We start from the raw sequence: 82519 nt of genomic DNA on the forward strand, positions 1-82519 counted from the left end.
GCCGCGTCCGACGCGCACCACATCGCGCGGCCGCACCCCGACGGCACCGGGCTGGTCACCGCCGCGCGGCGGGCGCTGCGGCGGGCGGGCGGCCCGCGCATCGACTACGTCAACGCGCACGGCACCGCGACCAAGTCCAACGACCCCGCCGAGACGCGCGGACTGCACACGCTCCTCGGCGCGGACGCGCCCCACGTGCCGGTCAGCTCGACCAAGAGCACGACGGGACATCTGCTGGAGGCGTCCGGAGTGGTGGAACTCGTGATCACCCTGCTCGCGCTGCGGGACGGCGTTCTGCCGCCCACCGCCGGATTCACCGAACCGGACCCGGCCTGCGACCTCGACTACGTACCGAACCGCCCCCACAAGGCCGACATCCGGCGGGCGCTCACCATCAACGCCGCCTTCGGAGGCGCCAACACCGCGCTGATCCTGGAGCGGGCATGATCGCGGCGATGGCCGGGCCGGAGGCCGCTCCGCCCGTCGCCGGATTCGTGGAGTCGGCGTTCAATCCGCTCGTGCACCAGGCCGTCGAGCGTTGCCTGAGCGCTCACCCCGGCGACGGTTCCCGGACCGCGATGGTCCTGGCCAGCACGATGGGCGATGCCGCCACGCTCGACCTGGGCAGCCGTCGGCTCGTGTCCGGACAGGTGCACAATCCGCTGCTGTTCATGCAGAGCACCGCCAACGCGATCCTCGGCCAGCTCAGCCGGGACTTCGCCATCACCGGGCCGCTGCTCTGCCTGTCCACCGTGGCGGACCTGGCCGGGGAGCTGCTGGCGACGGCCGAACTCCTACTGGACGACGAGGAGTTGGACCGCGTCGTCCTCGTCGGCGTCGAGCTGAGTGGCACCGAGCGCACCACCGCCGCGTACCGCCGGCTGCGCGACATCGGCCCGCCCGCCGCCGACCTGGCCGTGGCCCTCGTGCTCGACCGCAACGACCCGCGCCCCCGTCCCCCGGTCAACGCTCCGTCCGACGCCCCGTCCGACACCCCCGCCACCGAGCACGGCACCCTCCGCGGCCTGGCCGAGCTGGCCGCCCGAATCCAAGGAACCAACCCATGATCACCAAGGAAGAACGCGCGCAGATCAGCGAGGACGCCGCCCTGGGTGCCGGAAACGTGATCCACCGGCTGAAGGCGTACGGCAGACCGCTCGACGAGCAGGTGCTGTGGACCGACACCATCTGGCAGGCCCCGGACGGCGGCCACCCCGAGGTGCTGACCCTGGGTGAGCTGCACGAGGTCGTCGCCACCTATGCGGCCTGGTATCACGCACACGGCGTGCGGCCGCGCGACCCGGTGGCGATCCAGACGTACTCCAGCACCGAGTTCGCCATCAACTTCCTCGCGCTCACCTCCCTCGGCGCGATCCCCTCCTTCGTCAACGGCAACCTCCGCCCCGAGATCGCCCGAGAATACGTCCGCCGCCAGGGCGCCGTGGGTGCCCTCACCGATCAGGCACACCACCCGGTCATGGGTCCCCACCAGGCCGAACTGGGGCTCGGCTTCTGCGCCACCGCGGCCGACATCCGCGCGGACACGGCCCGCGGCCCGCTTCCGGCGGCGTACCCGTACGCGCACCACCCCACCGACCCGATCATCATCTCCCACTCCTCGGGCACCACCGGCATGCCGAAGGCCGTCCCGCACACCCACGAGACCCTGCTGTACGCGCAACTGCACCGGCTGAAGCTGTCGGTGGGCTCCGCGATGGGCAGGCTGCTGGTCGCGATGCCCGGCTCGCACAACGCGTCCATCTCGGTCATGCTGTTCGGCTTCCTGCTGCGCTCGCCCGTCCTGCTGCTGTCCAGCCAGCGCGGCGTCGACGTCCTGGACGCGATGGAGTCGTTCCGCCCCACCACGGTGTTCGCGTTCGCCGGAACGTACGGGGAGATGGCGGCGCAGGATCTCGCCGCACGCGACCTGTCCAGCGTCGAGGCCTGGTACAACACCGGCGACGCGGCGCACGAAGCACACATCAGGGCGCTCATCGCGCAGGGCAGCCACGATACGGTCGGCCGGGACCTCAAGCGCTGCCGCGTCCCCGGCTCCGTGTTCACCGACGGACTCGGCTCCTCCGAGACCGGCTACTCGCTCTTCCACAACGGCCACAAGCCCGGCCGCTCGTCGTTCTCCCGCTGCGTCGGCAAGCCGATGAGCTTCGCCGAGGCCGCGGTGCTCTCCGAGGACGGCACCCCGCTGCCGCCCGGCGAGGTGGGCCGCCTCGGCGTACGGTCCCCCACCCTCACCCCCGGCTACTGGAACGACTCGCTGACGTTCCACCGGCTGCGGCTCGGCGGCTACTGGCTCACCGGCGACCTCTCCTACCGGGACGAGGACGGCAACTTCTACCACCTCGACCGCGCCCCCGACGCCATCCGCACGGCCGCGGGCCTGGTGTTCAGCACCCGTACCGAGGAGTTGCTGCTGCGCGAGCTGCCCGAACTCGACGACTGCACGGTGGTGGCCGTCGCCCCCGAGGGCGTACGCGCCGACTGGGACGGCGACGGCACCGCCGACGCGTACGTCTTGCTCCAAGTGCGCCCGGACGCGACGGACGCCGACGACTGGACCGTCAAGGTCAACCGGGCCCTCACCGCCGAGGGCTTCCCGCCCCTCACCGGAGCGCTCCGGATGGACGCGAACGACGTGGTGAAGGGCGCCACCGGCAAGGTGCTCAAACGGGAGATGCGCGAACGCTTCCGGGCCCGACTGGCGGGCGGGCGCGCACTGGGAGAGGCGGCGCGATGACCACTCCCCGCCCCCAGCCCATGGACGTGTACCGCCAGTGGTGGCTGCACGACGCCCGCTGGTACCAGGGCGTGGCGAAGCGCTTCGGCCACGCGGTGGCCAACGAGATCAACGCCGAGGCGCTGCGCTTCGTGGCCGTCCAGGTCGGCAAGCGCATCGCCCGCCGGCACGGCGGAAAGCCCGCCGCCGACCTCGAAGAACTCCGGCAGCGGTACGACGACTGCTCGGAGTGGATGTTCCCGAGCGAACTCCGCGACGGCGGCACCGCCGTACTCCCGGACGGCGACATCGAGCTGACCATGCGGCAGAACTTCGCCGTGACCATGGTCCGCATGGCCGGTTCGCTGGACGGCTACGACTGCCCGTGTACGGACATCCACGCGGGCTGGTCGGAGGGGCTCGGCGTCGAACTCACCCGCAACTGCGCCACCGCGTGCCTGCGCAACGGCGACCCCGCCTGCCGGTTGCTGATGCGCGTGGGCTGATGCGCGTCGGCTGACGGGCGTCAGCAACGGGCGGCCGAGCCCTCCACCGGGCTCGGCCGCCCGAAGCACTTCTACGGTTCGCCGGCCATCATCCGGGCGATGCCCTGGGGGCTGAAGACCTCCCGGGTGGCGAGGGCGATGCCACCGTGGATCCCGGCGCTCTCGCCGAGCCGGGGCGTGGTGATGGTCATCTTGCTGGTGGCCAGGGCCAGCGCGCGCCGGTAGACCACGGCGCGCACCCCGGAGAGGAGGTCGTCGCGGAGTTCGCTCAGCGGTCCGCCGATGACCAGGGTGCGCGGGTTGAACATCGAGACCAGCATGGCCGCTATCTCGCCGACGTCGGTGCCCGCCTGGCGCAGGGCGCGCACGGCGTTCGGTTCGTTGTCGGCGACGCGTTCCGCGAGCACGCGCGCGCCGTGCAGCGGATCCTCGTCGGTCGACTCCGGTATGCCGAGGCTGCGCAGGACGGCCGGGCGGGAGGCCAGCGCGCTGAGGCAGCCGACGTTGCCGCAGGAGCACAGGGCCTCGCCGCCGCCGACGGCCCGGATGTGGCCGATGTCGCCCGCGGCACCGTCCGCCCCGCGGTACACCCCGCCGCTCGCCGTGACGATCCCGGCCCCCACCCCCGCGGAGATCTTGATGCACACCAGTGGGGTGCCGTCCTGCTCGTGGCCTGCCTCGCCGAGGGCCATGAGATTGGCGTCGTTGTCCACCAGGGCGGGGCACCGGAACCGCTTCCGCAGTTCGTCGGCCACCGGGTAGCCGCCCCAGCCGGGCATTCCGGTCGGCCGCACCGCCCAGCCGCGCTGGAAGTCCACCGGCGCGGGCAGGCCCATCACCACCGCGCGGACCCGGCCGGGGTCGCGCCGGCACTGCGCCAGCAGGGCCATCAGCCGCTCGGCCACCGTCTCCAGCACGATCTCCGGCCCGGCCTCGATACGGACGCCCACGGTCTCCTGCGCGAGCACCCGCCCCGTGAGGTCGGCGATCGCGACCTGTGACGCCAGGGTGTCGACGTCCGCCACGGCGACGGTCCCGGCCCGCGGGCTGAGCGTCAGCACCCTCGGCGGTCGGCCCCGCACCGATTCGCTCGATTCGAGCTCCTCCAGGATGCCGCGCGCGACGAGATGGTCGACCTGCTTCCCGACCGTCGTCCGGACCAGACCGCTGCGCCGCGCGATCTCGGCACGGCTGGTCGCCTCGCCCGACACCACGAGGTCCAGCACCTTCCGCAGCCCCACGGGCACGGAAGGCAGAAGGACCGGATCGGTCTGGTAGCCATCGCCCTTATGCACGTCGGTGACCTTAATTACCGCGTGATCTACCCGACAACCAGCCCGTCTTTAGTCCATGCGAAAAATTAAAAATGGCGTCTTGTTCCCGCAGCGCGAATTAAACGATGGTGATGCCCACACAAAAAGTTCCGGCCATGGCCGGTTCGTTTGGTTCGTTTGCACATCTCGATCTGGTGACCGGGCGACGCGGAGGCACGCGACCCGACGACCGCCCCGCACCACGTATCGCTCCCCGAGAGGACCCCACGGCATGGCCAGCCAATCGCATCGCATCGGCATCCTGGGCAGCGGCAACATCTTCGGCCGGTATGTCACCGGCCTGGCCCGCTACCCGGAGCTGGAGATCGTGCGGGTGGGCGACATCGACCCGGCCCGGGCCAAGCAGGCCGCCGCCGATCACGGCATACCGGCCTGGGGCGACGACGCGGAGCTGTACGCCGACGCGTCGGTGGACATCATCGTGAACCTCACCCCACCGGTGCACCACGCGCGCACCATCATCACCGCCCTGGAGTCCGGAAAACACGTCTACGTCGAAAAGCCCCTGGCCACGACGGTCGAGGAGGGCCGGGCCGTGCTGGAGGCGGCCGCCCGGAGCGGGCGCCTCCTCGGCTCGGCGCCGGACACGTTCCTCGGCAGCGCGAGCCAGACGGCGCGCAAGGCGATCGACGACGGACTCATCGGCGCACCGATCGGCGCCTCGGCCTTCATCGGCCACAGCAAGGCGGAGACCTGGCATCCGGACCCGCGCTTCCTCTTCCAGCCGGGCGGCGGCCCGGTGATGGACATGGGGCCGTACTACGTCGCCATCCTCGTGAACTGCCTGGGCCCGATCCAGGCCATCAGCGCGGCGAGCCGGATCGGCGCGCCGCACCGGGCGGTGACCGCGCCCGGCCGGGCCGTCGACTCCATCGAGGTCACGGTTCCCACGCACACCGCGGCGGTGCTGACGTTCGCCTCGGGAGTCCTCGGGACGGCGCAGATGAGCTTCGACGTGTGGGACTCCGACCTGCCCTTCATGGAGATCTACGGCACCGAGGGCACCCTGTCCCTGGGCAACCCGAACCACTTCGACGGCGAGGTGCGGCTCAAGCGGCACGGCGACGCCGAGTGGTCCGTACTGGAGCCGGTGGTCGGCCTGTTCGGCGCCGTCGGCACCAAGGAACAGGCCCGACGCGGCCTCGGCGTCCGCGACCTCGCGGACGCGGTCGAAGGCGACCCGCACCGGGCCACCGGCTCGTTCGCCTTCCACGTACTCGAAGCGCTGTGCGCGGTGGAGGAAGCCTCCCAGGAGGCCCGCGTCGTGCACCTGACCAGCACCTGTGAACGTCCCCAGCCGCGATACCCCGCGTGAGCCAGGCGACAGCTCGCAACCCACCACCACCCCGTCCCCCGAAATCCCCCGCCCCCGGACACGCTCAAGGAGCACCGATGTCGCCGAGAACGCCGGCCTGGCGAACCCGACTGATGGCAGCCGCCGCAGGCATGGCGCTGCTCTCCACCGCCGCATGCAGCGCCGCCACCGATTCCGACCCCAACGGCGGTAAGGACACGGCCGCCGGTCCCGTGCGCGACGGCGGCACCCTCACCGTCGCGCAGACGAGCGACGCCGACCCCGGCTCGTTCCTCAAGACCTCGGTCGGCAACATCCTGTCCGAGTACACGGTCCTCGAGACGCTGACCCTCATGGACACCAAGACGGGCAAGCCCAAGGGCGTCCTCGCGAAGTCGTGGAAGCTCGCCCCGGACGCCAAGAGCATCGACATCACGCTCCGGGACGATGTGACCTTCCACAGCGGCCGCAAGCTGACGGCGCGCGATGTCATCTTCACCCTGAAGAAGGTGCAGGACCCGGCGACGGGCGCGGGGGGCCAGGCGATCGCCGAGCAGATCACGTCGATGAAGGCCAAGGGCGACCACGAGCTGAAGCTCACCTTCAGCAAGCCGACGCCGAACGTCTTCGACCTGTTCGAGATGGCGCCGATCCTCAACCCCGCGACCTACGACGACTACGCGGCGGGCAAGGTCGTCGACGGCACCGGCCGTTTCGCCTGGAAGTCGTGGACGCCCGGCGGCCGCATCGTGCTCACCAAGTACGCGAAGTACCGCGACGCCGAGAACACCCACCTCGACAAGATCAACATCCAGGTCATCAACGACCCGACCGCCATCGTCTCGGCGATCCGCAGCGGACGCGTCCAGTACGGCGTCGGTGCGGCCGCCCTCGACGCCCGCAGCCTGAGCCAGCAGCCGGGCTACGCCCTCCTGTCCTCGGGCGGTTCGGCGATCCCGCTCTCGCTGGACGTGACGAAGGCGCCGTTCGACAAGAAGGAGGTGCGCCAGGCGGTCCAGTACGCGATCGACCGCCGCCGCATCGTGCAGCAGGTCGAGGGCGGTCACGCGGACGCGACGAGCCTGCCGTGGAAGAAGAACGCCGTCGGCTACGACGCCGCTCAGGCGAAGCACTACGGCTACCAGCCCGACAAGGCCAAGAAGCTGCTCGCCAAGGCGGGCGTGAAGGGCGCCACGTTCAAGGTCGTCACCCTCAACACCCCCGAGGCCACCAGCATCTTCCAGATCGTCAAGAACAACCTCGCCGCCGTCGGGCTGAACGCCAAGCCCGAGGTGCTGAGCGCGACCGAGTACGACGGGCGGATCGCCAAGCGGGACATGGGTACGCCCGCGGTCCTGATGATGAACAGCAACGCCCTGCTCCCGGCGAGCGCGGTCGCCAGCAGGCCCGAGTTCGTCCCGAACGACAACCTCCTGCACGTCAAGAGCCCCGCGTACACGAAGCTCGTCAAGAACGTCACCGATGCGACCACGCCCGCCGCGCAGAAGAAGGCGCTGCACGCGTACAACGCCTACTTCCTCGACCAGGCGTTCACGGTTCCGCTGATCACCCGCCCCACCCTGACGGTCCGGTCGACGTCCGTCGGCGGCATCGCACCCACCCAGACGGGCTTCCTGAACCTCGGCCAGGCGTGGCTGTCGGAGCCGAAGGGGTAGCGAGGCAATGATCCGGTTCATGGCGCGCAAGGCGCCATCCGTCCTCTTCGTCCTCCTCGCCAGCTCGGTCGTCGCCTTCGCCCTGCCGCGGCTCGCCCCCGGAGACGTCGCGGTCAGCCTCGCCGGTACGGATCCGAGCGCCGCCAACGTCGCCGCCATCCGGAAGGAGCTGGGTCTTGACCGGTCGCCCGTCGTGCAGTATTGGGACTGGATCTCCGGGCTGTTCCATGGCGACCTGGGCCAGTCCTACCGCCTCCACCGCAGCGTCGCGAGCCTCATCGGCGATCGCCTGGAGAGCACCGTGGAACTGGCCGTGTTCGCCACGCTGCTCGTCCTCGTCATGGGCACCGCGCTCGGGGTGCTCGCCGGTTCCACCAAGCGCCGGTGGACGCGGGCGGGCCTCGACCTGGGCAACAGCCTCCTGGTCGCCATCCCCGCGTTCCTCACCGGGCTGGCGCTGATCCTGATCTTCGGTGTGTACCACCGCTGGCTGCCCGTCAGCGGCGAGGTGAGCCTGCTGGAGAACCCCTCGATCGGGATCCAGTATCTGACCCTTCCCGCGTTCGCGCTGGCGCTGTCGCCCTCCGGCATCGTGGCCCGCCTGCTCCAGACGGAGATGACCAAGGTCCGCAACGAGGACTACGTCGATCTGGCCCTGGCCAAGGGGACCTCCTCCCGGCAGATCACGCTGCGCCACGTGCTGCGCAACAGCTTCGGCACGGCGGTCGTCGCGATCGGGCTGGAGATCGGCACCCTGCTCGCCGGTGCCGTGATCATCGAGTCGATCTTCAACCGCAACGGCCTCGGCCAGCTCGCCGTCTCCAGCGTGCAGACCCGCGACTTCACCGTCCTCCAGGTGCTGATCCTCGGGGTGGTCTTCGTGGCGGTGATCTGCCAGATCGTCACCGAGATGGTCCTCGCGACGCTCGACCCGCGGATCAGGTTGGGAGCCCAGACATGACCGACGTACCCCTGTCGGCGCCCGGCGCGGCGGCCACGGCCACGCGCCGCAGGCTCAATCCGACACTGGCCCGCTATCTGTCCGCCTTCCGCACCCCGAGGGGTGTGATCGGGCTGTCGATCCTCGGGATCATGGTGCTCGCCGCCCTGCTCGCCCCCGTCCTCTTCCCGGGCGGCTACGACCAGCAGGGGTCGAACGCCCTGTCCGGGCCATCGGCCCAGCACATCTTCGGTGTGGACGAATTCGGCCGCGACATCTTCATCCGCAGCGTCTACGGACTCCGCGTCGACCTCGGCCTCATCCTCACCGCCGTGCCGCTCAGCATGGCCGTCGGCACGCTGATCGGCCTCTCCGGCGCGATCTCCGAATGGCTCGGCGCCGGGTTGCAACGGGTGCTCGACGTCATCATCGGCTTCCCCGGACTGATCCTCGGCATCTGCCTGGTGGCCATCCTCGGCCCCGGGTGGTTCCCGCTGTTCCTCACCATCCTCATCGGCGGCCTGCCCACCGCCGGACGCCTGGCCCGCGGCGCCTGGCTCACCCAGCAGGGCAGGGAGTACGTCCTCGCCGCCCGCGTACTCGGCGTCCCGCGCCGGAAACTGCTCGTCCGCCACGTCCTGCCCAACGCGATGGACGCCATCGTCGTCAACGGCGCCGTCTGGATGGTCATCGGCATCTACATCGAGGCGGGACTGTCCATCGTCGGCCTGGGCGTGCAGCCCCCGACGCCGTCGATCGGCGTGCTGCTCAACAACGGGCTCCGGTTCGTCACCCAGGCCCCCACGTACATCATCGGCCCCGGAGTGGTGCTCCTGCTGCTCTCGGTGGGCTTCAGCCTGATATCGGACGCGCTCAACGAGGCGGTGAACCGTCGGTGATCTCGACAACCGACTCCACGATGGCGGAACCGCCGGCACCGGTGACGGGCAAGGGCGCGCCGCTGCTGCGGGTCGAGGGCCTGCAAACGGAGTTCAAGCTGAAGAGCGGCGGCGTCAAGGCCGTCAACGACGTCAGCTTCGACATCTACCCCGGCGACGTCCTCGGCATCGTGGGCGAATCCGGCTCCGGCAAATCGGTCACCGCGCGCTCCATCATGCGGATGCTGCGCCCGCCGGGCGAAATCACCGCCGGGTCGGTGCGGTTCGACGGCGAGGACCTGCTCGCGCTTCCCGAACGCGAGATGCGGCGACGGCGCGGAGCCAAGGTGGCGATGGTCTTCCAGGACCCGCAGGCCGCGCTCAACCCCGTACTCAAGGTCGGCGACCAGATCGTGGAGGCCATGACGGTCCACGGCGTCGACAAGAAGACGGCGCGCGCACGGGCGGTCGAGCTGCTCGAACAGGTCGGCATCCCCGACGTACCGACGAAGATCGACCACTACCCGCATCAGTTCTCCGGCGGGATGCGCCAGCGCGTCGTCATCGCGATCGCCCTGGCCAACGATCCCGCGCTGCTCATCGCCGACGAGCCGACCACGGCCCTCGACGTCACGATCCAGGCCCAGATCCTGCGGTTGCTGGCCAGGCTGCGCACCGAACTCGGCATCGCCATCGCCATCATCACCCACGACATGGGCGTGGTCGCCGAGCTGTGCACGGACGTCGTGGTCATGTACGGCGGGCGCACGGTCGAGAAGGGCACCGTCGAGCAGGTCTTCCGGCATCCGCGCCACCCCTACACGGCGGCGCTGCTCGAAGCCATGCCACGCCTGGACGACGACCGGGTCGGCCAACCGCTGCCTGCCATCCCCGGCAGCCCGCCCGACCCCGCGGCGCCCCCGCCCGGCTGCGCGTTCGCGCCCCGCTGCCGGTACGCCGAGGACGTGTGCACCCAGGAACCGCCGACCCTGCTGGAGATCGGGGACGCGGGGCAGACCGCGGCCTGCTTCGTCGCCCAGCGCGGCGACGGCCTCCCCGCGAGAGGCGACGCTCCCGCGACACCTCCGCCGGTATCGCGGACCGCTCCCCCGACGGCCGCACCCGTGCTGGAGATCCGCGACCTCAGGGTCGACGTCGGATCGCGCGGGCGCGGGCTCTTCCGTCGTGAACCCCCGGTGTACGCCGTCGACTCGGTGAGCCTGGCCGTACACCCGGGCCGCACCCTCGGGCTCGTGGGCGAGAGCGGCTGCGGCAAGTCGACGCTGTCCCGCGGCATCGTCGGCATCAACCCGATCGCGAGCGGGTCGGTCCACGTCGACGGCACCGACGTCAGCGCGATGCGCGAGGACGACCTCAAACGGGTCCGTAGCTCCGTGCAGTACCTGTTCCAGGATCCGTACGCGTCGCTGAACCCGCGGCGCACGATCGGGCAGTCCCTCGCCGAGGCGCTCGCGTTCCGGGGCGTCGGCGGCCGCGACCTCGAAGCGGCGGCGCGCGACCTGATGACGCAGGTCGGGCTGCGCCCTGAACACCTCGACCGCTACCCGCACGCGTTCTCGGGCGGGCAGCGCCAGCGGATCGGCATCGCGCGGGCCCTGGCCCGCCAGCCGCGGACGCTGATCCTCGACGAGCCGGTCTCCGCGCTCGACATGTCCATCCAGGCACAGATCATCAACCTGCTGGAGAAACTCCAGAACGAACTCGGCCTGGCCTACCTGTTCATCGCCCACGACCTGTCGGTCGTACGCCACCTCAGCGACACGGTCGCCGTCATGTACCTCGGCAGGATCGTGGAGCACGGCGACGTCGCCGAGGTCTACGGCAACCCGCAGCATCCGTACACCGCTTCGCTGCTCTCGTCGTCGCCGGTACCGAGCGTCTCGGCGCGTTCGCGGGAACGCATCGTCCTGCGCGGCGATCTCCCCAGCCCGGCGAACCCGCCCTCGGGCTGCCGGTTCCGCACCCGGTGCCCCATCGGCCCGCTGGTCCACCCCGAGCGGACGATCTGCACCGAGACCTCCCCCGAACTCACCGTCACCGCTTCGGGCCAGCGCGCCGCCTGCCACTTCGCGGGCGAACTCGCGCAGCACTGACCTCACTTCATCGAAGGGACCAACACACGTGCGTATCGCACTCAACCCGATCCAGTGGATGGCCAGCGACGACGGCTGGCTCGACCCGTCCAAGGCGCCCGAGCGCAAGCAGCTGCTGTCACTGATCAAGCAGTCCGGTTTCGACGCGGTCATGGCCGAGGTCCCCGCCGACTGGACGGTTAGCCAGTACCAGACCGTCCTGGACGAGGTCGGCCTCACCCTGGCCCCCGGCTACTTCGTCTGCCGCTCGGACGGCCGGGACGGAAACGAGACCACCGTCGTCGAGAACGCCGCCGCCGTCGCGCGCCAGCACGCCGAACTCGGGATGACGGAAATCGGCCTGGGCCTGGCCATGGGCAAGGACATGCCGCGCGTGGCACACCCGGCCCAGGCGTACGACGCGGATCCGTCGCGCGTCGAGGCCGTGACGGCGCTGATCGGGAAGATCGCCGACGCCATGACCGCCGAGGGCGTCCGCCCCAACCTCCACCCCCACGTCGGCACCTGGATCGAGACCGAGGAGGAAGGCCGGGCCGTCCTCGACGCCGTGCCGGACTCCCGGCTCGGCTTCCTGCCCGACACGGGGCACTTGGCGTGGGCGGGCTCGGACGTCGGCGCGTTCATCAAGGACTACGCGGAGCGGATCCCGTTCGTGCACGTCAAGGACTGTCGGCTCAGCGTCGCGGACCAGGGCCGAGAGGGCGATTGGGGCTACCAGCAGACCGTCCTGGCCGGGCTCTGGGTCGAGCCCGGCCGAGGCGAACTCGACCTCAAGGGGATCATCGGCAACCTGCCCAGCACGTTCGACGGCTGGCTGATGGTCGAGGTCGACTGCCCGGACATCTCCGACCCGTACGAGAGCGCGGTCGCATCGGCGCGCTGGATGCGCGCCGAGTACGGCAATTGACCGTCGTCCTCAGCCGCGCGCGGCGAACCGCACGAAGCGGGTCCAGCCGTCGGGGGTGACGGCGAGGTGGGGGCGGGCCGTGTCCTTGGAGTCCCGCACGTGCACGGCCTCCTCGGTCACGGCCACCTCCACGCAGTCGTCGTTCTGGGCGCTGCTGTAGCTGGACTTGAACCAGTCCACGTCAGCCGCCCGCCGCGAACCGCACGAACCGCACCCAGCCGTCGGGGGTGACGGCGAAGTGGGGGCGAGTCTTGTCCTTGGAGTCCCGCACGTGCACGGCCTCCTCGGTCACAGCCACCTCCACGCAGCTGTCGCCCTGGGTGCCGCTGTAACTGGACTTGAACCAGGCGAGTTCCGACCTGCTCATAGCTCTCCTCGCATCCGCTCCAGCAGGCCCCGCGAGTCTTGGGGGTTGAGGGCCTGCGAGCGCAGTGTGTCATAACGCTGTTGGAGGAGAGAGACCTCTTTCCTGTCAGCGATCAGCCGCCCGTTCTGCTGTCCTTCGGAATATGCGAGCCGCCGCCCGTCCGGAGTTTCCAGCAACTGCACAGGACCGTCCAGACAGGCATGGAACTCGGCGTCCAGCGGCATGATCTGGAGGCTCACATTGCGCGGCGCGCTGTGCTCCAAAACGTAGTCGAACAGGCCCCGCGTCACCTCCGGGCCGCCGAGCTTCTTCCGAAACACGGACTCTTCCACGATGAAACTGAACGGCACATTCGGCCGCTCGTACAACAACGTCTGTCGCTCCAGCCGAGCGATGAGCTGTGCCTCCAACTGCTCGTCCGTCAGCAGCGGGATGCTGTTGTCGAACACCGCCCGCATGTATCCCTCGGGCTGCAACAATCCCGGCACCAACCGGCACTCATACGTGTACAGGCTCACCGCCTTCCGCTCCCGCCGCGCCCACCGCTGGAACCATGCCGCAAGCCCTGGCTCGCCCCGCGACAGGAACCTGGCAGCCCTCCGCAGTGCGCCCGTGTTACCAAAGACCTCCTCCGCCCGCTCTACGAACGACTCCTCCGGCATCCGCCGCCCCAGCTCCACCGACTCCACGGTGTGCTTCGAGAACCGGACCAGCTCCCCGAACTGGGCCCGGCTCAGACCCGCGTGTTCACGCAGGGCCTGGACGACCGCTCCGAACGTCCGCAGACTGTCCGAAGGATCGGGCTCCCGGTCCCCGTCTCCAGCCCCACAAGCATGTTCAATCGTCATACGCGGCCACCTCCAGGTGCGTACGTTCGAGGGCCCCCGCGCTCGACTCACTCAGGGTGACGGACGGCACACCGTACTGTCCACCGAACGTGCCCGTACGCTGACGTTGCGTACGCCGCGCGCCGCTGGCGAAGCCACTCACGCACCCGCCACCTTTGGCCCCATGAACGCAAGCACACCCCAATTGCCCGCCACCACCCGCACCTTTGCCCAACGCTTGTCCTCCACGCGGCGCGGGGCGCGCCTCGCCCGGTTGCTCGCCGTGGGACAGCTCCGCTCCTGGCCGGTGTCACCCGCCGTCACCGAACGCGCCGAGCGGATCGTCGCCGAGCTGGCCGCGAACGCGGCGATCCACGGACGCGTACAGGGCCGGGACTTCCGGCTCGCCCTCTCGTTCGACGAAGCCCGCGGCACCCTCTGCATCGAGGTCGCCGACACGCGCGGCGAGAAGCTACCGGTCCTCGGGCCCGCCCCCGGGCCCGACAGCGAGTCGGGGCGCGGCCTGCTGCTGGTGGCCGCGCTCGCCGACCGCTGGGGTACGGAGCCGCGCCACCCCGTGGGCAAAACGGTGTGGGCGGAACTGGACTCCCGTCAGACGTCGGCCGGATAGAACTGGGCGTACCAGCGGCGCAGCGCCCTGATGCCCTTCTCGTGCGGGAGCAGGACGGGGCGTGGCTGGTGCACCTTGTGGTCCCAGATCCGGACCTCCTCCCGCACCTCCCTCAGGGCTTCCGCACGGAAGACCAGCTTCAACACCGGTGCCAGGAAAGGCAGTCGAGCGGGCTTGCGGACGTAATACAGCATCCGCATCTCGCTCGTACGGTCGTCCACGGGAGTGGTGAGGGCGACGGCGGTGAGCGACAGAACGGGGCCGAGGACGCGTACCACCATCACGCCGGGCCCGTACATGAACACATCGAAGGTGTTGTTGATGTCGCGGCCGAGAACGCGCCGGTGGATCCGGCCGCGGACCTCGGCGAAGGGGCCGTCCGGCCGCAGGTCCTGCACAGGCGGCTCGCTCTGGCCGTGGATGAAGTGGAAGTGGGACTCGTCCACGATGTTCTCGCGCATCTCCTGGATGTGGATGCGGGCCCGGCACACGTCGTCGATCGGTGTCGCGAAGTCCCGGTCGGCCGTCTCCGGGATGTCCGGCACCTCCCACGGGGGCGCGGTGGGGCCGTAGTAGACGAAGACGAGCCCGCTGTGTTCGCGTACCGGGAACCCCCCGAGGGACACCTTGGGGGTGCGGACCGCGAAGGGGGCGTGCGTACACCGCCCGTCCGCCCCGAACCGCCACCCGTGGAACGGGCACTCCACGGTGCCGTCGACGACCTTTCCCCCGGCGCCCAGATGCGCGCCGTAATGCGGGCAGTGGGCGTCGCGCACCGCCGCCCGCCCGTCCGCTCCGCGGAAGGCGATGAGGGCGCGCCCGAAGTAGTGCAGGCTGACGACCTTCCCCGGACGCAGCTCGCCGCTGCGGAGGACGGCGTACCAGCCGTGGGGAACGGGCGGCATGGGGTACGCGTCGGCGCGCGGGTCGCGCGGCAGGTCGGCGAGCTTGTCATGGCTGCGGCGTAATGGCATGCACCGATGCTAGGCACTGGAGAGTCCTTAGGATGTTTGATCATGTTCATTCGGTCCAACGCACTCAGCGGCTCCCGCCGTCACCGCCTCATCATGGGAGGGATGCTGACGCCCTTCATGGCTCTGATGGGGGTGACGTTTTCCATCGTGGCCGCGAACACCACCGACCGTCCTCTGCCCATGAGCGGCTTCGCCGCAGTCGCGCTTTCGGCCTTCGCGGTCGCTTGGTGGTGCGCCCGCTACTGGTACGCGGCTCTCCGGGAGACCCCTGAGCCCAATCCGTGGCCATGGGCCCTGCCTCCGCTCGTACTCATCGTGATCTTCACCGTCTCCGGCATCGGCGCACTCCAGGACGGGAAGAAGGCGAACGGCATTGGCATGTTGGCACTGGCGGGCCTGCTCTTCTTGCCGTGCGCCGCAGGGTGCGTAGCGGGCCTGGTCGGTTATCTGCAACACCGCTCCCGCAGGCGGCACGGACCTGCCGCGGCCCGGAACACCCCCGAGCCGCCACGGCGGCCGTACCGGGCCTGGGGATCGATCGACTGAGGACCGGGGCTGGGATGACATCGCGGCAGAGCTCAGGCAACAGGCCGCCGTGCCGGGCGCGCGGTCGGAGCCGGGGCGTCAGTCGGCGCGCGTCCCCTCGGGGGTGACCATCTCGGCCGCCACCCGGCCCACCGCGCCGTCCAGGGGGACGTCCTCCACGGAGCCGAAGTAGGCGTCCCGTGGCAGATGGGACTGGTCCATCCGCAGCTCGCCCGGGCTCGGCACGGCCACCTCGGGCGCGGGCCGCAACTCGTCCGCGCGGTCGCGTAGCGCCGCCAGCAGCCCACCGGTGGTCGAGGCGTCGTCCGCGTGGGTCAGCTGGGCGCGATCCGCCGGTGGTCGGCCAGGTGGGCATTGACGCCGTGGTGTTCCCGGAGCCAGTCGGCGGCCCGGTAGCCGCTGACCGCGAGTCCGGTGAGGTCGATGACAACGGGGAGCGGATCGATGTCGGCGGCGAGCCCGGGGCCCACGTAATCGTCGTGGCCGTCCACGTGCAGTCCGTCGATGGCTTCGATGTCCGTACGGACCGTATGCGCCCGGCGCAGCGCCGCGCCCATCAGCTCCTCGCCGTGCAGTGCCATGTGGCGTCGCCATGTGTCCATGCCCGCGCGGAGCAGAACGGCAGATGCGCTCCCCACGCCTCGTCGACGATCAGCGGGCGCCGGAGCAGGTGGCAGACCTCGGCGATCCTCGCCAGATCCGCGCAGGCGCCGTACGGGGTCGGGCTGGTCACCAGGGCGCCCTTGGCCTCCGGGTGGTCCGCGAACGCCCGGGCGAAGTCGTCGGCCGACGGCGGATGGGCGATGTGGCGGGCGGCGTCCCATCGGGGCTCCACCCAGACGGGGCGGACCCCGGAGATGATCAAGCCGGAGATCACGGACTTGTGTGCGTCCCGGCCCACCAGCAGCGTTTCATGCGGACCGGCGACCGAGAGCATCTCGGCCTTGACCGAAAGCGAGCTGCCGCAGGTGGAGAAGAAGGTGTGCTCGGCGCGCACCGCGTCGGCCATCAGCTCCTCGGCGCGCCGCAGCACCCCGCCCGACTGGAGCCGGTCGTCGAGCCCGCCGAAGGCGAGGACGTCGGCGCGGAACACCTCGTCGCCCAGGACCTTGCGCGCCTCCGGATCGACGCCCCGGCCCTGCTTGTGCCCGGGCGGGGTGAACGGGAGGAACCCCCGCTCGTGATACCGGGCCAGGGCCTCCAGGACGGGAGCCTCGGTGTGATCCATGCGCGACGAGTGCCCCGCCGCCCGGCAGGAAAACGGCACGTCCGGGCGGGCGGCATCAGGCGCGGGCGAGCGCCCGGCGCCACTGCTCGGTGACCGAGTGCCGCAGCCGTTCGGTGTCGACGGCCTCGGGATCGAGAAGCCGTTGCAGCCCGATTCCGCGGAGTTGCCCGACGATGGCGATCGCGGCCTCGTCGGGTACGACCTCGGGGCGGATGGTGCCGTCGGCGAGACCGGCGGCCACGTCCTCGCGCAGATCGGCGCGGAACGCCTCGTCCCGCTCACGGAAGATCGGGGCCAGTTCCGGCGCCGTGGCGGCCTCGGCCCAGAGCAGCAGGAACACCCGGTTCCACACGCCCACCCGGCCGAGGGCTCCCAGATATCCGTCGATCAGCCGCAGGAGGCGGTCCAGGCCGGGCGGCAGACGGTCGAGCCCGGGGACGAACCCGGCCTGGGTGGCGTGTGCCAGGCGTTCGATGAGCGCCTGCTTGGACCCGAAGTGGTGGGTGACGAGCCCGCGGCTGTACCCGGCTCGCTCGCTGACGCGCGCCAGGGTCAGCGCGCGCACGCCCTGTTCGACGACCAGTTCGGCGGCGGCGTTGAGCAACGCGGATTCGGCCTGGTCACGGCGCTGCTGCTGGGTGCGGCGGGTGGTCGTCATGGTCAGAAACGTACAACAAACTTGTCAGCCGACCAACAAGTGCGTAAGGATCACGGCGTTGACCGACTGGAGGTTTCCTGATGATCGAGATTGACGACCGCGCCCTGGACACCCTGCTGGCCGAGGATCCGGGTGGTTCCGTGGTGATGCTCAACCTGCTGCGGTTCCGCCCGGACGGCGGCCGCGAGAGCTACGGGCGCTACGCCGAGGCGCTCGGCCCGGCGATCAACGCCCGGTACGGCGTACAGGTGGAGTACCTGGGAGACGGCGGGCGGGCGCTGGTCGCCGAGGACGGGCAGGCTTGGGACATGGTGCTACTGGTCCGCTACCCGAACCGGCAGGCGTTCGCCGACATGATCCGTGACCCCGACTACCAGGCGGTCTCCCACCTCCGAAGCGAGGCACTGGTGGAATCGGTCTTGCAACCGACCGTACCGCTGGGAGGACTCCACTGATGCCCGTTGTCTTCGGCCCCGTTGTCTTCGTACATGGCAACCCCGAGACGGCGGCGGTCTGGGACCGACTGCTCCCCGAACTGAAGCGCACGCGCCCGCATCTGGTGTGCCTGTCCCCGCCCGGGTTCGGCGCACCGCTACCGGCCGGGTTCGGCGCGACCGTCACCGACTACCGCGACTGGCTGATCGGCGAGCTGACCCGCTTCGCCGAACCCGTCGACCTGGTGGGACACGACTGGGGCGGCGGCCACGTCCTGAACGCGGTGATGAGCCGCCCGGACCTCGTACGCAGCTGGGTCAGCGACACCATCGGGGTCTACGAACCCGACTACGTCTGGCACGAGTTGGCCCAGCGGTGGCAGACGCCGGGAGCCGGAGAGGCCGATGTGACGGCGCGGTTCGGCGCGCCCCTCGGCGAACGGGTCGCGACACTCGTCGACCGGGGGATGCACGAGGCGGTGGCCGAGCAGGTGGCCCGCGGCCAGGACGAGGCGATGGGCCGAGCCGTGGTCGCGCTCTACACCTCCGCCGCGCAACCGGTGATGGCCGAGCTGGGCAGGAACCTGGAACGCGCGTCGCAACGGCCGGGACTCGCCCTGCTCGCCACCGAGGACCACGCGGTCGGCACCGTCGAGCAGCGGCACCGCGCCGCTCGCCGTGCCGGCGCCGGGGTCGAGACCCTCGACGGGCTCGGCCACTGGTGGATGACCCACGACCCCGCCCGCGGCGCCCGCGTCCTCGCCCGCTTCTGGGCCTCGCTGGACCACGCGTAGTCACCCCAGGGCATCCCTGACGGCGTCCCGCGCGCCCTCCCCCAACACCTGGTGCACATCTATGCCCGGCAGCGCGGGCAACTCCGCCCAGTGGGTGACGGGTTCGGCGCAGGGCGGCCGTAGGGCAGGCGGACGCATTTGCCCACCCCTCCCCAACTCAGGCGCTCCGTCAGACGGCCATTCTCACCCCGGGCCGAAACACGGCGAGGTCACCCTAGGGATGCGGGCCCCTTCCCCTCGGCCCGGTCCACGACTCCCGTGACGGCGTCCTTCCGTGGCCGGCCGAGCTAGCGCTCTACGCGCTTCAGGCCGCGCACAGCCGGGATTGCCAGCAGCAGGGCGCAGGCGACGAACGCCATGGACGCGGACACGCACAGCAGCGGCACCGTCCCCGCGACGACCGCGAGTGGTCCCGCCACCGCCTGCCCGACCGGCTTCATCACCAGCGAGCCGGCCGCGTCGTACGCGTGCACCCTGCCGAGGACGTCCTGCGGGATGTGCGTTTGCACGCTCGTGTGGAACATGACGATCCAGAACGCCATGCCTACGCCGCTCACCCCGTAGCACCCGGCGATGAGCGGCGCGGGAAGGCCGAGAGCGACCCCCAACGGCATGAGCGACCAAAGGATCATGGAGAGGGCTCCGGCCCGGAGCGGATACCGCGGGCGGAGCCTGATCGCGACGATTCCGCCCAGCACACTTCCCGCCCCGAGGGACGACATGACCAGGCCGAACGTCGATGCTCCGTAGTCGGTGACGAGCGTGCTGTTGCCGAGGGTCATGGTGGGGCCGGCGCCGGCCAGCTGCCAGAGCATGAAGACGACGATGACGCTCCACAGCCAGGTCCTGGCCCGGAACTCCCTCCAGCCCTCGACGAGATCAGCCCGGAAGGACGATCCGCCGCTTCGCCCGGCCGGGCCCATCGGGACCGAGCGGAGCAGGAGCAGGCAGACGCCGCTGACCCCATAGGTCAAGGCGTCGAGGGCGACCACCGTTGCCGGTGAGGAAACCACCAGCAGCAGGCCGGCCAGCGACGGGCCGATCACGGCGGTGACGGACTCCGAGATGCGGAGGGTGCCGTTCGCCTTCTGCACGTCCCGGGCTACGCGCGGGGTGATGCTGGCGACTCCCGGCTGGAAGATTGCACTACCCGCACCGACCAGGGCCAGCAGCACCAGGATCTGCCACAGCTGGGGCGTACCTAACAGGAACAGCAGCGCGAGCACCGCCTGAAAGCACAGCCGGACGGTGTCCGAGACGACCATCAGCCGCCGGGCACCGAAGCGGTCGGACAGCACCCCACCAAAGATGATCAGTGCGGCGAACGGCGCTACGAGCGCGGCCAGCGCATAGCCCACCCCACTCGTTCCGTACCCCGCCCGGATCACGGCGGCCGTGATCGCGACGGGGAGCATCGCGTCACCCAGCAGAGAGATGGTGCGGGCGGTGAGGAACAGCAGGAAGTCCGCTGTCCACAGCGGCGGATCAGTCGAGGTCTCCTTGACTTGCAGGTCACGGGCCATGTCCGAGCCAGCCACCGCACACCGTCCCACTCATGCCGTTGGTCCCGACCAAGGCGACAGTGTCGTGCCTCGGCCGTCCCTCGGTCAACGGAACATCTTCGACAAGCCCAGCACGTGCGCGGCGTGTTCACGCGCCTACGTCACCTTCCGCATACGCATCAGGCAGGGCACCACGCACACCGCATACGGCGGGGCGAGAACGCCCGCGCCGCCGGGCTCGTCACCCTCGACGCGTAGCCGTCGTCCTGCCCGCCCTGCGATCGCCACGGCTTCGAAGCCGCTGTGTCAGTCCCCTCCTCTACGGTGCGCCCATGACTCCTGAGATGCGGGACCGGTTACGTCCCTTCCGTGAGAGGGCGATCGCGCAGGGCATCCCCGCCGACGACGTGGAGCGGTGGATGACCGCCGCCCGCCCCTGTGCGACGCTGATGGGGGACGCGGACGGGGACGGGCCGGTCGTGGGCCGACTCGGCGGTCCTCTCCTGCTTCCCGCCGACACCCCGGATCCCTTCGCCCTCTTCGTCGCCTCCATCGACCTCGCGGCCCTGCCCGCCGACGCGACGGACCTCCCCCTGCCTCCCGACGGCCACCTGCTGCTGTTCGCCCTCCCCGAGCGCGACGACGACGACGCGCCCACGGGCAGCGTGGTGTACGTCCCCGCCGGTACGGCCGTGGAGGAGCGGGACAGGCATGCCTGGAACGAGGACGACTTCGACGACCATCGCCAGATGGTCGAGGATTTCCCTCAGGGCCCGCTGCGGGCGACGACCGATGTGTCACTGCCGTACCACGGGGCGGTCTCGTCCTCCGAAGGCCCGGGGTGCGTACCGCTCGCCGGGCATCCCCGCTCCGAGGAACTGGCCGAAATATGGGAGCGCATGCAGGCCGATGACCACCCCACCGGGAGGGAGCTCCAGATCGGTGGATACGCCGATGAGGAGGCCGTCTACACCGACCCGGTCGCCACTGCCGTGTACAGGGCCGTGAAGGCGGTGGAAGCGGGTCTATGGGAGGGACCGGCTTCGGGTGACGTCGAGGACTGGGTGCTCCTCGCCGACTGGTACTGCGGCGTCTACGGCGGGAAGGCGCCACCGTCCACTGGGTGATCCAGCGCGAAGACCTGGCCGCGCGGCGCTTCGACCGCGTGTTCACCGATGTCTTCTGGAACCCCTGACCCGGGCCGCCTCACCCCATGGCGTCCCTGACGGCGGTCCGCGCGTCCTCCCCCATCACCTGGTGCACGACCATCCCCGGCAGGGCGGGCAACTCCGCCCAGTGGGTGACGGGTTCGGCGCAGGGGCGGCCGTAGGGCAGGCGGACGACACGGTCGGAATCGACAAAGCAATCGCGGTGCTCGGTCCCGTCCTCGGCGATGTGACGGGCGGTGAAGTACATGGGCAACACCAGCCAGAAGTCCTCCCCCACCGTCTGCCCCGGCTCCGGCGGATAGCGTCCCGACGTCGCCGCCGCCACGGGCATCCCGCTCCGCGGCAACCTCTCGCGCGCGTCCACCCACTCCACCACCGCGTCCATGCCCGCCCCTCCCCGGTTCCGGCGCTCCGTCGGACGACCATTCTCGCCCTACGGCGCAAGGAGCCGCAGGACTCCCGACTGGAGAGCGGCCATGGCGTCGGCGGCGGACACGCGACCGGCGCGGACCTCCTCCCCCGTGGCATGGCTCAGCGCGATCACGGCCGCCACCTGCCAGGAGAGCGCGGGCTCCGGGTCGAAGTCCCCGCCGTCCCGGCCGCGTTGCAGCACCCGCGCGATACGGTCGGCGATCGGCTCATGGCGGACCCGCTCCTCCTCGGGCGCCGCCGGACGGCCGCCGAGCCGGATCAGCACCGGATACGCCTCGGACACGCGCCACGCAGCATCCAGCAACCGCAACAGCGCCTCCGCCACCGGCCCCTCATCGGCCCCCGCCGCGTCCATCTCCTCCGCCACCTTCTCCGTCATGCGGTCGGCGACCGCCGAAAGCAACGCGTCCCGCGAGGAGAAGTGGGCGTACACGGTCTGCCGAGTGACCCCGGCCGCACCCGCGATGGCGGCCATGCCCGCGTCGGGGTCCTCCCCGAGAAGCTGGATGGCCGCGTCGAGGACGGCGGTGCGGCTGCGTTGGGCGTCGGCGCGCCGCCGCGTCGAAGAACTCATCTCTTACACCTTGTCAAAGTTTCCGGGCTCTCCATATCTTACAGTCTGTAAGAGTTAACGTCCGGAAGGGAGCACGCACCATGAAGCCACTGGCCCAAGGCACTCCCGAGCAGTTCATCGCCGACTTCTTCACCACCTTCCACGAGCAGGTCGTACGGGGCGACCACGACCCGGCCCCGGCGATGTCCCGCTTCTACACACCCGACATCGTCATGATCAACGACGGCATTCGACTCGACTGGGCCAAGCTCCTCTCCCACATCCACCCCGTCCGCAAGAACCTGGCAGAGAACGACGACTCCCGATTCGAGGTCCACGAGGCCATCGCGGACGGCAACCGCATCGCGGCCCGCCTCACGATCCACGCCGCCACGCGCAAGAAGCGGATCGCCACGGACGTCGTGGCGTTCTACACCTTCACCCCGGACGGCCGGATGACCCACGCCCACGGCATCACCCGCCCCGCCCCGAAGCCGAAGGAACAGCCATGAGCGAGCCCACCTCCACCTCCACCTCCACCTCCACCTACGAGGTCATCGGCATGGCCTGCCACAACTGCGCCGCCACGGTCACCGAGGAGGTCGAACTCCTCGACGGGGTCACCTCGGTGACCGTCGACATCGCAAGCGGCTCCTTGACGGTGACCAGCCACGGCAACCTCGCCGCGGCGACAGTGCGCGCCGCGGTGGAGAAAGCAGGCTACGAACTCGCCACCCCCTGAGCAGCGCCGCGGAACGGTCATCTGTTCACCGTCGGAACGGATCTCTAACGTGGCCTCCCAGGCAGGGCTCCAGTGTCCTGCACGACCGGGAAGGACCCGCTGATGGCCAGCTCCGAGCACGGATTACACCTCGACCGGCGGTTCCTCCTGGCCGGTGTCGCGGGCTCCTTGGGCGCGGCGGCGCTGCCCGGGACCACCGCGCACGCAGCGCCCCCACGGCGGAATCCGGCGAACTGGCCCGACCCCGAGCCGTACGGGCTCGCGGACGCCCGCCTGGATCTGTGGCCGCGGGAGGACAACTCCTTCGTCCTCCCGCTCGAGTTGCGCCCCCGCGACAAGGGGCGGGGCCGGGTGTGGATGCGGGACACCTACGTCAACTGCTTCGTGGTCGACGGCCGTCCGCTGTACGTCGCCACCGGCACCACGCGCGCGGCCGGGCTCGATGCGGCCGGGCCGTGGAACGACGGCATCTTCGTGTGGGTGGCCCGGTCGCTGCGGGGGCCGTGGAGGCTGGTCGACACGACCGGCATCCGGCCCGGGGCCGAGCGGGGGAAGGTGTGGTCGCCGGAGTTCGTCGGCGAGAACCGGCCCGGCCGCACGGTCGTCGCTCCGTGGCAGGAGTACTGGCACGACGACCGGTTCGGCAAGCGCGGCAATGCCTGGGCGCCGGAGGTGCACCACGTCCGCGGCAGGTGGTACATCGTCGCGTGCATGGGCGACCACTCCCGGAAGGTGGGCTCGTTCCTGCTGGTGAGCGAGGGTGGGGTCGAGGGGCCGTACCGGCTGGTCGAGGGCAATCTCGACAAGCCCTTCGGCGACCTGGCCCCCGGCGGGCCGGACTTCATCGAGCCCGGCGCCTACCACCACATCGACGGCAGCCTCTACGCCGAGGGCGACGACGCGTGGCTGGTGCTGCACAACGACCTGTACGCGAAGTTCCGGGACGACATGGAGGACATCGTCCCGACGACGAACCTCCCGCGGTTCCGGCAGACGCCGTACTCCCCCGAGCCGTATCTCGAAGGCGCGTACGTGTTCAAGCACCGGGGCACGTACTACCTCCTCCACGCCGCGTGGAACCGCACCTCGGTCAACGCCGACGGCACCACCCGCAACGCCTACGACCCGCCCGGCCCCGGCCGTACGCAGTACCAGTACGACGCGATCGTCGCCGTCTCGGACCGCTTCGAGGGACCGTACTCCCCGCGCTGGACCGCGGGCGTCGGCGCGGGCCACAACAACGTCTTCACCGACCACCGCGGCGACCTGTGGGCCACCTTCTTCCGCAACCCGGCCGCCGGCTACTGGTCCGCCCCCTCACGCGTAGCCGACGCGGCCGTGCCGGGTGTCGTACGACTGGAATGGACCGGCCCGAAGGGCAATCGCCTGTACGTGCAGCGCCGGTGACGCCCCGCACGACGGCGGTCACTGAGTCGGTACACGGTCTTCGGGCTCATGTCGGCGGCGGTGCTGGGCTCCTGGTGCGCCACCTGGTTCTGGAACATCGCGTTCCAGCGGCTGCCGTCTCCGGTGATAGGGCCGATCGGCGGGATGGAGGCGAAGTTCGAGGCGTTCTTCTATCTGCTCTGGGAGCAGCGCATGCCCGCGCCTTCTCGGTCTTCGACGCGACGCGGAGAAGTCCCGAAGCCGCGGCGATAGATCATGCTGCGGTTCCCAGCTGGGCGCGTCTCGCCAACGACGGTGAACCAGCGCGATTCACAGCGGGACCGCGAGGCTCCCTCCCGGAGGCCGACCACTGCCCTACCAAAGCACCAGGAGACCTTCTTCGCAATTGTGGTCCTGGAAGGGACCGCTTCCGGTATATAACTGGCGTCAGAATCGCCGTCCGGTCATCGACGGCGGGTGTGGCTGGGGGGCCAATGACGCATGCAAGGAATCCCTGGCGCCGGGAGCGCGCCCACCGCAAGCCCAGCGGGGCTGAAGACGCCGGCCTCGCGGACTTCCCCGTGCCGCGCGACCTGCTGCGCCGCCACGACCTGAGGAAAGTCGGCGATGAGCTCGCCCGCCGGATTACCCCCGAACAAGCCCGCCATCTCGAAGCCGTGTCGGAGATGCAGAACTCCGCGACGGTCGTGGCGAGCGTCCCCACCGATGTGGCCCATTGCCACCCCGTCGAAGCCTTCCCGCAGTCCTCGGCCAGTCCGTCCGGTACGCCCCCTGCCGGGTTGGCGGCGGCGAGCTATCCGGGCATCCGGGCCCTGAGGTTGCTGCTCAGCGATCCCGCTCTTTCGTCCCTGCCTGCCGTCGCCGCTCTTCTGGCAGGAGGAGACGCGGCTCTTGCGCTGCTCCGCGGCGCGGAGAGGGGGCCACAGACGATGCGCAGCGTGCGGGAATTCGCGAAATCGTGTATCTGGCGGGATCTGGCCATGGCGGCCGGACAACCGAACTGCCCCTACGGCGCCTTGGCCCTGGGGCTGCTCTGCGGAGACCACGCCGCGTTTCCGGCTTCCGTCGCCGACGCGCTGAACGCGGCGTGGAAGGAAATGATCGTGTCTTTTCCCGAGCTGCCGGCGGAGCCGATCGGGTGGAGTGCGTTGGACTCCCTCGTCGTACCTCTGGGAAACCACTCCCCGCGCAATGGCCAAACGGGCACTGACCCTATGGGTGACGAACTCGGCGAACCGACGCCAGCGGATTCCCCGGCGTCCGAGCCTCAGGCCCCGGAGACCACCGGCCGTCTTCTCGAACGCCTGGCCGCGTTAGTCGGTCCCGCGGCCCTCGCTGCGGAGCGGGCCGCGACCGCTCTGCACGAGAACCGATACCCACTGCCGACCGACTTGGCGATGGTCGACGAGGCCGCCCGGCTCTTCCGCACCGCTGCGAGCGAGTTGCGCACGGACCTCCCGCCGGAGGAGTGGAACCTGGCCGCCTTTCATGACACATGGGAAAGCGCCGAACGGCTCAGTGAGACACGGGCCGAGCTCATCGCGCTGACCGGTCTCACCGGTCCCTCCTGGTGCGAGTCCAAGCTGGAGCACGTGCGCCAGCGGGCCCGCGAGCTGGTCGAGGAGACCGCCTCTACGGAACAGCCGGACGCGGCCGACCTCGTAGCCCTGTCCAACTTCATCCGCCAGTCCGCGGCGGACGATGACGGCGGCCAAGCCGAGACCCAGCGGCTGATGCCGTTGCTGTCCGAACGTCTGCCGGGGACCTGGATACCGCTCCTGGCAGTCGCGGCCATGCGCCAGCTGAACCTCCCGGCCGTCCGCTCCGCGCAGCCGGTCGAGTCCGATTCCGCGGGCCCCTCCGGTCCGGACGATATCCGGCCGGCCCACGCGCCGAGCGCCTCGTCGGCCGACCTCGCAGACACTCCCGGATCCGCCGATCAGGACCCCAACGCGCCGGAGGCCGACGTCCACGACGTCGGCGACATCGAGAGCGGGGAAACGGAAGCGGCCCCCGACGACATCGACCTGCTCGACCAGGACATCGCCGCAATCCTGCTCGCCGACCCGACGACGACACCGGCGCAGGCGGACACTGCCTCTGTAGATGACGTCCCACCGGCGGGCGAAGACCCTGCCGCACAAACAGCACCCGACGAGGAATCGGGCGAAGCCCGGTCCGGAAACGGACAGCCGAAGGCACCGCATCAGGACCCGGCACCGAGCGGCTCGCCGGACACCGTGACGCTCGCCGACGAGCCCAGCGCGCACGACGATGCGCAGAAGCCCCCTGCCGAGCGGAGCGGCGTCAGCACGCCTGAATCCCGGACCGCCGAGGGCGGGGTGGCGCCCCGGACCTCCGATTCGTCCGAAGAGACCACCGGTGCCTCGGACCGGGCGAACGCCGGGCGCCCCACCCCTGCGGATCCGGTCGTTGCCAAGGCACAGGACGGCAGCGATGCGGCCGGTCCGGAAGCCGCCGCTCTCCGCGCCGGGCGCTTCGCATTGGCCGCCTGGATCCGCCGGGCATCGGGTGACACAAGCGCCGCGGTGCAGGTCCGGGAGGCCGCGGCCCTCGCAAGCCACCTCAACAGCGCGACCGGTGACATTGCCCACCGCTGCCAGGTGCTGCTGGACGGGCTGACCACGGACCACTTCGCCGACGACCGGGCCGGGGCCATCCTGACCTGGGCGGTCGCCATCCGGGTGGGTCTCATCGCGCCGAATGCCCAGATCACCGCTTTGATCCGCGACCTGTCCCCGTACGCGGCACGGGGAAGCCGGTCTGTCATCGCGCTCTCCGAGGTGCTGGCCGAGGCCGTGCAGCAGGGCACCTTCATCGTGCCCGAGATACTCGGGACCGTCCGGGATGAGGCCGAGGCCGAGGAGCAGCGGCGGACGGCGGCGCAGCAGGCGGAGGAGATCTTCCACTCCGGGCCACAGCGCAAGATCCGCTACCAGCTCGCCACCGAAGTCTGGCACCACCTCGTCGGCGCCGGTGGAGTCGTCGGTACCCTCTGCGCCCGCGTCGCGCGGGACGACCCCGCCGAGCTGGCCGAGGTCCGTCAAGAAGTCGCCCGGCTGCGTTCCACCGATGCGGTGGAACGGGAGATCGACCAGGCCACCCGGCACGTCGCCAAGGGACGCAAGCGGGTGGACTACGGCGCCCGGGAAAAACTCCGCTCCCTGATCGGCGAAGCCGTCACGGTGGCGGCCACCTGGGCCGACCTGACCGGACGCCTGCACCTGAAGGAGGGCTACCAGGACAGCAACGCGTGGCTGGTCCGGCGGATCAACGAGCTGCGCGGCAACGTCCAACGGTTCCGCGAGCCGGTGCGGGAGGATCTTCTGCGGACCGGTTCGGTCGGTGGTGATCCCCTGGAGGCGGCCGCCGCCGAGGCCGCGCAGCTCGTCCTCCAGAGTGCGTTCAATCTGTTGGATGGTCAGCCACAACCGGTCGCCAGCGACGTCGTCGATGTCGTGCTCCGCGGTGACCTTCTCCTGCTGAGCAACCTCCCGGTCGGCCGGCGGTCGTTGCAGCCGCTGGTTCCCGTCGACGCCACGTTCCTGCCCGCGCTCGCCGAGCTCGCGCAGACACGCCCCGACTACGCCATGGCCTTCGAAGCGCGCGCGCAGTACGGCGACCACGTGGGCACCGGAGAGATCATCCGTGTCGTACGGGTCGACGATCCCCGTCTGGCCCAGGAACTGCGGGCCCGCCGCGAGCACCACATCAAGACCCGGCGCGAGAAGTTGCGCGGGCAACTCCGCGCGCTGTCCGACCGCATCGACTCGGGGTTGCGCAACGGCCTGCTCCAGTCCAACGATTGGTCGGTGCTGACGGCGCGCTACCGCGACCTGGACGACCCCGATCGCTACGACTTCAACCGGATCCCCGAGGAGGCCGCAGCGCTCGCCGCCGATCTCGAGACCCACTGCGAGCGGGCGCGCCGAGATCTCCGCGAACGACTCGACAAGGCGACGGCCAACCCTCACGTCGCCGAGGTCGCGGACCGCATCAGCGCGCGCATCGCGGCCGACGACCTGACCACGGCCGACGAGTTCCTCGCCCAGGCGGAAGCCGGGAAGGAACTGCCTCCCGACGATGACGACCCCATCGGCATCGAGAGCTTCTTTCCGGCCGTGCCGGACGCGGTCAGCCGGTATCTGGGTCCCGCCGGTTCCCAGGCCGCCGGAGTGACCGACCTCATCATCCAGGTGCGCAAGACCCTGGAGTCCGCCCACAGCAAGGTCCCCGATCAACTCGCCGGTGTCATGGCGGTGCTGGGGGACCGGGGCCGTCTCAGCACGGACCGGCTGGCCATTACCCGCAAGGCCCTCGGCCAGCTGAGGAACCTCACGCAGGGACATCGCTTCGGCACCCGCGCCGACATCACCCATCTCGACAACATCCGGCAGGTGTTCAACGCCCTGGGCGTCGAGTCCGGCACCGTGCGGCCCATCCAGGACGCGGAGAACGGCGCCGGCCGACTGTGGATCCGGCTGTCCGATCTGCGGCTCCAGGGCGAGCCGGTGCTGCCGCAGTTCGGCAGCCTCGTGAGCCCCACCGGCCGGACGCTGCGCGTGCTGCTGGTGTGGAACGCCTCCGAACCCAGCCAACTGCTCGACTACACCAGGTACTGCCCCGCCGAGGAAACGGTCATCGTGCTGTACCTCGGAGTTCTCCAGCCGCAGCAGTGGCGGGAGTTGGCCCAGACCGCCCGCCGCCGACGCAGCGTCGTCGCGGTCCTGGACATCGCCGCGCTGCTCCACCTCCTGCTGCGCCAGGTGCCGGACATCGGTCTGCTCACCGGGATCCTCGCGCCGTTCACGTCTGCCGACCCGTACACCCCGAAGGCGGCCGGGGACGTGCCGGAGGAAATGTTCTTCGGCCGGGACAAGGAACTCGACGAGGTGCTCGACCGGCACGGATCCTGCTTCGTCTACGGCGGACGGCAGCTGGGCAAGTCGGCGCTGCTGCGTGCGGCACGGCGCCGGGTCCGGGCCACCGCCCCGAACCGGCTGGTCATCCTGGAGAGCATCTACTCCGTCGGCAAGCAGCCGGGCTCCTCCGATCACCTGTGGAACGTGCTGTGGCCCAAGCTGGCCGACGCCGGAGTACTGAGCGGCCAGCCACCGATGAAGGATGTCGGTGAGGCCGTGCATCGGGGCATCCTCGCCTGGGTGGACGCGGGTGACTCCCGTCAGCTGCTCATCCTGCTGGACGAGGCGGACGACTTCCTACGCTTCGACGCGGAAGAGCGGTCCTTCGCCAATGTGCACATCATCCGCAAGATCATGGAGGACACAGGGCGCCGCGCGAAGGTGGTGTTCGCCGGTCTGCACAGCACGGTGCGTTTCGAGAAGCTGCCCAATCAGCCGCTCGCGCACTTCGGAGCGCCGCTGTCCATCGGCCCCCTGAAGCCTCGCGACGCCTATCGGCTGCTCACCCGGCCGCTGGGGGCTCTCGGATACACCTTCCCGGACAGCTCCGTTCCGGCCCGTGTCCTCGCCCTGGCCAACAACGCCCCGGCGCTCGTCCAGCTGTTCGCCACCGCCTTGCTGGAGCGGATGCGTTCGGCCACCGTCGCACCGGACGCGCCGCCGTCCGTCATCACCCGGGCCGACATAGACGCGGTCTGGGAGGACCGCAAGCTCATGGCGGACTTCCGCGAGCGGTTCCTGTGGACGCTCAACCTGGACAACCGCTACCGGGTCATCGCCTACTGCATCGCTCGCATGGCGCTCAACGACGGCGCTGCGGCATCCGCGACCGGCCGAGAGCTGATGGAGACGTGTCGCGGCAGATGGCCGGAGGGTTTCAGCGAGTGCAGCGGAGAGGAGTTCGCCGGTCTGCTCGGTGAGTGCGTCGAACTCGGTGTGCTCGGCACCGACGGCAATCGGTTCCGGCTGCGCACCCCCAATCTGCTCAGACTGCTGGGCACCCGGGAGCAGATCGAGGAGGAACTCGATCAGGCGTCGGAGCACCTACAGCTTCCGCGCCGCTTCGAGGGCACGTCCTACCGGGCGCCGTACGGCGGCCGTCCGTCGGAGCGGTCGCCGCTGACGACCGGGCAGATCGGTCGGCTCTTCCGGCCCGCCAACGGCTGCTTCATCGTCACCGGTTCCGAAGCCGTCCAGGTCAGCCGGGTGCCTCGAGCCCTGGAAGAGGCCCACAAGGACGGCGCCGCGGTCCGGCAGGTGCAGCGGGTCGACTGCTCCACGGCGGAACTGTCCAAGGCGCTGCTCAAACCGGCCGGGGTGGGCCACCGGGTCATGGTGGTCAACCTCCTCGACGCGGCTCCCGAGCAGGCCCGGGAGATGGTGTCGCTCGCCAGGGAGCGTGTCGGCGTACCCGCGGGGACGCGGGAGGACGACACCCGGGCCGTGGTCCTGGTGACCGGCCCGCAGCAGAGCTTCCTGTGGGCCGGTGAACCGGGGGACCACACGGAGATCGTCTCGGTGCACCGCTTCGACCCGGCCGGCATCCGGCTGTGGATGTGGGACGCGGAGCTGCCGTTCCAGGAGCCCCGGATCCAGGCCGATCTCCTACGACGCACCGGAGCGTGGCCCTACCTGGTCCACCAGGTCATCGAGTCCTACGTCTCCCGCGAGGCCAAGGACCGCGACGACGCCTATGCCCGCATGGAAGCCGCGCTGGCGCAGGCCCCGGAAGCGATGCTCGCGCGCTGCGGACTCCGCGCCAACCGCTCGCTGAGCGCCGCCTGGCGCCAGCTGGTCGCGCTGGGAGAGAAGGAGGGGCAGGACCCCGAGCTCTTCTGCGAGTTGCTCCCGATGTCCGAGGACCCGGACCTGGACCCCGACGTCCTGCGGAGTGACGGCTACGGTTCCCTGCGCGACGTGGTCGAAGTACTTCGCCTCCTCGGCGCGCTCGTGGAGGACGCTTCCGGTCTGCTGATGACCGAGCCCCTGCTGACCAGACTGGAACAGGCCTGCTCCAGTACGGCGCAGCCGCAGTGACCGCCATGGAACCGTCCACGACTCCCACCCCTGCGCAGTTGCTGCGGGCCGCCGAGATCGTGCTGTCTCGCCCGGCCATGGCGGGCGTCGCGGCTGCCACCTCGCCGGAACGGTACGCCGCCGAGCAGGAGGGGATGCTCCGCCGCCTCTGGGACGGCTCGTCAGCCTTGCGGCGGACCGTCGGAGCGTTGGACGGCGATCGTGCCGTCCCCTCCTCGTCTTCTGCCGTGCCCGGGGCACGTCGACCGAACACCGAGGAGCGGCAGGTCCAGCGTCTCAAGGGACAACTGGCCGAAGCCAAGGAACGAGCACGGCTGTACCGCGGCCGGGCCGAACGGGCCCAGGACGAGGTCAACGCGCTGCGCACGCGGCTGGAAGAGAGCGGCGAGAGGTCCCGGGAGGCGGAGGAGACCGCCGCCACCGTCGCGATGGAGCGTGACATCCTGTCCGCCCGCGCGAACGACCCCGTGCGTGCCCTGCGCACGGTGCACCGTGCCCTGCGATCCGCGGCCGCTGCCCGCTCCTCCGACCCGAGGGAATCGGCTGCGCCCGGGACCGACATCCTGCGGGCCCATCCCTCGGTGCGCCCGCTGCTGGAACTGATCGAGAGCGCCGGGGGTGACCGGGAAGGCCTGCTCAAGACCCTCGACGCACTGCTTGTCCCCGATCTGCCCAGGGCGGTCCCGGCAGGTCCGGTGGAAACCTCCGTCGTTACCGGCCCACGGGTGGTGCCCCTCGGGGGAGGAACCGAGATCGGCGGTTCGTGCCTCCTGGTGGAACTCGGCGACACGCGCGTACTCGTCGACGCGGGCATCCGGAACGACGACCGTACCGACCATGTGGCGCCCCGCCTGCTCGACACGGAACTGGCTTCCGGGCCACCGGTCACCGCCGTCGTCGTCACCCACGCCCACAACGACCACGGCGGCTGGGTACCCGCGGTCGTCCGGCGCTGGCCGGGAGCACGCGTGCTGTGTTCGTCGGCGACGGCCGAACTCCTCCCCCTCATGTGGCAGGACACCGCCCAGCTGATGCGCCGTCGGGCCGATGAACGCCGGAGGTGGGGAGAGCGAAGCGCCGATGCGCCGTATGGGCGGGCGGAGGTCAATGCCGCGAGCCGTGCCATCGAAGATCTGCCTTTCGGGTTCCGCGTCCCGATCGGCGACCTGGACATCGAGCTCTTCCCCGCCGGGCACATCCTCGGCTCCGCCGGGGTGGTGGTCCGCGGTGCCGGACGACGCATCGTGGTCAGCGGTGACGTGTCGGTCGAACGCCAGTTGGGAGCCGAACCGCTGAGTCTTCCGGTCACCACCGAGGAGACCAACCTGCTGGTCATGGAGTCGACGTGCTGCGACGCCCTCCACATGTCACGCGAGGCGATGGTCGAGGATCTGGTGCGCTCGGTCCGGGAGGTCTGCGAGAACGGTGGACGGGTACTCATCCCGGCCACGGCCCTCGGGCGGGCCCAGGAGATCGCACTGACCCTCAGTTCGCGGCTGCCGGACCTTCCGGTCCTCATCGACGGGCTGGCCGGGAATGTCGCCGAGACCTACGGCCGCCACGCCGAGACGACCGCGGCGGAACGGGCAGTGCTGTCCGACCGGGTCCGACGAGTGAAAGACCGCCGGGCCGAGCAGCTCACCTTCCGTCAGGGAGTGGTCGTCTCGACCGCCGGCACGCTGCGCGGCGGTCCTGCCGTCATCTGGGCGCGGGACATTCTGCCGGATCCGGCCAACGCCCTCTTCATCTGCGGCTACCAGGACGAGGACGCCCCAGGACGCCGCCTGCTCGAACTGGCCGACGGCAGCGGCACCCTGGATCTCCCGGACGGCCCGGTCGAGGTGCGAGCCGCGGTGCGTCAGTTCCAGCTCGGCGCCCACGCCGACCGGCGCGGACTCCTCCGGGTCATCGATGAGGTACAGCCCCAGGAGATCATGCTGGTTCACGGGCGAGAGGAAGCCCAGCGGCGATTTCGCCGACTGCTGCGGGAACGCGGAGACAGCCCGGTGGATACCGCGGCCTGGAGTCCTGCGCGCAGCTGATCGCCTGATGCGTCTGCCGTACCTGCGTCGTGGCGGGTCGAACGCCAGGAACAGCAACGTCATTGCACGTCTCGCAGCCATTCCGTGCTACCAGCCAAGTACCCTCGGCCTACCCATTCCTGCGCCAGCCGCTCACCGCGCTCCAAGAGACCGGCCACGTGCGCGAAGGACGGGTCGTCGAGCCAGTCGACCAGTTCCCGGGCGCTGAGGGAGCCGGTCCGTTCCTTCTTCTTGGCCGGCATCGCGGTTCCCAACCGCACCAATGCCTTGTAGAGACCGGTCGTGGGACGCACCACAAGCCCTTGTTCCGCCGCGCGCCGGGCGGCGGTCGCCGGAATGGCGAGTCCGCTCTTGTCGAGATCGCCAAAGTATCGGACTTCTCTGATGCGCCGCCGCCGTTCATGGCCGGTGTCGGTATGGGCTTGCACGAGGGTGCGCACGGCGGCGGAGAAGGACCAGCCGACCCCCCAGGCAACGCAGCCGATGCGGTGCTCGGTCTTCCTCAACTGTTCGACCAGCGACCAGTACGTTGCCGAGTTCTCCACGACGAGCAGGACATCCCCCTTCTCCCACGATGTGGAGCGTTTCTCAAGGGTGAGATCGGAGAAGTGGGCGTTCAAATTGGGTGGATCGGTGGGGAAGGCTCGGATGAGCTCGTGAAGCCGTTCGGCCCGGTTGAACAGCGGACCACCGAAGCCCTTACCGTCGAGAACCTTCTCCGCTTCCGGGAAGATGTCCCAGTACGTGCGCTTCCCGAAGATCTCCAAAGATCTCTCCCGCAATGGAACGTCCATGAGGCTCCTGTCAGCCTCCAGCACGGTGTGCAGCCAGTCACTGATCGCGCCGTACCCCGCGTGCTGGCTCTCCGTCACCTGACGCTGGCCGTCGAGCAGGCGGAACAACTCGTGGTGGACGACGCCGACACTCCGCGGCGCAGGGCGTACCGGGGCAGCCGATTCGGGGAGGAAGATGCCGCTGGGAACACGGCCGTTGAGCGGCGGGTGAACCCCGATGAGTGTCAGGCGTCCCTCGGCCGCGAGAGCATCCAGACAGCGACTGAGGACGGTCTCGTCGAGCTCGCTCTCTGGTGACGAGCGCCGCACCGCATACAGCTCCTGAAAGAGCTCCTCCTTGACGATCTTCTTACGGCCGCCTCGCCAGCCCTTCGCCGCAGCACGACGTACGAGTCCGGCGTACAGCTCGTCCTTCGGATCGTGCGAGACCGGGTTCACCGCTCTGTCTCCCAGCGTCGTTCGTCGTGGAAGTATCGAGTGGCGGTGATCTCACTCCGGTCGGCCGGACGGTCGTCGGAGCGAGTCAGCGAGGTGTCCAGTGCCTTCGCGAACTCCTCTACGACCCGCAGGTATTTGCGTCGTGCTCGCAGATCCGCGTCGTTCCGCAGCCTGATGACGAGCGGGAAAGCGTCGAGGGCATTCAGATCGCCGAGGCCAGTCGTGTAAACAAGCTGAACACCGAGTGCTTTGGCGACCGACTGCTGAAGGCGGAGCAAGTAGAGGGCGGAGGCCCGGCCGATCGGGTTGTCGAGGAAGAGCACTCCAGCGTGCTGATGGGCCATGCGACCGCGGTCGTTGGCCCGCAGTGCCGCCATCGTGCAGTACAGCACGATGGCGGCGGTCAGAACCTGACCGCCGGAGAAAACCTCCTTGATCTCCGCCACCCGCACTCTGCTGATCTCCAGCACCGCGTCCGGTTTCAGCACGGTGACGCGAAACCCCTTCGGGCCGACTGCCGCCGAGACACCCTTGAGAACGAGTTGTCTCGCGTCCCAGCGTCCATCCTTGCCGGGAAGTTCCTCGGCGATCTCGTCGACGAGCTGGCTCATCCGGTCCTGGAGCGCGGCGTCGTCGATTTCGGTGAAGCGGATCTGTAGAAACTCCGCCCCTGACCAGCTGCCAAGTCCCTCGGGGAGACGTGAGAGCCGCTCGGCGCGCTTCAAGGTGCGCAGGGCATCCGTGACCTGCTGCCCGAGTTGCTGCACGATCTGTTTGCGATGACGGCCGATCGACTCGAGGTCTATCTCCAGGGTGCGCAACCGCGGGCGCAGATCCTCAGCCCATTCACCCGCGCGGAGAGGGAGGACAGCCCGCTCGGTGGCGGCCATGATCTGCTGGCTCGGCGAGCGAAGCTCGGCGAAGCGGGTGTCGGCAGCGAGACCGGCGAGTCGGTCGGCCAGTTCGCGTTCGGCTGCCTCGGCAGCATCGCCCGCTGCCCGCGCCGCATCGTGCTCGGCACGCAACCCGTCAAAGTGAGTGCGGGCACTGGCGGCGTTCCCCTCGAACGGTTGCACGTCAGTGACCAGTGTCTTCGGCTCACCGAACAAGTCGACGAGCGTTGTGAAGTCGCGCCGCGTCTGCCGAGCCTCGGCCTGGGCGGTGGTCGCCTCCTCAAGGTGTCGCTGTAGTTCGCTCTGAGCGCCTTCGGCCTCGACGAGGGCCTGGTCGGCCAGAACGATCAGCTCTTCACCGTGGGCGATGCCGGACGGTTCCCCGTACGGCGCCAGATCGATGTCGTCTGACACGGCCGGAAGGCGGTCCAGCTCCGCGCGGCAGCGCCGCAGCTCGTCGCGGAGGTCTTCCATGTGGCTTCGCTTCTCCTCAACCGCGTTCTCCGCGCGGACCAGAGCCGCCGCCCGGGCCGGGGCGTCGGCCCCGTCGGGTCCGGCCAACAACTCGCGTGCAGCCGAACGGGCTTCCTCGCGGTGGTCGAGCAGTGCTGTGCCGGAGTCGGCCTCTGCCAGTTCGGCATGGCGCAGGTCGGCCATGAGATCAGCTCCGACAGCGACCCTGTCGTACTCCTCGGACGCCTTGCGATGGGCCCGGCGGAGGACCTCCAGCGGAACGTCGGACGGCTCGTGGCCGGCCTCGGCGTCGTACTCGGGCAGCTGCGCCATCTCCTCGGCAATGCGTTCCGCGGTCGCGGTCGCGGCGTCTGCCTCCCGGACGGCCTGGGCCGCCTGGTCCCGGCAGGTCTGGGCCTCCCCGGCTGCTTTCCCCGCCATGTCCCGGCGCACCCGCGCGGCTTCGGTGTGGACGGCAATCTGCGTGACCCAGTCAGCGACACGTTCCTCACGCCGGAGCAGCCCCCGCAGCTCACGTACCTGCACCTCCGTTGCGACCAGGCGATCACGCAACGGTGGCAGTTTGTCGCGCTCCTGCTTGAGTACGGAGGCAGCGAGACTCCGTGCTTCCTCGCATTCCCCGGCCAGGCGGCGGGCCGCGACGGCTTCCTCCTCACGGGTGTCCCGCTCCTCGCTCAGCCACAGCAGATGGCCCTCGGGGCATTCCGCACGCCATTGCTCGATCCGCACCAGAAACGTTCGATGGAGGTGCAAAGTCTCTTCAAGTTCCGTCATGCGGTTGCGGTAATCCGCTTGGCGCTCGGTCAGGGAGCCGAGTTCGGCCTGCGCGGCGACGTTGTCGTACAGGGCCGGGTGCGCGGGCACGACGAACGACAGACCGCCCGGCAGGGAATCGCCCGACTGCTCATAAAGGGACCCGGTAGTGCCGATCCCCACAAACCCCGTGGGCCAGGTGTCTGCGTTCCTCAACACCTCGTGAGCGTCGTGCAGTTGGTCGGATCGGTTGAGCAGGACTCCGGTGGCCAACTGCGGGACGCGGTCGGCGATTTCCTTACGGCGTTCCGTGCCGGGGATGGACGCCAGGTACTGCCAACCGGTACAGGCGCTGATTCCGGCTTCGTTGAGAATGTCGCAGGCCCGGACAGCCTCGGGGGAAGCGGGCAGCAATTCGGTGAGCTCCAGCGCAGCGAGGGCCCGCGCATCCCCCGCCGCCGTGACCCGAAGGTCGACTCGGGCCGACTCCACCTGCTCACATGCCCGGGCCAAGCGTTGTGCCAGCCCGGCGGATTCGGCGTCGAGATCGGATTCCTGACCCGAGTACAGGCCCGCCGCGGCAAGGTCACGAGCGAGCTGGATCATGCGTGTGCGGGCCGCTTCGTATGCCCGGTGTGCGAGGTCGAAACGGTGCTCGGCAGCGGCAAGTGCATGCTGGGCTTCGTCCCGGCGCTCAACACTCTGCTGGTGTTCGGCTTCCAGCCGTTGCACGGATGCCTCATGGCCCTCGATGTCCGCAGCGAGGGAGGCAACAGCCGACGCCGCGTGAGCCAGCGAGTCCCTCACGGTCAGACCGTCGGGGACGAGCCCGGCACGTTCCGCCTGGCGGATCTCCTCCGCGACCTCGGTCACACGCGCCCGCAGAGCTTCGGCCTTCGCGTCATGGACGGCTGCCTCGGCGACGGCCTCGTTGTGCGCCTTCTGGGCCTGTCCGGCTGCGACCTCGTGGTCCTGGGCGAGTGTGCGATGCCGCGTCGCCTCGGACAGAAGGCGCTTCGCCATGATGCGGAGTGCGCCGACCATCCGCTGCGCCGCGGTGTCCCGGGCCTCGAGCGCCGGGCGCGCCGCGGCCTCGGTGACGGCCACTTGCTGCCGGAGGCGCTTGGCGGTCTCCAGCGCCTCCATATTCCTGGCGACCGCTGGTACGGCCTGCCAGGCGCGCAGCACGTCGGTCGCCGTCTTCCACCCGGCCTCCGCCGCACGGTGCCGATCATTGGCCTGGCCGAGCCGCAAGTCGGCCACCAGAATTCTGAGCCGTCCCGCCACCGCTGCGGCGCGCTCCCTCCGAACGCCCGACTGGCGTACTTCGTCCTTGAACTGGTGCACCGCCTCGTCCCTGCGAGCCGCTTCTTGCTGTTCGCGAGCTGCCCGGTCGCGGATTTGCTGTATGAATCGGTCGACCGCATTCCGCGCGCGGGCTTGCGTCTCATCGGCAACCTTGCGTGCGGCCCTCGCCTCATCGAGGGGGCGAAGCACTTCGAGGGCCTCCTTGAGGAAGTCCCGCTCCAGCTCCATGGCTCCGCGGCCCGCGAGTTTCTCGGCGTATCCGTCGATGACCTCCGCCAGCCCCTTGGCCGGCGCCGTGGGCAGAACGGCGTTCAACAGGAAGTTGACGAAGGCCAGGTCGGAACCGGTGGAGAAGGCGTCCGCGGCCTCGCCCTCGTCGGCGTTCATGGCCCGCTGGTAACGAAAGCGTTCAGGGTCCAGTCCAAGTTGTTCCAGACGTTCGGTCCACTCGTTCTGGATTCGGTACATGCGCAATCCGAGCCCGGGCTCCGCCTCCTGCGCGGCGCGCAACCGCTCGTTGTACGCGTCCATGCCGAGGTATCGGCCGTTCTCCTGAATCGGCAAGGTGTCCAGGCTCAGGCCGGGGCCCGGCGTGAAGTGGTACCAAAGCTCACGCAAGTTGGAGGCGGTCGAGGGGCGGCCGTCGCGCCACTGGGCAACCTTGGCGGTGATGAGGCGTCCGCCGGTCCGGGCGTGTGTCCATTCCAGGACGACGTGCGCGACATCGTCCGCCAAGACGAACTTGTCCAGCACCCGTGTGCTGGTGGTGCCGACCGTGTTGCGTCGCCCGGGCAGAACGACGGAGAAGATCAGCTTGATCAGGACCGACTTACCGCCTCCGTTCTCCAGGAAGATGAGCGAGGCCGGAGATGGACGCCTGGGGGCCTCGCCCATGCCGAAGAGACCGCCCTGCCTGTTGGTGACGACCGGCCCGTGCCCACTGAAGTCGAGCAGGACATCCTCATACCGAGCGCCCTGAGGCCCAACGCCTCGCAGCAGGACGCGTGAGAGCTCAAACATCCGTGTCCTCCTGCTCAATGTCGGTCTCCACATCCGTGCCGACATCGGCATCAGCTGGGCTATTCACCCGCAGAGCTCCTCGGCTGGACATCGGCACCACGCCGAGCTTCAGCAGTTCCTCAAAGGCCGCGGTGTCGGCGAGTTCCCTGACCTGCCACTGGTAGCGGGGGGTAGTGCGGTACCAGCCGTCGTCCTCACTGCCGGCGGCAACGAGGAACCCCTGGTCCTCGAGGAAGCGCAGCGCCTTGGAGATCATCGCCCTCGTCGAGTTCATGGCGAGGCGCTTGTCCTTGGTGAGCGATGCCTCCGGACGTCGTACATAGGCGTTCCAGGTCTTCTCCAGCTCAGGAGTGTCCGTCGGCCTGTCGGTGCTGCCTTCTGCCGCCTCCGACTTCTCCTTGAGCCGGTCACAGGTGTCGCGGACCGCGCGGTCCACAGCGTCGACACTGACCCTGCCGACGTAGGCGTCGTTGGTCAGGTCGTCGGGCCGCGGGAAGGACAGCGCGGCCACGGCCAGGTGGATGATCCCGTGCAGGAGCTTCTCGCTCTCACCCCGATGCTTGGCAATCGCGGCGTAGTCCTCCACCAACTCGGCGCTGTACTCGTTCCTCGCCCTGCTGATCACCCTGTGCGTCGCGGTCCCCGCCGGGTACGGGCTCGCCATGACCGAGTTCCGAGGTCGTCACACGCTGCTGATCGCCACCCTCATCGTGATGCTCATGCCGAACGCCACGTTGGTGGTGCCGCTGTTCCTGGAGATCAACGCGTTTCACCTGATCGGCTCGATGTGGTCGATCGTCCTGCCGTACGCGTTCTACCCGTTCGGCGTCTATCTGACCTACATCTACTTCAGCACCGCGCTGCCCCGGGAGCTGCTGGACGCCGCGCGGCTCGACGGCTGCTCAGAGTTCGACGTGTTCCGCCGGATCGCCCTTCCGCTGGCCGCCCCGGTAGTCGCCCTGGTCGGCTTCTTCAGCTTCGTCGCCAACTGGACCAACTACTACCTCCCGTACGTCATGCTGCCCGAGAGCCACCAGTTCCCGGTACAGGTGGGCCTGGGGACGCTGCTGAACGAGGTCCCCCAGTTCAACCCGACCGTCGGCTCGCTCGCCGTCCAGCGGCCCGAACTGGCGCTGGCCACCCTGCTGGCGATCACTCCCGTGTTGGTCGTCTTCCTCTTCTCGCAACGTTTCCTGGTGGCCGGCATGCTCGCCGGCGCCACCAAGAGCTGAACCACCCGCGCGCCGTACGACCGCGCACCCCGCGCCCCGCCCCACCCCGGCCACGTTCCCGTACCGCCCCGCTCGGAATGGAGATCTGATGGGATCCGTCATCACGGCCTCGGTACCGCTGATGGAACCGCCGGGCTGGGCGACGGCGCAGCGTGCTCTGTTCGACCTGCTCGACCACGCCTGGCGCCGGTTCGCCGATGATTTCACCGACTCCGACGGGCGACTGCGGTACGCCGGCGGACTCGGTTCGCGCGACGGCGCGGACGACTTCTACGAGACCTTCTTCAACTGGCCACAGCTCTACCTCCTCGGCGGGCACGAGGACCTGCTGGCCCAGTCCGAGCGGCACTGGGAGGGAGTCACCCGGCAGCTGACCGAACTGGGCATGCTCAGAGACGAGTACGAGCGAGGCTACGACTGGTTCCACCAGGGTGAGAGCCTGCTGCTGTTCTACTTCCTGTGCATGGCCGCCCCCGGCCGTTGGAAACATCGGGCACGGCGCTTCGCGGACCTCTACGTCGATCCGCGGCACGGCAACTACGACCCGGAACACCGCATCATCCGCCGGCCGCACAACGGCAGCGACCCCGACCGCCGGGGGCTCTTCGACGGCGACGCCTACCCCTGGCTTCCCCAGGAGGCCCGAACGTACGGCTTCCCTCTGGAGTGGACGTTGCCGGACGGCGCCGATGCCCCGCCGCTCGACCGCGACCCGCGACTGGGCGACGAGATGCGGCGGCGGATCGGCTCGGGAGACACCGCGGTCAACCTGGCCGCCTCGGGACTCGTCCTCAACGCCCTGATGCTGACCGGTGATCCGCGCTATCGCGACTGGATAGCCGAGTACGTGGACGCCTGGCGCGACCGCGCGACCGTTCACGGGGGGATCCTCCCCGACAACGTCGCCCCGGACGGCACGGTGGGCGGGTTGCTGGACGGCCGCTGGTACGGCGGGCACTACGGCTGGTCCTGGCCGCACGGGTGGTACAGCGTCGGGCACGCCGCGATGGTCGCGGCCTTGGCGGGAGCGGCCGCCACAGGCGACGACTCCTGCCTGGACCTGGTCCGCCCGACGCTGGACGAGATCATCTCCCACGGCAAGATCATGACCTTCATGGAGGCGGACTCCAGCCTCCGGTCGAAGTGGACCGTTCAACTCCGCGAGGACGTGACCACGCCCACGCTCCATGTGCCGTTCCGGTACGCCGACCGAGGCTGGTTCGACTACAACCCGATGCTGATGGCGGTCCCGATCGCCCTGTGGCACCACTCCGCCTCGGCCGCGGACCGGGAACGCCTCGAACGCCTCCGGTCGGCCAGCGGATACGACTGGCGTACCGTGCGCCCCTTCCGGAACAAGGAGGAGGCCGGGCACGAGGAGCCGTGGTTCGCCTTCCTCACCGGGGACGCCCCTGACTACCCGGAGCGGATCCTGGCTGTCGCGCAGGCCCAGGTACGCCACCGGCTGGCGCGGATGGAGCGCTACCGCGGCACGGACGTGCCCGAGGCCGACATCCACCTGTGGCAGCAGTCGAACCCGGTGGTCACCGAGGCCCTGGTCCAGCTGACCTGGGGCGGACCGCAGGTCATCTACAACGGCGGACTGCAACAGGCACGCGTGCGGTACTACGACGCCGTTGCCCGGCGCCCCGGTCTGCCCTCCTCGGTGGCGGCCCTGGTCTCCTGTGTCGACCCGGAGGCCACAGTGGTCGACCTGGTCAATCTCGACCCCGAGGGCGCGCGATCGGTGATCGTGCAGGCGGGGGCGTTCGCCGAACACAGCATCCGCTCCGTGCGCCACACCAAGTGCGAGAACCCCACCTGGATCGGCGGTCTCTACGACTACGGCCACGGTCAGCCGGTCGTCACATCCGCCATGGTCCGTGTCGGCGGGCCATGGCTGGGGGTGGAGCTGCCGCGTTCCACCCGGATCCGTCTGACGCTCCGGCTCGACCTGCACAGCCGGCCGCCGTCCTACCGCACACCATTCGATGACCCGGGTACCGAGGAGACGTCATGACGGGAGGTCCACGTGGTGAGGCCCCCGCGGGCGTTCCCCGGCCCGCTCACTGTCACCCCGCCCTCTCACCCCCGAGGATTCTCATGTACCGCCAACCAGGAAGGGCACTGGCCGCGCTCACCGCGGCCCTCACCGCCTTCACGGCCTTCACCGGGGCCATGCTGTCCGCGGCCCACGCGGACGCCGGAGCCGCAGGTGCCGCAGGTGCCGCAGGTGCCGCAGGTGCCGCAGGTGCCGCAGGTGCCGCAGGTGCCGCCAAGATCGTCGTATCCCCCGGAGGCAGTGACCGCAACGTCGGCACGGCTGACCGCCCCGTTGCCACCCTCGCCAAGGCGCGGCAACTCGCCCGGTCCCTGTCCGGCACGTCCGACGTGGTCGTGGAGCTGACGGGCGGCACCTACCGCCCGACGGAACCATTGCGGCTCACCGCCGCCGACTCAGGGCGCAACGGTCACACCGTCACCTGGCGGGGACGCCCCGGGCAGACGCCCGTTCTCTCCGGCGCGCTGCGGGTGACCGGCTGGAAAGTCCATGACGCGGCGGCGAACGTCTACGCCGCACCGGTGCCGAAGGGAACGGATTCGCGCCAACTCTACGTCGACGGCGCCCGCGCGCCCCGCGCCTCGATCACGATCTCGCGCAACGACGTCCAGGTCACCAAGACCGGGATGACCATCGTCAACCCGAACCTGAAGTACCTCGCCTCACTGCCCCGGCAGAACCGGATCGAGGTGGAGAGCCAGAACTCCTTCACCGACCGCTACGCACCCGTCCAGAGGATCGACGGCACCGCCATCACGATGCAGCAGCCGGCGTGGAACAACAACAACTGGGGTTACGACACCCTCGCCAAGCCCTTCGCCGGCGGCACCCTCATGCTCCAGAACTCCTACTCCTTCCTCAAAACGGCCGGGCAGTGGTACCTCGACCCGGACGCCGGCCAGCTCTACTACAAGGCACCGGCCGGCAAGAATCCCGCCGACAGCGACGTCGAGCTGCCGCAGCTCACCTCGCTGATGCAGATCGGCGGCACCTACGACGATCCGGCCCACGACATCACCGTCCAGAACATCCGCTTCGAGTACTCCACCTGGCTCCAGCCGGGCACCTCGACCGGCTACGCCGACCAGCAGAACGGAACCTTCCTCGCGGCCACTCACCAGCAGCCGAACGACTTCCTCACGTCCTGCCAGTCCGGCTGCCCGCTGTTCGAGGCGGCGCGCAACAGCTGGCACCAGATCCCGGCGGCCGTACAGGTGTCGGCCGCGCGCGGCATCACCTTCACCGGCAATACCTTCACCCATCTCGGCCAGGTAGCTCTCGGCATAGGCAACGACGCCAACGCCCACGCCTCCGGTGTCGGTCTGGGCGCGTCGAACATCACCGTCCAGCGCAATACCTTCACCGACGATGCCGGCGCCGGCATCGTGGCCGGCGGTGTGCAACCCGACGCCCACCACCCGTCCAACCCCGCGATGGTCGACAAGGACATCACGATCAAGAACAATCTGGTGACCAGGGTCGCCCAGGACTACAAGGACATGTCCGGCATCCTGACCACCTATGTCACCCACGCGGTCATCGAGCACAACGAGGTGTCCGACCTCGCCTACGACGGCATCGACGTCGGCTGGGGCTGGGGAGCCAACGACCCCGGTGGCAGCACGGACTACAGGAACCGGGGCCTGTACAACTACCAGCCGGTCTACAGCACACCGACCACGCTGTCGGACAACTCCGTGCGCTACAACCTCATCCACGGCACCAAGAAGGTCTTTCATGACGGTGGCAGCCTGTACAACCTGTCGGCGAGTCCCCGCACCGTCATCGAGGGCAACTACATCTACGACAACCGCAACACCGTCGGCCTCTATCTGGACGAGGGCTCCCGCTACGTGACGCTGTCGCACAACGTGATCCGGGACTCCGGGGTGTGGGCCTTCACCAACGCCAGTCCCACCAACAACACCAACGACAGCACCTTCTCGGAGAACTGGTACAACAGTGGCGCGACCCAGGTGGCGACCGGCTCCCCCCACAACAACGTCCTGAGGGGAAACGTCCAGGTGAGCGGTGGCAACTGGCCGACGGCCGCACGACAGGTCATGGACCGGGCCGGTATCGAGCCCGGCCAGCGGCCCCCCGCCGCCCGCTAGGCCGAGCCCGAGGACACAGCATCAGTAGCCGTAGATCATCTTGTAGGCGGCCTCGGGGAGGAACTGGCCGGCCGAGGAGCCGGATCCGACGCCGCAGTTGCCGTCGGACTCGCCCGGGGTCTTGATCCACAAGAGCATCTCGGCGCCTCCGCCCAGCTGGGTGGGGGTGCCGATGCGGCGGCCCGACGGGTTGCACCACTGGCCGTTGGAGCCGTTGCCGTTGCGGCTGGTGTCCACGACGAACGGCTTGGTATAGCCGTAGCGGGCGCTGAGTTCCCTGTTGACGCGGTTGCCGTAGGCGGTGTTCTCGGCTGTGGTGAAGTAGTTGGAGACGTTGAGGGAGAAGCCGTGGGCCTGTCGGAGGCCGGCTTCGTGGAGGCGCCGGGCCATGGTCGCCGCGTCCGCCCAGCCCGGGTTGCCGGCGTCGAGGTAGACCCAGGTGTTGGGGGCCTGACGGTTGAACTGGGCGAGCGCGCCGGTGAGCATGCCCTCGCGTTCGTCGATCTGAGCCTGGGTCATGCAACCGTAGTCCCCGAGGGAGTCCGGTTCGAGGATCACGACAGCCGGGCGGTTGGCGATCCCGCCGGCGAACTGGGCGATCCAGGTCGCGTAGGCGGACGGCGAAGCGGCCCCGCCCGCGGAGTGCCCGCCGCAGTAGTCGCGGTTGTATATGTTGTAGGCGACGAGGATGGGTAGTTTGTCCCCATTATCCGCGGCGCCCACGTACGCGCCGGTGGCGGTGCCGATGGTGCCGCTCCAGGAGCCGAACCAGCGGGCCATCGGGGTATTGGCGATGGAGACGTTGATCGCGGACGCCCGGCCGTCGCCGGGGTTGGCGGCGACCCACCTTTTCGCGCTGGAGTCGGGGTCCGCGTAGAACCCGTTGGTCATGGTGGTCGGGTCGGCCGCGTGGGCGGACGGCGCGATGGCGAGCGCCAGCGGCAGCGCGAAGAACGCTGCCACCAGGGCGCGGAGTCTGTGGCGCATGACTGTACCTCGGTTTCCTGACAGGGATGCGTCGCACGCTCTCGGGCACGGGCGAGCGACGCGCTGAGGAAGTGCGGTGGCACGAGGCCCCCTTGCACCGGCGGCTCCCCGGCGGCGACTCCCCCGGCGGGGACGACAGGACCGAAGGGCGGCGGCGAATATTGGGAGCGCTCCCATGGGAGCGCTCCCAATAGCGCTGAGAGTGCTTGGGGTATGAGGGGTATCGTGTTGCGGGCTGGTGAAGCTGTCAAGGGTCGACGTACAACTCGCCCTTCACAGGGCGAGGACAAGGCCGCTTTGCGGCCTCACAATTGGGAGCGCTCCCAATCTGGCGCCGCGGGCGTCGTCTCTTCTGGAACATGGGAGGTCCTGTTAGCGTGGCATGCGCGAGCAGGGGGTGTGGAGTCCGCCCATGTCATTGACCGACAAGGCAATCGCACGCATCAGGGAGATGATCCAGTCCGGCGAACTGCCGCCGGGCGCCAAGCTGCCGCCCGAGCAGCAACTGGCCACGGAGCTCGGTCTGTCCAGGAACCTGATGCGTGAGGCGGTCAGAGCGCTCGTTGTCGCGCGGGTCCTGGATGTCAGGCGGGGAGACGGGACCTATGTGACGAGTCTGGAGCCCGCACTGCTGCTCGAGGGGCTGGGCTCGGCGGTGGAATTGCTCCACGGTGACACCCTGCTGGAACTGACCGAAGTGCGCAGGCTCTTCGAGCCGATCGCCACGGGGCTCGCCGCCACCCGGATCTCCGACGACGACCTCGTCGGGGTCAGGCACCACCTTGACGCGATGAGGGCCGTCCGCGACGATGTCGAGCTGCTCAACGAGCACGACGCCGCCTTCCACAACGCGGTGATCGCAGCCGCCGGGAACAGGACCCTGGCTACGCTGCTGGAGGGCATCTCCAGCCGCACCGTGCGCGGCCGGGTCTGGCGGGGCATGGTCGACGACCATGCCGGTGACCGGACCATCGCCGAGCACGAGGCAATCTACGCCGCCCTGCTGCGCAGGGACTCCGCACTGGCCGAGGCCGCGGCGCTGATGCATGTGAGCACGACGGAGCAGTGGCTGCGTCAGCACCTGGGCCACGGCGAGACCGCAGGCCGGCCGGATCCGGCCGGCGACGAGACGCCGGGGCGGAGTGGCGCCGTTTTCGACGCCTCGTACGACATATGACTCGACCCGACGCCGAAGACCGACGGAGTGAACCAGACCGAGATCACCGCCTGTGGGGTGGTTCAGACGCCGGTGATGGTCCATTCGTTGTTGGTGCTGGAGTTCGGAGTCCACATCACCGCGGTCGAGCCGGCGGTGGTGCTGCCACTGCCGTCAAGGGCGGTACCGGTGCCCCGATTGATGATCTGGTAGCGGTTGCCGCCGAGGCTGTTGAGTGACCACTGCTGGTTGTTGCCACCGTTCCATGCCTCCTGCCGGGCAGGAGCGCCGTTGGCGGAATCGCCCCAACTGTCGGCGGCCATGCCGTTGGTGCGGTTCATGATGCGGTAGTAGCCATTGCCGAGGTCGATCAGCTGCCACTGGAGATTGGTACTCCCGTCGTAGTTCCACTGCTTGAGGTTGGAGCCGGATGCGACGTTGCCCCCGCTGTCGAGTACCAGTCCGCTGGTCACGTTGGCGATCTTCACCCAGGTGGTGGAGCCGCCCGGCGGGCCCAGGACGGGGATCTCACCGGAGAACGTGAGCTTGACCGTGTACGCCAGCGCACTGAACGGCGGGTTGGACGAGGGCATGGTGAGGTGCAGCCCGGAGGCATCCTGGGTCGGAGCGGGCAGGTTGATGGAGGAGCCGGCGGTGTTGTCGAGCAGTTTGGCGCCGGTCAGGCTGCTGAGGTTGATCCGGTTCGAGTTCAGCGTCGTGATGGTCATGGTGCCGCCCTGCCAGCCCAGCGCGGTGGCGTAGAGGACCTTGTTGTCCCGGCTGCGGGTGAACCGGATGTCCTGCGGTTTGCCGGCCACCGGTCCGCTGAACGAGCCTCCGCCCATCTTGGTGGGGCCCTCGCCATAACTGGCCCAGGCGCGGGTGGCGTAGACCGCCTCTCCGAAGCGGCCGAGCCAGTCGCCCATGGCGAGCAGGATGGACCGCTGCCCGGAGGGGATGGTGCCGTCGGCCATCGGAGCGATGTTCAGCAGCATGCTGCCGCCCTTGCTGACCCGGTCGATCAGCGAGTGGAGCAGTGCCTGCGTCGAGTAGTAGCCGATGCCCACCGTGTAGCACCAGCTGGAGGAGGAGACGCTGTCGTCGGTCAGCCAGTAGGGGGCGAGCAGCCCTGCCGGACCGCCGCGCTCGAAGTCGTACACCTCGCCCTTGTCGTTGAAGCCGTCCTTGTAGGTCGCGACCACGTCCTTGTCCCAGGAGACGGCCCGGTTGTAGTAGTGCGCGAGGAACTGGAGCCGGTAGGACTCCTGCACTCTGCTCAGGTCGAAGTCCTGCCAGATCAGGTCCGGCTGGTAGCCGTCGACGATCTCGATCAGCTTGTCGTACCAGAGCTGGTTCTCCGCGGCCGAGCCCTGCTGGCCGAAGAGGACGCGCAGCGCCGGATCCGACTGGGACGGCACGTGGTCGTAGTAGCCGGTGAAGTGATAGGCGTGGTGCAGGGAGGCCATGAACTTCAGCCCCTGCCCGCGGACGGCCTGCGCGTGCAGCCCCACGAGGTCGAGCCTGGGGCCGTGCTGGACCGAATTCCACGGGTTGGAGCGGCTGTTCCACATGGAGAAGCCGTCGTGGTGCTCGGCGACCGGTCCGGCGAACTTCGCGCCGGCGGCCTTGAACAGCTGCGCCCAGGCGTCCGGATCCCAGTTGCCGCCCTGGGAGACCGGTTTGGGGGCGAACTGCACGTACTTGCCGGTCTTGTCGCGGGCACCGTCGATGAAGTTGTTGTACGGCCATGCCGAGGGGTCACCGTAGGTGGCGATGTGGTGCCGGTTCTCGGCCGAGCCACCGATGTACATGTTGCGCGGATACCACTCGTTCCCGAACGCGGGAACGCTGAAGACGCCCCAGTGGTAGTAGATGCCGAACTTGGCGTCCTGGAACCAGGCCGGGGCCGGGGGGTGCTGGTCCACGGAGGACCAGCTCGGGGTGTAGCTTCCGGGGCCGTCGGTCGCGGCCGCCTCGGGGGCGAACCGCAGCAGGCCGAAGGCCGTGGCCGCACCGGCCGCCGCCAGCAGTCGGCGTCGGCTGAGCGGCAGGGAAGAGGAGGACATGTGGGGGCCTCTCGAGCGAATTGACGTAGGCGGTGCGGGAGTCGGCGATCGTCAGCCGGTCACCGGATCAGTCGCGCGTCCACTTCTGGTTGCTGCTGCCGTTGCAGGTCCATAGCTGGAGCAAGGTGCCGTTGGCCGTTCCCGCACCGGTGGCGTCCAGGCACAGGCCGGACTGGACACCGGTGATCGTGCCGTCGGCACGGATCGTCCACTGTTGATTACTTCCGCCGTTGCAGTCCCAGATGTCCACCTTGGTGCCGGGGCTGGTGCCCTGGCCCGAGGCGTCCAGGCAGTCTCTGTCGTAGACCCGCAGCTCGCCGGCCGGGGTGTCCGTCCACTGCTGGTTGCTTCCGCCGTTGCAGTCCCACAGCTCCACCTGGGTTCCGGGCGTCTGCGACTGGTTCGGCACGTCCACGCACCGGCCGGAACCGGCCCCGACGATCGCGCCGGTCGTGCCGTCGTTCCCACCGCTGCCGGGGGTGATGGACAGGTTGTCGAACTGCGCGGTCTCGCCCTGGCTGGTCGCGTAGCCGATCTGCCCGCCGGCCCAGGTGCGGTCGTTCACGGAACCGACCGTGGCACCGTCGATGACGGCGGTGATGGTGGTGCCGGAGAAGGTGAGGGACAGGCTGTGCCACCGGTTGGTGCCCAGCGCCGCGGTCGTGCCGCGGGCCAGGGTGGAGACGTTGCCGGCCGTGTTGGAGTTCAGGACCGACCAGGCGCCGGTGTCGCTCACCCGCAGGTGGTAGGCGTTGAGCCCGCCGGTGCTGTTGTAGTCCTGTGCGTTGGCACGGCCGATCAGCTCGGCGTATCCGGGCTGTTCGAGCATCACGTCGGACGAGACGGTGTAGTTGCTCCAGCCCACGTCACCGAGCAAGGCGTGCGGATCGGACAGCGCGTCCCAGGTGATCGGTTTCTGCGGGCTCATCTGGCGCACGCACTTGCCGTTGCGACCGCCGCCGCAGCCCACCTCCTCGAAGGCGCCCTGCCAGTCCATGAGGTACTTGGCCTCGGTACCGGTGGCGTAGCTGTCGAAGGAGTCGCTGTACGGCAGGCTCAGCCGGCCCCGGCCGGGGCCGACAGCGGTGCCCTTGCCCTGTCCGGTCGCGGTGGTCAGGCTGTACATGTGGCCGGGTTGTACGGTCAGACTGAAACCGCCGCCGGACGGGGTGATGTCCGTGGCGTGCACGAAGTGGTCGGCCGAGTTCCCGGACCTGACGTCGGTGGACCAGACGTGGACGGTTTTGGCGGACAGCCCCCCGGTGACGTTGAAGTTCAGCGTCTGGGCGCTGCCCGCGTCCATCGTCTCGATGACCGTGGAGTAGTCGTCGCTGTTGGCGGACTTGAGCGAGACGTAGCTCCCGTTGTTGCGGTTGCCGCCGATGTAGCCGCTGGAGGCGTCCAGGTACCGCCACCCCGGGGCGGTGAACTGGCTGGTATGTGCCATCACCCAGGTGTTCTTGCCGATCGAGTAGGAGCCGGACCACGGCTGCGAGGCCAGGGCCAGACCCATGGTGGGGTACGGCAGGTTGGGGGTGAGCGCGGCGACCACCGGCCAGTTGAGGTACGCGGTCATGCGTCCGTCGATGTATCCGCGGTTGATGCCGCGGGCCATGGCCTGCGCTCCCCCGTTGTAGTCGTCCGAGCCGTTCTCGCTCGCCCACAGCGTCTTGCCGGACGATGTGGCAGCCGACGGCACCGAGCAGTTGGATTGGGACGAGCGGTAGCCGCAGGGATAGTGCGTGCCGATGGCACTCACCGAGGAGGCGAACGCCGGGTTGGAGTTGATGTCGCCCGCCACGGCCCAGTCCGAGTCCGCCGCGACGATCTTGACATTGCCGTAGCCGCCGCTGTTGAGCGCGCCACGCAGCTGCTGGTACCAGGAGACGTTGTAGCCTCGCTCGTTCCACCCGCCGAGGTAGTCGATGCCCAGCCCGTGCTGCCTGGCGCAGCCCAGCCACGAGAGCAGATAGTTGATCGTGTCGGTGGACCAGAAGTTCCCGCCACCGATCCAGCCGGGCGCGCCCCAGGCGAGCCCGTACAGCTTGATGTTCGGGTTGCGCGCTTTGGCCTGCTCCATCAGCCACCATTCGTAGCCCCGGTCGCAGTTCAGGTCGGACCGGGTGTGCTGGTGACTCGGCTCGGCCCCCGAGGTGGAGTTGGTGTCACCGCCGATCTCGGCTTTGAGGATCTGGAGGGAGGCTCCGTAGCCGGGCCGGAACAGGTAGTCGAGGATCTGGCCGCGCTGGGGCTCGGGATAGTCGATCAGGAGTCGGCTGTTGCCGCCCCCGCCGCTGATCGCGCCGACGCCGTCGAAGGTCCGGCCGCCGGACGCGCCGTTGATCGTGATGGAAGTGGCGGCCTGGGCCGGCGTGGCGGCCGTGCCCACGATGCCGCCGGCGGTCAGGAGGAGGCTCGCGAGCACGACCGTCGAGGCACGCAGGCGCCGGAACAACCGGCTGAATGCTGACACGGTGGGTTCCTTTCACAGGTCGGAGGTGTGCCGTGGTGGCCGCGGTCAGCGAAGGATGAAGTCCTGGTTCGTGCCGGAAGTGTTCTTGCACGGCCACTGGTCCAGTTGCTGCCCCGGGTTGTCGCCGGCGCCGTAGACGTCCAGACACAGACCGCTGTTCTTGTTCTGGAACGCGTAGGAGCCGTCGGACTGCCGCACGGGCAGCCAGAGGCTGTTGGCCGCGGCGCCGGGGGCCTGCTGGACGATGTCCGGTACGCCCGCCGCCGTGGAACTGTCGGCCACCGCCACGTCCAGGCCGGAGTTCTGGGCCCGCAGTTCGCCGTAGCCGCCCGAGGCGGGTACGAACCGGAACTGCTGGTTGCCCTGCCCGTTGCAGGTCCACTGGTCGATCGCGGCGCCCGTGCTGCCGGAGTTGCCGTACACATCCATGCACAGGTTGTCGCTGGCGACCACGAATTGGTGGTAGCCGTCAGGGAAGCCGTCGCCGCCCGACGAGGCGGCTGTCAGATAGACGGCGAACGCGTCGTGCGCCCCCTGGAACGTGAACGGCACGGTGATCGAGCCGCTCGAGGTGCTCACATTCCGGTCGTATACGGTCTGCGGCGCACTGAGCGGCGCCTGGTCCGGGATGCGGTGCACCGTGACGTGCACGCCGCCGGCGTTCGCCAGCCAGGGCACGGAGGACAGCCCGTCGAAGGTCACGGACGCGGCGCCGGTGTACCCGTTGGAGTCGCCGATGACCGCCACCGCTCGCTTGGCGGAGGAGTCCTCGGCGGCCGAGATCGCCGTCGAGCCGACCTGGCCGGAGGTGTCCACGAGGGTGCCGGTCATATCGGCATAGTCCCGAAGCGCCCACCAGTTGCCGGTCGGCTGCCAGCTGCCCCCGCTCTGGGTCAGGACTCCGGTCAGGTTCGGGATGACGCAGCACACCCAATTGCCGCGCATCGCGTTGGTGTACCCGGACTGCGCGAACCGCGCCAGGTACCAGGCGGTCACCCCGGCGGTCTGCCGGTCGGCCGGCTGGTACTCGTTCGAGGAGAGCGGCAGCGGACCGATGCCCGCCGCGGTCAGGGCGCTGTTCAGGGCCCGCGAGACGGTGACCGGGTCGTCGACATCGCCCTCGTTGTGGTTGGCGATCATGTCCGGCACCGTCCCGGCCGCCTTCACATGCGCGAGCCAGGTCCGCCATTCACCCGGATTGCGCTCCGGGGTGAACGCGAATGACGGCCCGACGATCTGCGCCCCGGGGGCGATGCGCCGGATCTCGCGGTAGGCGGTGTCCCACATCTGGAAGTACTGGGCGCTGTTCACCCCTCGGGTCCAGAAGGCGGAGATGTCCGGCTCATTCCAGATGTCGTAGGAGAACGTGAGCCCCGAATCCCGCAGCGCTCCCACCGTGGAGTCGATGAAGCGGACCCAGTTGGAGCAGTCGCCGTTGTCGCACGGATACCTCGTGCTCGACGGCTGACCGCCGTTCGCGCCGTAGATGTCGCTCACCAGCACCTGGTACTGCGCGTGATAGGGGGGCCGGGTGAGCCGTTTCGCCTGCGCGACGATCGAGTCGACGTCGGCCCGGGTGGCCGAGCCGTACTGGTAGCCGTCCCTGATCCAGCCGCCGGAGAACCATCCGCCGCCGCGGAAGGCGTTGATCCCCAGCGGCTGGAGGAACTGGTCCGCCGGCCGACTGCCGTCCTCGCTGATGCCGTAGAGGAACCCCTCACCCACTCCGGTCGACGGCCCGCGGGTCGATGCCAGGTTCACGCTCAGCGACTTGTCCGAGGCGGCCTGGCTCGTGGCCGTCGACAGCAGCGGCAGCACGAGCACCAGCACGATGCCGGCCACCAGTGCCAGACGGCCGGGTCTCGCTCTCGTCCTCATCCGATCCTCCTGCGGTTCGGCGCCGCTGGGTTGCGGCGCGTGTGATGGACGGGGCCGGCTTCCGGGGGCGGCGCTCCAGGCACAGGCCGGACCGGGCGCCGGTGACCGTGCCGTCGGAGTTCAGCGTCCGCCGCTGGTCGGCCTGGCCGTTGCGGCTCCAGATCTCCACCTGGGTACCGGCGGTGGTGGTCGAGTCCGGTACGTCCGGGCACGTGTCCGCGCCCACCGGTCGCAGCTCACCGGTCACGTTGGTACCGCCGCCACCGCTGGTGCCGCCCGCGACCCGGTACATCACGATGCAGCCCGTAAGCGAACGCTCCGGTCTTCCTGATCGCGGCCACGGTGGTGGGCGTCAGGGCTCCTGGGGTGACTCTCCCCTCGGGGACAGCGCGCCCGAGAGGATCCACAAAGAACTCTCAGACATCCCATGTCCCCTAGTGATTCCACCGGCCCTTCACACTGTCAATAGACATGTCTCCCTCAATCGGGACCCGATCCATCCCATGTTTCCTTTGCGCTGGTCAACCCGCCGTGACGGTATGCCTGGTGGTCACCACTGGCTGCAAGGCCGCCCGCACCAAGCCACTCACGTCGGCGAAGACGCCGGTCACCAAGGAACCCCAGCCGGCGCGCGGCTGGGGTTCTCCGAAGCGGTGAGTACCGGTCAGCAGGTGGAAGTCGCCCACGCCGTAAACCGCTCGTCTACGCGCCGGTAGACCGCACCTGATCGCGATTCACCGTGGATCAGGCAGGTTAGCGCCGGAGGGTAAGGACGCCCGGCCGCCAGGGCAGTTGATCGTAGGGGCCGCCCGCGGAGGGGGTCTTGCCCTGGTAGAGGAACTGCAAGTTGCAGGGGTCGATGGTCATGGTCTGGTCGGGGTTGTTGCGGACCAGGTCACCGTGGCTGATGTCGTTGGTCCACGTGGCACCGCTGTTGGCCTTGCCCGCGAAGGGGTTCCCTTCGCTGCTGGCCTGCGGGGTCCACGAACCGCTCAGGCTGGAGGCCGTGAACGAGCGGAAGTAGCGCCCATTCGCACCGATCGCCTCGACGATCATGAGGTACTGGTTCTGGTCCTGAAGCTTGTAGACCTGCACCCCCTCGAACAGGTTGTTCCTCGAGTCGCTCATGACCGTCGTGTACGACGAGCCGAAGTTGCCCGGGAAGTTCGCGATCGGCATGCTCGCTCGGTAGATCTTGCCGTTGTCACCGGCGAAGAACAGGTACATGTTCTGGCCGTCACCGATCAGGGTCTGGTCGATCGGGCCGGTGCCGGAGCCGGAGATGCTACCGGTGAACAGTGGCTGCGGTGAGGACCAGCCGTTGGGGTTGGTGGGGTCGCTCGACGTGCGATAGATGAAGGGCCACGCACCCCACTGGTACGCCAGCACCCAGATGTTCTTAGGTGCGAAGTAGAACAGCGTGGGCGCCACCGCGGCCTGGCTCATCCCGGTCTGGCCGGCCGATGCCATGTCCGACCAGTTCGTGAAGGGGCTGAACCTCATCGAGCCGTAAGACGATCCCGACACGTTCGACGCGTAGACCAAGTGCTTGCCGTTGTACACCACGTTGGTGAAGTCCTTCAGCGAGACCCACCCGTTCGCCGGCTGCGCCAACACACCCGTCGACGTCCACCGGTACGTCGACGGGAGAGGACATGCACTGGTGGCCGCCTGAGCCGGGTTGGCGACGAGCGTCGCCGCCAACGAAACCAGGGCCGCAACCGCGGCGGCGAGCATCACGGACAGACGTTTGCGGCTGAAACTTCCTCCACGCATGAGGACCTCTTGATTCTTGAGCAAGCGGTTCCGGTCGGCCCCGTCAGGGCTGTCCGGACTGTCGATGGGGCCCTGGACGCGGCCGGTGGCGGCCGCCGGCGCGCGACGACGGCAGGTCTGATGAGGCCATGACATATCAGGGGTGTGCTCCTTGTGTCTCCGTCATTTCGATGGGTGTGACCCGGAGATGCCCTGCTGTGCGGGTGGAGCAGCTCTGCCTTGTTCGTGATGTCGAACAAAGGCCGAAGTGTCGAGCAACCTGGATGGTAGGGGACCAGTGAGCCGCGTCAATACCCCTCGCAAGGTCGCGAGCAGCGTCGAGATCTCTCGCAATCCTTGCTTTCACCGCAACCACCGGCCACGGCTCCTCCGACGGCTCGTCACACACCAGGCGCGCGGACGTGGTCAGCGGTGTCGCGGCACGAGCCAGGACGAGAAAGGACTGCTCCAGTGTCGGCGACGGCTGAAAAAGTGGACCAGTAGCGACGCTTGAAAGTTGACCCCTCCAGGGGTCTGGCTCGTTGAGTCAGGCCGGGAGGAGTGGTGATCAGCGTGGAGGACTGGGCGGAGATCCGCGACCAGGGCCGTTACCTCGGTGGCCGGCCACCGTATGACTACCGGCTGATGGACGCCGGTCCACGCCCCAACCGAGCACTGGCTCGCCGTGGCCTGCGCATCCAACGCTTGGACATCGACCCGTACTGCGGGCCGATCGTGTCCTGGATCTTCACTCAGCGCCTGGCCCGGCACAGCATGGCGCGCATCGCCCGTGCTCTGAACGATGCCGGCATCCCTTGCCCGTCCGCTGCCGACCCCGGCCGCAACCCGCACCGGAACGGTCAGCGTTGGGTGCTGCCCACGGTGCGGGCAATCCTGGCCAACCCCCGCTACACCGGCCACCAGGTCTGGAACCGCCAGCGCACCGACCACGACCTGATCGATGCGGCCAACACCACTCTCGGACACCGCGACGTGATGCGGTGGAACACCCCTGCCGACTGGATCATCTCGGCCCAGCCCGCGCACCCGGCGCTGGTCAGTGAGGCCGACTTCATCGCCGCCGCTCTCGTCGGCCGATACTGTCGCGTACCTCCGCAGCGAGGCGATCTCGCTGACCTATGACCCGGCGGCCAGATCTCTGACCGCAGACACCACACGAGCAGAAAGGATCACGATCGGCTGCCCCGGAGCCCGACCACCGAACCCCTTGGCGAAGGAGACGCCCAGGAGAGAGCCGAAACGACAAACACCCGCGTCCAGCTAAAACGGAGGCGGGTGCCGGTTCCGCCTGCCCTGGAAACGGGCAGTGCGGGGGAAGGTTGTGTCCGAGGGGGGACTTGAACCCCCACGCCCGATAAAGGGCACTAGCACCTCAAGCTAGCGCGTCTGCCATTCCGCCACCCGGACAAGGTGTGCCCCGCGGTTCCCCGCGGCGACATGGACAACGATACCAAGGTTTTGGGGTGCGTTTCACCNAAGGTGTGCCCCGCGGTTCCCCGCGGCGACATGGACAACGATACCAAGGTTTTGGGGTGCGTTTCACCAGCGTATGTGTGCCGCCCAGCCCCGCGACGACCTGCGGTGACGTGGAGGGTGGGCGGGGTGTGAGCACACGGGGTCACGGAGGGTGACGAGGGCGCGGTTCTCGCGGGGCCGCCGGCCCGTGGCGACTTGATCGAACGATTGACGTACACCCCCTGGACATCGATCGGCCGATGCGGGATAACGGGTTTCATACAGCATAACGTCGACTGTATGCAATCCACGCGAGACCCGACCCCTACGAAGGGACGCGATTCGCCATGCCCGACGACAGCCAGGACCTCATCTCCGGCGGGCACTTGGTCGCCAAGGCGCTCAAAGCGGAGGGGGTTGACGTCATCTACACCCTCTGCGGCGGCCACATCATCGACATCTACGACGGCTGCGTCGACGAGGGCATCGACGTCATCGACGTGCGCCACGAGCAGGTGGCCGCGCATGCCGCCGATGGCCACGCACGCATTACCGGGAAGCCCGGGTGTGCGGTGGTCACCGCCGGGCCGGGGACCACCGACGCGGTGACCGGGGTGGCCAATGCCTTCCGGGCCGAGTCGCCCATGCTGCTGATCGGCGGGCAGGGGGCGCATACGCAGCACAAGATGGGGTCCCTCCAGGACCTTCCGCACGTCGACATGATGGCGCCGATCACGAAGTTCGCGGCGACCGTGCCGGACACGGCGCGGGCCGCGGACATGGTGTCGATGGCGTTCCGGGAGTGCTTCCACGGGGCGCCGGGGCCGTCGTTCCTGGAGATTCCGCGCGATGTGCTGGACGCCAAGGTTCCCGTCGAGAAGGCGCGGGTGCCGAAGGCGGGGGCGTATCGGGCGTCGACGCGCGGCGCGGGCGATCCGGAGGCGGTCGAGAAGCTGGCCGACCTGCTGGTGCACGCGGAGAAGCCGGCGATTCTGCTGGGGAGTCAGGTGTGGACGTGCCGGGCGACCGATGCCGCGACCGAGCTGGTGCGGACGCTCAATGTGCCCGCGTATATGAACGGGGCGGGGCGGGGCACGCTGCCGCCCGGGGATCCGCATCACTTCCAGCTGTCGCGCCGGTACGCGTTCGCAGGCGCCGACCTCATCGTGATCGTCGGGACGCCCTTCGACTTCCGGATGGGGTACGGGAAGCGGCTGTCGCCCGATGCGACGGTGGTGCAGATCGACCTGGATTACCGCACGGTCGGCAAGAATCGGGATATTGATCTCGGGATAGTGGGTGACAGTCATCAGATTCTGTCAGCCGTCACCCAGGCGGCGTCCGGCCGTCTCAACGGTGGGGCCCGCAAGCGCAAGGAGTGGCTGGACGAGCTGCGCGCGGCCGAGCAGAAGGCGATCGAGAAGCGGCTGCCGCAGTTGCGGTCCGACGCCTCCCCCATTCATCCGTACCGCCTGGTCAGCGAGATCAACGACTTTCTGACCGAGGACTCGATCTACATCGGCGACGGCGGCGACATCGTCACGTTCTCCGGGCAGGTCGTGCAGCCCCGGACGCCCGGCCACTGGATGGACCCGGGGCCGCTGGGGACGCTCGGCGTCGGGGTGCCGTTCGTGATGGCGGCGAAGCAGGCCCGCCCCGACAAGGAGGTGGTGGCGCTCTTCGGCGACGGCGCGTTCTCGCTGACCGGCTGGGACTTCGAGACGCTGGTCCGCTTCAATCTGCCGTTCGTCGGCATCGTCGGCAACAACTCGTCGATGAACCAGATCCGTTACGGCCAGAAGGCCAAGTACGGCGACGCCCGCGAGCGGATCGGCAACACCCTCGGCGACGTTCCGTACGACCAGTTCGCGCGCATGCTGGGCGGCTACGGCGAGGAGGTGCGGGACCCGGCCGACATCGCGCCCGCGCTGCGGCGCGCCCGCGAGTCCGGCAAGCCGTCGCTCATCAACGTCTGGGTCGACCCGGACGCGTACGCCCCCGGAACGATGAACCAGACCATGTACAAGTAGAGGGGCCCGCCAACCATGACCAAGGCTCTGGAGGGCGTCCGCGTCCTCGACATGACGCACGTACAGTCCGGTCCGTCCGCCACCCAGCTGCTCGCCTGGCTCGGCGCGGACGTCATCAAGCTGGAGTCCCCGACCGGTGACATCACGCGCAAGCAGCTGCGCGACATCCCGGACGTCGACTCGCTCTACTTCACGATGCTCAACTGCAACAAGCGGAGCATCACCCTCAACACCAAGTCCGAGCGCGGCAAGGAGATCCTGACCGAGCTGATCCGCCGCAGCGACGTGATGGTGGAGAACTTCGGGCCGGGCGCGGTGGACCGGATGGGCTTCACCTGGGAGCGCATCCAGGAGATCAACCCGCGGATCGTGTACGCCTCGATCAAGGGGTTCGGCGAGGGCCCGTACACCAAGTTCAAGGCGTACGAGGTGGTCGCGCAGGCCATGGGCGGTTCGATGTCCACGACCGGCTTCGAGGACGGGCCGCCCCTGGCGACCGGCGCCCAGATCGGCGATTCGGGCACCGGGGTGCACTGTGTGGCGGGCATCCTGGCCGCGCTCTACCAGCGCACCCGCACCGGGCGCGGCCAGCGGGTCAACGTGGCCATGCAGCACGCGGTGCTCAATCTGTGCCGGGTCAAACTGCGCGACCAGCAGCGGCTGACGCACGGGCCGCTCACCGAATACCCGAACGACAGCTTCGGCGACGAGGTGCCGCGCAGCGGCAACGCGAGCGGCGGCGGGCAGCCCGGCTGGGCGGTCACATGCGCGCCCGGCGGCCCCAACGACTACGTGTATGTGATCGTGCAGCCGGTCGGCTGGGAGCCGATCACCCGGATCATCGGGCGGCCGGAGCTGGCCGAGGACCCGGAGTGGGCGACGCCGGAGGTGCGGCTGCCGAAGCTGGGGAAGATGTTCCAGCTGATCGAGGAGTGGTCCAGCACGCTGCCCAAGTGGGAGGTGCTGGAGCAGCTGAACGCCCACAACATCCCGTGCGGGCCGATCCTGTCCACCAAGGAGATCGTCGAGGACGCCTCGCTCGCGGCCAACGAGATGGTCGTCCGCGTCGACCACCCCGAGCGCGGGGCGTTCACCACGGTCGGCTCCCCGCTCAAGCTCTCCGACTCCCCCGTCGAGGTCGACCGGTCCCCGCTGCTGGGGGAGCACAACGCGGAGGTGTACGGCGAGCTGGGGATCGGCGATGAGGACGTGCGGCTGCTCAAGGCGAACGGGGTGATCTGACGGTGAGCACGCAGGACAGGACGTATGACACGGACGCCGTACGCGCGGTGCTGGACGCCGCCCGCGCCGAGGGGCGCACCGCGCTGACCGCGCCCGAGGGCAAGCGGATCACCGACGCGTACGGCATACCGACCCCGGCCGAGGGGCTGGCCGAGTCCGCGGATGCCGCGGTGGCGCTCGCCGACCGGATCGGCTTCCCGGTGGTGCTGAAGATCGTCTCGCCGGACATCTCGCACAAGACGGACGCGGGCGGGGTACGGGTCGGGCTGGGCTCGGCGGCCGAGGTGCGCGGGGCGTACACCGCGATCGTCGCGAACGCCCGCGCGTACGACCCGACGGCGCGCATCCAGGGCGTGCAGGTGCAGCAGATGGTGCCCGGCGGCGGGCAGGAGGTGCTCGTCGGCGCGGTCACCGATCCGACGTTCGGGAAGGTGGTCGCCTTCGGGCTCGGCGGGGTGCTGGTGGAGGTGCTGAAGGACATCACCTTCCGGCTGGCCCCGGCGAGCCGGGACGACGCGCTGTCGATGCTGGACGGGATCCGGGCCGCCGAGGTGCTGCGCGGGGTGCGGGGCGGGGAGCCGGTGGACCGGGACGCGCTCGCCGATCTGATCGTGCGGGTGTCGGACCTGGTCGCGGACTTTCCCGAAGTGGCCGAGGTCGATCTCAACCCGGTCTTCGCGACCGGGAGCGGGGTGCTCGCCGCCGATGTGCGGCTGTTGCTCGGCGATGACGCGCCACCGGCCCGCCGCCGCTACTCCCGCGAGGAGATCCTGGGCGCGATGCGGCGGCTGATGCGGCCGCGTTCGGTGACGGTGATCGGCGCCTCCAACGAGCCGGGCAAGATCGGCAATTCGGTGATGCGCAACCTCATCGACGGCGGCTTCCCCGGCGAGATCCACCCGGTCAACCCGAGGGCCGACGACATCCTGGGCCGCAAGGCGTACGCGTCGGTGACGGACGTGCCGGGCGAGGTGGACGTGGCGGTCTTCGCGATCCCCGCGAAGTTCGTACCGGCCGCGCTGGAGGAGGTCGGCCGCAAGGGCATCCCGAACGCCGTGCTGATCCCGTCCGGCTTCGCCGAGACCGGCGAACACGAGCTCCAGGACCGGATCGTGGCCATCGCCGAGGAGCACGGCGTCCGGCTGCTGGGGCCGAACATCTACGGCTACTACTCCACCTGGCAGGACCTGTGCGCCACGTTCTGCACCCCGTACGACGTCAAGGGGCCGGTGGCGCTCACCTCGCAGTCCGGTGGCATCGGGATGGCGATCCTGGGCTTCGCGCGGACGACGAAGACCGGCGTCTCGGCGATCGTCGGGCTCGGCAACAAGTCGGACGTGGACGAGGACGATCTGCTCACCTGGTTCGGCGAGGACCCGAACACCCAGTGCATCGCGATGCACCTGGAAGACCTCAAGGACGGCCGCGCCTTCGTGGAGGCGGCGCGCGCGACCGTGCCGAGGAAGCCGGTGGTGGTGCTGAAGGCGGGCCGTACGGCGGCGGGCGCGCGGGCCGCCGGGTCGCACACCGGGGCGCTGGCCGGGGACGACGCGGTGTACGACGACATCCTGCGGCAGGCCGGGGTGATCAGGGCGCCGGGGCTGAACGAGATGCTGGAGTACGCGCGGGCGCTGCCGGTGCTGCCGGTGCCGCAGGGTGACAACGTCGTCGTCATCACCGGAGCCGGGGGCTCGGGGGTGCTGCTGTCGGACGCCATCGTGGACAACGGGCTGTCGCTGATGGAGATCCCGCCGGACCTGGACGCGGCGTTCCGCCGCTTCATCCCGCCGTTCGGCGCGGCCGGGAACCCGGTGGACATCACGGGTGGCGAGCCGCCCGCCACGTACGAGGCGACCATCCGGCTGGGCCTGGAGGACCCGCGCATCCACGCGCTCGTCCTCGGCTACTGGCACACCATCGTCACCCCGCCCATGGTCTTCGCCGAACTGACCGCGCGGGTGGTGGCGGAATTCCGGGAGCGCGGCATCGCGAAACCGGTGGTGGCCTCGCTCGCGGGCGACACCGAGGTCGAGGAGGCGAGCCAGTACCTCTTCGAGCGCGGCGTCGTCGCCTATCCGTACACCACGGAAAAGCCGGTGGCCGCGCTGGGCGCGAAATACCGCTGGGCGCGGTCGGCGGGACTGCTCACGTAACACCACACCCGTTCCGCGAGCACGAAGAGCTGGGACAGGGGGCGCCGGCCGGGTTACTTCGAAGCCAAGGGGACGCACATGAGCACAGCAGAACGACCGGAAGGGACAGCCGCTTTCCGGGAGGTACAGGACAAGAAGGGGCGCGTGTACCGCGTCGGCGAGACGGACCGCGACATCCTCGGCTTCAACCGGAAGCTGATGGTGTATCTGCCGTGGATCGCCATGATGGCCATCAGCGTGTCCGAGTACGCGTACGGATCCGCGGAGGACACGCTCTCGGAGGCCCACGGCTGGACCCAGAGCAACACCTTCTGGATCCTCAGCGTCTGGGTCTTCTTCCAGGCCGGGATCGCCTTTCCGGCGGGCTGGCTGCGGGAGAGGGGCATTCTCACCGCCCGGCGGGCGATGCTGACCGGGGCGGGGCTCTGCCTCATCGGCTTCCTCGCCTTATCGCATCTGGACGACGTCTTCGCCGCGATCTGCGGCTTCGGCGTCATCGGCGGGCTCGGCTCCGGGCTCGTGTACGCCACCTGCATCAACATGGTGGGCAAGTGGTTCCCGGAGCGGCGCGGGGCGAAGACGGGATTTGTGAACGGCGGCTTCGCCTATGGCTCGCTGCCCTTCATCTTCATCTTCAACTACTGGTTCGACACGGGCAATTACCACGGGGTGCTCGACTTCATCGGCGTCTATGTGCTGGCCGTCGTCGCGCTCTGCGGCTGGTTCTTCAAGGACCCGCCCAAGAACTGGTGGCCCGCGCACATCGATCCGCTCACCTTCGGCGGCAACGCCAAGAGCGCGCGGAGCCTGGCGAAGAATCCGCCCGCGGTGCGTCAGTACACGCCCAAGGAGGCCATCAGGTCGGGGATGCTGCCGCTGATGTGGCTTTCGCTCGTGCTGACCGCCGGGGTGTCCATCTTCGGCATCTCCTTCCAGGTCGACTACGCCAAGGAAGTGGGCTTCGGCCCGCTGGTCGCGGCCTCCTCGATGGGCATCATGTCCGTCATCAACGGCGTGGGCCGCGGATTGGTGGGGTGGCTCTCGGACTTCTGGGGACGCAAGCCGACCCTGGTGTTCGTCATCGTGGTGCTGGGGCTCGCGCAATTCGGGGTGATCTGGGCGGGCAACATCCGCAGCGAGTGGCTGTTCCTGTTCTTCGCCTTCCTCTCCGGATTCGGCGGCGGCGCCTTCTACCCGATGTTCGCGGCGCTGACCCCGGACTATTTCGGCGAGAACTACAACGCCACCAACTACGGCCTGGTGTACAGCGGAAAGCTGATCAGCGGGCTGTTCGGCGGCGGACTCGGCTCGATGGTGGTCGACGACTGGGGCTACGACGGGGCGTACGCGCTCGCGGGCGGCATCTCCATGCTGGCCGCCGCGGTCGCCCTGCTGCTGCGCCAGCCGGGCCGGACGCGGGTCCGGGACATCGCCCCGAACCCGCAGCCGATCAGCCGCGAGGCGGTGTGAGTCATCCGCATGCTCAGTCGCCGCAGCGCCCCGTGCGCAGATAGCGGGCGGAGCGGCGGGCGGTGGTGAGCGAGTCGGCCGGGTTGTCGTGCTCCACCATCCAGTGGTGGTTCCGGCGCCCCCCGTGGGTCCTGCCGACCTTGCCGAGGAACCGTACGTAGTCGATGTCACCGTCCCCGACGTCAACCATGCGGTAGCCGTCGGGGACGGTTTCGTCGCGCTCGCCGTCCTTGACGTGGAACAGCGGATAGCGGTCCGGGTCGGCCAGGACGTAGTCGAGCGGTTCGAAGGGCGCCGGGGTGCCGTCGGCGCGTTTGCCGAAGCGGTGCTGTGCGACGTACGCCCAGTAGATGTCCATCTCCAGGTGGACCAGCTCCGGGTCGGTCTCGGCGAGCAGTACGTCGTAGAGGCGGACGTCCGGCCGGTCGGTGGCGAAGGAGAACTCCTCGGCGTGGTTGTGCTGGTAGAACTTCATCCCGCGCGCCTTGGCGGCCGCGCCGTAGGTGTTGAAGTCCTCGGCGCAGCGCTTCCAGCCGTCGACCGTCGTGCCGTAGCGCCAGGGGCCGGACGCGGTGCCGACGTGCGGCAGGCCGAGGGCCTGGGCGTCGTCCAGCACCTTGGTGAGGTTGGTGGCGAAGGTGTAGGCGTTTGGGTCGTCGGAGTAGTAGCCGACGTGGCTGCCGATGCCGCGCAGCCCGTTGTCGCGCAGCAGCCGCTTCAGCTGCTTGAGGGTGATGGCGCCCGCCGCCCCTTGGGTGTATCCGGCGAACTCCACCTGGTCGTAGCCGTAAGCCGCCAGTTCCTCGAAGACGCGGGCGAAGCCGAGGGACTGCACCTGGTCGCGGAGGGTGTAGAGCTGGATGCCGAGGTGGCCGCGCGGCACGATCGGGCCGCCCCTGCCGCCGCCGGTGGCGTGCGCGGTGGTGGTGCCGAGCAGGGTGGCCGCGGTGGCTCCGGCGGCGACGCCGAGGAATCTCCGGCGGCGGAGGGCGGCGGCGAGTTCCGGGTGCTGGGCGCTTGTCACGTGCGTGTCTCCTGTCGGTTGGGTCAGGTGTTGTCGAGACCGGCGAGGCGGAGGAGCAGCGATTTGACGTCGGTGGCGGCCACCCGGCCGGGCACGGCGTCCGGCCGGGAGCAGAGGAGCACCGGCCCGTCCTCGTCCCGGTCCGGCAACCGGCCGTGGCTGCCGCGCACCGGGGACGGATCGAGCGGGACGACGGCCATCCGGTAGCGCATCCCGAGCTTCTTGCGGGCCAGCGCGGTGGCCGCCCTGACGCGTACGTACGGGTCGACGGGGTCGAGGAAGAGTTCGGCCGGGTCGTAGCCGGGCTTGCGGTGGATGTCCACCAGCCGGGCGAAGTCGGGCGCGCGGTCGTCGTGCAGCCAGTAGTAGTACGTGAACCAGGCGTCCGGCTCGGCCACCGCGACCAGTTCCCCCGCGCGGGGATGGTCCAGGCCGTGCGCCTTCTTCCCCTCGTCGTCGAGGAGTTCGGCGAGCCCCGGCAGGCCGTCGAGGGCGGCCCGGGTGGCGGCCAGGTCCTCGGCGCGGCGTACGTAGACGTGCGCGAGCTGGTGGTCGGCGACCGCGAACGCGCGGGAGGCTCCCGGGTCCAGGTACTCCATGCCGTCCTGGGTGTGCACCTCCAGCAGCCCCGCGCGGCGCAGCGCCCGGTTGATGTCCACGGGGCGGGACACGCGGGTGATGCCGTACTCGGACAGCGCCACGACCGTACGGCCCTGAGCCCGCGCATCGTCCAGCAGTGGTGCGAGGGCGGTGTCCAGCGCGGCCGCGGCGGCGTGCGAGCGGGGGTCGTCGGGGCCGTGGCGCTGGAGGTCGTAGTCGAGGTGGGGGAGGTAGGTGAGGGTGAGGTCGGTGGGGTGGTGGCGCAGGATGTGGCGGGTGGCGTCGATGATCCACTGGGAGGAGACCAGATCGGCCCCCGGGCCCCAGAAGTGGAACAGGGGGAAGGTGCCGTGGGCGGCGGTGAGTTCGTCGTGCAGGGCGGGCGGCCGGGTGTAGCAGTCGGGCTCCTTGCGGCCGTCGGCGTAGTAGACGGGGCGCGGGGTGACGGTGATGTCGGTGTCCGCGCCCATCGCGTACCACCAGCAGATGTTGGCGACCGTGTAGCCGGGGTGGGCGCGGCGGGCCGCGTCCCACAGCTTGTCGCCGCCGACCAGGCCGTTGTGCTGCCGCCACAGCAGGACGTCGCCCTGCTCGCGGAAGTACCAGCCGTTGCCGACGATGCCGTGTTCGGCGGGGGTCGCGCCGGTGAGGAACGTCGACTGGGCGGCGCAGGTGACGGCGGGCAGCACGGTGCCGAGCGGGGCGTACGAACCGGAGTCGGCCAGGGCGCGCAGCCGGGGCATGTGGGCGAGCAGGCGCGGGGTGAGGCCGACGACGTCGAGGACGAGGAGGGGGGTGGGCTTCCCCGGGGCGCTCACGGCAGCTCCTTGAGGCCGAGGTCGGTCAACAGGTCGCGCGCCAGGGCGAGTTCGGCGGCGATGCCGTCGGCCAGCCGGTCGCGGTTGCGGGGCCGCAGCTCGGGCGGCAGCGCCTGCCAGGTGTACGTCTCGACCTCCAGGTGGCGGGTGAGCGGCGCCGGGCCGCCGACCAGCCGGGCGAGGGTGTCCGTGAGGACGGGCAGGGTGGAGGTGAGCGGCGGCTCGGGCGGGGCGTGCAGGGGCACGTGGAAGTGGGAGCGCCAGGGGGCGGTGGTGTCGAGCCCGTCCGGCGCGAGGGCCTGGTCGAGGTCGTCGGTGCCGCGCACGCCGTCCGCGGGGGTGCGGGTGCGGGTCTGGTGCAGGAAGCGCGGCTCGGCGAACGCGGCCAGGGCGGTGCGTACGGCGGGGCGGTGCGGCTCCTCGGCGTGCAGCGCGGCGGACAGCTGGGCCTTGACGACGGGAACACCGGCCGCGGTGAGGGCGGCCGTGGCGGTGTGCGGGTCCTCGAACTGCGTCGCCAGGTGGCAGGTGTCCAGGCAGAGGCCGATGCGGCGGCGGGGTGCGCCCTCGGGGAGCGCGGTGAGCGCGTCGATGGCCTGGGCGGTGGTCTCGACGGTGCAGCCCGGCTCGGGTTCCAGGCCGATGCGGATCGAACGGCCGGTGAGGTCCTCGAGGGCGTCGAGCCGCGAGGCGAGCGTGGTGAGGTGGCCGAGCGCGGCCCGCCGCCGGTCGGGGTCGAACGGGGTGCGCCAGGCGAGCGGGAGGGTGGAGACGCTGCCCTCGGTGACGTCGTCCGGGAGCAGGGCGGCCAGCAGCCGGGCGAGGTGGCCGGTGTGGGTCAGCCGCTCGGTCTCCGTCCAGTCCGGCCGGTACACGCGGTACTTGACCTCCTCGGCGCCGAACCCCTCGTACGGGAAGCCGTTGAGGGTGACGACCTCCAGACCGCGCCGGTCGAGTTCGGTGCGCAGCCGTCGCAGGGCGGCCGGGTCGGCGGTCAGGGTGCGGGCGGCGTCGCGGGCCAGCCACAGGCCGATGCCGAGCCGGTCGCGGCCCAGGCGGCGGCGTACCGGCTCGCAGTGGTGGCGGAGCTGGTCCACGACGCCGTCGAGGTCTTCGGCGGGGTGGACGTTGGTGCAGTAGGCGAGGTGGACGGTGGAGCCGTCGGGGTGGCGGAAGCGCATGGGGTCACCGGCCCTTGGTCGTGACGGGCGCGCCGCGGAGGATGGAGTTCCCCTCGTGGGTGGCGTGGGGTGTGGTGTCCTCGACGTCGAGGTGCAACCGCCCGCTGAGCCCGTAGAACGCCACCGGGTTGCGCCACAGCACCTGGTCGACGTCGTCGTCGGTGAAGCCCGCCGCCAGCATCGCCTCCCCCACGTGGCGTGTCTTCAGCGGATCGCTGCGGCCCCAGTCCGCGGCGGAGTTCACCAGGATGCGGGTTTTCTCGGTGGCGTATTCGCGCAGGACGCGCACCATGCGGTCCGGGTCCATCTTGGTGTCCGGGTAGATCGAGAACCCGAGCCAGCAGCCGCTGTCGGTGGCCGCCCTTACGGTGGTCTCGTTGAGGTGGTCGAGCAGGACGCGGTCGGTGGGGAGGGCGGATTCGTGGACGACGTCGAGCGTGCGGGCCAGGCCCGCGGCCTTGTCTCGGTGCGGGGTGTGGACGAGGGCGGGCAGCCCGTGGTCGGCGGCGAGCTGGAGCTGCGCGGCGAGCGCGGTGTCCTCGGCGGGGGTCATCGCGTCATAGCCGATCTCGCCGACGGCGACCACGCCGTCCTTCACGAGATAGCGCGGCAGCTCCTCCAGGACGGGGAGGCAGCGGGGGTCGTTGGCCTCCTTGGGGTTGAGGGCGAGCGTGCAGTGGTGGGCGATGCCGTGCTGCGCGGCGCGGAAGGGTTCCCAGCCGAGGAGGGCGTCGAAGTAGTCGTAGAAGCTGGCGGGCGAGGTGCGGGGCTGGCCGAGCCAGAACGACGGCTCGACGAGGGCGCGCACGCCCGCGGCGTACATGGCCTCGTAGTCGTCCGTGGTGCGGGAGGTCATGTGGATGTGCGGGTCGAAGATGCGCATCAGGGCTCCTCGGGGGTGGTGTGGGCCAGGACGCGGGTCAGATCCGGGGGCACGTCCCGCCCGGCGGCGGTGCGTTCGCGCGCGTAGTCGGTCAGCATGCGGGCCAGCTCGGCGTCGCCCCGGGCGCGGGCGGGCCACTCCGCCACGGCGTCCAGGGGCACCCCGGTGAACAGGCACTTCAGTACGGCCTGCCGCCAGCCGTGCGCGTCGAGATGGCGCGCCGCGTACGGGCCGACAGCGGCGGCCACCAGACGGGTGTCGTTGGTGCGCAGGGCGTCCTCGACCAGGGGGAGGGCCTCCGGGCCGATGTCTTCGACATGGGCCAGTGCCAGGAGGACGGCCCGGCGCTCGGCGGCCGTGCCGTGCGTGTAGAGGCGGGTGAGCGTGGGGATGTCGGGGCGGGCCGCGTGGAGGAGCAGGACGCGGGTGGCGTCGGCGAGTTCGCCATGATGGCTGCGGCGGCAGTGGCGGGCCGCGGCGGCGAAGTCCGCCTCCCAGTGGGGAGTGGTCGCCGCCTCGGCGAGGGCGCGGTCCAGCCACGCGGCGGCGTCGGGATCCAGGTGGTCGCGTACGGTCGTGCGCAGGTCCGCGATCAGCACGCGACGCCTCCCCTCGCGGCCGTGAGCTCCGCCGCCTTGAGGTACGCCAGGGAGGAGCGGGCCAGTTCGGACCCGGCGTGCGAGTGGCGGGGCAGCTCGACGCCGACCAGACCCCGGTAGTCCATGGCGCGCAGCGCCTCCAGCACCGGCGGGACGTCCACCTCGCCCTCCCCGAACGGCAGATGCTCGTGCACACCGCGCCGCATGTCCTCGATCTGCACATGGCGGATCCACGGCGCGGCGGCGCGTACGCAGTCGGCGGGCGGGGCCGGTTCCAGGCACTGGCAGTGGCCGATGTCGAGCGTCAGCCCGAGCGCGGGCGGATCGCCCAGCTCCCGGCGGAGCCGGTGAAACCCGGCGAGATCCGCCAGCAGATGCCCCGGCTCGGGCTCGACGGCCAGCGGGACACCCGCGGACGTGGCGGCCTCCAGCACCGGCTGGAGGGCATCGCCCAGCCGCCGCCACGCGGTGTCCTCCGCCGTCCCCGGCGGGCGCACCCCGCTGAAGCAGTGCACCGCGTGCGCCCCCAGCTCCGCGGCCACCCGCACGGCACGCACCAGAAGATCCACCCGGGCGGCACGGGCCCCGGCGTCGGGATCGAGCAGCGTGGGGTGGTGCTTGCGGCCCGGGTCGAGCACGTAGCGGGCCCCGGTCTCGATGGCCACGGTCAGCCCGAGCCGGGCCAGTCGCTGCCCGACCCGGCGGGCGCGGGCGTCCAGATCCGGGGCGAGGGGGTCGAGGTGCATGTGGTCGAGCGTCAGCGACACCCCGTCGTAGCCGAGGTCGGCGAGCAGGGCGAGGGCATCGTCGAGCCGGAGGTCGGTCAGCCCGTTGGTGCCGTAGGCGAAACGGAGGTCGGCGGCGGCCGGTGTCGGGATCGTCATGTCGGGCTGACCTTTCTGGACAGTCGCCGCGCAACGGGCATCAGCAGGAGCAACCCCATCCCCGCCCGCCCCGCCCCGGCCCGCGAGGCAAGCGCCGCCTGAAGCGGGATCATCGCCCGGATGCCACCACCGACGGCGCGCTGGAGGAGGTGGGGAGAAGGGTTGAGCGCGGCGTGCGCGAGGGGGCGAGCGACGGTGGCGAGGTAGGTGGCGGCGAGCGCGGCGGCGCGCACCCTCGTGGTGGTGCGCCCAGGGCTTGTCGTTGTTGCGCAGGTGATCGCCGCGGACGTGGCCAGGGCCGTCAGGGGGGCCTTCGACGAGCCGCCGGTCGTCTCGTGGCGGGAGACACCGGTCACGGCGAGCGTGTGCGCGCCCAGGAGGGCGGCCGGGGCGACGGCCTGGCGGGCGACGGGGGCGTAGGTGGCCGTGGCGCCCAGGAGCAGGTCCAGCGAACGGGCCGTGGCCATCGCGTACGGGCCCGCCGGGGTGTTCTTCAGCCCCAGGTCGTACGCCCACACCGTGCCCGCCAGGGCCGCGGCCGTGGCGAACGCCCGGCGGCCCGCCAGCGCCGCGCACACCAGCCCCGCCCCCGTCAGGCCCGTCGCGGCGGTCAGGGCTGCGGCCGGGGTGATCCGGCCCGATGGCAGGGGGCGGCCGGGGCGTTCGACGGCGTCGAGGTCGCGGTCCGCCCAGTCGTTGAGCGTCATGCCCGCCTCGTACAGGCACAGCGACGCGCCCACGGCGAGCGCGGTGCCGCGGTTCGGGGCGGCCCGGGTGGCCGCCGCGCCCGCGAGGGCGTCCCCGGGGACCGTGAACAGGGCGGAGACCCTGAGCAGTTCCGCCCAGGCGCGCACCGACGTCACGACCGCTCCCGCAGCCGGGCGGCGAAACCGGTCAGGGCCGCGTACTGGTCGGCGAGGCCGGACGGGCCACCGTCCGGGTCCTTGAAGTAGAAGCCGAGTTCGGTGAGCGGCCCGGTGAGACCCGTCTCGTGGGCGCGGGCCGTGAGGCGCGCCAGGTCCAGCACGAGCGGCGCGGCGAGCGCCGAGTCGCAGCCCTGCCAGATGGTCTGGAGGACCATGCGGGAGCCGAGGAAGCCGTCGAACGCGACGTGATCCCACGCGGTCTTCCAGTCGCCGAGCGCGGGCACGTTGTCGATGTGCAGGTCGCCGTCCGGGAGTTCGCCGAGGGTGTCGGCGAGGACCCGCGCCTTGCCCGCGTTCTTCGCGGTCGCGGCGGCGGGGTCGGCGAGCGCGGCGCCGTCGCCGCCGCCCAGCAGGTTGGTGCCGGACCACGCCCGTACGGGCAGCGCGCGCTGCGCGAACATCGGCGCGAGCACGGACCGCAGCAGCGTCTGCCCCGTCTTGCCGTCGCGCCCGGCGTACGGCAGTCCGGAGCGGGCGGCCTCGGCGTGGAGGCGGGGGTGGTGCAGCCCAGTGGACGGGGTGAAGTTGACGTACGGGCACCCGGCGCGGAGCGCGGCGCAGGCGTAGAGGGAGCTGGGCGGCAGCCGGTCACCGTCGGTGGGGACGGGTTCGGTGGAGGCGACGTTGACGACGACCACGCGGGCGAGGTCGTGGTTGCGGCGGAACGCGTCGAGGTCGTGGGCGAAGGCGTCGATCAGCGCCTCGTCGCCGCGGGTGTCCCCGGGCTGCGGGCCGCCGGGGCGGATCGCGTCGTCGGCGGCGGTCAGTTCGGCGCGTACGGCATCGGGGAGCCCGTACGGCAGCACCCCCTCGGCGGCCAGCGCCTCGGCGCGCTTGGGGAGCGGGGTGGTGGCGGTGTCGTGGCCACCGAAGACCAGATCGCCGAGCGCGGGCAGACCGCTGTCCGCGAACGGCGCGGTCTCGGTCACCATCCCGGTCGCGGGCTGGAGCCCCGCCGCGACGGCGGCACACCCGACGACGGCGGTGGTGGCGACCGATCCGCGCGCGCCGATGAGCCACATGCCGGTGCGGAGACCTTCGCCCGGGGTGCCGGTGGGGTGTTGGCGGGGGTTCGGGGTGTCGGGGCCGGTGGTCACGGGCTGCCTCCCGGGTGTGACGGTTGCGCGGATACGCGGGTACGCGGTGGTCGCGGAGTGGTGCGGGGTACGGCGCGTTGCTGCGGGCGTTGCCGGGGCCGTAGGCCCCCGCGGCGGCGGGGAGGAGGCGGCGTACTCCTCCCCGCCGCCTGATGCCGCCCTACGGCTCCCCTCGGGCCGTTGGGCGGCCGATCAGGGCCGGTCGGGTCCGTCAGGACGGCGGGAGTTCCTTGACGCGGATGTTGCGGAACGCGACCTCGTCGCCGTCCCCGTGGTTCTGGATGCCGATGTGGCCGCGGCGCAGGCTGCGGGCCGGGTCCTGGTTGGTGAAGTCGTTGATCCGTACGCCGTTGAGCCAGACCTGGAGCCGTTCGCCGCGCACCCGGATCTCGTACGTGTTCCACTCCCCCGGCGGGTTCAGCGCCGCGTCCCGCTTCGCCAGGTCGGCGGACTGGAAGCCGTACACCGCGCCGGTGGTGCGATCAGGGGCGTCCGTCGCGTCGATCTGGACCTCGTACCCGCGGTCGACCGCCGACCAGGGGTCGTCGGAGGCGGGGAAGCCGACGAAGACGCCGGAGTTGTCGTCCCCGGCGGCCCCGGCCATCCGCCAGTCCAGCTTCAGGGAGTACGACCGCAGCTCCCGCGCCTCGTACCAGAGCAGGCCCATGCCGCCCGCCGAGGTGAGGGTGCCGGTGGCCGGGTCCAGGGCGAAGGCGCCCGGTCCGGCCTGCTTCCAGCCCGCCACCGACGTGCCGTCGAAGAGGGGCCGGTAGCCGCGCTCCGGGCGGCAGTCCGCCTGAAGAGCACCGGTGGCGTAGCGGATGCCGCCGAGCAGGTGCTGCCGGAAGGCGGGGTCGGCGTAGGACTCCTTGGTGTGGCCGAGGCCGGTGTAGAAGGCGCGGCCGCCGCGGTAGTCCTGGCACCAGGCGATGGGGTGGTCCTCCCCCATCCCACCGCCCTCGTAGGAGGTTTCGTCGAGGGTGGCGAGGATGTGGGCCCGGTCGCGCGGGTTGCTGCGGTAGTCGTACCACTCGTCGGTGCGCTGCCAGGCCGGGCCCAGGTGCGCGGTGGCCGGGTGGGCGCGGTCCTCGACGGCGAGGGTGGCCTGCTGGATGGCGGGGTGGGTCTTGAAGTACGCGCCGACGAGGCCGCCGTAGAACGGCCAGTCGTACTCGGTGTCGGCGGCCGCGTGCACCCCGGCGAAGCCGCCGCCCGCCCGGATGTAGCGCTCGAAGGCGGACTGCTGCGCGGCGTCCAGGACGTCGCCGGTGGTGGAGAGGAAGACGACGGCGTCGTAGTGGGCGAGGTTGGCGCGGGTGAAGGCGGCGGCGTCCTCGGTGGCGTCGACGGCGAAGCCGTGCTGTGCGCCGAGTTCGCGGATGGCGGCGATGCCGTCGGGGATCGCGTCGTGGCGGAAGGCGGCCGTCTTGGAGAAGACGAGGACGCGGTCACCCCGGGGCGCGGGCGCGCCGGAGGCCGCCGCCGGGGGCAGGGCCGTGGCGGCGAGCAGCAGGGCGGCCACGGCGGATGCGCGTAGGAGGGCGAGGCGGGGTCTGGAGCGGCGGGGGTGCGGGGGCATGGCCGGGTACTCCTTCCTCCGGGTGCGGACCCGGGCCCGGGGCGGGCGGGCGTGCCGCCGCCCCGGGCTGCGGGCGGGCGGTCAGCCGGTGCCGATGGTGAAGTCGTCCACGTCGTACAGCGCTCCCGCCCCGCCCTTGAAGACGAGGTAGAGCGTGGTGGTGCGGGCCGGGGGCTTCCGCAGCGCCGCCTTGACGTCCTGGAACGTCTCCCAGCCGCCGGTCACCGGCACGGTGGCCCGGCCCAGCAGCTGCCCGGTCGGGGAGCCGGCGCGTACGTCGAGGGTGCCGCCCGCGCCCGCGGAGGAGACGCGTGCGGTGAAGTCCTTGGCGTTGCCGAGGAGATACGGGGTGAACGCGATCCAGTCGCCGTTGTCGATGTCGCCGACCGTCTTGCCGCCGTTGGCCGGGGCGTGGCTGATGATGGAGACGCCCTGGGAGTCGTCGTAGTGCTCGGCCTGGCGGTGGCGGGGCTGGACGACGTTCTGGTCGTGGGTGGTCAGCGACGGCTGGCCGCCCCCGCCGTTGTCGGTGTACTCGGCGTCGAAGACCCCGAAGATGTTGGCGTTGGGGTCGTGTTCGCTGTCGGCGCTGGTCTTGAGCGTGCCGGAGCAGCCGGTGGCCGAGGTGATGGGGTGGCCGTGGCTGTCGTGGCCGAGGACATGGGTGACCTTGACCTTGGCGCAGTCGATGGTCCGGTCCTCGGGGTCGGTCACCTTCACCTTGAACGGCACCTCGTCGCCGAAGGTGAACAGCTGCCCGTCACCGGGGAGTTGAAGCGTCACCGTGGGGGCGGTGTTGCCGACCGTGAGGTGCACGCCGGCGCTGCCGCTGCGGCCGGTGGGGTCCGTGGCGGTGACGGTGGCGGTGTAGGTGCCGTTCTTGGTGTACCGGTGGGTGGGGTTGGGCGCGGTGGAGGTGTGGCCGTCGCCGAAGTCCCAGCGGTACGTGAGCGTGTCGCCGTCGGCGTCGGCGGTGCCCGCCGAGCTGAACGCGACCTTCATGGGCGCCTTGCCGGAGGTGCGGTCGGCGGCGGCCTCGGCGATCGGCGAGTAGCCGTCGGTGGCGTTCTCGATGCGGTAGAGGGCGGAGTGTTCGTCGCCGCCGAACCAGTTCAGCCCGTAGTCGAGGACGTACAGCGCGCCGTCCGGGCCGAAGGCGGAGTCCATCACCTGGGTGCCGGTCCACGGGAAGTCGTTGATCTTCTCCACGGTGCCGTCGGCGCCCTGCTCGATCCGCTTGATCCACTGGCGGCCGAACTCGGTCGCGAAGAAGTCGCCGTCGTAGCCTTCCGGGAACTTGACCGGCGAGTCGAGCGAGGCGTCGTAACGGTAGACCGGGCCGCCCATCGGCGACTCGGAACCGGTGCCGAACTCGGGCACCGAGTCGTTGTCGTACGGGATCCAGGCGGGCTGGGCGGGCGGCAGGTCGGTCAGCCCGGTGTTGTGCGGCGAGGTGTTCTTCGGCGCGGCGCAGTCGAAGGCCGGACCGGAGGTGCCGGTGGCGAAGTCGTAGTCCCGGTACGGCTTGTTGTCGCCGACGCAGTACGGCCAGCCGAAGTTGCCGGGCTTGGTGACACGCGCGAACTCGACCATGCCCGCCGGGCCGCGGTTCGGGTCGGCGGCGCCCGCGTCCGGCCCGTAGTCGCCGACGTAGATCGTGCCGGTCGGCTTGTCGATGTTCATCCGGAACGGATTGCGGAAGCCCATCGCGTAGATCTCGGGACGCGTCTTCTCGGTGCCGGGCGCGAAGAGGTTGCCGTCCGGGACGGTGTACGAGCCGTCCGCGGCCACCTTGATACGGAGGATCTTGCCGCGCAGGTCGTTGGTGTTGCCCGCGGAGCGGCGCGCGTCGTAGGCCGGGTTGCGGTCGGGGCGCTCGTCGATGGGGGTGAAGCCGTCGGAGGCGAACGGGTTGGTGTCGTCGCCGGTCGAGAGGTAGAGGTTGCCGTCGGCGTCGAAGTCGATGTCGCCGCCGACGTGGCAGCAGGTGCCGCGGGATGCGGGGACGTCGAGGATCTTCTTCTCGCTGGCGGTGTTCAGGGTGCCGTCGGTGTTGAGGGTGAAGCGGGACAGGCGGTTGACGCCGTCGAACTTCGCGAAGTCGGCTGCCGTGCCCTCGTTGGGGGCGTCGCCGGCGGGGGTGTCCATCGGGGGCGCGTAGTAGAGGTAGATGGCGCGGTTCTCCGCGAACCCGGGGTCGATGCCGACGCCCTGGAGCCCCTCCTCGTCGTGCGAGTAGACCGGGAGCTTGCCCGACACCTTGGTGTCGCCGCCCGCGTCGGTGAGGCGGAGGGTGCCGTCGCGGGACGTGTGCAGCACCGAGCGGTCGGGGAGGACGGCGAGCGACATGGGCTCACCGGTCTCGGCCGCGCCCTTGGCGAGCGTGACCTGCTGGAACTTCTCCTCCGCCTGGTCCGCTCCCGCTGGTGGGGATGCGGTGAACGCGAGCCCCGCGCCCACGAGCAGGGAGCTCGTGAGGAGCGCGAGGGAGCCGCGCAGTCCATGCCGTTTCCTGTGCACGCTGATCCTCCGGGAAAAGAGGGGGTGTACGGACGGGGGCCGTTGGCCGCCCGACCTGGCACAGGCGCGCGCCGTCGCGCCGTTCGGTGACCGGTTCGGGGTGAGGGGCCCCATGTGACCGGTACATCTCAAGGACGGTAGCGGGGTTTGTCCGGTTCGGAAACCCCTTTGACACGGGGTGGGTTGGCTTGGTCCGCGGGGAGGACAAAGCCGGTGGGTGGCCGCGGCGCGGTTTCCCCCACCCCGCCCCTCCCCGAAACCGGGGGCAAGCCCCCGGACCCCCGGTGCCGTGGCTGGCAGCCCGGCGCCCGGCCCCGGCGTGGCCCCGCACCCCGGCAACCACCCCCGCTGGGCCGGGGGCAGACCCCCAACCCCCGCCCCGGACAGGCGGCCCGGTGCCCGGCCCTGGCGTGGCCCGAAACCCGGCAACCACGCCGCCGAGCCGGGCGCAACCCTGCCGGGAGGAAGTGGTGCGGCACGGCGGCACCTCCTCCACCCCGCCCCTTCCCGAACTGGGGGCAGGCCCCAGCCCCCGGGACCCCAGGGCGCACCGTTCAGGCCCGGGTCCGGCCAGGGCGCCGCGCCAATGCCTGGCAGCGCCTCCACTGGACCAGCACCGACCGCGGCCCCGGGCACGGGCGGGAGCCCAACCCCGGCGCGCCGAGAACCCCGCGCCCGGCGGAGAACGCGCCGCAGCCGGGCCGGGGGCTGGGGGCTTGCCCCCGGATTCGGGAAGGGGCGGGGTGGGGGGGAAGAGGCGGCCCGGCGGGGCCTCAGTCGGTGCCGAAGGCGGCGTCGAAGGAGGAGGTCGGGGGGTCGAAGTCGTAGGACTTCAGGTGGTGCAGGGCCTCGGGGGCACCCGTCAGGCGGTCCATGCCCGCGTCCTCCCACTCCACCGAGATCGGACCGTCGTACGCGATGGAGCGCAGCATGCGGAAGACGTCCTCCCAGGGCACGTCGCCGTGGCCCGCGGAGACGAAGTCCCAGCCGCGGCGGGGGTCGCCCCAGGGGAGGTGGGAGCCCAGGCGGCCGTTGCGGCCGTCGAGGCGGCGGCGGGCCTCCTTGCAGTCGACGTGGTAGATCCGGTCGCGGAAGTCCCACAGGAAGCCGACCGGGTCGAGGTCCTGCCAGACGAAGTGGCTGGGGTCGAAGTTGAGGCCGAAGGCGGGGCGGTGGCCGACGGCTTCGAGGGCGCGGTGGGTCGTCCAGTAGTCGTACGCGATCTCACTCGGATGGACCTCGTGGGCGAAGCGCACGCCCTCGGCGTCGAAGACGTCGAGGATGGGGTTCCAGCGCGTGGCGAAGTCCTCGTAGCCGCGGTCGATCATGCCGGGCGGCACCGGCGGGAACATGGCGACCAGGTGCCAGATGGACGAGCCGGTGAAGCCGATGACGGTGCGTACGCCGAAGGCGGCCGCGGCGCGGGCCGTGTCGGCCATTTCGGCGGCGGCACGCTGCCGTACGCCTTCCGCGTCGCCGTCGCCCCAGATCCGGGCGGGGAGGATGGCCCGGTGGCGTTCGTCGATGGGGTGGTCGCAGACGGCCTGGCCGACCAGGTGGTTGGAGATGGCCCAGCACTGGAGGCCGTACCTGTCGAGGAGCCGGCGGCGCCCGTCGAGGTAGCCGGGCTCGCCGAGCGCGCGGTCGACCTCGAAGTGATCGCCCCAGCAGGCGAGTTCGAGGCCGTCGTAGCCGAAGTCGCGGGCGTGGCGGCAGACCTCCTCCAGTGGCAGGTCCGCCCACTGGCCGGTGAAGAGGGTGAAGGGTCTGGGCATGGGGGCCTCCTCCTCAGGCGGGCACGGGTGTGTAGACGCAGTTCTTCTCGGCGCTGTCCTCGACCGCGGCCAGCACCCGCTGCACCTGGAGCCCGTCCTCGAAGGACGGCTCGGGGTCCGTTCCGGCGGCGATGGCCGCCACCATGTCGCGCGCCTGGTGGACGAAGGTGTGGTCGTAGCCGAGCCCGTGGCCGGGTGGCCACCAGGCCTCCAGGTAGGGGTGGTCGGGTTCGGTGACGAGGATGCGGCGGAAGCCGGAGTCGGCGGCGGGGGCGGTGTGGTCGTGGAAGGACAGCTCGTTGAGCCGTTCGAGGTCGAAGGCGAGCGAGCCGTGGTCGCCGTTCAGCTCGATGCGCAGCGAGTTCTTGCGCCCGGCGGCGAAGCGGCTGGCCTCGAAGGAGGCCAGCGCGCCGGAGGCGAGCCGACCGGTGAACAGGGCGGCGTCGTCGACCGTGACCGCGCCGCGCGCCGCCGCACCACCGGAGTTCGCGGCGCCCGGGAGTGGACGGTCCCGTACGAAGGTCTCGGTGAGCGCCGAGACGCCGACCAGCCGCTCCCCCGCCAGGTACTGCGCGAGGTCCACGATGTGCGCCCCGAGGTCGCCGAGCGCGCCGGAGCCCGCCAGTTCCCGGCGCAGCCGCCACACCAGGGGGAATTCCGGGTCCACGATCCAGTCCTGGAGGTAGGTGACCCGTACGTGGCGCAGGACGCCGATCCGGCCGTCGGCCACCATGCGGCGGGCCTGCGCGATCGCGGGCGTACGGCGGTAGTTGAAGCCCACCATCGCCCGCTGTCCGCGCGCCCGGGCGCGGCGCGCCGCGTCGGCCATGGCTTCCGCTTCGGCGACCGAGTTGGCGAGGGGCTTCTCGCACAGCACGTGCTTGCCGGCCTCCAGGGCGGCGATCGCGATCTCGGCGTGGCTGTCGCCGGGGGTGCAGACGTCGACCAGCTGCACATCGTCCCGGGCGATCAGGTCGCGCCAGTCGGTCTCGGCGGCCGCCCAGCCGTGTTTGTCCGCGGCGGCGCGGACGGCGTCCGGGTCGCGGCCGCAGATGGCGGCCATGGCGGGGCGGAGGGGGAGGTCGAAGACGCGGGCCGCGGTGCGCCAGCCCTGGGAGTGGGCGGCGCCCATGAAGGCGTAGCCGACCATGCCGACGCCGAGGCCGTGTGCTCCGGCCTGTTGCGCTTCGGCGCCTTGCGCTTCGGTGCCTTGCGCTTCGGGGTTTTCCATGAGGCTCCTCTCAGATCGCGGTGGATGCGAGGGGGAGATGGGGCCTGGCCGAATCAGCTGAATCCCGTGGGCAGGTACTCGTCCACGTTGTCCTTGGTCACGACGGCCGAGTAGAGGGTGAGGGACGCGGGAATCTCCAGTTCGGCCAGGCCCCCGACGCCGTTGCCCTGGCCGAGCGCGCGGGCCAGGTCGATGGCGGAGGCGGCCATCGTCGGCGGGTACAGGACGGTGGCCTTGAGGACGGTGTTGTCGGCCTTGATGGCGTCCATGGCGCGCTTGGCGCCCGCGCCGCCCACCATCAGGAAGTCGTCCCGTCCGGCCTGCTGGATGGCGCGTTCGGCGCCGACGCCCTGGTCGTCGTCGTGGTTCCACAGGGCGTCGAAGCCGGAGTGGGCCTGGAGCAGCTGGGCCATCTTCGACTGGCCGGACTCGACGGTGAATTCGGCGGCCTGGCGGCCCACCTTCTTGATGTTGGGGTAGTTCTTGAGGGCGTCGTCGAAACCGGCCGTGCGCTGGCGGGTCAGTTCCAGGTTGTCCAGCCCGGCCAGCTCCACCACCTTGGCGTTCTTCTTGCCCTTGAGCTGTTCGCCGATGTAGCGGCCGGCGTTGAGCCCCATGCCGTAGTTGTCGCCGCCGATCCAGCAGCGGTACGCCTGCGGGGAGGCGAAGACGCGGTCGAGGTTGACGACGGGGATGCCCGACTCCATGGCCTTCAGCCCGACCTGGGTGAGCGCCTTGCCGTCGGCGGGCAGGATGACCAGGACGTCGACCTTCTTGTTGATGAGGGTTTCGATCTGCCCGATCTGCTGGGCGGTGTCGTTGGAGCCCTCCGTGCTGACCAGCGAGACGTCCTGGTACTCCTTGGCGCGCCGTTTGGCCTGCTCGTTGATGGCGTTGAGCCAGCCGTGGTCGGCCTGCGGCCCGGCGAAGCCGATGGTGACCTTCTTGCCGACCTTCTTGTCGGCGGCGCCGGCGGGCTGCTTGCCCTCGTCCTTGCTGTCGTTGTTCTCGTTGCTGGTGCAGCCGGCCGCGAACAGCGCGCCCGCCGCGGCGGTGCCCAGGAGGAGGTTTCTGCGGCTGGGGATGGTGCCCGGAGTGTGGTTCGGGGTGTGGTTCATGACGTCGAACGACCCTTCTGTACCAGGACGGCGGCGACGATGATCGCGCCCTTGGCGATCTGCTGGACATCGCTCTGGAGGTTGTTCAGGGCGAAGAGGTTGGTGATGGTGGTGAAGACGAGGACGCCGAGGACGGAGCCGGTGATGGTGCCGCGGCCGCCGCTGAGCAGGGTGCCGCCGATGATGGCGGCGGCGATGGCGTCGAGTTCGTACAGGTTGCCGTTGGTGTTCTGGCCGGAGCCGGTGAGGACAACCAGCATGAACGCGGCGATGCCGCAGCACAGCCCGGACAGCAGGTACAGCAGCAGCCGCTGGCGCCGTACGTCGATGCCCGCGAGCCGGGCCGCCTCCGGGTTGCCGCCGATGGCGACGGTGCGCCGCCCGAAGGTCGTACGGCCCAGCAGCAGCCAGCCGAGGACCGTGACCGCGGCGAAGATCATTACCAGCGGTGGGATGCCGAGCACGTAGGAGTCGCGGAGCCCGAGGTCCAGGACCGGCTTGACGGTGACGACCTGCGTCTTGCCGTCGCTGATCAGGAGCGCGAGGCCGCGCGCGGAGGCCAGCATGGCGAGGGTGGCGATGAACGGGACCACGCTGCCGTACGCGATGAGCACACCGTTGACCAGGCCGCAGCCGAGCCCCACGAGCACGGCGCACATCAGGATGCCGCCGAAACCGTAGTCCTGGGTGGCGAGCGTGGTGGCCCACACCGAGGCGAGCGCGACGATCGCGCCGACGGACAGATCGATGCCGCCGCTGGTGATGACGAACGTCACGCCGACGGTGACGACACCGATGACGGACGCCTGGGTGAGGACGAGTTGCAGGTTGTCGGTGCTCAGGAACGCGTCGGGCTTGGTGATGCCGCCCACGACGACGAGGACGGCGAGCACGCCGAGGAGGGAGAGGTTGCGGACGTCGGCGAGGCGTCTGAGGGCGCCGCCCTTGGCCGGTGGTCCGGCGGCGGGGCCGGGCCCGGCCGCCTTCGTGAGCGTGGCGGCGGCGCCGGGGACGGCGTCCGACCCGGTGTCGGCGCCTCCGGGAGAGTTCAGCACGACGGGCTCCCTTCCATCACGAGATCGAGGACGCGGTGCTCGTCCAGTTCGCCCGCGGGCGCCGTATGCACGACACGACCCTCGCGGAGCACCAGCACCCGGTCGGCGAGGCCGAGGACTTCGGGCAGTTCGCTGGAGACCAGCAGCACCGCCATGCCGTCGTCGGCGAGGCGGCGGATCACCGCGTACAGCTCGGCGCGGGCGCCGACGTCCACCCCGCGGGTGGGCTCGTCCAGCAGCAGCACCCGGCAGCCGCGCAGCAGCCAGCGCGCCAGCACCGCCTTCTGCTGATTGCCGCCGGACAGCGTGCGCACCGGCCGCTCCGGGTCGTCCGGGTGCAGCGACAGATCGCGCACGCTGCGGCGGGCCGCCGCCCGCTCGGCGCCGCGGTCCAGCCACCCGGCCCGGGAGAAGCGGGCGAGGGAGGAGACGGAGACGTTACGGGTGACGGACTCCAGCATCAGCAGCGCCTGCGCCTTGCGCTCCTCAGGCGCCAGCCCGAGCCCGGCGCGCACGGCGGCGGACACGCTGCCGGGGCGCAGCGGGCGCCCGTCGACGAGGACGCGGCCCGCGGTGGGGCGGCGGGCGCCGTAGACGGTCTCCAGGATCTCGGACCGGCCGGAGCCGACGAGTCCGGCGAGCCCCACGATCTCGCCGGGCGCCAGGTCGAGGTCCACCGGCTCGAACTCCCCTGTCCTGGCCAGTCCTTGGAGCCGCAGCACGGGTTCCTGTGGTTCTCGCGTTCCTTGCGATTCTTGCGTTTCTTGCGGGGCCCGGCGCGGGAACGCGTACTCGACATCACGCCCCGTCATCAACGCGACGACGTCACGGGTGGGCGTCGTACGGGCGGGCAGCCCGCGGGCGGCGGCGCGGCCGTCCTTCAGCACCGTGACGCGGTCGCCGATGCGGCGGATCTCCTCCAGCCGGTGCGAGATGTAGACGACCGCCACGCCGCCGGTGGTGAGGTCGCCGACGATACGGAAGAGGTTGTCCACCTCGTCCGGGTCGAGCGCGGCGGACGGCTCGTCCATGACGATCAGCCGTACGTCGTGCGAGAGGGCGCGGGCCATGGACACGATCTGCTGTGCGGCGGCGGAGAGTTCGCCCACCAGCCGCCGCGGGTCGATCTCGGGGTGGCCGAGGCGGGCCAGCAGCTCGGCGGCGGTGGCCCGGGCGGCCCGGGACCGTACGAAGCCCGCGGTGGCGGGCTCGTGGCCGAGGAAGATGTTCTCGGCCACGGACAGGCCCTCCACCAGGTCGAGTTCCTGGTAGATGGTGGCGATGCCGAGGCGCATGGCGGCGACGGGCGACTTGAGGGTGACCGGCGCGCCCTGCCAGACGATCTCGCCACCGTCGGGTTGATGGGCTCCGGCCAGCACCTTGATCAGCGTGGACTTGCCCGCGCCGTTCTGCCCCAGCAGGCAGTGCACCTCGCCCGCCTGGACGTCGAGATCGACGCCGTCGAGGGCCCGTACGCCGGGGAAGGACTTGGTGATGCCGGACATGGTGAGGAGCGGGGGCGGGTTCGTCTGACGCGGTTCGGGTGGTGCCATGGCGAGCCTCCTCGGGCGGGTCGCTGTGGCGGTGCCGGGTGCTGTGGCGGTGCCGGGTGCTGTGGCGGTGCCGGGTTGCGGGTTGCGGGGCTGTGGCGGTGCGGGGTTGCCGTTTGCTGGTGCCGTGCGGGTGGTGCGGCTGCTGCTCTCCCCCACCCCGCCCCTCCCCGATCCCGGGGCTCCGCCCCGGCCCCCGCTCCTCAAACGCCGGAGAGGCTGCCGGTGCCAAGCCC

The 82519-nt window shown here is 70.2% G+C and carries 59 protein-coding genes, 1 tRNA gene and 4 pseudogenes; 30 read left to right on the forward strand and 34 right to left on the reverse strand.

The annotated features are described in order from the left end of the window. The 4 genes and pseudogenes from EEJ42_RS08465 to EEJ42_RS08480 all read left to right on the forward strand — a co-directional run. Nucleotides 1–447: pseudogene (locus tag EEJ42_RS08465) on the forward strand (beta-ketoacyl-[acyl-carrier-protein] synthase family protein); the annotation flags it as partial. Next, nucleotides 444–1067, forward strand: a complete 624-nt coding sequence (locus EEJ42_RS08470; RefSeq protein ID WP_123099356.1) for a hypothetical protein — start codon at nt 444–446, stop codon at nt 1065–1067. The pseudogene EEJ42_RS08465 and the gene EEJ42_RS08470, both read left to right, overlap by 4 nt. Next, a complete protein-coding gene (locus EEJ42_RS08475; protein WP_123099357.1) occupies nt 1064–2755 on the forward strand; it encodes an AMP-binding protein in 1692 nt (563 codons plus the stop codon). The genes EEJ42_RS08470 and EEJ42_RS08475 overlap by 4 nt, the downstream gene beginning before the upstream one ends. Then, nucleotides 2752–3240 (forward strand): hypothetical protein, encoded by a 489-nt coding sequence (locus tag EEJ42_RS08480; RefSeq protein ID WP_123099358.1) that lies wholly within the window; start codon nt 2752–2754, stop codon nt 3238–3240. The genes EEJ42_RS08475 and EEJ42_RS08480 overlap by 4 nt, the downstream gene beginning before the upstream one ends. A 71-nt stretch (nt 3241–3311) precedes the next feature. Here EEJ42_RS08480 and EEJ42_RS08485 read toward each other — a convergent pair whose 3' ends face one another. After that, on the reverse strand, nt 3312–4535 hold the full coding sequence (locus tag EEJ42_RS08485) for an ROK family transcriptional regulator (protein WP_123099359.1): 1224 nt from the start codon (nt 4533–4535) through the stop codon (nt 3312–3314). A 250-nt stretch (nt 4536–4785) separates the two neighbouring features. Here EEJ42_RS08485 and EEJ42_RS08490 point away from each other — a divergent pair, with 250 nt between their 5' ends. The 6 genes from EEJ42_RS08490 (at nt 4786) to EEJ42_RS08510 (ending at nt 12383) form a co-directional block, all read left to right on the forward strand. Next, a complete protein-coding gene (locus tag EEJ42_RS08490) occupies nt 4786–5889 on the forward strand; it encodes a Gfo/Idh/MocA family protein (RefSeq protein ID WP_123099360.1) in 1104 nt (367 codons plus the stop codon). A gap of 113 nt (nt 5890–6002) precedes the next feature. Beyond that, the gene (locus EEJ42_RS08495) at nt 6003–7544 is read left to right on the forward strand and encodes an ABC transporter substrate-binding protein (RefSeq protein WP_184502999.1); all 1542 of its coding nucleotides are present in this window, start codon (nt 6003–6005) and stop codon (nt 7542–7544) included. 19 nt (nt 7545–7563) lie between these two features. Next, on the forward strand, nt 7564–8505 hold the full coding sequence (locus EEJ42_RS08500) for an ABC transporter permease (RefSeq protein ID WP_246096230.1): 942 nt from the start codon (nt 7564–7566) through the stop codon (nt 8503–8505). Further along, nucleotides 8502–9383, forward strand: a complete 882-nt coding sequence (locus EEJ42_RS52620; RefSeq protein ID WP_246096232.1) for an ABC transporter permease — start codon at nt 8502–8504, stop codon at nt 9381–9383. The genes EEJ42_RS08500 and EEJ42_RS52620 overlap by 4 nt, the downstream gene beginning before the upstream one ends. 20 nt (nt 9384–9403) lie before the next feature. Then, a complete protein-coding gene (locus EEJ42_RS08505) occupies nt 9404–11476 on the forward strand; it encodes an ABC transporter ATP-binding protein (protein WP_246096234.1) in 2073 nt (690 codons plus the stop codon). Nucleotides 11477–11504: 28 nt separating this feature from the next. Further along, nucleotides 11505–12383, forward strand: coding sequence for a sugar phosphate isomerase/epimerase family protein (locus EEJ42_RS08510; RefSeq protein WP_123099364.1), 879 nt, complete (start codon nt 11505–11507; stop codon nt 12381–12383). 9 nt (nt 12384–12392) lie between these two features. On the opposite strand, the gene EEJ42_RS08515 is transcribed toward EEJ42_RS08510, so the two are convergent. The 3 genes from EEJ42_RS08515 to EEJ42_RS08525 are packed head-to-tail and all read right to left on the reverse strand — an operon-like array spanning nt 12393 to nt 13598. Continuing rightward, a complete protein-coding gene (locus tag EEJ42_RS08515; RefSeq protein ID WP_123099365.1) occupies nt 12393–12563 on the reverse strand; it encodes a DUF397 domain-containing protein in 171 nt (56 codons plus the stop codon). Nucleotide 12564: 1 nt separating this feature from the next. Further along, on the reverse strand, nt 12565–12750 hold the full coding sequence (locus tag EEJ42_RS08520) for a DUF397 domain-containing protein (RefSeq protein ID WP_123099366.1): 186 nt from the start codon (nt 12748–12750) through the stop codon (nt 12565–12567). Then, nucleotides 12747–13598 carry a helix-turn-helix domain-containing protein gene (locus EEJ42_RS08525; RefSeq protein ID WP_123099367.1) on the reverse strand — a complete coding sequence of 284 codons (852 nt, stop codon included), beginning with the start codon at nt 13596–13598 and terminating at the stop codon, nt 12747–12749. Before EEJ42_RS08525 ends, EEJ42_RS08520 begins: the two co-directional genes overlap by 4 nt. A gap of 163 nt (nt 13599–13761) precedes the next feature. Here EEJ42_RS08525 and EEJ42_RS08530 point away from each other — a divergent pair, with 163 nt between their 5' ends. After that, complete coding sequence (locus EEJ42_RS08530; RefSeq protein WP_123099368.1) at nt 13762–14208, forward strand: ATP-binding protein; 447 nt, start codon at nt 13762–13764, stop codon at nt 14206–14208. On the opposite strand, the gene EEJ42_RS08535 is transcribed toward EEJ42_RS08530, so the two are convergent. After that, the gene (locus EEJ42_RS08535) at nt 14190–15182 is read right to left on the reverse strand and encodes a Rieske 2Fe-2S domain-containing protein (RefSeq protein WP_221179342.1); all 993 of its coding nucleotides are present in this window, start codon (nt 15180–15182) and stop codon (nt 14190–14192) included. The genes EEJ42_RS08530 and EEJ42_RS08535 overlap by 19 nt on opposite strands. A gap of 102 nt (nt 15183–15284) precedes the next feature. On the opposite strand from EEJ42_RS08535, the gene EEJ42_RS08540 reads away from it, so the two are divergent. Next, complete coding sequence (locus EEJ42_RS08540) at nt 15285–15728, forward strand: hypothetical protein (RefSeq protein WP_148081892.1); 444 nt, start codon at nt 15285–15287, stop codon at nt 15726–15728. Nucleotides 15729–15827: 99 nt separating this feature from the next. Here EEJ42_RS08540 and EEJ42_RS08545 read toward each other — a convergent pair. Together EEJ42_RS08545 and EEJ42_RS08550 are read right to left on the reverse strand one after the other, a co-directional pair. After that, nucleotides 15828–16956, reverse strand: a pseudogene (locus EEJ42_RS08545) (aminotransferase class I/II-fold pyridoxal phosphate-dependent enzyme); the annotation flags it as partial. Nucleotides 16957–17011: 55 nt separating this feature from the next. Next, complete coding sequence (locus tag EEJ42_RS08550; RefSeq protein WP_123099370.1) at nt 17012–17614, reverse strand: TetR/AcrR family transcriptional regulator; 603 nt, start codon at nt 17612–17614, stop codon at nt 17012–17014. Nucleotides 17615–17694: 80 nt separating this feature from the next. Between EEJ42_RS08550 and EEJ42_RS08555 the strand changes: the two genes are divergently transcribed. Together EEJ42_RS08555 and EEJ42_RS08560 are read left to right on the forward strand one after the other, a co-directional pair. After that, nucleotides 17695–18069, forward strand: a complete 375-nt coding sequence (locus EEJ42_RS08555; protein ID WP_123099371.1) for a DUF1330 domain-containing protein — start codon at nt 17695–17697, stop codon at nt 18067–18069. Next, complete coding sequence (locus EEJ42_RS08560; protein WP_123099372.1) at nt 18069–18842, forward strand: alpha/beta fold hydrolase; 774 nt, start codon at nt 18069–18071, stop codon at nt 18840–18842. The genes EEJ42_RS08555 and EEJ42_RS08560 overlap by 1 nt, the downstream gene beginning before the upstream one ends. Nucleotides 18843–19129: 287 nt before the next feature. On the opposite strand, the gene EEJ42_RS08570 is transcribed toward EEJ42_RS08560, so the two are convergent. Next, nucleotides 19130–20365: an MFS transporter gene (locus EEJ42_RS08570; protein ID WP_123099407.1), complete on the reverse strand. Its 1236-nt coding sequence runs from the start codon at nt 20363–20365 to the stop codon at nt 19130–19132. A gap of 311 nt (nt 20366–20676) precedes the next feature. Here EEJ42_RS08570 and EEJ42_RS08575 point away from each other — a divergent pair, with 311 nt between their 5' ends. Continuing rightward, on the forward strand, nt 20677–21471 hold the full coding sequence (locus tag EEJ42_RS08575; RefSeq protein ID WP_246096238.1) for a DUF1963 domain-containing protein: 795 nt from the start codon (nt 20677–20679) through the stop codon (nt 21469–21471). Between the two features lie 79 nt (nt 21472–21550). Here EEJ42_RS08575 and EEJ42_RS08580 read toward each other — a convergent pair whose 3' ends face one another. Both EEJ42_RS08580 and EEJ42_RS08585 read right to left on the reverse strand, forming a co-directional pair. Then, nucleotides 21551–21898 (reverse strand): AQJ64_40280 family protein, encoded by a 348-nt coding sequence (locus EEJ42_RS08580; RefSeq protein WP_123099373.1) that lies wholly within the window; start codon nt 21896–21898, stop codon nt 21551–21553. Between the two features lie 48 nt (nt 21899–21946). Continuing rightward, nucleotides 21947–22519, reverse strand: coding sequence for a TetR/AcrR family transcriptional regulator (locus EEJ42_RS08585; RefSeq protein ID WP_123099374.1), 573 nt, complete (start codon nt 22517–22519; stop codon nt 21947–21949). 80 nt (nt 22520–22599) lie between these two features. Between EEJ42_RS08585 and EEJ42_RS08590 the strand changes: the two genes are divergently transcribed. The 6 genes from EEJ42_RS08590 (at nt 22600) to EEJ42_RS08620 (ending at nt 33669) form a co-directional block, all read left to right on the forward strand. Then, nucleotides 22600–23010, forward strand: coding sequence for a nuclear transport factor 2 family protein (locus EEJ42_RS08590; protein WP_123099375.1), 411 nt, complete (start codon nt 22600–22602; stop codon nt 23008–23010). Further along, a complete protein-coding gene (locus tag EEJ42_RS08595; protein WP_123099376.1) occupies nt 23007–23240 on the forward strand; it encodes a heavy-metal-associated domain-containing protein in 234 nt (77 codons plus the stop codon). The genes EEJ42_RS08590 and EEJ42_RS08595 overlap by 4 nt, the downstream gene beginning before the upstream one ends. A gap of 102 nt (nt 23241–23342) precedes the next feature. Beyond that, nucleotides 23343–24647 carry a family 43 glycosylhydrolase gene (locus tag EEJ42_RS08600; protein ID WP_123099377.1) on the forward strand — a complete coding sequence of 435 codons (1305 nt, stop codon included), beginning with the start codon at nt 23343–23345 and terminating at the stop codon, nt 24645–24647. 48 nt (nt 24648–24695) lie between these two features. Next, nucleotides 24696–24899 (forward strand): hypothetical protein, encoded by a 204-nt coding sequence (locus EEJ42_RS08605; RefSeq protein ID WP_246096240.1) that lies wholly within the window; start codon nt 24696–24698, stop codon nt 24897–24899. A gap of 221 nt (nt 24900–25120) precedes the next feature. Beyond that, nucleotides 25121–31627 carry a hypothetical protein gene (locus EEJ42_RS08615; protein WP_148081893.1) on the forward strand — a complete coding sequence of 2169 codons (6507 nt, stop codon included), beginning with the start codon at nt 25121–25123 and terminating at the stop codon, nt 31625–31627. Between the two features lie 5 nt (nt 31628–31632). After that, nucleotides 31633–33669, forward strand: coding sequence for an MBL fold metallo-hydrolase (locus EEJ42_RS08620; protein WP_148081894.1), 2037 nt, complete (start codon nt 31633–31635; stop codon nt 33667–33669). A gap of 59 nt (nt 33670–33728) precedes the next feature. Here EEJ42_RS08620 and EEJ42_RS08625 read toward each other — a convergent pair whose 3' ends face one another. The 3 genes from EEJ42_RS08625 to EEJ42_RS08635 are packed head-to-tail and all read right to left on the reverse strand — an operon-like array spanning nt 33729 to nt 40013. Then, on the reverse strand, nt 33729–34901 hold the full coding sequence (locus tag EEJ42_RS08625) for a Wadjet anti-phage system protein JetD domain-containing protein (RefSeq protein ID WP_123099381.1): 1173 nt from the start codon (nt 34899–34901) through the stop codon (nt 33729–33731). After that, nucleotides 34898–39349 (reverse strand): hypothetical protein, encoded by a 4452-nt coding sequence (locus EEJ42_RS08630; RefSeq protein ID WP_123099382.1) that lies wholly within the window; start codon nt 39347–39349, stop codon nt 34898–34900. The genes EEJ42_RS08625 and EEJ42_RS08630 overlap by 4 nt, the downstream gene beginning before the upstream one ends. Continuing rightward, nucleotides 39342–40013 (reverse strand): hypothetical protein, encoded by a 672-nt coding sequence (locus tag EEJ42_RS08635; protein ID WP_123099383.1) that lies wholly within the window; start codon nt 40011–40013, stop codon nt 39342–39344. Before EEJ42_RS08635 ends, EEJ42_RS08630 begins: the two co-directional genes overlap by 8 nt. Between EEJ42_RS08635 and EEJ42_RS08640 the strand changes: the two are divergent. From EEJ42_RS08640 to EEJ42_RS08650, 3 genes and pseudogenes are all read left to right on the forward strand, one after another. Continuing rightward, a pseudogene (locus EEJ42_RS08640) lies at nt 39937–40581 on the forward strand (carbohydrate ABC transporter permease); the annotation flags it as partial. The gene EEJ42_RS08635 and the pseudogene EEJ42_RS08640 overlap by 77 nt on opposite strands. Nucleotides 40582–40669: 88 nt before the next feature. After that, nucleotides 40670–42601 (forward strand): DUF8034 domain-containing protein, encoded by a 1932-nt coding sequence (locus EEJ42_RS08645; protein ID WP_123099384.1) that lies wholly within the window; start codon nt 40670–40672, stop codon nt 42599–42601. An 83-nt stretch (nt 42602–42684) separates the two neighbouring features. Beyond that, nucleotides 42685–44757 carry a right-handed parallel beta-helix repeat-containing protein gene (locus tag EEJ42_RS08650; protein ID WP_123099385.1) on the forward strand — a complete coding sequence of 691 codons (2073 nt, stop codon included), beginning with the start codon at nt 42685–42687 and terminating at the stop codon, nt 44755–44757. 21 nt (nt 44758–44778) lie between these two features. Here EEJ42_RS08650 and EEJ42_RS08655 read toward each other — a convergent pair whose 3' ends face one another. Next, on the reverse strand, nt 44779–45744 hold the full coding sequence (locus EEJ42_RS08655; protein WP_123099386.1) for a glycoside hydrolase family 6 protein: 966 nt from the start codon (nt 45742–45744) through the stop codon (nt 44779–44781). A gap of 412 nt (nt 45745–46156) precedes the next feature. On the opposite strand from EEJ42_RS08655, the gene EEJ42_RS08660 reads away from it, so the two are divergent. Further along, nucleotides 46157–46921 carry a FadR/GntR family transcriptional regulator gene (locus EEJ42_RS08660; protein ID WP_246096242.1) on the forward strand — a complete coding sequence of 255 codons (765 nt, stop codon included), beginning with the start codon at nt 46157–46159 and terminating at the stop codon, nt 46919–46921. Nucleotides 46922–46983: 62 nt separating this feature from the next. Here EEJ42_RS08660 and EEJ42_RS08665 read toward each other — a convergent pair whose 3' ends face one another. The 4 genes and pseudogenes from EEJ42_RS08665 to EEJ42_RS08680 form a co-directional block, all read right to left on the reverse strand. Further along, nucleotides 46984–48966 carry an alpha-L-fucosidase gene (locus tag EEJ42_RS08665; protein ID WP_123099387.1) on the reverse strand — a complete coding sequence of 661 codons (1983 nt, stop codon included), beginning with the start codon at nt 48964–48966 and terminating at the stop codon, nt 46984–46986. Nucleotides 48967–49033: 67 nt separating this feature from the next. Further along, complete coding sequence (locus EEJ42_RS08670; protein WP_123099388.1) at nt 49034–51439, reverse strand: ricin-type beta-trefoil lectin domain protein; 2406 nt, start codon at nt 51437–51439, stop codon at nt 49034–49036. A 45-nt stretch (nt 51440–51484) separates the two neighbouring features. Beyond that, a complete protein-coding gene (locus tag EEJ42_RS08675; RefSeq protein ID WP_123099389.1) occupies nt 51485–53317 on the reverse strand; it encodes an RICIN domain-containing protein in 1833 nt (610 codons plus the stop codon). A gap of 753 nt (nt 53318–54070) precedes the next feature. Continuing rightward, nucleotides 54071–54973, reverse strand: a pseudogene (locus tag EEJ42_RS08680) (non-reducing end alpha-L-arabinofuranosidase family hydrolase); the annotation flags it as partial. Between the two features lie 663 nt (nt 54974–55636). Between EEJ42_RS08680 and EEJ42_RS08685 the strand changes: the two are divergent. After that, a complete protein-coding gene (locus tag EEJ42_RS08685; protein WP_246096244.1) occupies nt 55637–56215 on the forward strand; it encodes a recombinase family protein in 579 nt (192 codons plus the stop codon). 200 nt (nt 56216–56415) lie between these two features. Here the strand turns inward: EEJ42_RS08685 and EEJ42_RS08690 are convergent. Then, a tRNA-Leu gene (locus EEJ42_RS08690) sits at nt 56416–56500 on the reverse strand. A gap of 395 nt (nt 56501–56895) precedes the next feature. On the opposite strand from EEJ42_RS08690, the gene EEJ42_RS08695 reads away from it, so the two are divergent. From EEJ42_RS08695 to EEJ42_RS08710, 4 genes are all read left to right on the forward strand, one after another. Then, on the forward strand, nt 56896–58578 hold the full coding sequence (locus EEJ42_RS08695) for a thiamine pyrophosphate-binding protein (protein WP_123099390.1): 1683 nt from the start codon (nt 56896–56898) through the stop codon (nt 58576–58578). A 15-nt stretch (nt 58579–58593) separates the two neighbouring features. Next, nucleotides 58594–59820: a formyl-CoA transferase gene (frc, locus tag EEJ42_RS08700; protein WP_123099391.1), complete on the forward strand. Its 1227-nt coding sequence runs from the start codon at nt 58594–58596 to the stop codon at nt 59818–59820. 2 nt (nt 59821–59822) lie between these two features. Continuing rightward, nucleotides 59823–61973 (forward strand): acetate--CoA ligase family protein, encoded by a 2151-nt coding sequence (locus EEJ42_RS08705; protein WP_123099392.1) that lies wholly within the window; start codon nt 59823–59825, stop codon nt 61971–61973. A 78-nt stretch (nt 61974–62051) separates the two neighbouring features. Beyond that, nucleotides 62052–63443, forward strand: coding sequence for an OFA family MFS transporter (locus tag EEJ42_RS08710; RefSeq protein ID WP_123099393.1), 1392 nt, complete (start codon nt 62052–62054; stop codon nt 63441–63443). Nucleotides 63444–63456: 13 nt separating this feature from the next. On the opposite strand, the gene EEJ42_RS08715 is transcribed toward EEJ42_RS08710, so the two are convergent. The 15 genes from EEJ42_RS08715 to EEJ42_RS08785 all read right to left on the reverse strand — a co-directional run bounded on the left by EEJ42_RS08715 (nt 63457) and on the right by EEJ42_RS08785 (nt 82286). Then, nucleotides 63457–64467 carry a sugar phosphate isomerase/epimerase family protein gene (locus EEJ42_RS08715; protein WP_123099394.1) on the reverse strand — a complete coding sequence of 337 codons (1011 nt, stop codon included), beginning with the start codon at nt 64465–64467 and terminating at the stop codon, nt 63457–63459. A gap of 23 nt (nt 64468–64490) precedes the next feature. Beyond that, nucleotides 64491–65885, reverse strand: a complete 1395-nt coding sequence (locus EEJ42_RS08720; RefSeq protein WP_123099395.1) for an alkaline phosphatase family protein — start codon at nt 65883–65885, stop codon at nt 64491–64493. Then, nucleotides 65882–67066, reverse strand: a complete 1185-nt coding sequence (gene eboE, locus EEJ42_RS08725; RefSeq protein WP_123099396.1) for a metabolite traffic protein EboE — start codon at nt 67064–67066, stop codon at nt 65882–65884. The genes EEJ42_RS08720 and eboE overlap by 4 nt, the downstream gene beginning before the upstream one ends. Before the next feature lie 4 nt (nt 67067–67070). Beyond that, on the reverse strand, nt 67071–67949 hold the full coding sequence (locus tag EEJ42_RS08730; protein ID WP_123099397.1) for a TatD family hydrolase: 879 nt from the start codon (nt 67947–67949) through the stop codon (nt 67071–67073). After that, nucleotides 67949–68542 carry an EboA domain-containing protein gene (locus EEJ42_RS08735; protein ID WP_425472863.1) on the reverse strand — a complete coding sequence of 198 codons (594 nt, stop codon included), beginning with the start codon at nt 68540–68542 and terminating at the stop codon, nt 67949–67951. Before EEJ42_RS08735 ends, EEJ42_RS08730 begins: the two co-directional genes overlap by 1 nt. Further along, a complete protein-coding gene (locus EEJ42_RS08740; protein ID WP_123099399.1) occupies nt 68542–69432 on the reverse strand; it encodes a sugar phosphate isomerase/epimerase family protein in 891 nt (296 codons plus the stop codon). The genes EEJ42_RS08735 and EEJ42_RS08740 overlap by 1 nt, the downstream gene beginning before the upstream one ends. Further along, on the reverse strand, nt 69429–70295 hold the full coding sequence (locus tag EEJ42_RS08745; protein ID WP_123099400.1) for an SCO3242 family prenyltransferase: 867 nt from the start codon (nt 70293–70295) through the stop codon (nt 69429–69431). The genes EEJ42_RS08740 and EEJ42_RS08745 overlap by 4 nt, the downstream gene beginning before the upstream one ends. Beyond that, the gene (locus EEJ42_RS08750; RefSeq protein ID WP_123099410.1) at nt 70292–71380 is read right to left on the reverse strand and encodes an inositol-3-phosphate synthase; all 1089 of its coding nucleotides are present in this window, start codon (nt 71378–71380) and stop codon (nt 70292–70294) included. The genes EEJ42_RS08745 and EEJ42_RS08750 overlap by 4 nt, the downstream gene beginning before the upstream one ends. 286 nt (nt 71381–71666) lie before the next feature. Continuing rightward, the gene (locus EEJ42_RS08755) at nt 71667–73034 is read right to left on the reverse strand and encodes a ThuA domain-containing protein (RefSeq protein ID WP_123099401.1); all 1368 of its coding nucleotides are present in this window, start codon (nt 73032–73034) and stop codon (nt 71667–71669) included. A gap of 81 nt (nt 73035–73115) precedes the next feature. Further along, nucleotides 73116–75554: a PQQ-dependent sugar dehydrogenase gene (locus EEJ42_RS08760; RefSeq protein WP_246096246.1), complete on the reverse strand. Its 2439-nt coding sequence runs from the start codon at nt 75552–75554 to the stop codon at nt 73116–73118. 773 nt (nt 75555–76327) lie between these two features. Next, nucleotides 76328–77329, reverse strand: a complete 1002-nt coding sequence (locus EEJ42_RS08765) for a sugar phosphate isomerase/epimerase family protein (RefSeq protein ID WP_123099403.1) — start codon at nt 77327–77329, stop codon at nt 76328–76330. 13 nt (nt 77330–77342) lie between these two features. Continuing rightward, nucleotides 77343–78560, reverse strand: a complete 1218-nt coding sequence (locus EEJ42_RS08770) for a Gfo/Idh/MocA family protein (RefSeq protein WP_425472862.1) — start codon at nt 78558–78560, stop codon at nt 77343–77345. A 53-nt stretch (nt 78561–78613) separates the two neighbouring features. Next, nucleotides 78614–79678, reverse strand: coding sequence for a substrate-binding domain-containing protein (locus tag EEJ42_RS08775; RefSeq protein ID WP_123099404.1), 1065 nt, complete (start codon nt 79676–79678; stop codon nt 78614–78616). Next, on the reverse strand, nt 79675–80733 hold the full coding sequence (locus tag EEJ42_RS08780; RefSeq protein ID WP_246096248.1) for an ABC transporter permease: 1059 nt from the start codon (nt 80731–80733) through the stop codon (nt 79675–79677). Before EEJ42_RS08780 ends, EEJ42_RS08775 begins: the two co-directional genes overlap by 4 nt. Continuing rightward, nucleotides 80727–82286 (reverse strand): sugar ABC transporter ATP-binding protein, encoded by a 1560-nt coding sequence (locus tag EEJ42_RS08785; RefSeq protein ID WP_123099405.1) that lies wholly within the window; start codon nt 82284–82286, stop codon nt 80727–80729. Before EEJ42_RS08785 ends, EEJ42_RS08780 begins: the two co-directional genes overlap by 7 nt. Nucleotides 82287–82519 lie beyond the last annotated feature (233 nt).

Source organism: Streptomyces botrytidirepellens (assembly GCF_003721215.1).
Lineage (GTDB): Bacteria > Actinomycetota > Actinomycetes > Streptomycetales > Streptomycetaceae > Streptomyces > Streptomyces himastatinicus.

What these genes read in the sequence shown, in the direction of transcription:
- EEJ42_RS08635 (WP_123099383.1), bottom strand. Translation starts at nt 40,013, where the DNA reads ATGGCGAGCCCGTACCCGGCGGGGACCGCGACGCACAGGGTGATCAGC.
- frc (WP_123099391.1), top strand. Translation starts at nt 58,594, where the DNA reads ATGACCAAGGCTCTGGAGGGCGTCCGCGTCCTCGACATGACGCACGTA.
- EEJ42_RS08535 (WP_221179342.1), bottom strand. Translation starts at nt 15,182, where the DNA reads ATGCCATTACGCCGCAGCCATGACAAGCTCGCCGACCTGCCGCGCGAC.
- EEJ42_RS08665 (WP_123099387.1), bottom strand. Translation starts at nt 48,966, where the DNA reads ATGTCCTCCTCTTCCCTGCCGCTCAGCCGACGCCGACTGCTGGCGGCG.
- EEJ42_RS08595 (WP_123099376.1), top strand. Translation starts at nt 23,007, where the DNA reads ATGAGCGAGCCCACCTCCACCTCCACCTCCACCTCCACCTACGAGGTC.
- EEJ42_RS08580 (WP_123099373.1), bottom strand. Translation starts at nt 21,898, where the DNA reads ATGGACGCGGTGGTGGAGTGGGTGGACGCGCGCGAGAGGTTGCCGCGG.
- EEJ42_RS08730 (WP_123099397.1), bottom strand. Translation starts at nt 67,949, where the DNA reads ATGCGCATCTTCGACCCGCACATCCACATGACCTCCCGCACCACGGAC.
- EEJ42_RS52620 (WP_246096232.1), top strand. Translation starts at nt 8,502, where the DNA reads ATGACCGACGTACCCCTGTCGGCGCCCGGCGCGGCGGCCACGGCCACG.
- EEJ42_RS08530 (WP_123099368.1), top strand. Translation starts at nt 13,762, where the DNA reads ATGAACGCAAGCACACCCCAATTGCCCGCCACCACCCGCACCTTTGCC.
- EEJ42_RS08675 (WP_123099389.1), bottom strand. Translation starts at nt 53,317, where the DNA reads ATGAGGACGAGAGCGAGACCCGGCCGTCTGGCACTGGTGGCCGGCATC.
- EEJ42_RS08490 (WP_123099360.1), top strand. Translation starts at nt 4,786, where the DNA reads ATGGCCAGCCAATCGCATCGCATCGGCATCCTGGGCAGCGGCAACATC.
- EEJ42_RS08555 (WP_123099371.1), top strand. Translation starts at nt 17,695, where the DNA reads ATGATCGAGATTGACGACCGCGCCCTGGACACCCTGCTGGCCGAGGAT.
- EEJ42_RS08550 (WP_123099370.1), bottom strand. Translation starts at nt 17,614, where the DNA reads ATGACGACCACCCGCCGCACCCAGCAGCAGCGCCGTGACCAGGCCGAA.
- EEJ42_RS08775 (WP_123099404.1), bottom strand. Translation starts at nt 79,678, where the DNA reads ATGAACCACACCCCGAACCACACTCCGGGCACCATCCCCAGCCGCAGA.
- EEJ42_RS08600 (WP_123099377.1), top strand. Translation starts at nt 23,343, where the DNA reads ATGGCCAGCTCCGAGCACGGATTACACCTCGACCGGCGGTTCCTCCTG.
- EEJ42_RS08750 (WP_123099410.1), bottom strand. Translation starts at nt 71,380, where the DNA reads ATGTGGCTCATCGGCGCGCGCGGATCGGTCGCCACCACCGCCGTCGTC.
- EEJ42_RS08605 (WP_246096240.1), top strand. Translation starts at nt 24,696, where the DNA reads ATGTCGGCGGCGGTGCTGGGCTCCTGGTGCGCCACCTGGTTCTGGAAC.
- EEJ42_RS08765 (WP_123099403.1), bottom strand. Translation starts at nt 77,329, where the DNA reads ATGCCCAGACCCTTCACCCTCTTCACCGGCCAGTGGGCGGACCTGCCA.
- EEJ42_RS08620 (WP_148081894.1), top strand. Translation starts at nt 31,633, where the DNA reads ATGGAACCGTCCACGACTCCCACCCCTGCGCAGTTGCTGCGGGCCGCC.
- EEJ42_RS08630 (WP_123099382.1), bottom strand. Translation starts at nt 39,349, where the DNA reads ATGTTTGAGCTCTCACGCGTCCTGCTGCGAGGCGTTGGGCCTCAGGGC.
- EEJ42_RS08770 (WP_425472862.1), bottom strand. Translation starts at nt 78,560, where the DNA reads ATGGAAAACCCCGAAGCGCAAGGCACCGAAGCGCAAGGCGCCGAAGCG.
- EEJ42_RS08615 (WP_148081893.1), top strand. Translation starts at nt 25,121, where the DNA reads ATGACGCATGCAAGGAATCCCTGGCGCCGGGAGCGCGCCCACCGCAAG.
- EEJ42_RS08570 (WP_123099407.1), bottom strand. Translation starts at nt 20,365, where the DNA reads ATGGCCCGTGACCTGCAAGTCAAGGAGACCTCGACTGATCCGCCGCTG.
- EEJ42_RS08785 (WP_123099405.1), bottom strand. Translation starts at nt 82,286, where the DNA reads ATGGCACCACCCGAACCGCGTCAGACGAACCCGCCCCCGCTCCTCACC.
- EEJ42_RS08500 (WP_246096230.1), top strand. Translation starts at nt 7,564, where the DNA reads ATGGCGCGCAAGGCGCCATCCGTCCTCTTCGTCCTCCTCGCCAGCTCG.
- EEJ42_RS08710 (WP_123099393.1), top strand. Translation starts at nt 62,052, where the DNA reads ATGAGCACAGCAGAACGACCGGAAGGGACAGCCGCTTTCCGGGAGGTA.
- EEJ42_RS08660 (WP_246096242.1), top strand. Translation starts at nt 46,157, where the DNA reads ATGTCATTGACCGACAAGGCAATCGCACGCATCAGGGAGATGATCCAG.
- EEJ42_RS08590 (WP_123099375.1), top strand. Translation starts at nt 22,600, where the DNA reads ATGAAGCCACTGGCCCAAGGCACTCCCGAGCAGTTCATCGCCGACTTC.
- EEJ42_RS08495 (WP_184502999.1), top strand. Translation starts at nt 6,003, where the DNA reads ATGGCAGCCGCCGCAGGCATGGCGCTGCTCTCCACCGCCGCATGCAGC.
- EEJ42_RS08650 (WP_123099385.1), top strand. Translation starts at nt 42,685, where the DNA reads ATGTACCGCCAACCAGGAAGGGCACTGGCCGCGCTCACCGCGGCCCTC.
- EEJ42_RS08755 (WP_123099401.1), bottom strand. Translation starts at nt 73,034, where the DNA reads ATGCCCCCGCACCCCCGCCGCTCCAGACCCCGCCTCGCCCTCCTACGC.
- EEJ42_RS08645 (WP_123099384.1), top strand. Translation starts at nt 40,670, where the DNA reads ATGGGATCCGTCATCACGGCCTCGGTACCGCTGATGGAACCGCCGGGC.
- EEJ42_RS08560 (WP_123099372.1), top strand. Translation starts at nt 18,069, where the DNA reads ATGCCCGTTGTCTTCGGCCCCGTTGTCTTCGTACATGGCAACCCCGAG.
- EEJ42_RS08740 (WP_123099399.1), bottom strand. Translation starts at nt 69,432, where the DNA reads ATGACGATCCCGACACCGGCCGCCGCCGACCTCCGTTTCGCCTACGGC.
- EEJ42_RS08695 (WP_123099390.1), top strand. Translation starts at nt 56,896, where the DNA reads ATGCCCGACGACAGCCAGGACCTCATCTCCGGCGGGCACTTGGTCGCC.
- EEJ42_RS08475 (WP_123099357.1), top strand. Translation starts at nt 1,064, where the DNA reads ATGATCACCAAGGAAGAACGCGCGCAGATCAGCGAGGACGCCGCCCTG.
- eboE (WP_123099396.1), bottom strand. Translation starts at nt 67,066, where the DNA reads ATGCGCTTCCGCCACCCCGACGGCTCCACCGTCCACCTCGCCTACTGC.
- EEJ42_RS08525 (WP_123099367.1), bottom strand. Translation starts at nt 13,598, where the DNA reads ATGACGATTGAACATGCTTGTGGGGCTGGAGACGGGGACCGGGAGCCC.
- EEJ42_RS08470 (WP_123099356.1), top strand. Translation starts at nt 444, where the DNA reads ATGATCGCGGCGATGGCCGGGCCGGAGGCCGCTCCGCCCGTCGCCGGA.
- EEJ42_RS08520 (WP_123099366.1), bottom strand. Translation starts at nt 12,750, where the DNA reads ATGAGCAGGTCGGAACTCGCCTGGTTCAAGTCCAGTTACAGCGGCACC.
- EEJ42_RS08480 (WP_123099358.1), top strand. Translation starts at nt 2,752, where the DNA reads ATGACCACTCCCCGCCCCCAGCCCATGGACGTGTACCGCCAGTGGTGG.
- EEJ42_RS08655 (WP_123099386.1), bottom strand. Translation starts at nt 45,744, where the DNA reads ATGCGCCACAGACTCCGCGCCCTGGTGGCAGCGTTCTTCGCGCTGCCG.
- EEJ42_RS08505 (WP_246096234.1), top strand. Translation starts at nt 9,404, where the DNA reads ATGGCGGAACCGCCGGCACCGGTGACGGGCAAGGGCGCGCCGCTGCTG.
- EEJ42_RS08575 (WP_246096238.1), top strand. Translation starts at nt 20,677, where the DNA reads ATGACTCCTGAGATGCGGGACCGGTTACGTCCCTTCCGTGAGAGGGCG.
- EEJ42_RS08540 (WP_148081892.1), top strand. Translation starts at nt 15,285, where the DNA reads ATGCTGACGCCCTTCATGGCTCTGATGGGGGTGACGTTTTCCATCGTG.
- EEJ42_RS08585 (WP_123099374.1), bottom strand. Translation starts at nt 22,519, where the DNA reads ATGAGTTCTTCGACGCGGCGGCGCGCCGACGCCCAACGCAGCCGCACC.